Raw genomic sequence first — 95,685 nt, 5'->3', positions numbered from 1 at the left:
GCGTTAGTCGCAGCGGGGTGGGCTGGACGTTGCCATAGCCCACCCCGCTGCGACTAACGCGCTGCGCGCGCAAGTCTCGCTCCCCCTCCCGTTTACGGGAGGGGAATGGCAGGAAACCACCCAACATTGCCATCCCAGCGGAGGGCTAAGGCCATATTCTGGACAGCTTCAGCCTCGCGCTATGCCCGTGAGATGATCGAGCAGGGCGTCGCCATTGGCGGTCCAGGTGAAGCGCAGGGCGGCGGCGCGGACGGCTTCGCGCTCGGGCGGGTCGGCCAATATATCGGCGATCGCTTCGGCCAGGGCTTCGGGTTGGCGATCGACGATCCTGCCGGCTTCGGGGCGATCGAGCAGTTCGCGGGCGCCGCCGACATCGGTGATGACGATCGGCGTGCCGCAGGCGAGCGATTCCACCCAGGCATTGGCGAGCCCTTCGGATTCGGATGGCAGCGCCATCACGTCGGCGGCGGCATAGAGGCGCGGCAAGCGATCGTGCGGCACCGAGCCGAGGAAGCCGATGCGCCGTTCGACGCCCAGTTCCTGCGCGAGATTCTCGAGCATCCGGCGATATTGGCCCTGACCCGCGAGCAGCAGGGTGGTGCCGGGCAATTGGGGCAGGGCGCGGACCAGAATATCCTGCCCCTTGCGCGGGATGAGCGCGCCGACGCAGAGGATCAGTGGCCCTTCGAAGCCGAGCGCGGCCTTGGCCTGATCGCGGTCGGCGATTTCGAAGCGGTCGAGATCGACGCCGGTATAATGGACCCGGATCTTGTCGGCATCGATGCCCATCCGGCCCATGGAGCGGCGCATCGCGGCGGAGACGGCGAGCAGGCCGGCGGCGCCGTCGGCGGCGCGCTTCACCATCTTCTTCGTGCCGCGCTGGGTGCCCCAATGATGAATGTCGGCGCCGCGCGCCTTGACCGAATAGGGGATGCCGAGCGCCTTCGACAGACGCTGGGCCACCGGGCCGTCGGGGAAGAAGAAGCTGGCGTCGATCACGTCGAACGGGGTCTGGGCGTGCAGCCGCTTGACCAGCGGCAGGATCGCGCGGGTCATGGTGAGGACATTGGTGCGGCCGCCGAATTTCGGGATGATCGGGAAGGTCGGCCGATAGACGGTCAGATCCTTCCACCTTTCCTTGGGTGGCAGGGCGCGCAGCGGGGCATAGCGGCCGGCGCGCGACAGCGGCCAGGGCGGCATGCCGATCGGGGCGACGACGGTGACGCTGACGTCGGGGCGGCTCGCCAGTTCGCGCGCCTGTCGCTCCACGAAAACGCCGAAATTGGGCCGGCTCATGTCCGGGAAGAGCGTGGAAAGCGTGAGGACGTTGAGTGTCATGGGCCCTCCCTACTGCATGTCGGTTAAGCGAGGCTTAGGCGTGGTGGTGGCGCTTGGCTATAGCCGTCGGACGAGTTGCACCGCCACTGCGCCCCAGGGTGGGTCGGTCAGCACCTGTTGCCGGGCGCCGTGGCCGAGCGGCAATATCTGGAGCCGGTCGCCCTCGCGGCCGATGAGGCGGCCGAACAGGAAGCGGCCGGCGGGGCGGGGGAAGAGGACGTCGCGGTTCAAGGCGCTGGCGAAATCGGCCGGGGCGATGCGGCGGCACCAGATGGCGTCGCCGCTGCGATAGTCGCCGATGCTGGCATTGACCTGGATGCCGATCATGCCGTCGGCGGGCACGGGCGGCGGGAAGGACAGGGCGCGGACCGGCGCGCGGGCGCCCTCCGGCCCGAGCAGGGCGGCGACGGGCACTTCGCTCTGGCCGGGCAGGGCGACCAGTTCCGCGCTGGTGACGCCGAGCGCGTCGGCGATGCGGTTCAGCCATTTGACCGAGACGGTGCGGGTACCGGTTTCGAGCCGGCCGATGGTCTGGGCGGTGGTCGGCGGCAGGCAGAGCAGGCCCACCTGTTCCAGCGTCAGGCCCTTGGCCTTGCGGACCTCGCGGATGCGGGTGATCATGGCTGTCCTCGGGTTGATAACCTATTTGGTTTTCTCTTTCCTACAGATTATCCGCCGTGGCAAGCCCCTGGCCTTTCCCACCCTGTCAGGAGATGCCGCCATGGCCGCCCAGTTTGTCGACCAGATGATCGAAGACCCTGCCGGCAAGATGCAGGCAGTGAAGCTGCATCTGGGGGAATCGCCGCTCGGCTGGCTGCATGCACGTGGCCATGTGAGCGACCGGCAGCTGGCGGCGGGCGAGCGGCTGCGGCGCGACTGGGAGCAGGCGGGACTGGGCGCGCGGGTGACGATGCGCTGGGACGGGGCACCGGCGGAGCGGCGACGGGGCGGCGCAGCGGCGTGGCCCGATCCGAGCGCCGCGCAACTTTCGGCGCGCGAGCGGTTTGATGGTGCGGTGCGGGCGGCGGGGCCGGGGCTGGCCGATATCTTGTGGCGCGTGGTGTGCGCGGGCGAGGGGCTGGGGCCGGCGGAACGGGCGCTGGGCTGGCCCAGTCGCGCGGGCAAGCTGGTGCTGGGGCTGGCGCTCGACCGGGTGGCGGACTGGTATCGGGTTGGGTGAGGCGGGCTAAATGAACCGTTCGGGCTGAGCGAAGTCGAAGCCTTCGGCCGAGCGGCGCGAGGCGATGACTTCGCCTTCGCTCAGTCATGCCCTTCGACTTCGCTCAGGGCGAACGGAATAAATATGCAGCGGCCCGTAGCGCCTAGGCCACGAACCCCGCTGCGCTCGCTACCCACCCCAACCCCTCCCTGGAAGGAGGGGCGAGATATATTGATATTCAGACCATGAATCCTGCGCCGAGCAGCAGGAGCAGCTTCACGTCCATGGCGAAGCCCTGGTCGCGCCAGGCGGCGATCTGGTCCGGCAGGGTGGCGAGGGGGACGCGGTGGACGCGGATATTCTCGCTGTCGACGCCCCCGCCCTCGCCGGTCTTCACCAGATCATGGGCGCGGAACAGGGTGAAGCTTTCCGAGACCATGCCGGGCGAGCTGAAAAATTCGCCGAGCGATTCGAGGCGACCGGGGAGATAGCCGGTCTCTTCCTCCAGTTCGCGGCTGGCGGCGAGGCTGGCGTCCTCGCCGGCGTCATGATCGCCGACGAGGCCCGCGGGCAGTTCGATGCAGCGCTTGCCGAGCGGCACGCGATACTGGTCGACCAGCAGGACATGGCGGCCGTCGACGTCCTCGTCGATCGCCAGGATGACGGCGGCACGGATGCCGCGGGCGCGGCCGACATATTCCCATTTGCCGCGCTTTTTCGCGGTGATGAAGCGCCCGGTCCACATGGTTTCCTCGGGCGCATTCCAGTCATTATCGCTCATAATTCGATCAGTCTGTCCGGCAGTTCGTTGATGTCGTCGGCGGCGCGGGGGAAGTGCGGCGCCAGGATCGCGCCGACCCGGCCAATGGCGAGGGCAAGACCTTCGCCCGGCCGGTCGTCGCGCACCGCATCGATTAGCAGCGCCATCGCCTCGCCCCAGGCTTCGGGCGTGACGCGGTCGTTGATCGCCTTGTCGGCGACGATTTCGGCGCGATGCTCGTCGAGCGAGAGATAGATGAGGACGCCGGTGCGGCTGGCGGTGCGGGCCTCGGCAGCGGCGCGGAACAGCAATATGGCGCGGCGTCGGACCCGGCGCGCCTTGGTCGCGCGCGGGGTGAGCGCCATGCGCAGCGGCATGATCGCGAGCAGGTAGCGCACCACCAGGAAGTCGAGGATCAGGTCGCCCAGCAGGATGGTCAACATCTTCCAGTCGGCGACCTGATGGTCCCAGTCGCCCAGCAGCCGGCCGGCCAGGTCGCGCAGATAGTCCGGGAAGAAGGCGAAAAAGGCGAGGGCGACGAAGACGGTGCCGATCGCCCAGTGCAGGCCGACATCATGATAGGCGTCGGACCGGCGCGCGACGATCGGCACGATCTCGCCCGATGTCTGCTGTTCGGCCTCCATCACGGCGGCCGAGACAAGGTCATGATCGCGTTCGCTGAACTGTACCGGCTTCACCAGCTGCCTCCCGCACCGCCGCCGCCAAAGCTGCCGCCACCGCCGGAGAAGCCGCCGCCATCGCCGCCGCCCCAGCCGCCGCCGCCGCTGCCCCAGCCGGAACCACCACCGCTGCCCCATCCGCTGTCGGACGGGCCCCAGATGATGACCGGGCCGGCACCGCCGCGATAGCGGCGACCGCGACCGCCGCGGCTGGCGAACATCGATATGCCGACGATGACGATCACGATGACCCAGAAGACCAGCATCACGGCGCCGCCGCCATTGTCGCCCTTGCGCTGCTCCGCCTCGGCTGCGGCGGCGCGCGCCTTGGCCTCCTCGGGCGGCAGGGTCAGCAGGGTGGCGAGTTCGTTGACGCCAGCGTCGATGCCGCCGGGAAAGTCGCCCGCCTTGAAGCGCGGGATGATGGCGGTGCGATAGATGCGAGAGGCGAGCGCGTCGGTGACGATACCCTCGACACCATAGCCGGTGGCGATCCAAACCTTGCGCTCGTTCGGGGCGACCAGCAGGATCGTGCCGTCGTCCTTTTCCTTGCTGCCGATGCCCCAGCTGCGGCCGAGCTGATAGGCGTAGTCGCCAATCTCATAGCCCTGGAGGTCGGGCACGGTGGCGACCACCACCTGCCGGCCGCTCTGCTTGTCGAGCGCGGCCAGCTTGGCGGTCAGCGCCTGCTCCTGCTGCGGGGAAAGCAGGTTGGCGGCATCGACAACCTGGCCGGTCAGCTTGGGGAAGGTCTGTGCCTGCGCTGCCGGTATGAAGACCAGCAGCGCAAGGACCAGCAGCAGGCGCCGCATCATCGCGATCGGCTCAGTTGCCGAAGTCGACCTTGGGCGCTTCTTCCGCGCCGGGCGTGACCGCCTGGAACGGGGCCATGGGCTTTGCGCCATGGATCAGCTTGGCGCCGATCGCGTCGGGGAAGGTGCGGATGCGGGTATTATAGGCCTGCACAGCTTCATTATAATCGCGGATCGAGACGGCGATGCGGTTTTCCGTGCCTTCCAGCTGTGACTGGAGCTGCAGGAAATTCTCGTTGGTCTTGAGGTCGGGATAGGCCTCGACCGAGGCGAGCAGGCGGCCAAGGCCCTGGCTCAGCTGTGCCTGGGCGGCCTGATATTGCGCGACCTTGGCCGGATCGGACAGGTCGGCGGCGTTGATCTGGATCGACGTCGCCTTGGCGCGGGCCTCGGTCACGGCGGTCAGCGTCGCCTGTTCCTGCTTGCCGGCGGCCTTGACCGTGGCGACGAGATTGCCGGTCAGGTTGGCGCGGCGCTGATATTGCGCCTGGACGTCAGCCCATTTGGCCTTGGCATTTTCCTCGGCAGTGGGGACGCTGTTGATGCCGCAGGCGGACAGCGCAAGCGCGCCCATGACCGGCAGCAAAAGGCGGGAGAGGCGACGCGGGAAAAGCATGGAACATCCTCGGCTCTGTTTCGCTGACGGAAATAGGGCGTTGTCGGATGGCGTGCAACGGGCCATGCAGAGTTTATCGAAGGCGAGACAAGAGGTTCATCATGGGGCTGATTTCGGAATTCAAGACGTTCATCAATCGCGGCAATGTCATGGACCTGGCGGTTGGTGTCATCATCGGTGGCGCGTTCGCCACCATCACCAAGTCGCTGACCGATGACCTGATCATGCCGGTGGTCGGCTATCTTTTCGGCGGCGCTGACTTTTCGGGCTACTTCCTGCGCCTGGGCGACCTGCCCGAGGGGTTCAAGGGCAATCCCAACAGCTATGCCGACCTGAAGGCGGCCGGTGTCGCCATGTTTGGCTGGGGCCAGTTCCTGACCGTGCTGGTCAATTTCATCATTCTGGCCTTCATCATCTTCCTGCTGGTGAAGCTGGTGAACAAGGTTCTGGCCAAGCCCGAGGAAGCGCCGGCACCGGCCGTCACGCCGGAGGATATCGTGCTGCTGCGCGAGATTCGCGACTCGCTGAAAAAATAAGCGATTGCGACGAACCGAGGCCCTGATGGGAACCATTGGGGGCGCGGCCGGTTGATCGGCGTCAGGGTTCGGGATGGCATGGATCGTCCCGAACCTCGTGTCGAACATGTCAGCCCTGAGGGGGCGCAACAGGAGAAAACGCTGTGAAAAGCTTCGTCGCAATCCTTGGCCTTGCCAGCATGGTCTCGCTCGCCGCGTGCGATTCCAAGCAGGAAAACAAGGTCGAGAATGCCTACGAGAATCAGGCGGACGCTCTCGACAACCAGGCCGCGAACATGGAAGCGATGGCCGACAACCTGTCGGGCAACGCCGAGAATGCAGCCGAAAATGCGGCCGACGCGCTGGAGAACAAGGCCGACGCCACCCGCGAGGCGGGCGAGGCTGCCGCCGACGCGGTGGAGAAGAAGCAGCACTGATCCGCTGCGGCACCGACCATCGGGCCAAAGGGGCGTCGCGCTTGCGGCGCCCTTTTTCTTTGCCTGCCCGCGCCTTTAACGGCCCCTTAACCACGGCCGGCCATGGTGCCCTCGCGCGCATCCAAAGGTCGTGGGAATGGACGAGTTACTTCAGGAATTCATATCCGAAACGCAGGAAACGCTGGAGGCTTTGGCGGGCGAAGTCGTCGCCTGGGAGGCCAATCCGGGCGATAGCCAGCGGCTGGACGCCATTTTCCGCTTCTTCCATACGGTGAAGGGCAGCTGCGGCTTCCTCAATCTGCCGCGCTTCGAGAAATTGAGCCATGCGGCCGAGGATGTGCTGTCGGAGATTCGCGCCGGCCATCGCAAGCCCGATCCCGCGACCGTCAGCGCGGTGCTGGCGATCATGGACCGGATCGGCGAACTGGCCGAGGCGGTGGCACGCGGCGCGGCCTTGCCCAACGAGAATGACGAATATCTGATCGGCGCGCTGACGCAGGTGGAGGCGCCGGCCGCGCCCGCCGAGGAAGCAGAACCCGAAGAGCCGGCGGCCCCGGTCGCGGCGGTGCGCCAGGGCCAGGCGCTGCGCACTATTCGCCTGCCGCTGTCGCTGATCGACCAGTTGATGAACGGCGTGTCGGACATGGTGCTGGCGCGCAACGAGCTGTCGCGCAAGCTGCGCGACCGGTCGGCCGATCCCGAACTGGACAGCGCGTTCGAGCGGCTGTCCACCTGTGTCGCCGACATGCGCGACGTGATTTCCAAGACCCGCATGCAGCGGGTCGAGCGCCTGTTCGCGGCGATGCCGCGCATGGTGCGCGACCTGAGCCGCGATCTCGACAAGCGGATCGAGCTGAGCCTGGAAGGCGGCGACGTCGAGATGGACCGCGAGATGGTGGAGATGGTCGTCGACCCGCTCACCCATATCGTGCGGAACAGCATCGACCATGGCATCGAGACGCCCGAGCGGCGTCGCGCGGCGGGCAAGCCGGACGCCGGCCGGTTGCGGCTGGAGGCGCGCCAGTCGGGCAACCAGATCGTGATCGAGATCAGCGATGACGGCGCCGGCATCAACACCGCGCGGCTGGTGGAAAAGGCGATCGCCGCCGGCCGGCTGACGCCCGACGCGGCAGCGCGGATGACCGAGCAAGACAAGCTGGACCTGATCTTCCAGCCGGGGCTGACGACGGCCGCCAAGGTGACGGCGGTGTCGGGCCGGGGCGTCGGCATGGACGTGGTGCGCGCCAATATCGAACGGATCGGCGGCGTCATCGCGCTGGACAATCATCCGGGGCAGGGGCTGCGCATCACGCTGCGCGTGCCGCTGACGCTGACCATTATTCCGGGCCTGATCGTGCGCGCCGGGGGGCTGCATTTCGCGATCCCGCGCGCGGCGGTGGTCGAGATACTGCACGACAATAACGAGATGATGCAGATTGCCGATGTCGGCGGTGCCAAGATCGCGACGATCCGGTCGCTCCGCCATTCGATGATCGATCTGGAAGATGTGCTGGGCATGGACAAGCCGCAGCAGATTGGACCGCGCGCGGTGATGGTGGTGCGATCGGCGACCGGCGTGCCCTTTGCCATGGGCGTGTCTGCGGTCGAGAATCATGAGGAACTGGTGATCCGTCCCGCATCGCCGCTGGTGATGGCGAGTGGCGTCTATGCCGGCATGACCCTGCCCGACAATGGCAAGCCGATGCTGCTGCTGGATGCGGCGGGCCTGGCCAATGCGGCGCGCCTGCCGAACCTGATCGACGATCGCGCCCATGGCGCGGTGGCGGATGCCGCCGCGCAGGAGGCTGGCGTCGAAATGGTGGCGGCACTGCGTTTCGAGGAATTGTCGGGCGAACGGCGCCTGCTGCGCCTGTCGCTGATCGAGCGGGTCGAGGATATCGACGCCAGGCTGTTCGGCCGGTCCGGCGGCCAGGCCTTCGTCCGGCTGGACGAGCGGCTGGTGCCGGTGGTGAACGGCCGCCATGCCTTTGCCGAGGACAAGGTCTGCGCGCTGCGCCTGCGCGATGGCAGCCTGGAAGCCTGTTACCCGGTTGCGGCGGTGCTGGACATCGTCCAGATGCCGCTGGTGCCGGACATGGTGGCGATGCACGGCATGCTGAGCGGTGTCGCGGTGGTCGATGGCGAGCATCTGGAGGTCATCAACCCCTTCGCCCTGTTCGCCGCGCTGCCACAGGAACCGATCGCTCAGCAGAGCCGGGGCCGTTGCCTTTTGGCGGATGCGGAGGATGGCTGGACCCGCGAGATATTGGCGCCGCTGCTGCGCCAGGCCGGGCATGAGGTGGTGCTGGGCCTGCCGGGCGACGCCGTCGATGCGCAGGATATCGTGCTCTATTCTGCGGGCGATGTCGGCCAGGTGGCCGAAATCATGGGATGCCGGGTAGTGCATCTGCGCGCCACGCCACGGGCCACCGGGCCAATGGATGCCAGCATCTACCGCTATGACCAGGACGCGCTGATGGCGGCGCTGTCCGGCGCGCGCGGATAAGGGGAAGAGCGATGGAGCAACTCTATCTGTTGGCGACGCTGGCCGGCACCCGCATCGCGGTCGATGCCAGTGAGGTCGAGGCGGTGGTCAAGCTGACCGAGATATCGCCCGTGCCCGGCATGGGCGTGCATGTTGCGGGTCTTTCCGCGCTGCGCAGCCGGGTGTTGACGATCATCGATGTCGCCGCGCTGATTCATGGGCGCGCGACCCCGGCGGACCAGCGCGACCTGGCGATCATCGCCAATATCAGCGGCCATAGCTATGGCCTGATGGTCGATGGCGTGTCGGATATCTGTCGCGTGCCGGAGGGCGAACTGCCGCTGCGCGGACAACTGGATTCGGCCTGGATGCCCTTTGCGCGGGGCGTGGTGGAGCATGAGGGCGTGCCCCATCTGCTGGTGTCGCTGGCCGGCTTCATCGAGGCCGGTGCCCAGGCACAGGCGGCCTGATCGCTTGGCCGCGTCGTTTACCATTTCCTCGCCTTTCGCGTTTACGCCTCTCCTCCCGGCACGTAAAAATCAAAGGGACGCTTCATGAAGAACTGCCTGGTCGTCGATGATTCCAAGGTCATCCGCAAAGTGGCACGCCACATATTGGAATCGCTGGACCTGACCGTGACCGAAGCGGTGGACGGGCAGGATGCCCTGACCCAGTGCGAGGCCAGCCTGCCCGACGTGGTGCTGCTCGACTGGAACATGCCGGTGATGAGCGGGATGGAATTTCTGCAGGCGCTGTCGGCCACCAAGATGGACGCCCGGCCCAAGATCATCTTCTGCACCACGGAAAACGGCATCAGCCATATCAAGGCGGCGGTCGAGGCCGGTGCCGACGAATATGTGATGAAGCCGTTCGACCGCGAGACGCTGGAGAGCAAGCTGGCGATCGTCGGGGTCATCTAGGCCCGGTCCCTCCCTTCGAGGATATCGCCGTCTTTCCCAGCCTCTTCGTTCTGAAAGCCCGTCAATGACCGCCTTCGTGCCGACCATGGTCAGCCTCGACAGCCACACCGCTCCTGCGGTGCGCACGCTGGTGGTTGACGATTCGGTGGTGGTGCGCACGGTGATCGAGCGCATCCTGAACGCCGATCCCGGCTTTACCGTCGTCCACAAGACCAACAGCGCGGAAAATGCGCTGCGCTATCTGGCCGAACATAGTGTCGACCTGGTGCTGCTCGACATCGAACTGCCGGGCCAGAGCGGCCTGGCGGCGCTGCCCGCGATCCTGCGATCGAACCCGCAGGGCAAGGTGGCGATCCTGTCGGGCCGCTGCGAGGAGGGCAGTGCGGCGGCGGTCGAGGCGCTGGCGCTGGGCGCGAGCGATATTCTCTCCAAGCCGGGCAGCGGCAGCTTTGGCGAACAATTTCCACAGGCATTGATCGATCGGCTCGGCCGACTGTTCGGCGGCGAAGCGCCGACGGCACCGGCGCAGCGGTCGACCATGGTTCTGCCCGCCCATGCGCCCGGCGCGGCGGTCGAACCCCTGGCCTGCCTGGGCATCGGCGCGTCGACCGGGGGCATCCATGCGCTCAGCCAGTTGTTCAGCGGCCTGACCGCGCCGCTGGGCGTGCCGATCCTGCTGACCCAGCATCTGCCGGTCAGTTTTACCGTCTATTTCGCGCAGCAACTGGCGCGCATGACCAGCCTGCGGGTCAAGGTGGCGGAGGCCGGCGACCAGCTGGCGCCCGACACCGTCTATGTTGCGCCGGGCGATGCCAACCTGCTGCTGCGGCGCGGGCTGCATGGCCGGGTGAGCGTGGTGCTGGACCCGGAACGGACGCCGTCGGGCAATCTGCCGGGTGTCGATCCGATGTTCGCCGCCATGGCCGATGTCTATGGCGCGGGCGCGGCGGGGATCGTGCTGACGGGCATGGGTCGCGACGGCACGGCCGGGGCGCGGGATATCGTGGCAGCGGGCGGCTGGATCGTTGCCCAGGATGAGCCAAGCAGCGTGGTATGGGGGATGCCGGGATCGGTCGCGGGGGCAGGGCTGACCTGTGCCCTGATGGAACCCCATGCGATCATGGATTTTGTCGCACGACGCGGAAAGATGAACGACTGATGGCCTTGCCCCCTTCCAGGATGGGATCGGGCGCTGCCCGGATTTTGACAGGTCTGCTGGAAGCGCGGACTGGCCAGGTTCTGTCCGAGGGGCGGGCCTGGCGCATGGAGACGGCGCTGAAGCCGGTGCTGCGCGACCATGGCCTGCAGGATATCGACGAACTGGCCGGCAAGCTGCTGCGCAGCCGCAATCCGCGGCTGGACGAGGATGTGGTGAACGCACTGCTGAACAATGAAAGCAGCTTCTTCCGCGATCTGCAGATTTTCGACCTCATCCACCGGCAGATATTGCCGCGTATCCAGGAGGCGCGGGGCGACCGGGTGCTGCGAATCTGGAGCGCGGGCTGTTCGACCGGGCAGGAAGCTTATTCGCTGGCGATCCGCTTCTGCAACGAGGCGGCGCGCTGGGCGGGCTGGCGGATCGAGATATTGGCGACCGATATTTCGAGCGCGGCGATCGACCAGGCGCGCAGCGGCATTTTTTCGCAGATGGACGTGCAGCGTGGCCTGCCGATCGGCGACCTGATCAAATGGTTCGAGCCGGCTGGCGATGACTGGCGGGCTAATCCGGAGCTGCGACGGATGATCGATTTCCGTCAGGATAATCTGTTCGCCGCGCGGGTTCCGACCGGCGCCTATGACCTGCTGCTCTGCCGCAATGTGCTGCTCTATTTCTCGCCCGAGCGGCGCCAGAGCGTATTCGACCTGCTGGCACGGCACAGCCATGACGGGTCGGTGCTGCTGCTGGGCGCGGGCGAGACGGTGATTGGCCAGAGCGAGGAATTCGTGCCGCATCCCGAATTTCGCGGGAGCTATGCGCGGCGAGGCTATTCGGCCGATGCCGGCAATTCGGCCCGGCGCGCGGGCTAATCGTCCGCCGATCATTTACCACGCTTGATTGCCGCGCCGGTCTCGGCCATGATTCCGCCTGTGGCTGCATGACGCGGCGCGACGCAGGGCGGAACAGGGCGTGAGACTGGACTTTTCGTGGTGACGGGCCCTTTGCGATGACCGACATCCCCATGATCGAGACGCCGTCGCCCAATTATGACGAGCGCAGCCTGCCGATCACCATGCTGGTGCTCCATTATACCGGCATGCCGGACGCGGCGAGCGCCATCAACTGGCTGGCCAATGCCGAATCCAAGGTGTCGGCCCATTATGTCGTGACCGAGGATGGCCAGATCATCCGCATGGTGGCCGAGGACAAGCGCGCCTGGCATGCGGGCCGATCGCACTGGCGCGGCATCGACGATGTGAACAGCGCCAGCATCGGCATCGAGATCGTCAATCCCGGCCATGAATGGGGCTATCGGCCTTTTCCCGAGGCGCAGATGGGATCGCTGATCCCGCTGGTCCACGACATCGTCCAGCGTCACCGGATCACGCGCGGCAATATCGTCGGGCACAGCGACATCGCGCCCGCGCGCAAGCAGGATCCGGGCGAACTATTCCCCTGGGGGCAACTGGCGCGGCTGCGGCTGGCGCTGCCGCGACCGACCAAGAATCTGATGGACCCGCACTGGACCGACAGCGGCTTCATGCTGGCGCTCGAACGTTTCGGCTATGACATTGCCGAACCGGAGCCGGCGGTCGTCGCCTTCCAGCGGCGCTTCCGCCCGGAACTGATCGACGGCGTCATTGATGGCGAATGCCGGGCGATTTTGCTCGCCTTGCTGCTGCCCAAGCCGACAGGGGATGACTGACCCGATTTTTGCGCCTATAGGCGCCCGTGCCAGAGGGTCGGGCGACCGCGGCGTGGCGGGTAACTTCCACGGCGAGGAAAGTCCGGGCTCCACGAAATGACGGTGCCGGCTAACGGCCGGCTGGAGTGATCCAAGGGACAGTGCAACAGAAAGCAGGTCACTAAGGCTTCGGCCCAGTGAAATTGAAAGGGTGCGGTAAGAGCGCACCGCGTCTGCGGCAACGCAAGACGGCACGGTAAACCCCACCGGGAGCAAGACCGAATAGGGGCGGCGCGCAGCTTGACTGCTAGGTCTGTTTCGACTGAGACCGCCCGGGTTGGTTGCTTGAGGGACGGAGCAATCCGTCCCCTAGAGGAATGGTCGCCTATCCCCCTTTGGGGGTGGACAGAACCCGGCTTACAGGCCCTCTGGCATTTCCCCTGTTGCGAGGTTATCGCAATAACCGGTCCGCGGTCTTGGGGGGATTCGGTTTGCGTAACAGATATTTGGCCTTGCTGATGGCGATGGCCGCCATGCCCGCTATCGGCCATGCGATGCAGGATGCTGCGCCGGCAGCGTCTGCCCCTGCCCCCGCCCCCGCAACGCCCGCGCCCGCAACTGGCACGATCCAGCAATTGTTCGAGCAATCGACGCAAGCCACCGAGGCGGCGGATTATCCCCGCGCGCTCGAAATCCTCACCACGCTCGAAGGCCGGGTGGTGCGCAATCCGCGCAGCCTGGCGATCGTGCGGGTACGAAAGGCGATGGTGCTGGCGGAACTGTCGCGCTGGGCCGAGGCGCGCGACCTGCTGAACCAGGCGGCGCCGGCCCTGCCCAAGGATGATGCGAGCCTGTCGACCGACCGTTATCGTGCCGCCTATACGCTGGGCCGCGTGTCGATGGGCGACCTCGACTATGTCGGTGCGCTGGCCCATTTCAGCGCGGCGCTGGCCGAAGCCGAGGGGCCGGCGGCGCGCATCCAGGCGCTGCTGGGACAGGCGCAGGCGGGCACGTTCGTCGATCCGGCCGAAGCGCTGAAGGCCGCCGAAGCGGCCAATGCCATCGCGGTCGCGGACCCCAAGATGTTCGACAAGGCGTCACTGGCGCATATCGACCTGATCCGGGGGCGGGCGCTGCTCAATCTGGGCCAGTTCGATCCTGCGGAAAAACTGTTCGCGCGGGCGGTGAAGCAGCAGGGCGGGCTGACCACCAGGGTCGATTTCAATGATCTGGTGACCCGGTCGGATGCGTCGATCGCGGCCATGCTGGCCGGCCATCGCGACACGGCGCGCAATTATCTGGTCTATACCGGTGCCGGGCGCATGCCGCAGCAGGACTTCACCCAGGGCGCGGACATGGCGCTGCCGCGCTGTGGCGAGGATGGCGTCCAGCCCGAGGATTATGCCGTGGTGGAATTCGGCATCAGCGACAGTGGCGCTGTTTCCTATGCCCGGCCGGTCTATGGATCGCGCCCCGGCCCGTCGGCGCTGGCGTTTGCGCGGGCGGTGCGGGACTGGTCGTGGCGGCCCGATGACGTGAAGAATATCCCGGCGCTGTTCCGGTTCGTCACGCGGCTGGAACTGCGTTGTTCGACCGCGGAAGGCGGTCCGTCGATGCTGGCGGGGCCGACCAAGGCTTTGGGCGACTGGCTGGAGGCCAGGCGCGTTCCCGGCCCGGTGCTGGACAATGTGCCGATGACCCGGCAGCGCGCGCTGCTGTTGCAGCAGGCGCAGCTGATCCGCAGCCAAAAGGGCGATACGACGGTGGAACTGGTGCCGGTGCTGATCCCGCTGCTCGCCGGATCGATGGCCGCGCGCGAGGATGTCGAGACCTATGGCCCGCTGCTGCGCCGGGTGGTGCGGACGGCGGATGCCCCGCCGCTGGCGCAATTGCTGGTCGACCGCCTGGTCCATGATGCCGCCGAGCATGTGGATATTCGTATCCGGGCCGATTCCCCCTATGCGTTGCGCGCCGCCGATTATCAGGCCGATGCCGATGCACGGGCGACCTTCGCGATCCTGGCCTATGATGATCTGAGGCCCAGGGAAAAGGCCGGGTCGCAGGCGCTGTTGAACGCGGTGATCGACGATGGCGCCTTGCCGGCCAATGATCCGCTGCGCGTGGCAGCGCTGGTGCGACGGGCGAGCCTGCAGGCGACCGGCGGCAATCTGGAAGCGGCACGGGCCGATTATGCCGCGACCGGATTGTCGGCGCAGCAATGTTCGATCGTCGATGCCAAGCCCAGCCTGCGCAGCGCGCCAGTATCCTCCGCCGATTATCCCACGGACATGGTGTCCGTGGGTGTCGAGGGATGGACGCGGGTTCAGTTCGACATCGCAGCGGACGGCACGACCCGCAACCAGCGGGCCGTCATCACCTATCCGCCGATGATCTTTGGCACCAACGGCACGAAGATCGTGACGCGGGCCAAATATGAGCAAAGCTATCGCCCCGATGGTGGCCTTGGCTGCGGCGGCAACATGCAGGGGGTGACTTTCCGTCGCTAATCCCGGCGCAGGGCTGGCTTTCCGGGCGCGGCTTCCCTAATTTGGTCCGATGGCAAGACAGAGCCGATCAAATGACTGGGGTTTTCCCCGCTGGCGTGCCTATGGCGCGACGCGGGAAGCGCAGCGCGTGCGCATCTGCGACCGTTTCGGCTGTGACCAGCCGGGTAACTGCCCCGCGCCCAAATCGCCCAACAGCCCGGACCGCTGGTATTTCTGCAGCGAGCATGCGGCCGAATATAACCGCAACTGGGACTATTTTCAGGGGCTGGACGAGGAAGAGCGGGCCGAGCGCGAGCGCACCGAACGGCGCGATGCCGGCGGCTATCAGTCGAGCGCCCATCATGGCTGGGGCGGTCCCGGCGACGGCAGCCGGTCGCGCGACGAGATGCACGCGCTGCAGGCGCTGGGGCTGGAGGATGACGCCGATTTCGAGGCGGTGCGCAAGAGCTGGCGCAGCCTGGCCAAGGAATATCATCCCGACGTGAAGCCGGGCGATGCCGAGGCGGCGGTGCAGTTCCAGACAATCCAGGCCGCCTATGAGGTGCTGCGCGCGGCCGAGGAACGGCGCACCTGGAAGCCGCGGGGCGCCAGCGATTGAAGGATCATGTCCGGTCCAACTGGCAAAATGCCGTGCTGGTCTGCCGCAAATGCTCGAAGAAGCTGGACGGCGGCTTCGGCAAGGATGGCGAGGAGCGGCTGGCCAAGGCGCTGCGGCGGCATTTGTCGCTGAAGAAGGGGCGCAAGGCGGCGGCCGGCATCATCGAGGTGAATTGCCTGGGCGTCTGTCCCAGGGGCGCGATCACGGTGGTCAATGGCGCCGCGAGCCGCGACTGGCTGCTGGTGCGGCCGGGGGCGGATCTGGACGCACTGGCGACGGCGCTGGACCTGCCGGCGCAGGCGGAATCGCAGAAACCGGGCTGACTTACGCAAAATGCGTAAATCCGGACGGGCCTGTTAAGCCTATCCTTACCAACATTTCCTAGGGGGGATGCCATGCGGATATGGCTTCCTTCCTCGCGCGGTGCGGTGCTGCTGGCCCAGCTCGCGATCATCCTCCTGGGTCTCGCCCTGCTCTACGGCAATCCGCCGGCGCAGGGGCGCATCCTGCTGATCCCGATGACGGCCGGTGCGCGCGCGCATCTGGTGCCTGATGCGGTGGCGCATGGGGCCCGGCTGGTGGCGAGCGGACGCCTGCCGGGATCGATGGTGGTGGAGGGGCAGCGCGACGCGCTGCTGCCCTTGTTGCGGGGCGGCATATTGCCGCTGCGCGCCTTTGCCGCGGCCTGTGGCGAACCGGTGGGAGGATTGGCCTGATGGCATTCAACAGTCTCGAAAATCTGCGCCTGCACGGGCTGCGTATCCTGTTGCTGTGCAGCCTGATCTGGACCGTGCTGATCGGCATTGGCGGCATGATGATCGGCAATGAGCGGGCGGCGCCCGCCATGCTGCTGTCGGCGCTGGCCAATATCCTGCCGACCTGGATGGTGATGCGGCGTCGCAACGACCTGGAGGTGCGGCTGGTGATGGGGACGCTGGCGGCGGTGCAGCCGGCGATCACCCTGTTCCTGCTGAGCGGCCATGTCTGGCAGATGGACGCGCACATGTATTTCTTCGTGGCGCTCGCCTCGCTGGCGGTGCTCTACGACTGGCGGCCGATCCTGCTGGCGTCGGTGCTGATCGCGCTGCATCATCTGGTGCTGACCTATGTCGCGCCCAATTGGGTGTTTTCGGGGCAGGCGGAGCTTGGCCGGGTCATCGTCCATGGCTTTGCGGTGGTGCTGCAGGGCACGATCCTGGGCTATCTCAGCATAAAATTGCATGGGCTGCTGCTGGCGCAGGATGCGCATGTGGCGGACACCGCCCGGCTGGCGCGGGAAGCGCAGGCGGGGCGCAATGCGGCGGAATCGGCGATGGATGCCCAGCGCCAGTCCGACGCGCGCGAGGCGCATCTGCGGATCGAGCGGGACGCCGAAAAGACACGGATGGCGCAGGACCGGCGCAGCGAGACGCTGGCGCTGGTCGGCGCCTTCCGCCAGTCGGTGGCGGGCGTGGTGAGCGCGGTCAGCGCGGCAACGGGCGAACTCAAGGAATCGGCCGGGCTGCTGCATGATCTGGCGCGCCGGGCGAGCGTGGGCACGGACGAGACGATGGCGGCGGCGGGCCAATCCTCGGCCAGTGCGGCGGTGCTGGCGCGGCGGATCGAGCAATTGTCCGAATCGATCAGTGCAATTGCAGCGGCGGCCAGCCAGCAGGCGAGCCTGGGCGGCGAGGCGCAGCGCGTGTCGGTGGCGGGGCATGAGGCGATGCAGGCGATGGAAGGGCGCACCGCGTCGATCACCAGCTTCGCCGATTCGATCACGGAGATTGCCGCCCGCACCAATTTGCTGGCGCTCAATGCCACGATCGAGGCAGCGCGGGCCGGCGAGGTCGGGCGCGGCTTTGCGGTGGTGGCCGGCGAGGTGAAGCAATTGGCCAACCAGACGGCGAGTGCGACCGGCGAAATCCAGTCGCTGGCCTCGTCGGCGCGGCAGGGGGCCGGGGTGGCGCAGGAAGCCCTGTCCGAGGTCGCCGGGAGCGTCGAGGAACTGGCGCAGGCGGCGCAGGCGATCCAGCGTGCAGTGGCCGACCAGCGCGATGCGACGGCGGCGATCGGCCAGTCGGCGCGCGATACCGCCCGCGATGCCGATCATATGGCGCAGCGGATGGCGACCGTGGCCGATGTCGCGCGCAATACAGAAAATCTGTCCGATCGCGTGTCGAGCGCGGCGGCCGGCCTGTCGCGCACCGCGCAGGAGTTGCAGCGCGCGACCGACCTGTTCGTGGCGCAGCTGGAAGCGGCCTGATCGCCGGTCAGCCGGCGCGGGCTATCTGGCCGGTTGCCCCGTCATCGACGGAGCGTGCCAGCGGGTAGAGGATGCGCTCCTCCCGATCGATCCGCCGGGCAAGGGCATCCAATATCCGGCCGCTGTCGGCGCAGAAGCCGCGCCAGTCGCGGGTGATCCGCTCATCCGTCCAGGCGGCCATGTAGCGGGCGAAGCTCTCGGCCAGCGCGCCGATCTTGGCCTGGATGCGCGCGGCGGTGGCGCGGACGCGATCGTCGCCCTGGCGCTGGAGCGCGGGGTAGAGGATGCGATCCTCCAGCGCGAGATGGGCCATCAGCTTGCGCGCCAGTTGCCAGCGCAATGCGCTCACCGCCTGGGGCTGGTCGGGATCGGCGATCGCCTGGCGCAGTTGCGCGGCGATCAGGGCGATTTCCTCATGCTGCGTGCCCAACTCGTCCATGTTCATCGCGATCATCCTCCCTGCCCCGTGCGATCATGCGTCGGCCGGCGTTAAGAGGGGATTGGAGCGCAGGGCGGGCAAAGCGCGCAAAGCCTGTAAAAAAGAAAGACCGCCCGGCGCCTGCGCGCCGGACGGTCTTTCTGTCATCGATCCTGTGGATCAGGCTCCATCAGAGCCTGTCGCGATCAGGCCGGCTGGTCGGCGCGGCTGGCGCCCTGGCCGTCGAGGTTCTGGGCAGCGAAGTCCCAGTTGATCGCTTCCTTCAGCAGCTTTTCGGCATAGGCCGGGCGCAGGTTGCGATAGTCGATATAATAGGCATGTTCCCACACATCGAGGATCAGCAGCGGAGCATGGCCTTCATGCGCGACCGGGGTGTCGGCGTCATGATAGCTGGTCACTTCCAGCTTGCCGTCCTTCAGGATCAGCGCGGCCCAGCCGCTGGCGAAGTGGCCGACGGCCTCTGCCTTGAGCTTTTCGATCAGCGCGTCGACCGAACCGAAGGCTTCCTCGATCTTGGCGAGCAGGTCGCCGGTCGGGGCGGTCTTCACCGGCGACAGCGAGTTCCAGTAGAAGGTGTGGTTCCAGATCTGGCCGACCTGGTTGAACAGGCCGCCCTTCGACGACTTGATCAGCTCGACCAGCGACTTGCCCTGCAGGCTCTCGTCGGCGGCGACCAGTTCATTGGCCTTCACGACATAGGCATTGTGATGCTTGCCGTGGTGGAAGTCGAAGGTTTCGACCGACAGGATGTCGCCAAAGGCGTCCTTGGCATAGGGAAGATCGGGCAGAACAAAGGCCATGGCGGAACTCCTCGGGTTCGTTATGGGGCGGCTCGCAGCGATGCTTGCGATGCCGGTTTATCATATGGTCCATGCGGGGCGTGGACGCCTCCGTCGCTTCCCATATGCGCACCCAACGCCCAAGAAAACCAATATGTGCCTATTGCGAAACGATCGCAGAAACAGGCGGTTGGCGGGGCTTTCGGGCGATGACGGCCGGGCAGGGCCGGGGCGGCTTGCTTGACAGGCGGGACGGGGCCGAACATGATCCCGGCCATGCCGTTCAAGGTCATCTTTGCACGCTTCCGCCATCATGGGGGACAGCTTCTCGCGGGCCATCCGCCCCGGACCTGACAGGCGCGCTGCCGGCAGGTTCGGGGCACCCTTCTTGACGCTTTGCGCCCGAGGACCGGGCGCGCACCCCTATCAGGAAGTTTTCCCATGACCCTGCAACAGAAGTGGGCGGCCGTGCCCCCGATCCATATCGTCGAATCCGAAGCCGACATGATTTCCGACCTCGCCTGGGCGGCGCGCGACCGCTTTCCGGACGTCAGCCAGTTGTTGCTGGAGGAGGTCGGCCGGGCGCAATTGTGCAGCCGGGCGGCGCTACCGGCCGATGTCGCGGCGATGGGATCGACCATCCTCTATCGCGATGGCGCGCGCGGGATGCCCCGCCGGGTGGAGCTGGTCTATCCCAGCCATGCCGATGTGGCGCTGGGCCGGATATCGATCCTGACGCCGGTCGGCGCTGCGCTGATCGGGATGCGGGCGGGCAATGCCATATTGTGGCCGGACCGCGACGGCCATCTGCGCGACATCATGGTGGACGAGGTGGTTCAGGCGCAGGCCTGAACCACGCAGGTCAGCGCTTCGTCAGCCCTGCGGCGGGGTGGTTTCGCCCACCTCGTCGCTGTCGAGGCCATCGTCCAGGGTCAGGCCGTGGCGCAGCAGCATCGGGATGTTGGCGCCGGCGAAGACGACCGACACGATGGTGACGCCCCAGACCTTGACCGCGAGCCAGGTGTCGAAGCTCATCGACCGGCGCATGAGTTCGTTGGCGACCGCCATGGCGACGAAGAACAGCGCCCAGTTGCGCGACAGCTTGCGCCAGCCTTCCTCGGTCAGCCCGTCATAGGCGGCCTGGAGCAGATATTTGAGCAGCGGCTTGCCACGCAGCAGCCCGGCGAACAGCATCAGCGCGAAGAAGGCGTAGATGATGGTCGGCTTCAGCTGGATGAAGCGCTGGTCGTGGAAATAGATGGTCAGGCCGCCGAAGAAGAGGATCAGCAGTGCCGAGAGCCACAGCATCGGCGAGACCCGGCCGAGCTTCACCTTGGAGATGATGACGGCGATGACGATCGCGGCCATGAAGGCGGCGGTGCCAAAGCTCATGGCGGTGATCGGATTGCCCGCACCCCAGAGCCAGCCCGCGCCCTTGTAGCTGAGGAAAAAGACCAGCAGCGGCCCGAAATCGAGCGCGAGGCTGAGGCTGCCGCCATGGGCGGGCTTCTTGGCGTCAGCGGGCATAGGCCGTCCCCGCGATCGCGCGTGCCATGTCGCCGGCATCGAAGGGGCGCAGATCCTCGATCTTTTCGCCCACGCCGATGGCGTGGATCGGCAGGCGATATTTCTCTGCCGCCGCGACCAGCACGCCGCCGCGCGCGGTGCCGTCGAGCTTGGTCATGACCAGGCCGGTGACCTGTGCGGTTTCCTTGAAGACTTCGATCTGGTTCAACGCATTCTGTCCCGTGGTGGCATCGAGGACCAGGACAACGTCGTGCGGGGCGGCCGGGTTCAATCGGCCGAGCACGCGGCGCACCTTGGCCAGTTCGTCCATCAGTTCGGTCTTGTTCTGCAGGCGGCCGGCGGTGTCGACGATCAGCACGTCGATGCCGGTGGCCGTCGCCTGCTTGACCGCGTCGAACACGATGCCCGCCGCGTCGCCGCCTTCCTTGCCGGCCACGATGGGCACGCCCAGCCGGTCGGCCCAGACCTTGAGCTGGCCGATCGCGGCCGCGCGGAACGTGTCGCCCGCCGCCAGCATCACGCCATAATCCTGTTCCAGGAAATTATTGGCGAGCTTGGCGATGGTGGTGGTCTTGCCCGAACCGTTGACGCCGATCACCAGGATCACCTGCGGCCGCGGAAAGGCCTCGATCTCGAGCGGGCGGGCGACCGGGGCCAGCACCTTCTCGATCTCCTCCGCGATGATCTCGCGCAGATATTCCTCGGTCAGTTCCTTGTTGTAGCGCCCTTCGGCCAGACGATCACGCACCCGGCCGGCCATGGCCGGGCCGAGATCGGACATGATCAGGGCTTCCTCGATCTCGTCGAGGGTCTGGTCGTCGAGCGCGGCCTTGGTGAAAAGGCCGGTCAGATTCTCGCCGAGCTTGTCGGAGGTGCGCTTGAGACCGCCGAAGAGGCGGTCGCGCCAGCTGGTGCCGGTGTCAGTCATTATTGCGCCTCTTGCGCGATCAGCGCGCCATTCTCAAGGCCGCTGATGCGGGCCGCGACGATCGTGGAGGGGGGCTGGGGCGTGGTGAAGCGCACCGGCGCGAAATTTTCGGCATGGCCCGACAGGCCATTGCGTTCGACCAGCACCGACTGGCGGGTGCCGACCAGCCGGGCGAGCCAGGCGTCGCGCTGCGCCGCGCAGGCATCGCGCAGCAGCGCGGCGCGCGCCTTGATGGTTGCGCGATCCAGCTGGGGCATGCGCGCGGCGGGCGTGCCGGTGCGCGGCGAATAGGGGAAGATATGGCCATGGACGATGTCGCAATCGGCGACCAGCGCCAGGCTGTTGGCGAACATGGCCTCATCCTCGGTCGGGAAGCCGGCGATGATGTCGGCGCCGATGCTGATGTCCGGGCGGGCGGCCTTCACCCGCTCGACGATGCGCACGGCATCGGCGCGGGCATGGCGGCGCTTCATGCGCTTCAAGATCATGTCGTCGCCGGCCTGTAGCGAGAGATGCAGATGCGGCATCATGCGCGGCTCATGGGCGATGAGGTCGAACAGCCGCTCGTCAATCTCAACACTGTCGATCGAGGAGAGGCGCAGCCGGGGCAGGTCCGGGACATGCTTGAGGAGCCGTTCAACGAGTTGGCCGAGCGAAGGGCTACCTGGCAGGTCCGGGCCATAGCTGGTGACATCAACGCCGGTCAGCACGATCTCGCCATAGCCCGCATCGACCAGCTGCTTTGCCTTGTCGATCACCGCGCCGGCGGGGACGGAGCGGCTGTTCCCCCGGCCATAGGGGATGATGCAGAAGGTGCAGCGATGATCGCAGCCATTCTGCACCTCCAGAAAGGCGCGGGCATGTTCGGCAAAGGCGCTGGCCATGTGCGGCGCGGTGTCGCGCACGGCCATGATGTCGGAAACGTTGACCTTATCCGCCACCGGGGCGAAGGCGGCGGCCTCCAGCTTCTCCCGGTTGCCGATCACGCCGTCCACTTCCGCCATGGCGGCGAAGGTCTGGGGCTCGGTCTGGGCGGCGCAGCCGGTGACGAGGATGCGGGCGTCGGGGCGGTCTCGCCTGGCGCGGCGGATCGCCTGCCGGGTCTGGCGCACGGCCTCGGCCGTCACGGCGCAGCTGTTGACGACGATCAGGTCGTCCTGTGCGCCGGCCATTTCGCGAATAGCCTCGCTCTCCGCGATGTTGAGCCGGCAGCCCAGGGTGATGATGTCGGGACCGGCCACGGTCAGAAGCGGTCCCAGTCCGCCTCGCCGTCGAACACATGGGTGGCGGGGCCGGTCATGCGGATCGTGCCGCCCGGTGCCCAGTCGATCTCCAGGTCGCCGCCCGGCAGGCTGACCGTCACCGGGCCGGCCATCAGCTTGCGGCGGATCGCCGCGACGGCGGTGGCGCAGGCGCCGGTGCCGCAGGCGCGGGTCAGGCCGGCGCCCCGTTCCCAGACGATCAGGCGCAGATGCTGCGGGCCGACGACCTGCGCGAAATTGACGTTCACGCGGGCGGGGAAGAGCGGGTCATGCTCGATCAGCGGGCCGAGGCGCTCGAAATCCACCGCGTCCAGATCCTCGACGAAGAAGATCACATGCGGGTTGCCGACATTGACGGCGGCCGGCGCGGGCAGGTCTTCCCAGCTGGCCGACATCGTCAGCGTGTCCATCGGATAGCCAAGCGGGATCGCGTCCCAGTCGAAGCGAGGCGCGCCCATGTCGACGCTGGCGCCGCCGTCCACGCTCTTGGCGTCGAGCAGCCCGGCCCTGGTCCGGATCAGCACATCCTTGCCAACGAACAGCGGCACGCAGCGGGTGGCGTTGCCGCAGGCTTCCACTTCCGAACCGTCGGAATTGAAGATGAGCATCGACACGTCGGCCTGATCGCCGGTCTCCGCATCGCCGATGACGATCAGCTGGTCGCAGCCGATGCCGGCATGGCGATCGGCAATGGCGCGGGCGCGCGCCTCCGTCATCGCGACCGGCGCCTGGCGCGCGTCGATCACGACGAAATCATTGCCCAGACCATGCATCTTGGAAAAGCGGCTCATCATGGCGCCGCATTTAGTGCGGGACGGGGCAAAAGACCAGCGGTCAGGCGTCTTGGCCGCCGATGATCGCGGCATAGGCGGCCGGATCGACATTGGCGCCGGAGATGACGAGGGCGGTGGCACCGTCGCTGGGCGGGGCGAGGCCGGCAAGCATGGCGGCGAGCGCGACCGCGCCGCCCGGTTCGACCACCAGCTTGAGCGTGGTGAAGGCGAAGCGCATCGCGTCGCGCACCTGATCGTCGCTGACGACCAGGCCGCCGGCGAGCAGGGCGTGGTTGATCGGGAAGGTCAGCGCGCCGGGGCTGGGCGCCAGCAGCGCGTCGCAGATGCTGCGCGCGTCGGGCGAGACGGTTTCGCGCATGCCGCTGGCGAGCGAGCGGGCAGTGTCGTCGAAGCCGGCGGGTTCGACCGCATAGACGCTGATGTCCGGGCGGGCGGCCTTGACCGCCGTCGCCGTGCCCGCGACCAGCCCGCCGCCACCGCAACAGACGAGAATCTGTGCGAGGTCGGCGCCGGCGGCCTGGGCCTGGTCGAGTATTTCGAGGCCGATCGTGCCCTGGCCGGCGATGATGAAGGGATCGTCGAAGGAGGGAACCAGCGTCGCGCCGCGTTCGGTGGCCAGGGCGGTGGCGATTTCCTCGCGGCTCTGGGTGAAGCGGTCATAGGGAACGACCTCTGCGCCGAGCGCGCGGGTGTTGGCGGTCTTGATCGCCGGGGCATCGGCCGGCATCACGATCGTGGCGGGAATGCCGAGCAGGCGGGCGGCAAAGGCGACGCCCTGAGCATGGTTGCCCGAGGACCAGGCGACGACGCCCGCTGCCCGTTCCGCAGCGTTCAACCGGGCGAGGCGGTTATAGGCGCCGCGGAACTTGAACGATCCGCTATGCTGGGCGCCCTCGAACTTCACCAGCACGCGCCGTCCGCACAGATCGTTGAGTGCGGCATTCTCGATCAGCGGGGTGCGGACCGCCGCCGGCGCGATCAGCCGCGCGGCATCGGCGACGTCGGCGGCAGTGATGGCCATCAAGGATAGATCTGGCGAATCGGTCATGTCGGCTCCTTGGGTCAGAGGCCCTTGCATAGCCGCCCGCCGGCGGCGCGCAACGATCCGCCGGGGCGATCCTGGCCCGCTTGGCAGGGCTTGTGCTTTGGCTTATGGGGGCCGCGCGCCGGGGCGGTCAAAAGCCCCGGACGCGCATGATCGCGCCGGTGCCCGCAAGGGCTGAAAACGGGAATGCGGTGCGGGGGGCGCAGCCCTTCCAAATCCGCGGCTGTCCCTGCAACTGTAAGCGGTGAGCGCGATGCGCAGGGTTCCCAAGCTCTTCAAAAGGGGAGGGCCGGAACCGGCCACTGGACCGATAGGTCCGGGAAGGCTGGCGCATCGTTGCCCTGACCCGCGAGCCAGGAGACCTGCCGGCGTCTGGTCGCTCTTGCCCTGGCCCAGGGGATGGCCATGGCGCGGTGTTTCCGTCGAGCGACGCCCATGGCGGCCGGGGCCGCATCGGTGCGTGGGGCGGGGCGCTGGCGTCTTCCCGATCCTCACGCAGCGACCGCTTGTGCGGACGCCCCGGTTCCAAATCGACGGACGCCGGGGGACGATAAAATGAAGACGTTGGGGATTTCGCTGATCGCGCTGCTGGCCGCTACGCCGGCACTGGCACAAGACGATGATATCGTCGTCACCGCTTCGGGCATCGCACAGCCGCGCGACGAGGTCGGCCAGGCGATCACGGTGATCGATGCCGACACGATCAGCACGCGCCAGGCGGTCGATGTCGTCGACCTGCTCGCCACCACGCCGGGCGTTCGCTTCAGCCGCAACGGCTCCACCGGCGGCGTGACCGGCGTGTCGCTGCGCGGGGCGGAGACGACTCAGACGCTGGTGCTGATCGACGGGGTCAAGGTCAACGACCCGAGCGGCATCGGCGACGGCTATGATTTCGGCCATCTGCTGACCGGCAATATTCGCCGGATCGAAGTGCTGCGCGGCTCCAACTCGGTGGTCTATGGCAGCCAGGCGATCGGCGGCGTGGTCAATGTGATGACCGGCGCGCCGAGCGAGGGTTTCGAGGTCAATGCCTCGGCCGATTATGGCTATAGCGACACGTTGAACGCGAAGGCCGATGTGTCGGGCACGCGCGGCGCGGTGTCGGGCGGCGTGGGCGTCGCCTATTTCAACACCGACGGCATTTCCTCGGTCGGCCGGTCGTTCGGCGGCGTCGAGAAGGATGGCTATGAGAATATCGCCACCAATGCCAAGCTGAAGATCGCCTTTTCCGACAGCCTGAGCCTCGACCTGCGCGGTTACTATATCCATGCCGATCTCGACTATGACAGCTTCTTCGGCGCGCCGGCCGACAGCAGCGACGTCAGCAAGCTGGACCAATATGTCGGCTATGCGGGGATCAACCTGGCGCTGCTCGACGGCAAGCTGACCAATCGGGCCGCCGTCACCTGGATGCGCAACGATCGCGACTATTATTTCGTGCGCGGTACCGACCCGGACTATGGCTATTCGGGCACCAATCTGCGCTTCGAATATGAGGGCGTCTATGCCCCGGTGGATCAGGCCAAGCTGATCTTCGGCTATGAGCATGAGCGGCCGGACTATGAGTATTTCGGCTTTGGCGACATAGCGAGCGCGAAGGCGAACATCGACAGCGTATATGCGCTGGCGGTGGTCAAGCCGCTTGCCGGCCTCGCCGTCACCGGCGGGCTGCGCCATGACGATCATAGCCAGTTCGGCGGCGCGACCACCTTTGGCGCGAACGCCAATTACACGCCGAACGCCGGCGCGACCAATATCCGCCTCTCCTATGGCGAGGGGTTCAAGGCGCCGTCGCTCTATCAGCTTTACGACACCTATAGCGGCAACAGCGCGCTGCGGCCGGAGCGGTCGAAAAGCTATGATATCGGCTTCGACCAGAGCCTGGACGGGGACAAGGCGGTGCTGTCGCTGACCGCCTTCCGGCGCGATACCCGTAACCAGATCAACTATGACTATGCGACCTACACCTATGGCAATCTGGACCGGACCCGCGCCAAGGGCGTGGAAGCGACGCTGACGCTGAAGCCGGTCGAGGCGCTGACGGTGGCGGCCTCCTACAGCTATGTCGATGCGCGCGACCGGTCGGGTGGGGCCACCGACGGCAATCGCCTGCCGCGCCGCGCCGCCAATGCGGTCAGTGTGTCGGCCGACTATCTCTGGGCCTTCGGCCTGTCGACCGGCGCGACCCTGACCATGGTCGGCGACAGCTATGACGACACGGCCAACACGCGCCGGCTCGACGGCTATGCGCTGGCCGGGCTGCGCGCGTCCTTCCCCGTGGGCGACCATCTGGAAGTCTATGGCCGGATCGACAATCTGTTCGATGCGGATTACGCCACGGCCTATGGCTATGGCACCTATGGCCGGTCGGCCTATGGCGGCGTGCGTGTCCGCTTCTAAGGGGCGGCGCGCATGAGCGGGCGGCGGCATCCTCTGTTGCTGCCGGGGCTGATCGCCCTGCTGCTGGTCGCGGCCATCGCGTCGGTCGCGCTGGGATCGGTGACGATCGCGCCGGCCCGCATCCTGACGGTGCTGGCGGGCGGCGGCGACATGGTGGCGCGGGCGATCGTCATCGACCTGCGCCTGCCGCGCATGGCGATCGGCCTGCTGGTCGGCGCGATGCTGGGCCTGTCGGGCGCGGCATTGCAGGGCTATCTGCGCAATCCGCTGGCCGAACCCGCCGTGCTGGGCGTGTCCAATGCGGCGGCGCTGGGGGCGGTGATCGCACTCTATTTCGGCCTGTCCGAACTGCATCCGATGGCGTTGCCGCTGCTGGCGATCGTCACTGCGCTGGCGGCGATCGGCGCGCTGTTCCTGCTTGCCGGGCCGTCGGAAAGCCCGTTGACGCTGATCCTCGCCGGCATTGCCGTCGCGACGCTAGCGGGGGCGGGGATCAGCCTGGCGCTCAACCTGTCGCCCAATCCCTTTGCCGCGATGGAGATCATGAGCTGGCTGATGGGCAGCCTGGAAAATCGCAGCATCGACCATCTGCTGCTGGCGCTGCCCTGTATCGCGGTCGGCGCGGCGCTGCTGCTCTATGACGGACGCGCGCTCGACGCGCTGACCCTGGGCGAGGATGGCGCGCGGGCGCTGGGCGTCGACCTGTCGCGGGCGCGGCTTCGGCTGATGGCGGGGGTGGCAATCGGTGTCGGCGGCGCGGTGGCGGTGACCGGATCGATCGGCTTCGTCGGCCTGATCGTGCCGCATCTGGTGCGACCGCTGACCGATCGCTCGCCTTCCGCGCTGCTGCTGCCGTCGATGCTGGGCGGCGCGGTGCTGCTGACCCTGGCCGATATCGGCGTGCGCGTCATCCCGACCAGCAGCGAATTGAAGCTGGGCGTACTGACCGCGATCCTGGGCGTGCCGGTCTTCCTCATTCACCTGATGCGGGAGCGGCGGCTATGGTGACCCTGTCGACCGAGCAACTGGACGTCCGGCTGGGCCGCCATCTGGCGGTGCGCGGCGTCCATCTGACCATGGCGCCGGGCCAGTTGATCGGCGTGATCGGCCCCAATGGCGCGGGCAAGTCGACCTTGGTGCGGGCGCTGCTGGGGCTGGTGAAGCCGGCCGCCGGTCGTGCGCTGCTGGGCGGGGCGCCGGTCGAGCGGCTGTCGCGCCAGGCGGTGGCGCGGTCCATCGCCTATCTGCCGCAGGGCCAGACCTTGCACTGGCCCCTGGCGGTCGAGCGGCTGGTGGCGCTGGGGCGCTTGCCGCATCTGGGGCCGCTGTCGCGCCTGACCGCCGACGATGAGGCGGCGATCGAGGACGCGATGGTCCGCGCCGATGTCACCGGCTTCAAGGGCCGGATCGCGACCGAGCTGTCGGGCGGCGAGCGGGCGCGGGTGCTGCTGGCGCGGGCGCTGGCGGTGGGCGCGCCGGCGCTGATCGCCGACGAGCCGCTCGCCGCGCTCGACCCCGGCCACCAGATCGACGTGATGGCCTTGTTGCGGGCGCAGGCGCAGGGCGGGGCGCTGGTCGTCACCGTGCTGCATGACCTCGCCATGGCGGCGCGCTATTGCGACCGGCTGCTGCTGATGGATGGCGGCGCGCTGGTGGCGGACGGGGCGCCGATGGACGTGCTGACGCCGGAGCGGCTGGCGAGCGTCTATGGCGTCGCCGCGCGGATCGACGTCAACGACGGCCTGCCGCTGATCGTGCCGACGGCACGGGTCTGATCGGGAACGAAAAAGGGGGCCTTCCGGCCCCCTTTGCTTAGTTGCCGAAGCCGCGTGGGGCGGGATCGACCACGCTGATCGTGCCGGCGCCGACCTCGCTCACTTCCAGCGCGCGTTCGGCGATGCCGTTGCGATTGAAGCGGAAGGCGCCGTCGATGCCGGCAAAGCCGCCCGGATCGCGCAGGCGCGCGGTGGGGAAGGGCGCGCCCGGCTTCCAGTCCTGGGCGATCCGCACCGTCAGCAGCACCGCGTCATAGCCCATCGAAGACAGGCGGAAGGGCGCGCTGCCGTAGCGGGTGCGATATTTGGTCGCGAGCTGGCGATAAAGGCCGTCCGACACGCTGGCATACCAGGCGCCGCGTAGCACGGGGCTGGCGGCCAGCGATTCTTCGGTATTCCAGATTTCGGTACCGAGCAGGCGGGCATTGGCGCCGCCATTCTTGCGCACGATCGGTGCGACCTGCAGCGCGACACGGCCGCTGTCGGCGATCAGCAGCGCGTCATAGCTGGACGAGGCTTGCAGCTTCTTGACCGCAGCGGTGATCGAGGCGGGGGTGCGATCGAAGGTCTGCATCGACACGACCGTGCCGCCGGCCTGTTCGACCGCGCGCAGCAGCGCATTGCCGGCGCGCTCGCCATAGGTGCCGCGCGGCACCAGCGCGCCGAAATTGGACAGGCCCTTTTGACGGGCGAAGCCGATCACCCGCTCAATCGACTGGTTGGGGGTATAGCCCATCAGGAAGATGTTGCTGCCCGCGACGCTGGTGTCGTTGGAGAAGCTGATGACCGGGACATTGGCCTTGGCCGCGATCGGCCCGACGATGCGGGCGTCATCGGCCAGCAGCGGACCCAGGATCAGGCGGTTGCCGTCGGCCAGCGCCCGGTTGGCGGCGGCCGCCGCGCCGGTGGCGGTGTCATAGGTGGTGATGCGGACCTTGTCGGTCTTGATATCCATCAGCGCCAGGGTGGTGGCATTGGCGATCGACTGGCCGACCCCGGCATTGGGGCCGCTGGTCGGCACCAGCAGCGCGACGCGGTGGCGCGCGGTATCGGTCGGCAGGCCCTGGGTCACTTCCGGGCCGGTCGGCTTGGCGGGGCCGGTGGGCTGGGCAGGGCCGGGGCCCTTGGGCACGATCGACTGACAGGCGGCAAGCATGATGGTGCTTGCAACGAACAGCAATCGCGCGCTGCGCTTCATCGCCGCGAACATGTTCGCTTGCCGGGGGGCATCCGTCTCTGTCATCTGGGATCCTTATGGAAACTATATTGGCATCCGGGCTTGAGCCTGGGCTTTACATCGTGGCGGGGCCGATCGGCAACCTTGGAGACCTTACGCCGCGCGCGGCGGAAGTCCTGCGGTTGGCCGACGTGGTCGCCGTGGAAGATACACGGGTCAGCGCAAGGCTGCTGCGCCATGCGGGATCGGATCGACCGATGATTCCCTATCATGACCATAGCGCCGAAAATGTGCGGCAACGGCTGATCGAGCGGATGGCGAGCGAATCGGTGGCGCTGTTGTCGGACGCGGGGACGCCGCTGATTTCCGATCCGGGCTACAAGCTGGTGCGCGATGCGCGGGCGGCGGGGCGCAAGATCACGACCCTGCCGGGGCCGAGCGCGGCAATCGCGGCGCTGACCCTGTCGGGCCTGCCGACCGACCGCTTCCTGTTCATGGGCTTCCTGCCGAACAAGGCTAAGGCGCGCGGCGACGTGCTGGCCGAGGTGGTGGCATTGCGCGCGACCCTGGTCTTCTACGAAAGCGGGCCGCGCCTGTCGGACAGTCTGGCGGCGATGGCGGCGGCGCTGGGTGATCGCGAGGCGGCGGTCAGCCGGGAGATCAGCAAGACCTTCGAGGAGACGGCGACCGGCACGCTGACCGAGCTGTCCGCCCGCTATGCCGATGCCCCGCCCAAGGGCGAGATTGTCGTCATCGTCGGTCCGCCCGGCGAGGCGCCGCCGGCCAGTGCCGAGGATGCCGACGCGGCGCTGCGGGAGGCGCTGACCCGGCTGCCGGTATCGAAGGCGGCGGGCGAGGTTGCCAAGAAGCTGGGGCTCGACCGGCGGACGCTCTATGACCGGGCGAATGAGCTGAAAGGGGAACGCGAGGCGTGAACCGCCAGCAGGCGGAGAAGCGCGGCCGGCAGGCCGAACGCATCGCCGCCTGGTGGCTGCGCCTCAAGGGCTGGCAGATTGTCGGTCAGCGCTTGCGCACGCCTGCGGGCGAGGTCGACCTGGTCGCGCGCAAGGGCGCGATGCTGGCCTTTGTCGAGGTGAAGAGCCGGGCCACCGACGCCGAACTGGACGTCGCGATCGACCAGCGTCGGCTGGCGCGGGTGGCGGCGAGCGCCGAAATATTATGGCATCAGCTGGCAAGACCCGAAGACGACATGCGAATTGACGTCATCCTCCTTGCGCCGGGCCGCCCGCCACGCCATCTGGCCAATGTCTGGCATGGGGGGTGAAGGCTCTCCATTCCGTTCGGGCTGAGCGAAGTCGAAGCCCACGCCTGAGCGCCAGCGAAGGCAAGTCACCTCGCTAACGCTCGGCGGAGCCCTTCGACTTCGCTCAGGGCGAACGGTAAAAGGAATGAAGATGACCGAACTCAACCCCCTGACCGTCGCCATGCAGATGGACCCGATGGAAGGGATCAGGATCGCCGGCGATTCGACCTTCCACATCATGCTGGCGGCGCAGGCGCGGGGGCATAAGCTCTATCATTATCTGGCGCCCGACCTCACCTATCGCGATGGCCGGGTGCTGGCCAAGGCGCGGCCGGTGAAGGTGCAGAAGGTCGAGGGCGACCATTATGCGCTGGGCGAGCCGGAGATGCTGGACCTGGGGCGTGACGTCGATGTCGTGTGGATGCGCCAGGATCCGCCCTTTGACCTGAGCTACATCACCGCCACCCATCTGCTGGAGCGGGTGCAGGAAGAGACTCTGGTGGTGAACGACCCTGCCAGCGTCCGCAATGCGCCGGAAAAGCTGTTCGTGCTCGACTATGCCCGCTTCATGCCGCCAACGATGATCACCCGCGACCTGGCCGAGGTGAAAAGCTTCCTGGCCGAGCATGGCGAGATCGTGGTGAAGCCGCTCTATGGCAATGGCGGCGTCGCGGTGTTCCATGTCGGCAGCAATGGCGCGAATCTGTCGTCGCTGGTGGAACTGTTCAAGGCCTCGTGGGTCGAACCCTTCATGGTTCAGGCCTTCATCCCCGGCGTCGCGCAGGGCGACAAGCGCATCGTGCTGGTCGATGGCGAGGTCGCGGGCGCGGTCAACCGCATCCCCGGCGCGGGCGAGATCCGCTCCAACCTGGCGGTCGGCGGATCGGCGGCCAAGACGGTGCTGACCGATCGCGAGCGGGAAATCTGCGAGGCGATGGGGCCGGAATTGAAGCGCCGCGGCCTGTTGTTCGTCGGCATCGACGTGATCGGCGGCGAATGGCTGACCGAGATCAACGTGACGTCGCCGACCGGCATCGTGTCGATCGACGCATTCGACGGCACCGACACCGGCGGCATGATCTGGGACGCGATCGACGCCCGCCTGGCGGCGCGGGCGGCGGCTTAAGGCTTGGGCAGTTTGGGCTTGGTACAACGAAATCCGTTCGGGCTGAGCTTGTCGAAGCCCTCTGCTGAGCGGAGCGAAGTGCCTCCCTTCGGTCGGCCGAGCCCCCTTCGGCGAAGCTCAGGACAGGCTTCGACAGGCTCAGGGCGAACGGAGGGGGGGCGTTCGGGCGCCAACGGATTTTGGTCATGACCGACTGGGTGCTGCGGTTGATCGATGCGGGGGGCTATTGGGGGATCTTCCTGCTGATGATCCTCGAAAATGTCTTTCCGCCGATCCCGTCCGAACTGATCATGGGGATTGGCGGCATCCGCGTCGGCCAGGGGCGGATGGCGATGGAATGGCTGCTGCTGGCGGGCACGCTGGGCACCACGATCGGCAATTATTTCTGGTATCTGGTCGGCCATATATTGGGCTTTGGCCGGTTGAAGCCGCTGGTCGATCGCTTCGGCCGCTGGGCGACGCTGGAATGGCGCGATGTCGAGGCGCTGGACCGGCTGTTCGGCAAATATGGCCAGATCGTCGTCTTCGCCTTCCGTTTCATGCCGGCCTTCCGCACGATGATATCGCTGCCCGCCGGCCTGTTCCGCATGGGCCATGTCCGCTTCCTGATCTGGACCGCCGGCGGCGCGCTGGTGTGGAATCTGGTGCTGGCCTATGCCGGTTTCCTGCTCGGCCAGAATTTCCGCGATATCGACAAATATGTGGGACCGGTGGCGACCGCCTGCGTGGTCGGCGCGGTGCTGCTCTATCTCTGGCGGCTGGCGACCTGGCGGCCCAAGGGATAAGAGACTGTTTGAGAAAGCCGGTACCAGCCCGCGCCCCCGCCCAACCGCCCGATCCAGTGTCATCCTGTCGGGTGGTTGGGAGGGGGAGCGGGCTGGAGCCGTATTGAAAAATCGCCCTTTCGCGATTTTTCAAACAGCCTCAGAAGGGCAATTTGATCCCCACCATCACCCGCTGCGAGGTGGTGCCGTTCGCCATGGTCTGGCTTTCGACATGGACATTGCCCTTCACCTTGCCGAACAGGGTGGTTTCGGCGCGGCCGAGCGGTGGCTCGTCGCTGGTGGCGGCGACCTCGCGCTCGACCCGTTCGTCGCGGCGGCGGCCGGTGACGACGATGGCGTTGGGACTGGGCGCGGGCTGCACCTTCTGAAGGTCGAAATCGGGCGGGATGTCGGTGCCGCCAACGCTTTGCAGGGCCATCAACAGACGCAGCATCCTGGGGTTCCTCCGGTCGCAACGGGGATCTGCCAGCGAGGCTGACGCAGGATTACGGCGAATCCATGGCCGTTTCAGGCGCGGGGATGGGCGGCGCGATAGACGTCGAGCAGATGGGCGGCATCGACCTGCGTATAGACCTGGGTCGAGGTCAGGCTGGCATGGCCGAGCAGTTCCTGCAAGCTGCGCAGGTCTGCGCCCCGGCCGAGCAGATGGGTCGCGAAACTGTGGCGCAGCGCATGGGGCGTGGTCCGGTCCGACAGGCCAAGCCGCCCGCGCGCGCCCTGCACCGACCGGCGAATGAGCGCGGCCGAGAGCGGACCGCCGCGCGCCCCCCGGAACAGAGGCTGGTCGCGCTCCGGCGACCAGGGGCATTGGTCGGCATAAGCCTCGATCGCGGCGCGGACCTGTGGCAGCAGCGGCACCAGCCGCGTCTTGCCGCGCTTGCCGGTGACGCGCAGCGTATCGCCCAGCGGCATGATGTCGCCCATCAGCCCCATCGCCTCGCCAATGCGCAGGCCCGCGCCATAGAGCAGCAGCAGCACCGCCCAGTCGCGCGCGCCTATCCAGTCCTCGCGCGCGCCCTCGGCAATGTCGCCGGCCAGCGCCAGCGCCTCGTCGGGGGAGATGGGGCGGGGCAGGCCGCGCTTGACCCGTGGTCCCTTGAGCTGGGGGATACGGGCCTCCGCGCCGCCGACAAATTTCAGGAAGCCGCGCACCGCCGACAATTCGCGCGCGGCGGAGATATTGCCGATGCCGTCGACCCGGCGGCTGGCGAGGTAGGCGCGCAGGTCCGCCTGCTCCAGCCGGGCGAGGCTGGCGGCGGTCACGGCCTGGCCCTGATGCTCGGCGAGGAAGGCGACCAGCCGCTCGGCCGTGGCGACATAGGCCCGCACCGTATGGGTCGAGCGCCGCCGGTCGAGGCTGAGATGCTGGCGCCAGCGTTCGGGGAGGGAGGGGGTCATGTTGGAAATGCCGCGCTTAACTTCGCATATTTCCCGCATATTTTGACAGTATGAAACAAGAGTTGGAAATCTTGTTGCGTGGAGCGGGGGATACGGGGAGGGGCGGCGTTGCGCATGGCGGCAGCCTAGCAGAGGGGGGCGATGTAGGACAGGTGGCGCGCTCCTCCTTAATCGTCACCCCAGCGAAGGCTGGGGTGACGATCATCTGCGGCCCTTGAAATCCGCCGGGAAATGGGCACATGGGAGCCATGGCTACCCCGTTCGATCCGGCCGATTTGCCGACCGGCATCCTGATGACGCTGTCGCCGCTGGTGGCGCGCGTGCTGGCGCCCAATCCGTCGCCCTTCACCTATACCGGCACCCAGACCTATCTGGTCGGTGGCGCGGATGTCGCGGTGATCGATCCGGGGCCGGACGAGGCCGAGCATCTCGACGCGCTGATCGCCGCGATCGGCGGGCGGCGCGTGGTGGCGATCCTCTGCACCCATACCCATCGCGACCATAGTCCGGCGGCGCGGCCGCTGAGCGCGCTGACCGGCGCACCGATCATCGGCTGTGCACCGCTGACGCTGAGCGACGACGGGCCGCGCGCGGACGCGGCCTTTGACGCGGACTATCGGCCCGACCGGGTGCTGGGTGATGGCGAGGGGGTGGCCGGCACCGGCTGGACGCTGGAGGCGGTGGCGACGCCGGGCCATACGTCCAACCATCTCTGCTTTGCCTTGGCTGAAGACAAGGCGCTGTTCACCGGCGACCATGTGATGGGCTGGTCCACCAGCGTCATTTCCCCGCCCGATGGCGACATGACCGCCTATATGCGATCGATGCAGCGGCTGCTGGAGCGGGACGATATCGTCTATTATCCGGCCCATGGCGAGCCGGTGGAAAATCCGCAGCGGCTGGTGCGCGGCATGATGGGCCATCGCAAGCAGCGCGAGGGCCAGATCATGCGCTTCCTGGAGCGCAATGGCGACAGCGCCATCCCCGACATGGTGGCGGAAATGTACAAGGGCGTGGACCCGCGCCTCTATGGTGCGGCCGGGCGATCGGTGCTGGCGCACCTGATCGATCTCAATGGCCGGGGCATGGCCGCGCCGCTGGAGGATGGGCGATGGCAGATGCGCTGAAGCGCTATGCCGGGCCGGTCGCGATCGCGCTGCTGATCCTGCTCGTCGGCGGCGCGATGCTGGTCGGCTGGCAGCGCTATAATCGCGACTATGTGGTGAGCGTCGAGGATGACGGGACGGCGGTGACCAAGGTCATTGCCGAAAAGATCTCCGGCACCAGCAGCCTGAAGGTCTCCGAACTGAGCGGCACGATCCAGAGCAGCGCGCGCGATGTGCGCGGCTTTGGCTGGCTCAAGTCCGATCAGGTGGTGAAGATGCCCTTTTCGGTCGATTATTTCGTCAATGTCGGCGCGATCGGCGCGGATGACCTGGAATGGGATGCGGAGCGCCGCACCCTGATCGTCAACGCGCCCGATGTCACCGTCGGCAAGCCCAATGTGGACGAGAGCCAGCGCACCTTGGTGCGCACCGGCGGCCTGTTCGTGACGCGCGAGGCGGGCGAGGAACTGAGCCGGCGCACGTCCGCTTACGCGCAGGCACGGGCCGCCAAATCGGCCGGGTCGCCCGAGCGGATGGCGCAGGCGCGCGAATATGGCCGCGCCGCGCTGGTGAAGCTGATGGCGGCGCCGCTGGCGGCGGCCGGGCAGGGCGATGCGCGGGTGATCGTCACTTTTCCGGCGGAACGACCCAATCGCGATCGCTGGGACGTGACCACGCCGGTCAACGAGGTACTGGCAAACCGGAGACAGGCCCGCTAGGGCGCCCGGTAAGACCGAGGAGTCACAGGGTATGAACGCTTTCACCGATATTCCGCAGGGGACGGACCTGCGCGCGGAGATCGACCGCCTGCGCAAGGAGCGCAACGCCGTCATCCTGGGCCATTATTATCAGTCGCCCGAGATTCAGGATCTGTCCGATTTCGTCGGTGACAGCCTGGAACTGTCGCGCAAGGCGGCTGAGACCGATGCCGATGTCATCGCTTTCTGTGGCGTGCGCTTCATGGCCGAGACGGCCAAGATATTGTCGCCGCAGAAGATCGTGGTGCTGCCCGACATGGACGCCGGCTGCAGCCTTGAGGATAGCTGCCCGCCCGCCCAGTTCAAGGCGTTCCGCGAGGCGCATCCCGATCATATTGCGCTGAGCTACATCAACTGTTCGGCCGAGGTGAAGGCGCTGTCCGACATCATCGTCACCAGTTCGTCGGCCGAGAAGATCCTGGCGCAGATCCCCAAGGATCAGAAGATCATCTTCGGCCCCGACAAGCATCTGGGCGGCTATTTGAAGCGCAAGCTGGGCCGCGACATGCTGCTGTGGCCGGGCGTGTGCATCGTGCATGAGGCGTTCAGCGAAACCGAATTGCTGAAGCTCAAGGCCCAGCATCCGCAGGCGCCGGTCGCCGCGCACCCGGAATGCCCGCCCTATATCGTCGACCATGCCGATTATGTCGGGTCGACCAGCGGCATCCTGGACTTTGCCAAGACGATGCCGGGCGACACGCTGATCGTCGCCACCGAACCGCATATCATCCATCAGATGCAAAAAAGCGTGCCGGACAAGAATTTCATCGGCGCGCCGGGCGCGGACGGCAACTGCAACTGCAATATCTGTCCCTATATGGCGCTCAACACGATGGAGAAGCTCTATCTGTCGCTGCGCGACCTGAGCCCGCGCATCGAGATGGATGAGACGCTGCGCGTCGCCGCCAAGAAGAGCCTGGACCGGATGCTGGAAATGGCCAGCGGCACGGTCGGCCAGGGCGATCTGGGCGCACGCTGAGGATAGACGGGGGAGGTCGGTCACATGGTCAACCTCCCCGACAGCGATTTCGGCCTTTTCTATTATTGCCTCGAATGGGTGATCCGCATCGGCGCGCTGATCGCCGTGCCCTTTCGCCGGACGCCGGCGGCGACGCGGGCCTGGCTGCTGCTGATCTTCTTCCTGCCGGTGCCGGGGCTGATCCTGTTCTGGATCATCGGCAGCCCACGTTTTCCCGAATGGCGGCGCGCCCGGTTCGGCGAGCTTGATCCCTGGTTCGGCGGCATTGCCGCGCGGCTGCTGCCCCATGCGCCATCACCCGACCCTGATCGCGCGCCGATCGTCGACCTCGCCGCAAAGCTGGGCAAGATGCCGGCGACCGGGGGCAACCGGGTCGATCTGATCTTCGACTATATCGTCGCCATCGACCGGCTGGTGGCGGACATCAACGCCGCGCGGCACAGCGTGCGCATCCTGGTCTATATCTTTGCCGATGATGCGGTTGGGCGGCGGGTGGCCGATGCACTGGGCGCGGCGGTCAAGCGCGGCGTCACCGTGCAGGTCATGTATGATCCGGTCGGATCGCGGCCCTGGCGCAAGGGGATGGAGGCGATGCTGACGACGGCGGGGGTGGAGCTGTGCGCCGCCCTGCCGTTCCGCTGGATCCGCGGGCGGACAAGGCGCGACATGCGCAACCATCGCAAGCTGTTCGTAATCGACGGGGTGATCGGCCATGTCGGATCGCAGAATATCGTCGCGCGCGACTTCAAGCCCGGCATCGTCAACCAGGAACTGGTGGCGCGGGTGACCGGGCCGGTGGTGGCGGAGCTGGAGGCGCTGGTGCGCGCCGACTGGTATATGGAGACGCATCAGTTGCCCGAGGGGCCGGTGGTCATTCCCGAGCCGGCCGGCGACGCGGTGGCGCAATTGCTGCCGAGCGGGTCCAACTATCCGCTGGAAGGGTTCAAGACGCTGCTGGTGTGGCAGCTGCACCAGGCGCGCAGCCATGTGATGCTGGTGACGCCCTATTTCATTCCCGACGATGATCTGGTCGATGCGATGCGCACGGCGGTGGTGCGCGGGGTGAAGGTCGACCTGATCGTGTCCAAGCCGGTGGACCAGTGGCTGGTCCATGCAGCGCAAGCCTCCTATTATGCCGAGCTGATGGCGGCGGGCATCGGCATCCATGCCCATCGACCCGAATTTGTCCACGCCAAGACGGTCAGCATCGACGGTCGGCTGGCGGTGGTCGGCTCCTCCAATGTCGACATGCGCAGTTTCGAGCTGAACGAGGAGGCCAGCCTGCTCCTCTATGACGCGGAAACGGTGGCGGCGGTGGAACTGGTGCAGCGCCGCTTCATGGCGCGGGCGGAGACGCTGGACCGGGAAACATGGCGCGCCCGGCCGCTCTATCGCAAGGTTGCGGAAAATGTCGCGCGGATGGTCGGCTCGCTGTTGTAACGGCCCCGCATCATCGCCTATCGCATCGGGCCATGAGACATAAGCTGACGCTCCGTTCCGCCCTGATGGCGATCGCCATCGCTTCCGCTCCCGCCCTGATCGCCGCCGCCCCCGCCACGGGTGACGATCCCTATCTCTGGCTGGAGGATATCGAGGGCGCCAAGGCGATCGCGCAGGTCGAGCAGTGGAATGGCGAGACGGAAAAGCTGTTGCGTGCCAGCCCGCGGTTCGAGACGGACCGGGCGCGCGCGCGCGCGATCCTGGACGATGAAAGCCAGATTGCGGTGCCCGACAAGGTGATGGGTGATCGCGTCACCAATTTGTGGCGCGACGCGAAGAATCCGCGCGGCCTGTGGCGGTCGAGCGATCTGGCATCCTATCTCGCCGGCAAGCCCAATTGGACGACGATCATCGACGTCGATGCGCTGGGCAAGGCGGAGGGCAAGAGCTGGGTCTGGCATGGCGCCGACTGCCTGGCGCCCGACTACAGCCGCTGCCTGATCTCGCTGAGCGCGGGCGGCACCGATGCCGATGTCGTGCGCGAATATGACCTCGCCACCGGCAAGTTCGTCGAGGGTGGCTTTACCCTGCCCGAAGCCAAGAGCGACGTCGCCTGGGCGGACAAGGACACGTTGCTGGTCGGCACCGACTATGGCGCGGGATCGCTGACCGCGTCGGGTTATCCGCGCATCGTCAAGCGCTGGAAGCGGGGCACGCCGCTGTCGTCGGCGACCTTGGTCAAGGAAGGCGTGGACAGCGACATTTCGGTGCGGCCGCGTGTCGAGCAGGATGGCGACAAACGCTGGGTCTTCATCGACCGGGCGCTGACCTTCTACACCAACGACCTCTATATCGAGGGTGCGAACGGCCAGCTGATCCGCACGCCGGTGCCTGACACGGCCGATTTCCGCGGCCTGATCGGCGGGCAGATGATCGTGCTGTTGAACAAGCCGCTGGGCGACATTCCGACCGGATCGCTGGTGTCCTGGCCGATCGCCGATGTGGCGGCGGGCAAGGCGGGGGCGCCGCAGGTGGTGCTGAAGCCGACCGCGACCACCGTGGTCGAGGAAGTGCGCACCACCGACAATATCCTGTGGGTGAAGCAGCTCGACAATGTGTCGGGCGCGCTGCTGGCGATGACCCGCGATGCCGCCACCGGTCGCTGGGCCAGCCGTCCGGTACCGCTGGCCGACAAGGCGACGGTCCATCTGGTCGGCACCGACGACAAGGGCGACCGGGTGTTTGCCTCGGTCGAGGGGATGCTGACGCCGCCCAGTCTGATGGTGGCGGGGGCGCAGGGCGCCGCGCAAACGATCCAGCAATTGCCCGCGCGCTTCGACGCCAGCCAGTTCGTAGTGGAGCAGCGCTTCGCCACGTCGAAGGACGGGACGAAAGTGCCCTATTTCCTGGCGCGCAAGAAGGGCGTGACGGGGCCGGTGCCGGCGTTCATCCATGCCTATGGCGGGTTCCGCGCGGCGCAGACGCCGACCTACCTCACCACCGAACCCTATCGCGCCGGGCCGCTGGGCCTGTTCTGGGTCGAGGATGGCAATGCCTATGTCCTCGCCAATATTCGCGGCGGTGGCGAATATGGCCCGGCCTGGCATCAGGACGCGCTGCGCGAGAAGCGCCAGAATGCGTTCGACGATCTGGCGGCGGTGGCCGAGGATCTGGTCAAGACCGGCGTGTCGACCAAGGGCGATATCGGCATTTCCGGCCGCTCCAATGGCGGCGTGCTGGTCGGCGCGGCGATGACCCAGCGGCCCGACCTGTATGGCGCGGTGATCGCGGGATCGCCGCTGGAGGATATGAAGCGCTATTCGCATCTGTCGGCCGGCGCGTCCTGGGTGGCGGAATATGGCGATCCCGATGTGCCCTCCGACTGGGCGTTCATGTCCAAATGGTCGCCCTATCAGAATGTGAAGACCGGGGTGCACTATCCGCCCGCCTTCTTCTACCTGTCGACCAAGGATGACCGGGTGCATCCGGGGCATGCGCGCAAGATGGCGGCGAAGCTGAAGGCGACCGGCAGCACGGTCTATTATCATGAATATCGCGAGGGCGGCCATTCGGTCGGCGCCGACCATGCCGAGGATGCGGTGCGCGCGGCACTGTTGCACGCCTTCCTGACCCGCGAACTGGTGGAGAAGAAGAAGTGAGCGCGGCTTTCACGCTGGAAGGGTTCGACCTCGACGCCTTTGTCGCTTCGACGCTGGCGGAGGATCTGGGGCCGGACGGCCGCGACGTCACCAGCGAGGCGGTGATCCCGGCCGATGCGATCTTCGACGGGGTGATGGATAGCCGCGACGCGGTGACGCTGGCCGGACTGCCGATCGCGGTCGCCTTCTTCCGCGCGCTTGACCCCGATGTCGAGATCGCGCTGCTGCATCAGGATGGTGACCGGGTGGCGGCGGGGACCGATATCATGCGCATCCGGGGCAAGGCCCGCGCGCTGCTGACGGCCGAGCGTTCGGCGCTCAACACGGTGCAGCATCTGACAGGCATTGCCACCATGACGCGCGCCTATGTCGACGCGATCCTGGGCACGGGCGCGACTTTGCTGGATACGCGCAAGACGATCCCCGGCCTGCGCCGGCTGGAGAAATATGCCACCCGCATGGGCGGCGCGACCAATCATCGCATGGGCCTGTGGGATGCGGCGATGATCAAGGACAATCATGTCGCGGTCGCCGGGTCGGTCGAGGAAGCGGCACGCCGTGCGGTTGCCGCCGGCATCGCCCAGATCATCGTCGAGGTCGACCGGGTCGACCAGATCGAACCGGCGCTGGCCGCCGGGGCGACCCATTTGCTGCTCGACAATATGGATGCGCCGACGCTGCGCGGCGCCGTCACCCTGGTCGGCGGACGGGTGCCGACCGAAGCATCGGGCGGCGTCACGCTGGAGACGATCCGCGCCAAGGCGGAGACCGGCGTCACTTATATCAGCGTCGGTCGCCTCACCCAATCTGCCCCTGCCGCCGACATCGGACTGGATTTCTCCCATGCGTAAATATCTGCTGCCCCTGATCGCCCTGCTGCTGCCCGGCATCGCCCATGCCCAGGCCAATCAGTGCCGCCTGCCCGAGATCATCGCCCGCCCGCAGGTGGAGGGGCCGAGTGCCGACGAGCCCAAGCGGGTGCTGCCGATCGGTTATTACACGTTGGCGGTCAGCTGGAGCCCGCAATATTGCAAGACGTCGCGCGGCGGCGCCCGCGATGCCTTCCAGTGCGGGTCGGGCAATGATTTCGGTTTCACCCTGCATGGCCTGTGGCCCGACGGCTATGGCAAGGAATGGCCGCAATATTGCAAGCCGGCCGCACCGCTGCCGCGCAAGGTGATCCGCGAGCATCTCTGTTCGACGCCGTCGGTGCAACTGATCCAGCATGAGTGGGTCAAGCACGGCACCTGCATGCCGACCACGCCGACCAAATTCTTCGCCCTGTCGCGCAAGCTCTATCAGGCGTTGCGCTATCCCGACATGGCGGCGCTGGCCGCGCGGCCGACCCTGTCGGCGCAGGATTTCGCCAAGGCGTTCGCGGCGGAGAACAAGGGCATGGTCGCCGATGGCATCCGCCTGAACGTCAACCGCGACGGCGCGCTGAGCGAAGTGTGGATCTGCATGGACCGCAAATATCGCTACATGGCCTGCCCGCCGCAGCAGGGCGGCGTGCGCGACCGGGCGCAGTTGCGGATCGAGCCGAAGGGCTGAGACCCAGGCGCCCTTTCCCGCGTGGAAAGGGCAATGATCGCGGGTCAGGCGGAGAGGCAGCGCTTCATCGAGAGCGGGACACCCCTCCACCGGCTTTGCCGGTCCCCCTCCCCTGGCAGGGGAGGATCAACGATGGTGCATGTCAGCCGTCGATCGTCACCGTCGAGGGATGGTGGCGATCGAGATGCTTGCGGATGATGCGCAGATTCTTCGTGTTCGACTTGTAGAGAAAGTCGAAGATATCGCCGGCAAAGGGAATGGCGCCGACCAGCGTGTCGACGCCGACATTGGCGGCCATGCGGGTGAGCTGCCATTTCGACAGGCCGAGATTGCGGGCTTCCCACACGATCCAGGCGCCCATGGCGGCGGTCGCGATGTCGCCGACGACGGGGACGAGACCGATCAGGCTGTCCATGCCGACCCGGCGCTTCGTGCCGGGGATGACGAACAGCCCCTCCAGCACGGCCTCCATCATCTCGATCCGGCGCCGGATCGAGGCAGGGTCGCGGCCGAAGCCGGGCATGTCACGAACAAGGTCATCGAACTGCTTGGCCGAAACGGGCATTCCATCACTCTCCAAAGCCCCGTGCTGCCGGATAACGTCCGGTGCGGCAAAAAGGGCGCAGACCCTTAATTGGTGCTGCGGAAGAGATGGTTCAATGGGTGGCGGCCACGCGGCGAGGGCAGAAAGCCGCTGAGCCGTTTCGACACCAGCGACCAGCGGATCGGCGCGCCGAGCGGGATATAGCCATCATGGCCCTGAATCAGGCCCACCGCCTGGGCGACGCGGGCGGCGCGTTCCTCCGCCGTGCTGGCGAGGCTGGCGGCCTGCAGCGCGGCTTCGCCCTCCGGGCTGCAGTGAATCTTGCGGGCACAGCCGATGCGGCCGAGATACCAGAGCGCGCTGTCATAGGCGGCGACCTCGTCGATCAGCGACAGGTCCGCCTTGTCGGCCAGATCGACCCGCTCTGCGGCAAGGCCGATGGCGCCCAGATCGCGCGCCAACAGGCCGAACAACAGGGTCGAGCCGGGGCCGGCGGGCAGGGCGATGCGCAGCGGCGGCGGATCGCCATGGGTGCCACGCCAGCGGTCGATGATGGCGCGGCCCTGCGCCCGGCGATCATCCATCGCCTGCCCGACCCAGGCGGGCGTGGGCGGCGCCACCGGCAGGTCGAGCTGGCCGGGCAGCAACTGCTCGCTGATCGCCCAGCCGCCCAGCGGAAACATCTGGAGCAGCTGGTTGCGATCGACCGCCATGTTGATCGCGGCGCGCACGCCGTCATCGTCGAGCAGATCGCCCTTGCCGGTGACGGCAAGGCCCAGCAGCCCCTGCACCGGGTCCATCCGCACGGCGTCACGATCAATGCCGGCGGGCACCAGCAGGGGCAGGTCGGCATAGCGGCCGCCCAGCACCAGCGCCGACTGTTTCTCGCGGAAGCGGATGATGGCGAGCGACGCGCGCTCGGCGCGCAGCACGCGGGTCTGCCAGGCGGGGACGCCGGCTTCCTCCTCATCGCTATCGGCATCGTCGCCGCTGAGGCGATCGACCGGGGCGAGCATCGCCGCGCCGCTGCGCCAGACGCTGCGATAGGGGCCGGTGCCGCCGTCGCGCGACAGCACCGCCATTTGCGGCTGGGCCAGCATCTGCAGCACATAGGGGCGGGCGGCGGCCATGCGAATCTCGATTACCTCGCCGGTCATCGGCACGACCGCCTGCACCGCGTCGAGCGGTCCGTCAGGGTCGAGCTGGCGCAGCATCTCGATCCGCGCCATCAGCATGCGGGCGACATCGGGCGCGGTGACGCGGGCGCCATTGGCCCAGAAGGCGCGGCGCAGGCGGAAAATATAGCTGCGCCCATCATCCTCCACCACCCAGCGCTGGGCGAGGGCAGGCAAGATGTCGCCGCCGGCATCGAAGGCGACCAGCCCCTGGGCGGTGGCCTCCAGGATCAGCTTGGCCGCCGGATTGGGCAGGTTCTGCAAAGGCTTGGCAAGTTCGGTTCGGCTGCCGATGACGCTGACCACCACCGGGCCGCTGCCTTCGTCGGAGCAGCTGCCGAGCGCGAGGCCGAGGCTGGCCCCGGCGATCAGGGCGGCGCGGCGCGACAGGCGACGCAGGCGAGGCGGGACGGCGAACATGCAGGAACGGGCTTAGCCGGACGGGGCGTCGCCGCCAACCGCGATCGGCGCTTTTGCCGATGTCACAAAACCGACATCTGAAAGACGCTGCGATGTAACATAAGATTCATACTGGCGTCCCCGAAACAGGGGAATGGACAGGAATGACGCTCCGATTGCGACTGGCCGCCGGCACCGCGCTGGCGACGCTGATGATCTCCGCGCCGGCACAGGCGCAGGATAATGCGGCCTTGCAGCGCCAGATCGACGAACTCAAGGCGCAGGTGCAGGCGCTGACCGCCGCGCTGGCCGCCAACAAGGGCGCGCCGCCGGGGGCGGCCGCGCCGGTGCCCGCAGTGGACGCCGCTTCGGCGCCTGCTGCGCCCGTCGCCCTTGCCGCTGCGCCGGCCGCGCCGGCGGCCGTTCCGGTGTCTGCGGACGCGCCCAAGTCCAAGGCCTGGTATGAGAAGCTGTCGCTGCGCGGCTATACCCAGATGCGCTATAATGGCTTCCTGTCGGGCGACGACACGGCGCCGGCCGGCGAGTCCCGGCTCCGTTCCCCCCATGACAGTTCGATCTCCGACCGGGGCGGCTTCTCGCTGCGTCGGGCGCGGCTGGTGCTGCAGGGTGATGTGTCCGATCGGGTGTCGCTCTATCTCCAATCCGATTTCGCGTCGGCGGTGAACAACCAGGCGGGCAGCGAGCGGCGCGAGGGCTTCGTCCAGCTGCGCGATGCCTATGCCGATGTCTTCCTCGACAAAGGCAAGAATTGGCGTGTGCGCTTCGGCCAGTCGAAGGTGCCGTTCGGCTGGGAGAATATGCAGTCCTCGTCCAACCGGCTGACGCTGGATCGCAGCGACGCGATCAACAGCGCGGTGCCGAGCGAGCGCGATCTGGGCATCGTCACTTATTATACCCCGTCATCGGTGCAGCAGATCTGGGACCGGCTGGGGCATGACGGGCAGAAGCTGTTCGGCAATTATGGCGCGTTCGGCCTGGGCGTCTTCAACGGGCAGGGCACCAACCGGACCGAGCAGAATCGCGGGCTGATGAAGGTGGCGTTCGCGACCTGGCCGTTCGAACTGGACGGGCTGGGTGGCGCCTTTGAGGGCCAGGTGCTGGAAATCGGCGGATCGGCGATGATGAACGATGTACAGCCCGAACTGCGTAGCGGCGGCGTCAGCACGATCGCCTATGACGATGATCGCGTCGGCCTGCACGCCATTCTCTATCCCCAGCCCTTCGGCATCCAGGCCGAATGGAATTGGGGCAAGGGGCCGGAATATGACCTGGACAGCCAGTCGATCGAGACCAAGAATCTGAGCGGCGGTTATGTCCAGATGATGTATCGCCTGCCGACCGAGACGATCGGCGCGCTGATGCCCTATGCCCGCTGGCAGCATTATCGCGGCGGATGGAAGGCCGGCACCAACGCGCCGCGGCTGGAAACCGACGAGTTCGAACTGGGTATCGAATGGCAGCCGTGGAAGGCGCTGGAATTCACCTTTGCCTATGCCCGGATGAAGCGAGCAGAAGCCGATGAACGGCGCACCGGCCGGGCGGAAGGCAATCTGATCCGCACCCAGGTGCAGTGGAACTACTGACCGGCCATGCCCCTGTCAGGGCGTGACCGGCGGTAGCGGATCCTTCTGCGCTGCGGCCTTGCCGTCGGGGTTGAAGAGCATGATCCGGTCCTCGCTCGCGTCATAGCGCGGCCAGGCGGCAAGGCCGGTGCCGTTCGGATCGCCGCTGCGCGCGAAATTGACGATATAGGCGCTGATGGTGCGGCCCATATCATTGTCGCGTGCCGTGGTCGCGGCACCATATTTGATCGCCTGGGTGTCGAAGAAATAGGGGATGTCGGTGGCATGGCCCGCACCGGGCTTGCCCACCGAGGTCGCGACATAGTCGAAGCGATAGGCATAGACCGGCAGCTTCGCCGCGGCGAGCGTGGCGGCGACGGTGCGGGCACCGCCGACCATGAAGCCGGTCGGGCCGCCAATGTCGGCGTCGGTCGCGCCGACCATCACCGGCACATGGGCGAAATTGCCGGCAGCATAGGCGGCAGCCGGATTGACCGCGATCTTCCCGTCGGGGAAGGGCGGGCTGTAGGGGCCAAGCTGGCCCTTGAACATGCCTTCCAGATTGAGGCCGTCGATCACCTGATCGGCGGGGAGGGCGCGCAGCCCCTTGAGCGCGGCGGCATCGCTGCCCTTGATCCCCTTGGTCGCGGCAAAGGCCTCGCCGATCGTCGCTGCGCTGCCGTCCTTTGGTCCCATCATCTGGCCATCGCCGCCTGACATGATGACCGCGCGCTGGAACAGGCCCTGCGACAAAGGCGAGGTCAGCAGCGCATGGACCGACATGCCGCCCGCGCTTTCGCCGATGATGGTGATATTGGCGGGATCGCCGCCGAAGCGGGCGATGTTGCGCTTCACCCATTGCAGCGCCGCGACCTGATCCATCAGGCCGTAATTGCCGGCGAGGCCCTTGTCCTCGTTCGCGGCGGCAAGGGCGGGGTGGGCGAAGGTGCCGAAGCGGCCAAGCCGATAGTTGAAGCTGACCACCATCAGCCCCTGCTTTGCCAGCGCGGCACCCGCATAGGTCGGCGGCGACGATCCGCCATTCACGAAGCCGCCGCCATAGATCCAGAACAGGACCGGCAGCTTGGCGCTGGCGCCGGCGGGCTTCCAGACATTGGCGTAGAGGCAATCCTCGGCCGGCGGGGTGCCGAGCGGCGCGGCATCGCTGGGGAAGGGGAGCTGCATGCAGTCGTTGCGATAGGCGGTGGTTTCGCGCACGCCCTGCCAGCGGGCGACGGGCTGGGGCATGCGCCAGCGCAGGTCGCCGACCGGCGGCGCGGCGAAGGGAATGCCCTTCCAGCTTTCCACCCCGGCATCGAGCGCGCCATGGACGATACCCGCCTCGGTCTGGACCATTTGCGGCTGGGGCGTGGGGGAACGGGCGGCAAGCGGCGCCGTGCCAAGGGCGCTGGTGCCGAGCAACAGGGCGCCCAGCCCGATGATAGTGGTCCGCCGCATCGCCTGCATCCTCCATTCCATTCTGTGGGCGGGAATAGAGGCAAATATGGCGCGGAAATCAATCGGCTTGATCGGGCAAAGAAAAAGGGGCGGCGCCCGAAGGCACCACCCCATATCTCTCCGGCCGAAACCGGAAGGCCGGGCCTTGCCGAAGCAAGGCCGCAACAGCTTACTTGAGCTCGACGGTCGCGCCGGCTTCTTCCAGCTGCTTCTTCAGCTTTTCGGCTTCGTCCTTGCTGGCGCCTTCCTTGACAGCCTTCGGGGCGCCTTCGACCAGAGCCTTGGCTTCGGTCAGGCCCAGGCCGGTGATGGCGCGGACTTCCTTGATGACGTTGATCTTCTTGCCACCGTCGCCGGTCAGGATCACGTCGAATTCGGTCTGCTCTTCAGCAGCCGGAGCGGCGCCGCCAGCAGCCGGAGCGGCCACAGCGACAGCAGCGGCGGCCGAAACGCCCCACTTTTCTTCCAGAGCCTTCGACAGCTCAGCGGCTTCGAGGACGGTGAGGGCCGAGAGCTGATCGACCAGAGCGTTGATGTCTGCCATTTTTCAATTCCTTCTAAGGGGCGATTGCCCCGAACAAATGAGGTTCAAAAGTTAATGAGGATGAGGGGCGGCTCAGGCCGCTTCCTTCTCCGCATAGGCGTTGAAGACGCGCGCAAGCTGCGCAGCCGGTGCCTGGGTGACGGTTGCGAGCTTGGTAGCCGGGGCGACCAGAAGGCCGACCAGCTTCGCACGCAGTTCATCCAGCGACGGCATCGATGCCAGGGCCTTGACGCCCTCCGCATCGAGCAGCACTTCGCCCATCGCGCCGCCAACGATCTCAAGCTTGTCGTTGGTCTTCGCGAAATCGACTGCAACCTTGGCGGCTGCAACCGGATCGACCGACGAGGCGAGGCCGACGGGGCCGGTCAGCAGGTCGCTGATGCCGGTATAGTCGGTGCCTTCGAGGGCGATCTTGACGAGGCGGTTCTTCGTAACCTTGTAGGACGCACCGGCGTCGCGCATCTTCTGGCGCAGGACGGTCGACTGAGCGACGGTCATGCCGAGGTTGCGGGTCACGACGACCACACCAACTTCTGCCAGCTGAGCGTTCAGCGCGGAGACGATCTCAGATTTCTGATTACGATCCATGCCATTCTCCACTTCATGTTCGCGTCGCTTGCGCCACGCGAACGGCTAAAACCCATGGCAAGCCACGGGGCAGTTAAGTCCGAAGGGGAGAGGTCGACTGGCCCATATCCTCGAGAAGGAAGACAGGCAGACCCGAATCGGGCGCATGGCCCGTCCGGTAAAGAACTTTTCCCCGTCTAGGCTGGAGATTAAGAAGGGCAAATTCCCTTCACCAACTGTCTCGGACGGAAGACCAATGGCGTGAGCCACGGGTCTGCTGGGGCGCCCTTACAGATTTTGGGCAAGGAACGCAACGGATAAACGCTGGCAGGACGGCGGGTGCGGCCAACGATGGCTTGATAAGCGTCGGCGTGTCACATATATGTTGTCGCCATGGAAGTGCTGCAAACGCCGGTCTTTGCAGAATGGTTTGCTGCGCTTCGCGATCACCGGCCGCGGTCGAAGATTGCCGGACGGATTGCCCGGTTCGAACTGGGATTGCTGGGCGATGTGAAGTCGGTGGGCGATGGCGTGCTGGAGGCCCGTGTCGATTTCGGTCCGGGCTATCGCCTTTATTTCGTGCGGCGCGGGGACCGGCTGATCGTCCTGCTGGTTGGTGGCGACAAGTCGAGCCAGCCGCGGGACATCGCCAGGGCAAAGGATATGGCGGCCCGGATCGATTGAGCTGACGCTCATCGACCCGGCCAAGGAGGCTGGTATGACGATCGAATTGACCCGCTTTGATGCGGCTGAGGCGCTGACGCAAGCGGAGGATCAGGCGGAACTGCTCGCCGATGCGTTCGCCACCGGTGACGTGCATGTCATCACCCAGGCCATCGGGATCGTGGCGCGCGCGCATGGCATGACCCAGCTGGCGAAGGCAACGGGCATGAAGCGCCAGCAACTTTATCGGATGCTCGGCCCCGAAGGGAATCCGACGCTGGGCAGCATGTTGAAGCTGCTGCCGGCGCTGGGCCTGCGGATGCGGATCGAGGCGGCTGCCTGATCGATGGCCCGCTTCGGCAGTGGCGATAGGTGCCACCGCCGAAGCGAGGATGCTCCTAGACCCGGTCCGCCTGCACCACCGTATCGAGGGCGCGGAGCGCCGAGACGATGCGGCTCAGATGCTGGGCGTCGGCCACTTCCAGGTCGATGATGTCGGTGTGGAAGGGGCCTTCGCGATTGACCAGTTGCAGGTTGAGGATGTTCGCCTTGGTCGCGCCGAACACATTGGCGACCGCGGCGAGCGCACCGGGCTGGTTCTTGACGATGACCTGCAGCCGGGCGGTGCCGCCCTTGGACTTGCTGTCCCAGCTCAAATCGACCCAGTCGTCGTCCTGGCCGGCCTCCAGCGTGCGGCAGTCGATGGTGTGGACCTCGATCGGCTCGCCGGTGCGGCGGATGCCGACGATGCGGTCGCCCGGCACCGGGTGGCAGCATTCGCTCAGCTTGTAGGCGATGCCCGGCGTCAGGCCGCGGATCGAGACCGGGGCATGCTGGCGCGGATGGGCTTCTTCCAGTTCCTGGCCGCTGGTGGAGCCGGGGATCAGCGCCTCCATCACCTCGGAATCGAGCAGGCGATGGGTGGCGATCGCCACCATCAGCGAGGCACGATCCTCCAGCTTCAGCCGCTTGAGCGCGGCATTGAGCGCCTTGTCGCCCAGCTCGCTCGCCAGTTCGGGCGAGAAGCGGCCGATGATTTCCTCATAGAGTTTTTCGCCCAGCGCCACTTCCTCGCCGCGCTGCTTCTGGCGGATGAAGCGGCGAATGGCGGCGCGCGCCTTGCCGGTGATGGCGAAGCTGAGCCAGCCGGGCTGGGGTTCCTGGCCGGCCGATTTCAGGATTTCGACCTGGTCGCCATTTTCGAGGCTGGTGCGCAGCGGCACCACCCGGCCATTCACCTTCGCCCCGACGGTCTGGTTGCCGAGCGAGGTGTGGACGGCATAGGCGAAATCGACCGGGGTCGACCCCTTGGGCAACTGGTGCAGCTCCCCCTTGGGCGAGAAGGCGAAGATGCGATCCTGATACATCGCCATGCGGGTATGTTCGAGCAGCTCGTCGGCATCCTGGCTCTGTTCCAGGATTTCGACCAGGTCGCGCAGCCAGGCGGCATTCTGGTCGGTGGCGTCGCCCTTCTGCTTGTAGGCCCAGTGCGCCGCGAGGCCGAGTTCGGCGTCATTATGCATGTCGCGGCTGCGGATCTGCACCTCGATACGGGCATTTTCCTGATGGATGACCGTGGTGTGCAGCGAGCGATAGCCGTTGCGCTTGGGGGTGGAGATATAATCCTTGAACCGGCCCGGCACCATCTTGAAGGTCTGGTGGATCACGCCGAGCGCGCGATAGCAATCCTCGGTCGTTTCCGTGATGACGCGGAAGGCCATGACGTCGGTCAGCTGTTCAAAGCTGATGTGCCGTTCCTGCATCTTCTTCCAGATGGAATAGGGATGCTTTTCGCGGCCCGACACGGTCACCGACAGATTATGGCCGCCCAGCAGCAATTGCAGCTCCGCGCCGATCCGGTCGACCTTGTCATGGCCGCCTTCCTTCAGTTGCTCCAGCCGCTTGGTGATGCTGTCATAGGCTTCGGGTTCCAGCACGCGGAACGAGAGAAGCTGCATCTCGCGCATGAAGTCATACATGCCGATCCGCTCCGCCAGCGGGGCATAGATGTCCATCGTCTCCTTGGCGATGCGACGGCGCTTCTGTTCATTCTTGATGAAGTGCAGCGTGCGCATATTGTGCAGCCGGTCGGCCAGCTTCACCAGCAGCACGCGGATATCGTCCGACATGGCGAGCAGAAACTTGCGCAGATTCTCGGCCGCCCGCTCATTTTCGGACATGGCCTCGATCTTGGAGAGCTTGGTCACGCCGTCGACCATGCGGGCGACATCCTTGCCGAACGCCTCCTCAATCTCGTCATAGGTGACCAGCGTATCCTCGATCGTGTCGTGCAGCAGCGCCGTCACGATCGTCTGGTCGTCCAGATAGAAGTCGGTCAGGATACCGGCGACCTCGATCGGATGGCTGAAATAAGGGTCGCCGCTGGCACGCTTCTGGCTGCCATGCTTCTGGACGGAGAAGACATAAGCGCGGTTGATCATCGCTTCATCCGCATCCGGATCGTAGCGCTTTACCCGTTCGACAAGTTCATATTGACGTAGCATCGTTTCCCGATTGTGTGGGAAGCGCCTTGCAGCGCAACAAAAAAATCCCGATCTGTGTGATTTGGGTTGCCTTTGTGCAACTTTTGCAACGGCTGCCGCTTTGCGCTATTAGATCGACATCATGAAACATAATCTTGCCCAGGACCTGGAACAATGCGCCCTTCCCGCCGCGCTGGAGGCGATGGGTGAGCGCTGGTCCTTCCTGATCCTGCGGGGCGCCCTGTCGGGCATTCGCCATTTCGAGGAGTTCCAGTCGACGCTGGGCATTGCCCGCAACATCCTGGCCAACCGCCTCGCGCGGCTCGTCGAAAATGGCATCATGCTGCGCCAGCCGATGCAGTGCGACCGGCGCAAGGTCGAATATCGGCTGACCGAAAAGGGGCAGGAACTGGCCCCCGCGATGATCGCGCTGCGCCAGTGGGGCGAGAAATGGGGCAGCGCGCCGCCCTTCTGCCAGGTGCTGGCGGACAAGCGCGATGGCATGCCGATCCGTGCGATCGCGATCCAGGCGCATGACGGCCGCACGCTGGACCTGAGCGATCTGGTCTGGCTGTGCCGCGACGAAGTGACCCCGATGGCGCAAGAGCCGGCTGCGGCGGCCTGATACCGGACGACGGGGCGGCTTCACCATGGCGCTGAAATCGCCTAGGCTGTCGGCAATGTCAGTCCATCCCCTGCAGCCCAAACCCTTTTTCGCGGACAAGAATCGCGCTTTCTGGAACCTCCAGTCGCTTGGCTGGGCCGGGGCCTTCCTGCTGCGCGGGTCGTCCACCATCGCCAATGGTCAGCCGCTGTCCAGCCTGATCCCGGTGCTGATCTCCACCGTCACCGGCTATTCGGCGACCTTGCTGATCGCGGTCGCCTTCCGCTTCCTGCAAAAACAGCGGCCGATCCTGACCTGGGGCGCGTCGATCGTCACCGTGGTCGCCGCCGCCGCGATGGTCGCCTTCATCGATGCCTGGGTCTTTTCGACCCAGAACAAGGGCAGCGAAACCGCCGGGTTGCAGCTGTTCCTGGGCGCCTTCTATCTGTCGATGACGCTGCTGGGCGCCTGGTCGGCGCTCTATTATGCGATCAACTTCTACCTGACGGTGGAGGAACAGGCGGACCAGCTGCTGCATCTGGAGAATCAGGCGTCGAGCGCGCAGCTCGCCATGCTGCGCTATCAGCTCAATCCGCATTTCCTGTTCAACACGCTCAACTCCATCTCGACCCTGGTGCTGCTCAAGGAAACGACGCGCGCCAATGCGATGCTGTCGCGGCTGTCCTCCTTCCTGCGCTATACGCTGATCAACGAGCCGACCGCGCAGGTGACGATCGAGCAGGAGATTGAGACGCTGAAACTCTATCTGGAGATCGAGAAGATGCGCTTCGAGGACCGGCTGCGGCCGTCCTTCGACGTCCATCCTTCGGTCGCCCACGCACGCCTGCCGTCGCTGCTGCTGCAGCCGCTGGTGGAAAATGCGATCAAATATGCGGTCACGCCCAAGGAGGAAGGGGCGGAAATCTCGGTGTCGGCGCAACCTGCCGGTGAAAATGTCCGGATCGTCGTGTCGGACAGCGGGCCGGGATTGAACGATGGCGCAATGAAGCCACACATTCCGGTCAGCGAGGGGACGGGCGTCGGCCTGCCGAACATCCGGGACCGGTTAATTCAGGCCTTCGGGGAACGACAGCGGTTCGAAACGCGTTCCACGCAAAGCGGATTTTCGGTCATCATCGAAATTCCGCTTAACATGGATGAAACATCGAAAGTGGCCGCATGACCATCAGAACAATCCTCGTCGACGACGAAAGCCTGGCTATCCAAGGCCTTAAGCTCCGTCTGCAAGCGCATGAGGATGTCGAAATCATCGAGACCTGCACCAATGGCCGCGAAGCCATCCGTGCCATCAAGACGCATAAACCCGACCTTGTGTTCCTCGATATCCAGATGCCCGGCTTCGACGGCTTCTCCGTCGTCCAGGGGATGATGGAGGTCGAACCGCCGCTGTTCATCTTCGTCACCGCCTATAGCGACCATGCGATCCGCGCCTTCGAGGCACAGGCGGTCGATTATCTGATGAAGCCGGTGGACGAAGGCCGCCTGGCCGATGCGCTCGACCGGGTGCGCCTGCGCCTGTCCGAAAAGAAGCAGGTGCAGGAAGCGGAAAAGCTGCGCGAGGTGCTGGCCGAAGTGGCGCCCGACGCGATGCACGACTTTGCCAATGGCGATGAAGATGCGCCGGCGTCGAACCGCTTCGAAAAGCTGATCAACATCAAGGATCGCGGGCAGATTTTCCGCGTCGACGTGGATTCGATCGAGCGGATCGACGCGGCGGGCGACTATATGTGCATCTATACCGCCGACAACTCGCTGATCCTGCGCGAGACGATGAAGGATCTGGAAAAGCGGCTCGACCCGCGCAATTTCCAGCGCGTCCATCGCTCGACCATCGTCAACCTGAGCCAGGTGCGTCAGGTGAAGCCCCATACCAACGGCGAATGCTTCCTGGTGCTGGAATCCGGCGCCCAGGTGAAGGTCAGCCGTTCCTACCGCGACGTCGTCGCGCGTTTCGTCCACTGACGAAACGGCGCCGGCCGCCCGTGCAGGGGCGGCCGGCCGTTTGGTGCGGGATGGCCTGAACCGATCCCGCGCCTTCCTCAGTCCATCGTCCGCACCGGACGGACGATCAATTCGTTCACATCGACATCGTCGGGCTGTTCCACCGCATAGGCGATGGCGCGGGCAATGGCGTCCGGCGTCAGGGCGATGGCGCGGAAATCCTCCATCGCGGCGGCGGCGCCCGCTTCGGTGATGGTACTGGCCAGTTCGGATTCGACCACGCCGGGCGACACGATGGTCACGCGGATATCGTCATGCTCCATCCGCAGCCCGTCGGAAATGGCGCGCACCGCATATTTGGTCGCCGAATAGACGCCGCAGGTCGGCCAGACGCGATAGCCGCCGATCGACGAGATATTGACGAAATGGCCGCTGCCCTGGGCCTTGAAGCGGGGCAGGGCGGCGGCGATGCCGTGCAGAACGCCGCGGATGTTGACGTCGATCATCCGGTCCCATTCCTCGACCTTCAAACTATCGAAGCGCGACAGCGGCATCAGCCCGGCATTGCTGACCAGCACGTCGATGCGGCCAAATTCGGCCTGCGTCGCGGCAATGAACGCCTCGACATCGGCGCGATCGGTGACGTCGAGTGCGCTGAAGGCGACCTGGCCGCCGGCAGCGTTCAGTTCGTCGGCGAGCGCGGCCAGCCGGTCGGTGCGGCGGGCACCCAGCATCAGCTTCGCCCCGCGCGCCGCCAGCAGCCGCGCCGTGCCCTCGCCAATGCCGCTGCTGGCGCCGGTGATCGCGATGACCTTGTTCTCGATAGCCATGATTGAAGCTCCATCCTTGGGGCGGATCGACATCCGATCCGATGGAGCAGGAATGCGCCCGTTCGGCATCGGGGCGGTAGAATGGTCCTGCGCCATGATTGCACGATATTCCGAATGAATGATCAGACGTGGCCATTTGTCGTCTTATGTGCTATCAGGATTGCCTGAAATTCCTGGAAGGGGGTGCGCATGAGCCATGAGCATCTGGGCGAGCAGATCGCCCGCCATATGGACGCGGACGGCATAGTCGACACGGCAGTCCCGCGCCTGACGCTGGTGCGCTGGTCGCAGCCGGGCGAACCGGTGCATATGCTCCAGCGCCCGGCGCTCTGCATCATCGCGCAGGGTGCCAAGCAGGTGATGATGGGCGACGCGGTCATAGCCTATGGCCCGGCCAGCTATCTGGTCGCTTCGCTCGACCTGCCGATCACCGGCACGGTGACGCAGGCGGATGCGGACAGCCCCTATCTCTGCTTCTGCCTCTATCTCGACCCGGCGATGCTGTCCGACATCGCGCTGACCCTGCCGGCGGCTGCGGCGGTGGAGGAGGGGCGGGCGCTCTCGCTCCATCCGATCACGCCCGAACTACTGGACGCGGCGAGCCGGCTCACCGGACTGCTCGGCCAGCCGGACAGTGCCGCCCTGCTGGCGCCATTGGTCGAGCGGGAATTGCTGCTGCGGTTGATGATGGGACCGAGCGGCGGGTTGCTGCGTGCGATTGCCAGTGGTGACAGCCGCACCGGCCAGATTGCGCGCGCGATCCGCTGGCTCAAGGCGCATTATCGCGAGCCGTTCAGTGGCCCGGTGCTGGCCGATCTTGCCGGCATGAGTCTGTCGAGCTTCCACGATCATTTTCGCCGCGCGACGGCGATGACGCCGCTGCAATATCAGAAGCAGCTGCGGCTCCAGCAGGCACGGCAGATGATGCTGGCGGAGCGGATCGACGCGGCCGAGGCCGGCTATCAGGTCGGCTATGACAGCCCGTCCCAGTTCAGCCGTGAATATCGCCGCCTGTTCGGCGCGCCACCCCAGCGCGACGTCGGCCGGTTGCGCGCCATGCCGAACCGGGCGCTGGCGATCTGAGATCGGGGGTATTTCCCTTAGCGGAACACCCATTGCCGGTTGAGGCCGAACACCACGGCGGGGGTGAGGAAGATCATCGCCGGGATCGGCGACCATTCGGGCCAGCGCATATGGGTGACGCACAGATAGACCCACAGGGCGTTGAGCGCATAGCTGACCAGCGAGACGGCGACGAAGCGGAAACCGCGCGCGGCATGGCCCGATTGGCTGCCATGGCCGCGGAAGGTGAAGGCATTGTGCAGCACATAGCCGATGACCACGGCACAGAGATAGCCGATGCCGTTGGCGACCTGCGGGTGGAGGCCGACTGGTGCCGCCAGCGTCCAATAGATCGCCGCCTGGCAGGCGGTGATGAACAGGCCGCTGATGCCATAGCGCAATATCTGCCAGAACAGGGCCTGATGGGCCGGCGACAGTCGGTCGATGATTTTCATGGAGCCCCGTTGCGCTTTGGTGTGGAGCGTCTAATCCACCGGCCATGAATTTGCAAAGCTGGCCTGCTTTTCGCGCCCGCGCGCCCCATTGGTTCGCGATCCTCACCGCCTATGCCGATCGCCACTGGAAGTGGCTGACCTTCCTGATCTGGATCGCGATCCTGGTCGGCATGCTGGTCGACCGCTGGCCCGCCATCCACTGGCTGACGCTGAGCGACACGGACGACAATATCCGCTTCGTTCAGGTGAAGGACTGGCTGGCCGGGCAGGGCTGGTATGATCTGCGCCAATATCGGCTCGATCCACCGGGCGGCGCCAATATCCACTGGTCGCGGCTGGTCGACATCCCGCTCGCCGGGCTGATGCTGTTCTTCCGCGCCTTTGTCGAACAGGATCTGGCCGACCGGCTGGCCTGTGCAATCGCGCCGCTGTTGCCGCTGTTCCTGCTGATGCTGAGCCTGGGGTCGATCGCGCGGCGGCTGGCGGGCGATGCGGTCGGTGCGCGCTGGGCCTGGCTGTTCGCGGTGCTGGCGCCGCTCGCTGCGCAGATGGGCCTTGGCATGTTCGCGCCGATGCGGATCGACCATCATGGCTGGCAGCTGGCGCTGGCGCTGACGATGATGGCGGGCCTGATCGATCGCAACTGGCTGCGCGGCGGCGTGGTCGCAGGCGTGTCGAGCGCCCTGTCGGTGGCGATCGGCATGGAGATGATCGTCTATCTGGCCGCCGGCGGCGCGCTGGTGGCGCTGCGCTGGGTATTCCGCGATGGCGCCGGGCGGCGGATGCTGCCCTATGGCCTCAGCCTCGCGGGGGCGACGTCGCTCTGCTACGTCATCTTCGCCAGCTACGATAATCGCCACATGGTGTGCGATGCCATCTCGCCCATCTGGGTCGCGGTGTTCGGCGCGGCGGGCGCGGGCATGGTGCTGCTCAGTCGCCTGCCGCTGCGGCTCTGGTGGCAGCGGCTGATCGCCGGCATGATCGTCGGCGGGGCGGTGGGCCTGTTCTTCCTTCTGAACTGGCCGCAATGCCTGACTCCCTATCAGATCTCGCCTGAGCTGCAGCAGCTCTGGCTCGCCAATATCCGCGAGGCCAAGCCGATCACCGCGCAGGCGCAGAGCCTGGTCGTGCCGCTGATGGCGCTGCCGGCAGTGGGCCTCCTCGGCCTGCTCTGGGCGCTGTGGGATGTGCGGCGCGACAGCGACCGGCTGTGGGCCTTCGCGACGATCGGCCTGATGATGCTCTTCTCGACCGCTCTGCTCTTCTGGCAGCTGCGCGCCGGGCCGGCGGCGCAGTTGCTGGCGATCCCGCCCGCGGCATGGGCCGGATGGCGGCTGGTGACGGCGATCTTCACCGGGTCGCGCCGGGTGCGCATCCTGGCGGGCATCGGCGCGCTGCTGGTCGGCGCCATCGCCTGTGCCTATCCGCTCTATCCGCAGGTGATCGCGCTATGGCAGCAGGCGACCGGCACCAAGCCCAAGCCCTGGCGCCCATCCGCCATCGCCCGCACCGATGCGATCAAGAAGGCCAATGGCCGATGCCGCACGCTGCCCGCGCTCGAGGTGCTGGACCAGCTGCCGCCGGCGACCATCTTCACCATGGTCGATCTGGGACCGCGCATCATCGCCACGACGCATCATAGCGCGGTCGCAGGCCCCTATCACCGCAATGGCGCGACGATTCTCGACATGCATCATGCCTATGACGGGCCGGCGGATGCCTTCCGCCCGATCGCGGCCAAGCATCATGCGACCTATTTGCTGGTCTGCCCGAATTTCCCCGAGGGGACCATCTATCAGTCGCGTAGCCCCCGTGGCTTCTATGCGGGCCTGATGCGCGGCACGATTCCCGCCTGGTTGCAGCCAGTGACGCTCAAGACGGCGATGACGCTGCCCTACACGCTCTACCGCATCAATTATTCAGCGCCGGGCGGCAAAAAAGTCGCGCAGCAGCGCTGATCCCTCCGCCTCGGCCAGCCCGCCATAGATTTCGGGGCGGTGCAGGCATTGGGGCTGGGCAAAGAGGCGCGGTCCCTGTTCGACCGCGCCACCCTTGGGGTCGGACACCGCATAATAGAGCCGGGCGACCCGAGCGTGTGAAATTGCGCCCGCGCACATCGGGCAGGGCTCCAGCGTCACCCACAGGTCGCAGGCGGTCAGGCGGAAATCGCCGAGATGGGCAGCGGCAGCGCGAATCGCGACCATTTCGGCATGGGCGGTGGGATCATTGTCGCGGCGGTTGCGATTCTGGCCCTCGCCGATGACTATGCCGTTACGCGTGACCACCGCGCCGATCGGCACCTCGCCTGCTGCTTCGGCCGCGCGGGCCAGCGCAAAGGCGCGGCGCATCGGTTCGGGCAAGGGAAAGGGCGAGGTCATGACCCCGCCCTTAAAGAGTGTTGGAGAGGCGCGCCAGAGCGGGCCTAGCCGACGCTCCAAAGCCCGCGAATCGGATCAGGGTTTCTTCACGTCCACGGTCGGAACCTCGACGGTTTCGTTGCGGCTGCCCACTTCGACCTTGGCGACGCTCGCCTCATATTTGGGCAGGGCGCCCTGTTTTACCTGGACTTCGGGCAGGCGGCCTTCCTGAGTCTTCTGCAGGTCGATGAATCCGGTTGCTATCCCGCCGCCGATGACGATAAGCGCGATCAGCAGCAATACGCCGATGAAACGCATGGCACTCTCCTCTGTTGAACGGGGGGATGAACGCGGGGCCCGGTGAAATGGTTGCGATAGTGCCACGAACCGAGCGGAAGGTTGACGGCGAGCGGGAATCCCGCTATCGGCGCCGCTTTCCGAACGAACCCGAATTTCAAAGGTTGATTGACTATGTCGCGCATTTGCGAGCTGACCGGTAAGGGTCGCCAGGTGGGTCACAATGTTTCCCACGCCAACAACAAGACCAAGCGCGTGTTCCTGCCGAACCTGCAGAACGTGTCGCTGATCTCCGAAACGCTGGAAACCACCGTCAAGCTGCGCGTGTCGACCCATGGTCTGCGCTCGGTCGAGCATAATGGCGGCCTCGACAACTGGCTGGTCAAGACCAGCGACGACAAGCTGTCGCTGAAGGCCCGTCGCCTGAAGCGCGACATCGTCAAGAAGCAGGCTGCCGCAGCCGCCTGATTCGCTTCGATTCGTTTCGGCATAAGAAGCGGCCTGGCAACAGGCCGCTTTTTGCGTTTCTTGATATTCCCTGCGCCGCACCGGCCCGCAGCCCGACCCTGATCAATCCAATCGGAATTTCAGCAGCAACGTGCGCTGGAAGAATTCGTGATTGTCGTCGGATGCGACCCACAGGATCGTCCGGCCCTGTTCCCGGCTGAGTGCCAGTCCTTCGAAATTGTCGGCCAGCAGGGGCGGCGCCAGCCGAGCCAGCGTCCGGGCGCGCAGCTCCGTGTTCGGTGCGGGATGCGCCGGCAGCTCGATCATCGCGATCGTTGCGGTGAACAGTTCCTGCAGGGTCAGGCGCCGGTTCAGCACCAGCAGATGGCGATCGTCCAGCGCGACCATGTCGGTCGGGCGATAGCCCTGCGGCGCGACATAATGGAGATGGATCGGATCGGCCGTGTCATGCTCGGCCGGATCGCCCGACCAGAGCAAGGTGTCATGATGGCCGTCGGCGGTCATGCCCATCTCGCCGATCGCGATGAAGCGGCCGTCGGGCAGGCGGGTGAAGGACTCGATCGATCCGGTCTTGGGCCAGGCGACGATTTCCGGCCAGGTCCGGCACGCCTCCACCCGCGCGAAGCCCGGCGAATAGCGGCAGATCGCCTGGAGCAGCTCGAACCCGACCCAATAGCGGTCGTTGGCCGGATCATGGGTCATGGATTCCGAATCCCAGGACCACCAGGGCCGGTCCCTGTCCTGCGCCCTTACCGGCAGCGGCGCGATGAAGGGGCGGCGGCTGGCGCGGCCGGGGCCGACATGGAAGCCCATCAGCACGCCGGCATCGCTCAGCGCCAATATCTGGCCCGGTCCGTCGACCAGCAGCGAGGATATGCTGCCAAAGCCCGGATTGTCGCTGCCAAGCTGCCAGCCACCCAGATAGGTGAGCGTGCCCACCCGGCGGCGCTCGGGATCGCTGCTGTCGAGCGGCACGGCCCGCGCCGTCACCAGCAAGGTGCCCGGCCGCACGGCGGCGGGCTTGGTGGACGGCGGGGCAGGCAGCAGCAGGATCGCGAGAGCGAGAACGATCAGGATTCGATGCATCGCGCTCCGCCATAGGGGAAATGTCGGCGGGACGCAGCAGGGGAGTGGCGAAGCGTTGCCAGCTGAACGGTGGCTGTCACCGCCATTCAGGCTCCACTCAACGCGAATCAGTCATAAGGGCATCAATCCTGGTGATCGGCCCGTCCGGTTCACCGCGGAAATGGCAATCTGAGGAGCAACGCCATGAAGATGAAGTATCTGATCAATCTGGGTGCTGCGCTCGCCATGGGCGCTGCCTCCCTCGCCGTCACCGCGACGCCCGCCATGGCGCGCGATGGCTGGGGCCGCAGCTATGAGCGCGGCGACTATTACCGGGGTGATCGCGGCTATCGCGGTTATCGGGGTGACTATTATCGCGGCGACCGTGGCTATCGCGGCGGTTATCGCGGCAATTATTACCGCAATGATTATCGCGGTTATCGTGGCGGCTATCGCTGCCGGGACAATGGCACGGGCGGCACCATCATCGGTGCGATCGCCGGTGGCCTGCTCGGCAACGAAGTCGGTAAGGGCAGCAGCCGCTATGGTCGTGGCGACGGCACCACGGGCGCCATCATCGGCGCAGGCGTCGGTGCGCTGGCTGGCCGCGCGATCGACCGCAACTGCTAAGCGTCACCCCATCCGGTGACGATGAAGGGCCGTCCCCGTGAAGGGGGGGGCGGCCTTTTGCTATCGGGCGGCATTGCCCCCGGCCTGTCGCCGGTCGGCGCGGGCGGCCGCGACGGCGGCGGGGTTGAGCCCGGCCTCCTGCGGCGAAGCGGCACCAGCGCGCGCATCCAGCTTCGCCGCGGCGGCATTGAGCGCGCTGGCTTCGGCCGCGCTGACGCCGCCGACGCCATCATCCTGGCCGGAATTGCAGGCGCCCAGCGCCAGCAGGAGCAGCAGGGCAGGTCGCTTGATCACTCGCCGGTCCTTTCGCGCATAAGAAAAGGGCCGCTCCCGTTTCCGGTGCGGCCCTTTTCCAAGAAACTCTTCCCGAAAGGGAAATTACATCGCGTTGGCGACGTTGTTGGTCGCGTTCGAAGCGGCGTTCGCAGCGTTGTCGGCAGCGTTCATCGCGGCGTTCATGGCGTTGTCGGCAGCGTTCGAAGCGTTCTCAGCAGCGTTGGAGGCGTTGTTGGCAGCGTTTTCGGCGGTGTGGCCACCGCAAGCAGCCAGACCCAGCGAAGCGGCGAGAACGAGCGAAAGAGCAATCGACTTGGACATGGGCAAACCCCTCTCAGAGAAAAAAAAGATGCAGACCACTCTCGGAGAAAAGCTCACCCCCCATTGCGCCTGCGCGCTGATTCGTAATGCTTTGGGCGAAGCAAGGCAATCCCATTCCTGAGCGGGAGGGCCTGATAAGGCGCGGTTTTTGTCGGAAGTGCCCGCAATGGACGGCCATTGACGCATATAAAGATTTCTTTATATGATTGCTGCATGAGTGGCGCCCTCGACATTTTCCGGTCTCTTGGAGACCCGACGCGGCTGCGCATCGTCCACCTGTTGCGGGCGATGGAACTGGCCGTGGGCGAAGTGGCGCAGGTGGTCGACCAGAGCCAGCCGCGCGTGTCGCGCCATATCCGCATTCTCGTGGAATCCGGCCTGGTCGAACGGCGCAAGGAGGGCAATTGGGTCTTCCTGCGGCTGGGGCAGGCGGCATCGGTCCAGCCCTTCATCACCTTGTTCGACCAGTTGCAGCCGTCGGCCGCCGAGGCCGCATGGCAAAATGCAGATCTCGCGCGCCTTGCCGCCGTGCGGGCCGAGCGGGCGCGCGCCGCCGAAGCCTATTTCGCCGAACATGCCGAGGAGTGGGACGCGATCCGTTCGCTTCATGTCGCCGAAGCCGATGTGGAAGCGGCGATGCGCGCGATGCTGGACGGGCAGGCGATCGGCCATCTGCTCGACATCGGCACCGGCACCGGGCGGATGATCGAATTGTTCGGCCCCGCCGCCGATCAGGTGACGGCGCTTGATCGCAGCCCCGATATGTTGCGGCTGGCCCGCGCCAAGCTGCCCGAGGATGCCGGCGACAAATATGCGCTGCTGCTCGGCGATTTCGCCGCGCTGCCGATCGATCCCGCCAGCGTCGACACGGTGCTGCTGCATCAGGTGCTGCATTATGCGCAGGCGCCCGAGCAGGTGATCGGGCAGGCGGCGCAGGTGCTGCGCCCCGGCGGCCGGGTGCTGATCGTCGATTTCGCCGCTCATGAACGCGAAGAGCTGCGCACCCGCGACCAGCATGCGCGCCTGGGCTTTTCCGACATGCAGATCGAAGGCTGGTTCGCGCAGGCGGGCCTGGAACTGGAGCGGGTGGACATGCTGCCCGGCCAGGAACTGACGGTACAATTATGGCTCGGGCGCCAGCGCGGCGCCGCCATCCTGCCCATCGAAGAACGGATTTCCGCATGACCCAGACTGACCGCGCTCGCCATGATGCCGAAGGGCCGCTCTATGCGGACCTGGCCGGCGACCTCAATGTGAGCTTCGAATTCTTCCCGCCCAAGACGGAGAAGATGGAGGAGCAGCTCTGGTCGGCGATCGAGACGCTGACGCCGCTGGCGCCCAAATTCGTGTCGGTGACCTATGGCGCGGGCGGCTCCACCCGCGAGCGCACCCATAATACGGTCGCGCGCATCGCCAGGGAAACGCCGCTGGCCGCCGCCGCGCATCTGACCTGCGTCGCCGCCAGCAAGGCCGAGATCGACGAAGTGGCCGACGCCTATTGGGAAGCGGGCGTGCGCCATATCGTCGCGCTGCGCGGCGATCCGCCGGAGGCCGGCACCGCCTTCCAGCCGCACCCCGATGGTTACAAGGGCGCGGCCGAACTGGTCGAGGGGCTGCGCAAGCGCCATGATTTCGAGATTTCGGTCGCCGCCTATCCCGAAACCCATCCCGATGCGCTGAGCGCGCAGAGCGACATCGACAATTTGAAGCGCAAGATCGACGCCGGCGCGACCCGTGCGATCACCCAATTCTTCTTCGAGGCGGACACCTTCTTCCGCTTCCGGGACACTGTCGCCGCCGCCGGCATCGACGCGGACGTCATTCCCGGCATCATGCCGGTCAGCAATTTCGCCGCGGTCCAGCGCATGTCGGCAATGTGCAACACCGATGTCCCCGCCTGGATGGGCCGCCTGTTCGACGGGCTGGACCAGCATCCCGCCGCGCGCCAGCTCGTCTCTGCCACGCTGGCGGCCGAACTGTGCCGCAACCTCTATATGGGCGGCGTGCGCGACTTTCATTTCTATACGCTCAACCGGGCGGAACTAAGCTATGCGATCTGCCATCTGCTGGGCCTGCGCCCGCAGGTGACGGTGGACGCCTGATTTGAAACCATCCCCTCCGTTCGGTTCGAGCTTGTCGAGAACCGGTAGCGCGAGGGTTCTCGACAAGCTCGAACCGAACGGGACGAGGGGATATGACGATGAACGCTGAACAGAAATTGCGCGCCCTGGCGGCGGAAAAGATCCTGATCTTCGACGGTGGCTATGGCACGTCGATCCAGAAGCATGGCCTGACCGAAGCCGATTATCGCGGTGACCTGGACCTGGCCAAGGACCAGAAGGGCAATAACGATCTTCTGTGCCTGACCCGGCCGGACATCGTCGAGGGCATTCATACCGCCTATCTCGACAATGGCGCCGACATGATCGAGACCAACACCTTCTCGTCCACCAAGATCGCGATGGCCGATTATGGCTGCGAACATCTGGTGTGGGACATCAATGTCGCCGCCGCCAAGATCGCGCGGGTCGCCTGCGAAAAGGCGACGGCCAAGGACGGCAAGCCCCGCTTCGTCTGCGGCTCGATCGGCCCGACCAACAAGACGCTGTCGATCTCGCCCGACGTCAACGATCCCGCCTACCGCGAGGTCGACTATGACACGCTCAAGGCCGATTATCGCGAACAGTGCGACGCGCTGATCGCCGGCGGCGTCGACTTCCTGCTGATCGAAACCTGCTTCGATACGCTCAACGCCAAGGCCGCCGGCATGGCCGCGCGCGAGGCGGAGGCAGCGGCCGGCCGCTCGGTGCCGGTGATGCTGAGCTTCACCATCACCGACATGTCGGGCCGGAATCTCTCGGGCCACACGATCAACGCCTTCTGGTATTCGCTGCGGCATCTGAAGCCGCTGACCATCGGCGTGAACTGCGCCTTCGGTGCGGACCTGCTGCGGCCTTATCTGGCCGAACTGTCGAAAAATGCCGACACGCTGATCCTGGCCTATCCCAATGCCGGTCTGCCCAATGAACTGGGGCAATATGATGAGTTGCCGGAAACCACCGCGAAGCTGATCCGTCAGTGGGTGGACGAAGGGCTGGTCAACATGGTCGGGGGCTGCTGCGGCACGACGCCCGCCCATATCGGCGCGGTGGCGAAGGCGCTCGACGGCCACAAGCCGCGCCAGGTGCCCGAACTGACGGTCGTGACCCGCCTCGCCGGCCTCGAACCGATGCACATAGCTGCCTGAAACCTCCCACCGTTCGGTTCGAGCTTGTCGAGAACCGGGCGCGCAACGCTTCTCGACAGGCTCGAAGCGAACGGATTGATAGAATGACCACGCAGACCTCCACCGCCACCTTCGTCAACATCGGCGAGCGCACCAATGTCACCGGCTCCGCCAAGTTCAAGAAGCTGATCATGGCCGGCGACTATGCCGCGGCGATCGACATCGCGCGCGAGCAGGTCGAAAATGGCGCGCAGATCGTCGATGTGAACATGGACGAGGGCCTGCTCGACGCGGTCGAGGCGATGACCACCTTCCTCAAGCTCATGACGTCGGAACCGGACATCAGCCGCGTCCCCGTCATGATCGACAGCTCCAAATGGGAAGTGATCGAGGCGGGCCTGAAATGCGTCTCCGGCAAGCCGGTCGTCAACTCGATCAGCATGAAGGAAGGTGAAGAAGCCTTCCTGCATCATGCGAAACTCTGCATGGCCTATGGCGCCGCCGTGGTCGTCATGGCCTTCGACGAGACCGGCCAGGCCGACACCCAGGCCCGCAAGGTCGAGATTTGCGAGCGCGCCTACAAGCTGCTGATGACCATCGGCTTCCCGCCCGAAGACATCATCTTCGATCCCAATATCTTCGCCGTGGCGACCGGGATCGAGGAGCATAACAACTACGGCGTCGACTTCATCGAGGCCTGCCGCGAAATCAAGAAGCGCTGCCCGCACGTCCATATCTCGGGCGGCCTGTCGAACTTCTCCTTCTCCTTCCGTGGCAACGAGCCGGTGCGCCGGGCGATGCACTCGGTCTTCCTCTATCATGCCATCCCCGCCGGCCTCGACATGGCGATCGTCAATGCCGGGCAGCTCGACGTCTATGACGCGATTGACCCGGCGCTGCGCCAGGCCTGCGAGGACGTCCTCCTCAACAGCGATCCCGAAGCCGGCGACCGCCTCGTTGCGCTCGCGGAAAGCTTCAAGGGCAAGGATGCCGCGTCGGAAAAGGCCGCGCAGGAATGGCGCGGCTGGCCGGTCGCCAAGCGCCTCGAACATGCGCTGGTCAAGGGCATCGACATGTATGTGGTCGAGGATACGGAGGAATGCCGCCTCGCCGCCGAAAAGCCGATCCAGGTGATCGAAGGCCCGCTGATGGACGGCATGAACGTGGTCGGCGACCTGTTCGGCGCGGGCAAGATGTTCCTGCCCCAGGTGGTGAAGTCCGCCCGCGTCATGAAGAAGGCGGTGGCCCATCTTCTGCCCTATATCGAGGCGGCCAAGGAACCCGGTGCCAAGGGCAAGGGCAAGATCATCATGGCGACGGTTAAGGGCGACGTCCATGATATCGGCAAGAATATCGTCGGTGTCGTGCTCCAGTGCAACGGCTTCGAGGTGATCGACATGGGCGTGATGGTGCCCTGGCAGGACATCATCAAGGCCGCGAACGAGAATGACGCCGACATGATCGGCCTGTCCGGCCTCATCACCCCCTCGCTCGACGAGATGGTGACGGTGGCGGCCGAAATGCAGCGCGCCAACATGACCATGCCGCTGCTGATCGGCGGCGCGACCACCTCGCGCGTCCACACCGCGCTGCGCATCGATCCGGCCTTCACCGGCCCGGTCGTCCATGTGTTGGACGCCAGCCGCGCCGTCGGCGTTGCTACGGCGCTGGTGTCCGAAACGCAAAAGGCCGATTTCGTCCAGAAGACCAAGGATGATTATGAGCATGTCCGCGTCGCCCGCGCGAACAAGGGGCAGAGCCAGCTCCTGTCGCTTGAGGACGCCCGCGCCAACGCCTTCGAAATGGACGAGAGCCTGAAGGCGCCGCGCCCGCTGCTGCCCGGCACCCACCGCTTCCCCGACTGGGATCTCAAGGATCTGGTCAACTATATAGACTGGACCCCCTTCTTCCGCGCCTGGGAACTGGCCGGCAATTATCCCGCCATCCTGGAGGACGAGATTGTCGGCGAAAGCGCCCGCAGCCTGTTCGCCGACGCGCAGAAGATGCTCCAGAAGATCATCGACGAGAAATGGCTGACCGCGCGCGGCGTCGCGGGCCTGTGGCCCTGCCGTCGTCAGGGCGACGACATCATCGTCCATGTCGAGGACGAGAAGCATTACACCCTGCCGATGCTGCGCCAGCAGATCGCCAAGCGCGAAGGCCGGGCCAATATGTGCCTGGCCGACTTCATCAGCCATGATGGCGACTGGATGGGCGGCTTTGCCGTGTCGATCCACGGCATCGAGCCGCATCTGGCCCGCTTCAAGAATGCGATCGACGATTATTCGGACATCCTGCTCAAGGCGCTGGCCGACCGTCTGGCCGAAGCCTTTGCCGAGCGGCTGCACCATTATGTCCGCACCGCCTTGTGGGGCTATGCCGAGGGCGAGCAGCTGACCAACGAGGCGCTGATCAAGGAAGAATATCGCGGCATCCGCCCGGCGCCCGGCTATCCGGCTTGCCCGGAACATAGTTTGAAGCCGATCCTGTTTGAGATGCTGGACGCCCATCATGCGACCGGCGCGACCCTGACCGAAAGCTTTGCCATGCTGCCGACGGCGGCGGTCAGCGGTTTCTATTTCGGTCACCAACAGGCGGAATATTTCGGCGTCGCCCGCGTCGGCCGCGACCAGCTGGAAGATTATGCCGCCCGCCGCGGCATCGACCTGGAAACCGCCGAACGCTATCTGCGCCCGAACCTGGACTGACGCCCGGCGCCTCCCTCCATCGGGGGTGGTCGCCTGCTTCCCCATGCCCGGCGGTGCCATGCGCGCCTCCGGGTAATTGCGGTCTTGCGCGCGGGGGGCGGTCGATGGCTAAGTGCCGCCGACGACAGGCATGGGGGCAGGATGGCACGGCATCTCGACGAGCGGACGTTGCGGGTGGTCGGCTGGATCGCGACCGTCACCGCCATCCTCATGTATGGTTCCTATCTGGACCAGATCCGGATGAACCTGGCCGGGGACAAGGGATCGGTGATCCAGCCGCTGGCGACCGTGCTCAATACCTGTCTGTGGGCGGCCTATGGCTGGCTGCACAAGGACAAGGATTGGCCGATCATCGTCGCCAATGTGCCCGGCATCATCCTGGGCGCGACTTGCCTCTACACCGCGCTTTAGGGCTGATCTTTGCTTGAAACTAAGTCGCAATTGCATTCATGTTGCAGATGCGTAATAGGCTGGGCTTTCGGATGGCAGCCCACGGAGCCCAGGTGACCAAGCGCATATTGTTCCAGATCCACTGGTTCCTGGGGATCACCGCCGGCCTGGTGCTGGCGCTGATGGGCGTGACCGGCGCGACCATGAGCTTCGAGGACGAGATCAGCGAGGCGCTGTCGCCGCGCCTCTATGCGCCCGGCGTGCCTTCCAAACCCGACCTGTCGCCCGACCAGTTGATCGCCAGGGTGCAGGCCGACAATCCGGGCTATTATATCGCGCGGCTGGACTGGGAAATGGCGCGCGACCGGTCGCACAGCGTGCGCCTGTCGTCGAGCGAAGGGCGCGGCCGCAAGCAGGGGCAGGTCGATCGGGCCACCGGCGCCTGGCTGGGCGCACCGGCGGGCGAAGGCTTTTTCCATCTGATGGACGATCTGCATCGCTGGCTGGCGCTGCCGGGTGGCGGCAATGGCATCGGTCGGCAGATCACCGCGTTCAGCGCGATTGCGCTGATCTTCTTCGCTCTGTCCGGCCTCTATCTGCGCTGGCCGCGGCAGGCGCTGGACTGGCGCGCCTGGCTGGTGCTGGACCTGCGCAAGACCGGGCGCAACCTGTGGCGCGCGTTGCATGTCGTGATCGGCACCTGGGTGCTGCTCTTCTATCTGCTGAGCGCGCTCACCGGCTTGTGGTGGAGCTATGACTGGTATCGGCAGGGGGTGATATACAGCCTGACCGGCAAGGCGCCGGGCGAGGAAGGGCGGCGGTCGGAAAAGCGCGACGGGATCGCGCCGCGACCGCCGATCGATCCGGCCTGGACCGCCTTCCGTCGCGCCACCGGCAATGACTATATCTGGGTGCGCATCACCCAGCCGGCGCCGTCGCAGCCGATGAAGACGATCAGCTTCGACGCCCGGCCCGACGGCGCGCGCCATCTGCGCCAGACCGACAAATATAGCTATGATCCGACCAGCTATGCGCTGGAGAAGCGCGACCTCTATGATCGCCGGCCGCTGGGCGTGATCATCACCCAGAGCGTCTATGAACTGCACCGCGGCGCCTTTTTCGGGCTGCCCGGCCGGATCATCATGATGCTGACCAGCCTCACCATGCCGCTGTTCACGGTGACCGGCTTCCTGCTCTATCTCTCGCGGCGCAAGCGCAAGCAGGCGGCGCGGGCGCTGGCCGGCGATGTTGTGGCGGTTGCCGGCGGCGACATGGACGGCGGCGACTTGCTGATCGCCTATGCCAGTCAGACCGGGACCGCCGAAATCCGTGCGCGCAATGCGGCGCAGGCGCTGGCCCATGGCGGGGTGCGGGCACAGGTGGTGCCGGTCGGCCGGCTGACCCGCGATATGCTGGCGGGGGCGCAACGCATCCTGTTCGTCGTTTCGACCTATGGCGAGGGCGAGCCGCCGGACATGGCGCGCGGCTTTGCCAGCCGGTTGCTGCGTGGCGGGGCGATTGATCTTGGCCATCTCCATTATGGCGTGCTGGCGATCGGCGACCGGGAATATCCCGATTTCTGCGCCTTCGGCATCGCGGTCGACGGCTGGATGGCGGGGGCAGGCGCGCAGCCGCTCTTCCCGCTGATCGCCATGGGGCATGAAGATGAAGCGACAGAGCTGGCCTGGCATGATGCGCTGCATGATCTGGGCGCGGGCGAGGGTGATCGGGGGCAGATGGTGATCCCGTTCACGCCGTGGCGACTGGTGGCGCGCCATGCGCTCAATCCCGACAGCCCGGCGCTGACCGCCTATCATCTGCAGTTCGAGCCGGTGGGGACGGACGTGCCCGAATGGCAGGCAGGTGATATCGTGGAACTGCACCCTTGCAACGCGCCCGAGGCGGTCGAGGCGCTGCTGGCTAGCCAGGCGCCCGAGGGCGATCTGATCGCGGTGCCGGCGGCGTTGCGGGCGGAACTGGCACGCGCGATGCTGCCCGACGCCGGAACCCCGCTCACCATGGCAGAAGCGCGGGCGCTGCGCCCGCTGCCGGCGCGCGAATATTCGGCGGCGTCGATCATGGCCGATGGCGTGCTGGACCTGGTGGTGCGGCAGGTGCGCGATGATGACGGGCGGCTGGGCATCGGTTCGGGCTGGCTGACCGCGCATATGGCGCCGGGCGAGACGACGATGATGCGGGTGCGGCCCAATCCGGGCTTCCGCACCGATCCGGCGGCGCGCGGCGCGATGATCCTGATCGGCAATGGCACCGGCATTGCCGGGCTGCGCGCCCATCTGCGCGCCGTCGCGCATGACGGGATGGGCGGCCACTGGCTGCTGTTCGGCGAGCGCAGCCGGGCGCATGAGCGTTATTTCGATGCGGAACTGTCGGCCTGGCTGGCGGACGGCACGCTGGCACGGCTGGACCGCAGCTTTTCGCGCGATGCGGATTGCGGCCGCTATGTCCAGCATCTGCTGGCGGACGCCGGCGCGGAATTGCGCGAACGGATCGGCCAAGGGGCGACCATCCTGGTCTGCGGCAGCCTGGAAGGCATGGCGCAGAGCGTCCATGAGGCGCTGATTGCGATCCTGGGCGAGGTGACGCTCAACGATCTGGCCGAGGTCGGCCGCTACAAGCGCGACGTCTATTAAGGGCGGATTGGCGAAGTCTGGGCGGTTTGGAAGCAAGTTGAGGCGCACCTTGCTTCCGCCCCTCCCTTTCAAAGAGGGGCTATGCCTCGTTCGCTCCCCTGACGCCGTCCGCTGGGCCGATCGGTGCCCGACGGTCCCGTTAGCGGTCGGTCCGCATCTGGGCGGAAAAGCTGCCCGGCAAGAAGCGACCAGAAGCTGTAATTCCTCCCCTGAACGGGGAGGTGGCAGCGCGAAGCGCTGACGGAGGGGCAGGAGCCTATTAGTGCTGCGCTATTGGGCCTGTGCCCCTCCACCACTCGCTGCGCGAGTGGTCCCCCTCCCCGTACCGGGGAGGAATGCCGCAATCCACCCAACTCCGCCCTCTGGGGCGCCACCTCGCCTGAGGTCGGCCTCAGTCGGCCAGCATGGCCGCGAGGGTGGGGGTCATATATTCCTGGCCGCCGGTTTCGGTGCGCAGGATGAGGCGGGCGGCGAGGTTGTGGCGGGTGGCGAGGGTCATGCCGCGATCGGCGCCCAGCACGGTGATCGCGGTCGCCCAGGCGTCGGCCAGCATGGCGGAGGCGTGGAGCACGGTGACGGCAGCCACGCCCTCCGCAATGGGCGTGCCGGTCGCAGGATCGATGCTGTGCGACAGGCGGCGATCACCCTCCATCCGGTAGCGGCGATAATCGCCCGAACTGGCCATGGAAAGGCCGCAGAGTGCGACCCGCAGCGTTGGGAGGTCGAGGCCCGGCGGCACTTCGGCATCGACCCACCAGGGCTGGATATCGGGCTTCACCCCTTCGCCGCGCAATTCGCCGCCAATTTCCACCAGGAAGTTGGGGAGGCCGAGGCTGCGCAGGCAGGCCGCGACCGCGTCGACGGCATAGCCCTTGGCAATGCCGGAAAAATCGAGCGCGACGTCGGCGGTGCGCCGGGCGCGGTCGCCATTGAGTTCGATGCAGGTCCAGGGCGCGACCGAAGCGGTGGCGCTGCCGCCGGCGAGCGCCGGGCCGAAGCCCCAGCGCGCGACGATGCCGCCGATCGCCGGGTCGAAGGCGCCGTTCGACAGACGAGCCATGGACAGGCCCGCGCGCAGCACGCCCATCATCGCGGGCGGCAGGCGGGTCCATTGGCCGATCGGGCTGCGGTTGAAGCGGCTGATGTCGGAGCCGGCTTCCCAATTGCTCATCTCGCCGATGACGGCGGCCAGCACGGCCTCGACATGGGTCTGGCAGTCGGCGGGTGGGTCGACGATGCGGGCCGACCATGTGGTGCCCATGGTCGGTCCGCCCAAAGTGACGATAGCGCCCTGACGCTGGCGCCCGGCAAATTGCTCGGGCGACAGGTCGGGCGCTATCGCGATCCGGACGGGATTGCCGGCGGGCCGGGTCAGGGCGCCAGCACTTCCAGCGTGGTGATGTAGGAGGCGCGCTTCTGCGGCGGGCCGGCCGGCGGCGCGGGCGGTGCGCCCTCCGGCTTGCCGCCCTGCGCGCCCGGACCACCGGGGCCACCAGGACCGCCGGGGCCACCTTCGCGGCCGCCGCCGGTGCTGGCGTTCAGCCAGTACATGCCGGGGGCGCCCCATTTGACGGCCAGCTTGCCATCCTTGTCGGTGACGAGGTCCATCTGGCCCAGCGCATCGCGATAGCGGATGCCGCCGGGAATGACGGTGACCTTGAGGTCGGCGGCGGGCTTGCCGTCGAGCAGGAACTGGAAGGTCGCGGTCTCGCCCGACACCAGGTCATTGGGATGGGTCACCGGGACCAGTTCGATGCCGGTGCCGGTCGGCTTGAAGATGGTGGTGGTCGGCGCGCCCAAGGTCACGAAGATCTCGTTGCGGTTGCTCGCCTCGGCGGTCTGGACATTGGTGGCGCCGGCGGGGATCGCCTGGGCCAGATTGGCCTTGGTGGTGCCGCGCGGCAGGCGCTCCTGCTTGCCGTTGAGGGTGTAGCTGCCCATCACCATGGTCGAGACATTGGCGATGCGATAGGTGCCGGGCTTGGTCAGATGCACGTCGAAGGTCGAACGATATTTGCCGGTGGCGGCATTTTCGATCTTGCCGGTGGTGCCATCCGGCTCGGTCACGGCGATGCCGTCGGTGCGCATCGGGAAATGTTCGAAATAGAAGAGGTCGTTGGAGACCGCCGCGTCGACCGTCACCCAGCTGTCGGTGCCGGACAGGGTGGTGGAGGAGGGCAGCATCCACTGGCGGTGCGCCTGGGCCGCGCCGGAGAGCATCAGGGCGGCAAGCGCGCCCGCGATCAGATATTTGGCTTTCATGGTCTTTGTCCCCTGTTACTTGCCGAAGCTGACGCTGACGGCGCCGAGTTCGCTGCTGCCCTGTGCCTTGGCGGCGACGCCGGGCTTGGCCGGCCAGGTGAAGGGCAGGCGGACCAGTTCGCGGCCGCCGACTTCACGGGCGGCTTCCACCACCAGCGTATATTTGCCCGGCCCCAGGGCGCCGAGCGGCCCCTTGCCGGCGGTGAAGGCGATCTTCTGGTCGCCCGGCGCGCGGGTCGCGCCCGATACGCCATCGGCCGGGAAGCTCATCGTGCGGCCCGACACGCGCCACCACTGGCGGATGTCGCGCAGCCATTTGGTGCCTTCGCCCTTGGCCTTGTCGACATCATACCAGACCGCGAGCGTGCGGGGGGCGGCGCCCTCCTTCTCCAGCCAGATGGCAACATAGGGGCGGTGATATTCGGCGACCGACAGGCGCGGGATATTGACCGTGACGGTCATGGTCTGCGCGGCGGCCGGCGCGGCCAGCGCACCGGTGGCGCCGAGCGCGGCACCGCCGGACAGGATGAGCTTGGGACTGATCTGCATGGAAAGATGGACCCCCGTTAGTGGATGAAGAGGATGGCGAGCAGCGCCGGCAGCGCAAGCCCGATCGCGACCAGCGGCCAGGTGCTCGGCCGCTTGGCGGCGTGCAACTGGAGCAGCAGCAGGCCGGTCAGCGCGAACAGGAAGCAGGCGATGGCGAAGATATCGATGAACCATTTCCACACGGTGCCGGCATTGCGGCCCTTATGCAGGTCGTTGAGATAGCTGACCCAGCCACGGCTGGTCGCTTCGCTGGTGACCTTGCCGTCATGCCGGTCGATCGACACCCAGCCATCGCCGCCGGGACGCGGCAGGGCGAGATAGACTTCGTCCGCCGACCATTCCGCCTCGCCCGCGCCGCTCTGGCCGATTTCCTTTTCGACCCATTGGGCGATCGGGGCGGGCAGGGGCTTCTTGGCATCGGGCGCGTCATCGGCCGCGACCAGCTTCAACAGCGGGGCGGGCAGGGTGGCGCTCTTCTCGACGGTCCGGGGCGAACCCTCGACATCGGCGGCGTGGTTGAGGGTGATGCCGGTGAAGGCGAAGAGCAGCAGGCCGATCAGGCTGATCGCCGAACTCACCCAATGCCAAGTATGCAGCTGCTTCAGCCAGAATGCCTTGGCGCTCTTCTTTTTCTTGGGCTGGGCGCGGGCGGGAGCGTGCATCGAGAGAACGGCGAGTCCTGTGGGAAATGAGGTGGCCCGAATAACGCGAACGACTCGCAATTGCAAACCGCTCGCAACAGGAAAAATGTATCAAAATGTAAGCGTTCGGGAACCAAAGCGCCGCACGCGCGTCTCCGCCTGCCGCCTCCTGCTTGACCCCCATACTTGACGGGTGCGGCACGCCCCCCTAGCGAAATCAGCTTGGACAGCGATGTCGCGGGGATGCGATGTCTGTTTATCGGCCCTTATCCAGGCCGTTGCTGGCCGTTGGGCCCGTCGTCCAGACGGGGCCGTGACAAGGGACGATTTATGCTGCTTTCGGTTGCCGCCACTGGAATGATGCTGATGGCGGGACAGGGGGAGGTCGTGGACAGCGGCGCTCCGATGGTGCCGGCTGCGGCCGTGGCACCTGCGCCGGCGGGAACGCCCCAGACTGGTCCTGCCGATCCGCTCCAGCCCGCACCGGCGCCGGCACAGGCGCCGTCACCCGACAGTCCCTATCCGCCGCCGGTCGTGCTGCCGACGCTGAGCCCGATTGCGGAGCAGCCCAAGGAAGAGGTTCCGGTCGATCCCAATGCGATCGTCGTGACCGGCGATACCGGGCTGCGCAAGCGCGATCCCTTCGCCGCGATCAACGAACAGTCTTTCGAAGCGGTCCAGGCCGTCGACAAGGCGCTGATCGAGCCGGTGGCCAAGGCCTATAACAAGGGCCTGCCGCGCCCGGTGCGCAAGGGGCTGCGCAACTTCTTCTCGAACCTGGGCGAGCCGGTCGTGTTCGCGGCCTATATGCTGCAGTTCAAGCCGGGCAAGGCGTTCGAGACGGCGGGGCGTTTCGCGATCAACACGACGCTGGGCTTTGTCGGCCTGTTCGACGTTGCCAAGCGCAAGCCGTTCAACCTGCCCTATCGCCCCAATGGCCTCGCGAACACGCTGGGCTTCTATGGCGTGGGGCCGGGGCCGTACATGTATCTGCCGCTGGTCGGCCCGACGACGCTGCGCGACATTATCGGCGACACGGTCGACAAGATGATCCTGCCCTTCGCGGTGGGCAAGCCCTTCACCCAGCCCACGGTCGTCATCCCGATGGCGGTGCTGGACCAGCTGGGCGAGCGCGCGGCGTTCGACGAGCGCATCCAGGCGATCCGTTCCGACGACAATCCCTATGGCAGCTATCGCGACCTCTATCTCAACCAGCGCAAGGCGGAGATCGAGGCGCTGCACGGTCGCTACACGCCGGGCGTGACGCCGGTCTATGGTCCGGGGCTGCGCGTGCCGGGTAAGGACAAGCCGGCAGCCGATGCGCCGGAGGCTGCGGCCCCGGTTGCTGCGGAGTCGGCACCGGCGCCTGCTGCTGCGCCGGCACCCGAACCGGCCCCCGCACCGGCGCCCAAGCCGCTGATGGTTCAGCCGCTGCCCGCCGACCCGCGCTGATCGCAGCAAAGGCACAGAAAAGAAAAAGGCGCCCGATCACTGGATCGGGCGCCTTTTTCTTTTTTTTTGGGGGGGGGCGGTTGAAACCCCTTCCCGGTGACGGGAAGGGGCGATGGCCTCAGCGGCCGAGCAGACCGCGGGCCTGACCGGCGATTTCCGCCAGCATTGCGACATTGGGCGATGCCGCTGCCTTGGCGCGCTGCACCAGGGCACGGAACTGCTGGATGCGCGCACCGCGCTCGATCAGCCATTTCTCGACATGGTCGGACACATCCTTGCCCTTGCCCTGGGCCAGGAAGTCGAGCCGCACCTGCTGCATGTCGCGCGCGACGCCGGAGATGAGCAGCCGCTCCCACGGATCGGTCGGTTCCATGCGGGCGGCGGCCGACTGGACCCAGTCGATGCCGACAGCCTCGCCCAGATGGGTGAAGGCGCGGGTCAGCGCGATCTCGTCCATCTTCAGGCGACCGGCGAGCGCGGCGATGCCGACCGCGCCATCCAGCTTGAACAGGCCGGCGGTGCGCACTGCCAGCGTATCGGGCGCACCGAGCGAGAGCAGGCGATCGGTAACGGCAGTGACACGGCGCAGGGCTTCGCTGGTGAGCAGGTCGTCGACCTGGTTGGCGAGCGTTTCGACGCCCTTGGCCAGGATCGCATGGCCGGCGTCCGGCAGGGTGCCGGCGGGCACGCTGCGCAGGATATCGGCGATCTGCGCGCGCATGCCGCTGGCAATGTCGCCGAACAGGGCCAGGCGGGCGGCTTCCGACATGTCGGCCGCGTCGATATCCGCCCACAGGGTGCGGATGTCGTAGAGCCGCTCGGCGATCAGGAAGGCGCTGGCGAGATCGGCGAGCGAGCAGCCCTCTTCTTCCGCCAGTTCGAACGGATGGATGATGCCAAGGCGGTTGACGATGCGGTTCGCAACCTTGGTGGCGATGATCTCCTTCTTGAGCGCATGGGCCGCGATCGCGTCGGCTTCCTTCTCCTGCATCGCGGCAGGGAAGGCGGCGGCCAGTTCCGCGCCCATGCTGGGATCGGTGGCAAGGTCGCCATGTTCGATCGCGTCCTGCAGCGCCAGCTTGGCGGTGGAGAGCAGCACGGCGAGTTCGGGGCGGGTGAGGCCCTGGCCATCCTGGCCACGCCGCAGCAGCTGCTCATTGGCGGCCAGCCCCTCGACCTGGCGGTCTAGACGGCCGGTTTCCTCGAACGTCTCGATCAGCCGGACATAGGAGGCAAGGTCCGCCGCGCCGCCGCTTTCGGCGATCGACAGGCCGAGCGCCTGAAGCCGGTTATCCTCCAGCACGATCGCGCCGACCGCGTCGGTCATGCTTTCCAGCAGGGCATTGCGCTTGTCGAAGGGCAGGCGGCCTTCCGCCATTTCCTTGTTCAGCGCGATCTTGATGTTGACCTCATTATCCGAGCAGTCGACGCCGGCACTATTGTCGATGAAGTCGGTGTTGATCCGCCCGCCATGCAGCGAGAAGGCGATGCGGCCGGCCTGTGTGGTGCCAAGGTTCGCGCCTTCGCCCACCACCTTGACGCGCAGCTGTTCGGCATTGACGCGCAGCCGGTCATTGGCCGGGTCGCCGACATCGCCATGGCTCTGCGCGGCGGCCTTCACATAGGTGCCGATGCCGCCGAACCACAGCAAGTCGTTGGGGCTCTTGAGGATGGCGGAGATGAGCGCGGTCGGCTCCATCTCGCTTTCGGTCACGCCCAGGATTTCCTGCACCTGCGGGGTGAGCGGGATCTTCTTGAGGCTGCGGGCGAACACGCCGCCGCCCTCGGAGATCAGGCCTTTGTCATAATCCTCCCAGCTGGAGCGGGGGAGGGCGAACATGCGGTTGCGCTCTTCCCAGCTCTTGGCCGGATCGGGATTGGGGTCGAGGAAGATGTGGCGATGGTCGAAGGCGGCGACCAGCTTGATCGCCTTGCTGAGCAGCATGCCGTTGCCGAACACGTCGCCCGACATGTCGCCGCAGCCCACGACCTTGACCGGCTCGCTCTGCACATCGACGCCCATTTCGGCGAAGTGACGCTGGACGCTGATCCAGGCGCCCTTGGCGGTGATGCCCATCGCCTTGTGGTCATAGCCGTTGGAGCCGCCGCTGGCGAAGGCGTCGCCCAGCCAGAAGTCCCGCTCCAGCGCGATCGCATTGGCGACGTCGCTGAAGGTCGCGGTGCCCTTGTCTGCGGCGACCACGAAATAGGGATCGTCGCCATCGCGCACCACCACCTGGGCGGGGTGCTTCACCTTGTTCTTCACGATATTGTCGGTGATCGACAACAGGGTGCGGATAAAGATGCGATAGCTTTCCGTGCCTTCGGCGAACCAGGCATCACGGTCGACCTGCGGATTGGGCAGTTGCTTGGGGTAGAAGCCGCCCTTCGCGCCGGTCGGCACGATGACAGCGTTCTTGACACGTTGCGCCTTCATCAGGCCCAGGATTTCGGTGCGGAAATCGTCGCGACGGTCGGACCAGCGCAGGCCGCCACGGGCGACCGGGCCGGCGCGCAGATGGATGCCCTCGACGCGCGGGCTGTAGACCCAGATTTCCCGCCAGGGCAGCGGCGCCGGCAGGCCGGGGACGAGGGCGCTGTCGATCTTGAACGCCAGCGCCTCGGCCGCAGCCGGGGCATAGAAGTTGGTGCGCAGCGTCGCGGTGATGACGGCCCGGATCAGGCGCAGCACGCGATCCTCGTCGATCGAGCTGACCTGTTCCAGGCCCGCGTCGATCTCCGCCTGGATGGCGGTCGCCTTGTCGCTGCCGTCCTGCGCGGCGGGATCGTGCAGCGCTTCGAACAGGGCGACAAGATTGCGGGCGACGCCCTGTTCACGGCGCAGCGTGTCGGCGAAGGTCGCCATGCCAAAGGCGGTGCCGGTCTGGCGCAGATAGCGGAACAGCGCGCGGAACAGCACCACCGCGCGCGGCGCGAAGCCGGCGGTGACGATCAGTTCGTTGAACCTGTCATTTTCGGCGACGCCTTCGATCACCTGGGCGATCGCCTCGGTCACGACTTCGGCGCGGTCGATCACCGCCTGGGCGTCACCGCCGGCCGGCAGTTCCAGCACGAAGCGCTGGACATGGCCGAGCGCGCCGCCGTCGATCGCCGTGGTCATCTCGTCGATCACGCGGAAACCGAAATTCTCGAAGGCGGGGACGACTTCGGACAGGGCGATCGCGTCATGGCTGTAGAGCTTGAGGCGCAGCCGTTCGGCGCTGTCTTCCGGATTGCGATAGATGCGGATCGACTTGTCGCCCGGACCCGACAGGCCGTGGATCAGGCGGATATCGACCGCCGCCTCGACCGGGCCGGCGCCGTTGCGATAGGCCATCGGGAAGCCGGGGGCGAAGCGCTGGGCCAGCGCCGCGGCGCGGCCGGCTTCCTCGCTTTCGGCCAGCGCTTCCTCGACGGCGGGCAGCCAGCCGCGCACCATCTGCTTGAGCTGACGATCGAGCGCGGCATCATCGGGCACGACACCGCCGTCGCGCAGGTCGAGGGTGATGCGCAGCAGCGCCAAACCGCCTTCCTCCAGCGCGATCGACCAGCTCAATACCGGGCCATTCGCTGCCTTGGCCAGCATGTCCTGGATCGCGACGCGGCGCGCGGTCGACAGTTCGTCGCGCGGCAGCCAGACAAAGGCATAGAGGTGACGGGCGAGCGCGCTGGTGGCGAGCACCAGCTTGGGGCGCGGCCGGTCGGTCAGCGACATGAAGGTGAGCGCCAGATGCTCCAGCGTGTCCCGCTCGAAGCCGATCAATATGTCGTGCGGCAGGGTGGTGAGCGCATGGGCCAGCGTCTTGCCGGCATGGCCGGCCGGGTCGAAACCATATTTGTCCATCAGCGCCGACAGCGCCGAGCGCAGCAGCGGCACCTTTTCCGGCGAGGCGGCAAGCGCCGCGCTGGTCCACATGCCGGCGTGGATCGACAGGCCGGTGACGCTCTTGCCCTCGCGCACCGGCAGGATGATGAGGTCCAGCAGCACGCCGCGATGCACGCGCGAGAGGATGTTGGACTTGATGATGAGCGGGCTGCGCTTGCCTTCCTCGAACCAGGTGAAGGCGGCCTCGCGCGAGGCCGGCGCGATCATCGGCTTGTCACGCAGCGCGCAGATGCCCAGCCGCTCTTCCGAGGTGCCGACCCGGCTGCACAGTTCATGGCCGATCTGGGTGAAATGGCCCGCGAGGAACCAGCGCAGCAGCGCAGCGCCTTCATCGTCGGTGACGGCATTGGCGTCGGCCGACATGGCTTCCTGCATGCGCGGCCAGTCGCGCACGGCGACGCGAACGTCGGCCAGCGTGTCTTCCAGCGCCTTTTCGAGCGCGCGGCGGGCCTTTGCGTCGGCCCGGTCGGCCTCGATATAGATCATCGATTCCCGCAATGCGCCGGGCGCATCATCGTCCAGGATCGCGGACAGGGTGCCATCGGCGCCGCGCGATATCGACAGGACGGGGTGAAGCAGCCGGTGGATGCTGATGTCGGCCGCCGCGAGCGTGGTGGCGATCGAATCGACCAGGAAGGGCATGTCGTCGTTGATCAGCGCGATCCGCATGAAGCGGCCGGTGGCGCCTTCGCCCAGCGTCTCGATCGCGATGCCGGGCTGGCCGGCCTTGCGCGCATTGGCGGTGCGACCCAGGAAGGCCGCAGCGGCGGCGATGGCCGCCTGATCAAATCCCTCGCTCTCGCCGGGCAGGGCGCCCTTTGCCAGGACGCCTTCCAGCGCCGCGCGAACAGTTGAATCGACTTCCTTGATATTGGGATCAGCCAGCGCCGTCATTCGCCTACCTCTTAGCCGCGGGGAAATGTCCCGCCGTTGCCGAAACGGAGGAGGCGCTGGAACACCGCCAGACGACTCCTTGTCCTAGGGGCCTCTATATGCCCCTCTCACCGAATCGTCTCAAGTATTGGTCGAAATAAAATTTCGCGCGCGTGAAATATTATGATGCAGCGCAGCATGGTCGGGCCGCCCGTTACTGGCGGATATCGATGTCCTGAAGGCATGGCCCGAAGAGCAGGCATGCCCCTATGCACTTGGAAAGCCGCGATGTCACCCCAGGATGGCGCGTTTGCGGCACGGCTGGGGGTGAGGGCCGGCGCCGAGGCAAGATCTTAGTCGGCGGCGGCCAGGATCACGCGCTGGCCCAGGTCCGATCCTTCCGGCAGCGCGCCGACGATCGCCAGCGTGCCATCCGCCTCGCGCCGGGCGACGACGACGGCCAGACCATCATTGTCGGTGGCGACGGCCAGCGGATCGAGCGCGGTGGCGCATTTCATCGTGTCGCGGGCGGTCTGGCGCTTGTCGGGGCGGGCGGGCATGTCCGCGCGGCGCGCGGCGCGCTCGTCGCGGACCAGGGCTTTGAGGCCGCCATCATAGGAGGCCAGATAGGCGGCGAAGCTGCCGACCGACAGGCTGGCGGTCGCGGCATGATCCAGCGCGGTCGCATATTCGGTGATGCGCGTCTTGTCGTAGGTGGCGCCGAAGACCAGCTTGATGACGGCGGTCATCGGGCTGCGCGCCTGCGCCTTGATGCCATAATCTTCCAGCAGTTCGGCATATTCCTCGGCCGATCGGCGGGTCACCAGCGCGAAATCATAGGCAAGGCCGATCGCGCGATAGAGGGCGGCATGGCTGCGCGCCTCGCTGGTGCGGGCCTTTTCCGCGCCTTCGCGGGCGAGTGCCAGCCAGTCGGCGAGCGGCGCATCCTCGGTCGGCATCTCCATGCCGGCCAGGTCCAGCACGTCGTCATCCTCGTCCGCGCCCGGTCCATCGGCCCAGATCGGCGCATCGCTGCGCGCCGGGGGATTGTGCAGCAAATTGGTGTCGACCTCACGCTCGATCGCGACCGACAAAGCGTGGCTGGCCATTTCCTTCCAGTTGATCACGCCGAACACGAAGTCGATCGAATCGCCCTGCGCGGAAAAGGGCATCAGGATGCCGCGATAGAGAATCTCGCGGCCGCGCTGGTTGATGAACTCCGCCTCGAATCCGATCGGGGCGGCATTGGCGATGATCTGGAGATAATGATCGGTCAGGCGCGACAGCAGCGAACGGGCCGGAACATCGGCGATATGGCCGATCGGCCCCTCGATCTCGCATTCCTCGCGCAGCGCCGTGCCCAGATAGACGATCGCGGGATTCTCGATGCCGGCGGTGAAATCGAGCAGCACGCTATAGGGACCGAAATCGTCCATCTGATCGGGCGAGAGATCCTCGATCAGGGGTAGGGCGCGATCGCCCAGCAGCGACGCCCAATGATTATAGGCGCGCACCTGCATGCGCCGTTCCTCATATCCCACGGCGAGCGGACGGTCGATCGCGGCATCACCGGGATATTCGAAATCGTCCTGGTCGTTGGCGACGTCATGCCCCCGCAGAATGTCCATCCGGTCGGTCCTTGGAACAGAGAATAAGCGACTTTGCGCAAGGCTGTGCCACAGGGATGGTAAACATGCCGTAAATTCGCGCGCAAAAGCGGATGGATGGCGCGCAATATCGGTCGATTGTGCTGCGGCGGCAGGGGCGGGGGCAAGAAAGTGCATTTGGGCGCTTGTCCAATCGCCCGACCGCTGTTATCTGCCCGCGCCAGTGCCGCTTTAGCTCAGTTGGTAGAGCATCGCATTCGTAATGCGAGGGTCACGTGTTCGAGTCACGTAAGCGGCACCAGGCCTGCCCTGTTCGAGGGGGCTTAAACCTCGAAAACCCACGGAAAACATGGTATAATCGGGCATCGGCTTTCCACCGGGGTCCCCTTCTGTTCGCCTGCATCCGGGCAATTTGGGGGCCTCGAATTGGGGGCCTCACCGACATTTTTGAGTCGAGGCCCCCAAATGCTAACCGTGGTCCAGATAAGGTCCTTAAAACCAAAGGAAAAACCCTACAAAGTGGCCGATGCTAGGGGGCTCTATCTTCTGGTCAATCCAAACGGCTCGTTACTTTGGCGGGTCAAATTCCGCTTTCACGGCATCGAGAAGAAAATGGCGCTTGGTCGCTATCCTGATCTGAGCCTCACGTCCGCGCGCGAATAGAGGCTGTTGATGTGCAGGCCCGAAATGCTCTCGATCAGATCGGCCATATTGCTGGTGTTGCGGCGCTGGATCGCCTTGGCGCCAAGGTCGACCTGTTCGTCCTTGTCCCGCTGGCCGGTGACGGTGATCGTCTCGCGTTCCCTGGCTGGCGAAGCTTCCTGCGCTAGGACCGACATCGGCGCTAGCGCTGTCGTACCGAGCAGCAGCGCCGCCATTGTGGCCGGCCGCCTGGCGCCTCCGAATGAAAACCGACTTCCCCTGATCGGCGGGCAGCGCATTTCGTAATCTCCTTGCAATTCAATAACCCCCGGGCCTCCTGCCAACTGACGCCGACCCGTCGCTCGGCGAGGGCAGCAGCGTTGGAGGAATGCGCCGCAAAGGCCTCGACACGAACCGTCAAGGCGCCCCATATGCTAATGATTATCAACTGCAAATCTGCCCGAGACGGATTTGTTTATGCCCGTATCGGATCCGCAAGGAGCACCCGCCCCCATGTCTGCCCCCCTCAATTCCAGCCCTTTCTCGCGCATCATCGAAACGCCGATCTCGGCGCTCATCGGTGATGGCGGCATGGGCGCGGGAGCTGGCGGAAACGGCTCCTTTTCGCGCGTGGAGCTCCAGCCGGGCATAGATCTCATGGTATGGGAAGGCGATCTGGCCAAACCCATCAGCTTCGACGTCCACGACGACTGGCACCGCATCAATTTCTCCTGTGCGATCGCGGGTAAATCGCAATTCTCGACATCGGATCAGCAACGCGACCAGAGCTATCTGCTGGAGGCCGGGATGAGCTGCATCAGCCACACGCCAGACTGTCGGGGACAGACCAGCTATGTTGGCAGGTTGGAGAGTCTGTTCGTATCCGTGGACCCGATGCTCATGGACGATCTGGTTCCCGACCTGCCCAAAAGCTTGCGGCATCAACTGGATTCCGGGCGATGCTATCTTCAAGGTCAGGCGGCGGCCGAACTGAACGCGACGGCCCAGGCGATGGTACGCGCACTGCAGCGGACGCGGATGCGCGGTGACCGGCTCAGTCTTTTCATGGGGTGTGAAGCATCCCTCCGACATCTCGGAGCAGGTGCCATCGCTCAAACTGACCGAAATCTATGATATTGCGCGCCAATGCGGATTGCCATCATATCTGGTTGCCTCCGCTTATCGGCTGCTGACGTTCGGGCGGCCGATATACAGTTGTGCAGCATTCCGCATGTGAAGGATCGATATTCCGCGCCCCCTGACAGCGTCGATTTTTCTCCCCGACCCGGAATGTAATGGCAGCTATCGCATTTTCGAAATCCGGAACCTGCCATTCTCCTTACGGCCAGTCTTGGCCATCCAGAATGGGAAAGGAGACGGTCCGCACTTGGGGACGCAAAATCGACGGCTAGATGGCGACAAAGGGTCGGCTGAAGAACGGGCTCGATGATCGGTTGCCGGGCGTTATCAACCTTGTCCACCTTGCGCAGAGCGGAGTGTTGCTCATAAGTGCGATTGATTCGCAATTGTATGTAGGCATGTGAGCAAGCGTAGGGCATCTTCAAGGCGTTCCGGATCGAAAGGCAGCGTATATTCGCGCCGTTCTTTCGCGAGATATGCGCCTGCCGGTCTTACGCTGGGGCTCCATATTCTGTTCGCACTGGGGCTAACCTGTGCATTTGGGATCGTGTTCCCTGATCCTGTTAAACAAAGCCGCGAGATTGGTCACGCCACCGGGGTTGCCCACGCCATACATGAAGCCCGACAGGCCGTTCATGATCTCGATCCGCTCGATCTCCTCCATGGCGAGGCCTGTGGATGCCGAGGACAGACGCAAGCCATCCATTACACCAGCATCGGAATGGAACCCGCGGATCGCCGCGAACGGAACGCCGTTATGCGTGGTCGGCGCCGAAGCCTGTACCACCGGGTTCATCTTGAAAATCTGGTCCATGTCGCCCGCGACTACCGTTTGGATCAGATCCTTGGACGTAACGCTGATCGAATAGGGCGTATCGAGCACCGCCTTCGCGCCCCAGGGGCCAGTGGCGGCTTCGGCATCGTTCTGCGCCCGTTGTGCATTGACGATGATGGTCGAACTGGCGCGACCTGTCGATTGCTCGTCCCCCTCGCTTTCGTCATCGCCACTCGCAGTTGCTACGGTATAAGCAGCGTTGACGTAAATCGGGTCGAGCGCCATCACGCCACGCTGCGCTCGCTCGATGGTGACGGTGCGAGCATCGACGAAACGCCAAGACAGGCCCGTGCCGCGCAGCAAGGCGGTCAGCGCCTCGCCAGGCGACATGCGGCCGCTGACATCTTGGCTGGTTAAGCCCTCGGCCAACGTCGCCTGATAGGAAATCTGCATCCCGCTTGCCTCGGCAAACTGATTTAGCGCCGATGTCAGCCCGCCTCCAGGGATGGTGTAGGTACTGTTCATGCTCGCAGATGGCACAACCTGCGCCAAAGCCCCTACCGGTGTGAACGCTAGGGCCGAGGCCAACAGGCCGGAACGGATGGAGACGAGAAAGGACATGTGGATATTCCCCCGGAACTGCTTGAAGTCGAAAATTTGAGATCGACTTTCATTAGCGTTGACGGGATTGGCTCCGGATTGGGTATGTCGCAGACGAAATATTTATCGGCTCAACAGAATGGAGCGATCGGTCAGGCGGATTTGGCGTAGTTCCAGCGTCCGGCTGAGCGCATCAAGCGCCTGGTCGGGATGGGTCAGGTCATAGACACCGCTGACACGGATGTTGCCTGTATCGCGACCGAGCGCGGTGAAATTCGGCGTCTTCCACTCGAAGATGGTTCGGTCGCAACGATCGACAGTGGTAGCGACCTGCGGGTTGCCCTCGACGAGGAAAGCCGACGCGTCACGCTGGCAAAAGGTCAGGCCTGGTTTCAGGTTGCAAAGGACCGACGGCGTCCCTTCATCGTCGATGCCGGTATTGCGCAGGCAAGGGCGATCGGCACGGCCTTTTCCGTCAGTCGGACCGAAAATGGCGTGCAGATTGCCGTGACCGAGGGGGTCGTTGCAGCCTGGGCCCGTAACGGGGCAGGGGCCATGACCATCCTCAAGGCCGGAGATTTTGCGACCTTCGAGCGCGGTGCGCTGGTTCCCGCCACTGGCAATTCACCGCAGGCGATAGAAAGGTCGCTCGCCTGGCGAGCGGGTGAAATCGCGCTCGAAGGGGACACATTGTCTGACGCCATTGCCCGGTTCAACCGCTACAACAAGCAGCAATTGGTGCTGTCCGACCCGAGCCTGGCCAATGAGAAGCTGGTCGGCCTGTTCCGGATCGATAATCCGGCAGGTTTTGCGCGGACCCTGGCCATTTCCCTCGATATTTCGGTAAGTACGACGGCCGAGGAAATTCGCCTTTCGCGAAAAAAGATCGCAGGCAGCTGACGGAAAACCGACCCGCCCGTCTCTTGATGATCGAGAGCGCACCAGAAAACAGGGCGCCAGACAGGGGAGGATGTATGAGAGCTTCGCGCGCCCATTTTCTGTTGGCCTCAGCCAGCCTGGCGTGGACCATGGCTTCGCCAGCGGAGGCGGTGGCCCAGGTCCGGCGATTCGATATCCCCGCGCAACCGGCGCGCACCGGCATCCCGCTCTTTGCCAGACAGGCGGGTATCGAAATATTGGTGTCGGCACCCACAGCTGAAGGCGTTACCATTTCCGGTGTCAAAGGGGCGATGGATGTGTCGCAGGCGCTTCAGCGCCTGCTTGTAGGCACGGATCTCGTCATGGTCAGGGTCGGCAGCGCCATCGTTCTCAAGCGAGGCAAGGCGAGGCCGACCCCGGCAGCCGCTTTCACCATGACGCCGGCCGGCGAGTCCAATCCACAGGAGCATGAAACGGCGGGCGCAGCACCAGATGATATTGTCTCTTCCGACAACCAGGCGGCGCAGGACATCATCGTTACCGGCATTCGCGGCTCGCTGCAGCAGTCGATCAATGTGAAGCGCCGCGCCAGCAACATCGTCGATGTCATCACGGCGCAGGATATCGGCAAGCTGCCTGACCAGAATGTCGCCGAATCCATGAGCCGCATCACCGGCGTCCAGATCACCCGGCGCGAAGGCGACGGCTCCAACTTCACCGTTCGCGGCATTTCCCAGAACCGTCTGGAAATCAACGGCCGCACCTTCCTGGGGCCGGGTGCAGGGGGCAGTGCGTCGCTTGAATCGATCAGTCCGGAAATCATCGGCAGCATCGTCGTCTCGAAGTCTCCCACCGCCGACATGCCCGAAGGGGCGCTCGGCGCCACCGTGAACCTCAAGACCAAACGTCCGCTCGACCTTGACGACCTTGTCATCAGCGGGCGGCTGCAGGGGGCCTATACCGACCAGGCCGATCATCTTGGCTACCGAGGCTCAGCCCTCATCTCGAAGAATTTTGACGACCGCTTCGGCGTCCTTGCCAGCATCGCCTATTCCAATAGCCATACCCAGGGACAGTCGTTCGATTCCGGCGGCTGGACCCGTACCGATGCCATCGACGGCGATGGTGATGGCGTCGATGATCCCGGCCTGTTCCGGCCGAATCGTTTCATGGCGCGCATCTATGATCGGCGGGAGCAACGCCTGACGCTCAACAGTTCGCTGCAGTTTCGTCCTGCCGACAATTGGGAGATCATTCTCGACGGCACCTATTCCCGGCTGAAACGGGAACGCAACAGCGCCAATTACCAGATTCTCTTCAACAATAATGATGTCGACGCCGTTGCTGACGAACATGGCACGGTCGTCAGCGGCACCTTCACCGGCGTGACGCTGCGGCCGCTCATCTATGACGAGCCGACCGAGTTCCGATCCACCAATCTTGGTTTCTCGACCAAATATGATGGTGATGTCGTGAAGATGTCGGCGGACGCTTCCTACAGCAAGGGGAAGGGCACGGATGGTGGCCCTGGCGCATCCTTCACCTATGTGGTGGTCCCGCGTGCCGGCAATGTCACCAATGCGAGCTATGATTTCTCGGCGGGTGGCCCGGTGCCCAACCTCTCGCTCGACACCAATTTCGACCGTAACGATCCGGCGCAATATCAGCTGGCATCGATCTTCGATGGCGACAATATCACCAACAACAGTGGCTATGACGGCCGTGTCGATTTCGACATCCGCACTGACTGGGGTTTACTCAGTTCGATCCAGGTTGGCTCGCGCTACGAGAAGATCAAATTTTATTCGGAATCGCCACAAAGCGTCCCCTCCGCGGCAAGCCTGCTGGCCGTTGGTGACAAGAATGGCGATGGCATCATCACTGTCGATGAGATGCCGGGGCTCAATTATGACAATAGCATGAGCAGCTTCTTCCCTGGAGCCTCGGGCGATTTTCCACGCGACTTGCTGACCGGGACTGTGGACAAGGATGTTGCACGCGATGCATTTGGCCTGCCGATCCCTCGTGCCGACACGATCCCCCTTGGCCGCGTATCGATCCGCGACGTGGATCAGGACACGCTTGCCTTCTATGTCCGGGCCAATTTCAAGAGCGAGGTCGGATCGATGCCGATTACCGGCAATGCGGGGGTGCGCTATATCAGCATCGAGCGCATATCCTCGGGCTATCTGTCGGACACACAGGCAACCGCGTCGAAATCGCGCTTCGACTATTGGTTGCCGAGCGCCAACCTCTCGCTCGAGCTGTCGCCCAGCCTCATGTTCCGCGGTGCCGCTGCCAAGGTGGTCGCGCGTCCCAGCCTCAACGATGTCGGAGTGAGCTTCATTCCATTCATCGTTGCCCGCACGGGGGCGCGCGGCAATCCCGCCCTGCGGCCGTTCCAGGCAACGCAATATGATGCCACACTGGAATGGTATTTTGCGCCGTCCAGTGCGCTGACGCTTGCCGGCTTCTACAAGGACGTCAGTTCCTTCACCATCAACACGACCCAGCCCGAATTCGTGCCCGGCCTGTCGACGGGACCCGACGACCTGTTCCAGATCACTCAGCCGGTCAATGGTAAGTCGGGTACCATCAAGGGATTTGAACTGGCCTATCAGCACGCGCTGCGTTTTCTGCCGGCGCCCTTCGACAATCTCGGCATCCAGGCGAATTATACCTTCGTCGACAGCAAGACGCCGCTCGTCGACGAGGCGACCCAACGCGGCCTGCCATTGCCGGGCCTGTCGAAGCATAGCTATAATCTCATCGGCTATTATGAGGACGAGCTGCTGTCCTTCCGGGTCGCCTATATCCGCCGCAGCAAATATCTGCAGGGGCAGGGCAGCGCCGCATCGGGCGGCAGCTCCTATATGCAGGCTAGGGGGCAACTCGACGCTTCGGCCCAGATCAACCTCACCAAGACCGTCCGCCTGACGGCGGAGGCCATCAATCTTACCCGCTCCGTCGAACGGCAATATCTCCAGGATCCGGCGCGCCTGCTCAGTTCGCTGCGAGAGGACCGCCGTTTCTTCTTCGGCGTGGCGGCGACTTTCTGATGGCTGGCAGGATCAAGGCGCTTCGCCCCATGCTCGCCGCGGCCCTTCTGCTGGCCGGTGCGGCTGACGCCAGCACGGTTGCACAAGCGCCGGCGGATATCGTGATATATGGCTGCACCTCGGCCGGCGTCATTGCGGCGGTCGAGGCACGGCGGCTGGGCCGGTCGGTACTTCTCGTCTGTCGCGACGCCTATGTCGGCGGCATGACGACCAATGGCCTGGGCTGGTCCGACACCGGCAATCATCGCGCCATTGGTGGTCTCTCGCTCGAATTTTATCGGCGGGTGAAGCGTCATTATGATGATCCGGCTGCCTGGACCTTTGCCAGGCGTCCGACGAGCGCCGAGAATTTCGTCAATGACGATGCGATGTGGCAGTTCGAGCCCAAGGTGGCTGAGGAGATTTACGAGGCCTGGCTGAAGGAGGCCGGTGTTACTGTCGTTCGATCCCAGCCGATCGATCGGCGGGATGGCGCCGTGGAGGTGAAAGCCGGTCGGGTTGTCGCCTTCCGTTCCGGGACCGGTCGTCGTTTTGCAGGACGTGTCTTCATTGATGCCAGCTATGAAGGCGATTTGATGGCGGGGGCAGGGGTGGGCTTTGCGGTCGGGCGCGAAGCAAATGCCACCTATGGCGAGACGCTGAACGGCGTCCAGATGGCCAACACGACCAACCATCAATTCACCCTGGACATCGATCCCTATGTCGTCCCGGGCAAGCCCGGCAGCGGCCTGCTGCCGCGGGTAACTGCAGATCCGATCGCGCCGGACGGCACGGGCGACCATCGCATACAGGCCTATACATTCCGCATGTGCCTGACCGACGTGCCAGCCAACCGCACGCCTTTTCCCAAGCCGCGCCATTATGATCCGCGCCAATATGCGTTGCTCAAACGCTATATGGATGCCGGCTATCGGGATTTTTTCCGCAAATTCGATCGCATCCCCAACGGCAAGACCGACACCAACAATTTCGGTGCCTTTTCCTTCGATGATATTGGCATGAATTACCGCTATCCCGAGGGGACCGACACCGAACGTGCTGCCATCATCCAGGAGCATGTGGACTATCAGCAGGGACTGCTGTGGTTCATGGCAAACGATCCCGGCGTACCGGCCGAGACGCGCACTGAAATGTCGCGCTGGGGTCTGTGCAAGGATGAATTCACCGGTAATGGCAACTGGCCGCGGGAAGTTTATGTGCGCGAAGCGCGGCGAATGGTTTCGGATTTTGTCATGGCCGAACCGCATCTGCGTGGCACGAAGGCGACGCCCCGGCCGGTCGGCATGGGATCATATAATATGGACTCGCACAATGTCCGGCGGATCGTCGATGCACGAGGCTTTGCGCGCAACGAAGGGAATATCGAGGTCAGCCCGGAACGCGCCTATCCGATCAGCTATGATGCGATCATCCCGAAGCGCCAGGAGGCGACCAATCTTCTCGTCCCGGTCGCCTTGTCGGCATCGCACATTGCCTATGGCTCGATCCGTATGGAGCCCGTCTTCATGATCCTGGGGCAATCCGCCGCCGCCGCGGCATCCATCGCGATCCGGGAGAGCAGGAGCGTGCAGGACATCGATTATGGGATGCTCAAACAGCTTCTCCTGTCTGAGGAACAGATATTGGAGCTGGATTAAGACATGGGATCGTTCGGTCGAGACCGGAGGTCGACGTTGAGAAAAAAAAACGGAATTGACCTCGGTTTTACAACGCCGAATGGCCGCATCTGGGGATCGGAAATTACTAGCCCGACGGCAAGGAAGGAACGACTGAAAGCAACGGGGGCGATTCATTCGCATCGGTCGCATTTTGTCTAACGCACTCCCGACCATGGTTGGTGCGTTCGCGACCAAGGGCTAACCTGTGGGAGCCGATCGTTGGACTGGCCGATCCTCCGGCTTGGCGTCAGCCATCGTTACTGATCGTCATGCCCGTAAGCGCTTGCAGCGCCGTGAGCAGGCGATCTCCATGATCGGCGCTGGCCGCGGGAAATGCCGGCTCTTCGCGCTGCATGGCATGCCAATAGCCGCCGCTGGTCTGCGCCGCCTCGTCATCGCTCGCGGCGAGCCAGCTCTGTGTCGCCTGGCCGGTGGCGATGTCGACTGGCGCGGAAGTGCCGCCCATGCGTGTGCGCACCCAGCCTGGATCGACGGCATTGCTCATCACGTCAGGCCAGCAGCGTGCTAGCGCCATGGCAAGCGCGATGATCTGAAGCTTGCTATCGGCATAGGCCTGATCCGGCTGCCAGCGGCGCCGCGTCCAGTCGATATCGTCCAGATCGGCATTGCCGCCCCGATGCAGCCCGCTACTCATGTAGACAAGGCGACCGGGCCGTTCGATGCAAGCGGTCAGGACATAGGGCGCCAGCAGATTGACCGCGGTCATGACGCTGTGGCCTTCCGCCGTCCGACCGTTGCCGCTCGCGCCATATAGCCCGGCATTGTGGATCACTGCGTCCATGCGACCGATTGCATTCACCGCATCGGCCAGATCTCGCGTTTCCGACAGCAGGCTGAGATCGCCGGTCACTATTGCCAAAGCTTGCGGCACTTGCGCTGCCAGCGCCGCAGTGCGTTCGTCATTTCGGGCATGGAGAACGACATCATGTCCGGCGGCAAGCAACGACTGCGCGGCGGCCAAGCCAAGACCGGTAGAACTGCCGGTGATAAAAATTCTCGCCATATCGACTCCTTGCTCGGCGCATTGCCAGCGCCCGGAAGGCCGAAACGCATCGAGTCTATTTGCTCTGCCAGCTATCGCGTTCGGCGAAGATCCTCTGCATTTCCACCATATTCTCGGTGCCCCAGCTGCATAGCGGTTCGAGCGCCTGAGCGAGGCTCTGGCCGAGGGGCGTCAGCGTATAGTCGACGCGCGGCGGCACTTCCTTGTAATCGGTGCGCAGCAGAATCCCATCTGCCTCCAGTTCCTTCAACTGCTGGATCAGCACCTTGTCGCTTACGTCACGGATCGCGCGTTTGAGCGCGCCGTAGCGATTGGGGCCCTGGAGCAGGAAATAGAGGATCAATGGCTTCCATTTGCCGGCAATGACCTTGAGCGTTGCGTCGAGGCCACAAGTGAAATTGGGAGCGACGGTTCCGGCCGAACAGCCCCCTCCGGGCATTGGAGGGTCAGGCAGGGATTTAGGTTCTTCGGACATTTTCGATACTTACCAAAAGGTGCATACTTGTCGATAGGTAGGTGTGCCTCCAGCTACCTGCAATCATAGATTTGGAGGCACTTATGAACAGACTGGAAGGCAAGACCGCCATCATAACAGGCGGCGGTACGGGCATTGGCCTGGCATCGGCTAGGCGTTTCATCGCGGAGGGCGCGTTCGTCTATATTTTCGGGCGTCGACAGGAAAAACTCGATGCTGCCCTAAGCGAACTTGGGGCAACCGCCCGCGCAGTGGCGGGTTCGGTTGCCGATCCTGCCGATCTCGATCGCTTGTTCGAGACGGTGAAGGCAGAGCGCGGATCCATAGACATCCTCTTTGCCAATGCAGGAACCGGCGCGCTGGTGCCGCTGACGGACATCACCGCTGACCATTATGCCGAAACCTTCGATGTCAATGTGAAGGGCACGATCCTCACCGTGCAGAAGGGGGTGAAACTTATGGGTACGGGCGGTGCGATCATTCTGACCGGGTCCACCACTGGCGTGATGGGAACACCGGCCTTCAGCATCTACAGCGCATCCAAGGCCGCCGTACGCAATCTTGCTCGCAGTTGGGCGCAGGATCTGCGTGGCACGGGGATCCGGGTGAATGTGCTTTCACCCGGGCCAACGCTGACCGAACTGGCAGCCGAGGTCGTCGGCAAGGAGGCAATGATCGAGATGGGAGCGACCACACCGATCGGTCATGTCGGTGATCCGTCTGAAGTGGCAGCCGCTGCTGCCTTCCTGGCCTCATCCGACAGCAGCTTCATGACCGGAAGCGAACTGTTTACCGATGGCGGGCTGGCGCAAATCTAAGCCAACACCGTTCTTGTTTCGCGCCGGCTTGCTTTAGGGCAAGCTGGCGTCGGGTAGCTGAAAAAGGCGGATGATGCGCAGACTGCCAGTCCATCTGATTCATGGGCGATGGCGCATGCTGTTCAGGGTTTCCTCTTGGACTTAACGGGGGAGATCCACCCCAAATGCGATAAAGGAAAGACTGGAGTCTGGTTCGATAAAACGTCCGATAAATGGCCGCAGCAGGTCGAAGTTGGACTCGAACTTGTGACCGAAGCCCGAAAAATTTCTTGGGGGCATCGATGGGGGCATCACGACTGTGGATGGCAGATATTTTCCACAATAGCATCATCTTAGCCGGATTATATGATTCACGTAAGCGACGGGCGGGCGTGCGGTGCGTTCGATCAGGATGTCATTGCGTTGCGGTCTGCCGCTTCGCCGACGGTCAGGTGAAAGGCGAACGGCCTTTTCGGGGCGCCGGACCCCTGTAAACGTCTTGGCAATAATCCTGCCCCAAAGTGGGGCATGTGCTTTCAGGTTTACTATGGGGCTTGGCTATGATGCGGTCGGCGCCTAGCCTTGATGTCATGCGCATCCTCTCGACCCTGCTGCTGGTGTCCGCAGCCATCACCGCATCGGCCTTTGCCCAGAGCGCGCCGGCCCCGTTCACCCTTGCCGAAAATGGCCGGGGCTTTGCCTCGCTCGCCCATGCGATCGGCGCGATCGGCGATGGCAAGGGCACGGTCATCGTCGCGCCGGGCACCTATCGCCAGTGCGCGGTGCAGAATGGCGGCGAGGTGACGATCAAGGCGGCGACGCCGGGCAGCGCGATCTTCGACGGGGTGGTTTGTGAGGAAAAGGCAGCTCTGGTGCTGCGCGGCCGCACCACCATGGTCGATGGCCTGATCTTCCAGAATCTGCGCGTGCCTGACGGCAATGGATCGGGCATTCGCCTCGAAAAGGGCAATCTGTCCGTCAGCAACAGCCTGTTCCGCAACAGCGAGCAGGGCATATTGAGCAATGAGGATCGGGCGGCGACGGTCCTGATCGACAAGTCGACCTTCCGTCATCTTGGCCGGTGCGATCGCGATCTCGACTGCGCCCATGGCATCTATATCGGCCGGGTCGCGCGCCTCACCGTCACCCGTTCGCGCTTCGACCAGGGCGATGGCGGCCATTATCTCAAGAGCCGCGCAGCGCAGGTCGACATTCGCGACAATAGTTTCGACGACAGCGGCGGTCATCTCACCAACTACATGATCGACCTCAGTAACGGTGCCAGTGGCCAGATCGTCGGCAACGACATGGTACAGGGCAAGGACAAGGATAATTGGTCGGCCTTCATCACTGTCGCGCCGGAAGGCCGCGAGAATGACAGCAGCGCCCTGGTGATCGAAGGGAACAAAGCCGGCTTCGTGCCGGGACTGGCGCGCGGCTCGACCTTCGTCGCCAATTTTACCGACGATGTCGTCCGGATCGGCCAGAACCAGCTTGCTCCCAGCATGAAGATCAAGGACCGGCGCTGACTTGGTCTCGCCGATCTGATAGGGAAGGGCGATGCGCACCACCTATGACAGCGCGACCGTCCGCCTCTATCATCTGGGCGACGACGGCGCGGCGATGACGATCATGTATGGCCCCCTGAGCGAAGCCCTGCGCGTCGCCGAGCAACAGCCACAGGAGGTGCAGGACGGCCTGTTCCTCGCCACCGACAATGATGTCGTCGCCTATCTCGACCTGATCGAAAGCTGAGTCGCCGCGCATTTCGGACGAGAAAATAGGAAAAAGGCCGATCCGTCAGGGGAACGGACCGGCCTTCGCTGGCCTGAAAACCAGAAGGGGGAACTGGTTCAGGCGGGCATTTTTCAGGCTGCCTCGGCTGCCTCCTCGGCAGTGGGCAGGCGGATCAGATAGTCGAAGGCCGACAGGGCTGCGGTTGACCCTGCACCCATGGCGATGACGATCTGCTTGTAGGGCACGGTGGTGCAGTCGCCGGCAGCGAAGATGCCGGGCTGGCTGGTTTCGCCGCGCGCGTCGA

Annotated in this window: 94 protein-coding genes, 1 tRNA gene, 1 other RNA gene and 1 riboswitch (1 of these 97 only partly in view); of the genes, 56 read left to right on the top strand and 40 right to left on the bottom strand. The window is 65.5% G+C overall.

Annotation, left to right across the window (positions count from 1 at the left end; genetic code table 11):
- Positions 1-168: 168 nt before the first annotated feature.
- Positions 169-1,338 (bottom strand): glycosyltransferase, encoded by a 1,170-nt coding sequence (locus tag BRX37_RS07965; protein WP_125986185.1) that lies wholly within the window; start codon positions 1,336-1,338, stop codon positions 169-171.
- A 57-nt stretch (positions 1,339-1,395) separates the two neighbouring features.
- A complete protein-coding gene (locus BRX37_RS07960) occupies positions 1,396-1,959 on the bottom strand; it encodes a helix-turn-helix domain-containing protein (protein WP_004210404.1) in 564 nt (187 codons plus the stop codon).
- A gap of 100 nt (positions 1,960-2,059) precedes the next feature.
- Between BRX37_RS07960 and BRX37_RS07955 the strand changes: the two genes are divergently transcribed.
- Positions 2,060-2,518: a DUF6456 domain-containing protein gene (locus BRX37_RS07955; RefSeq protein WP_125986183.1), complete on the top strand. Its 459-nt coding sequence runs from the start codon at positions 2,060-2,062 to the stop codon at positions 2,516-2,518.
- A 217-nt stretch (positions 2,519-2,735) separates the two neighbouring features.
- Here the strand turns inward: BRX37_RS07955 and BRX37_RS07950 are convergent, their stop codons facing one another.
- From BRX37_RS07950 to BRX37_RS07935, 4 genes are read right to left on the bottom strand one after another with little or no spacing between them, the layout of a single operon-like run.
- A complete protein-coding gene (locus BRX37_RS07950) occupies positions 2,736-3,278 on the bottom strand; it encodes an NUDIX hydrolase (RefSeq protein ID WP_125986181.1) in 543 nt (180 codons plus the stop codon).
- On the bottom strand, positions 3,275-3,901 hold the full coding sequence (locus BRX37_RS07945) for a hypothetical protein (RefSeq protein WP_206434133.1): 627 nt from the start codon (positions 3,899-3,901) through the stop codon (positions 3,275-3,277). Before BRX37_RS07945 ends, BRX37_RS07950 begins: the two co-directional genes overlap by 4 nt.
- A gap of 50 nt (positions 3,902-3,951) precedes the next feature.
- Positions 3,952-4,752: a TPM domain-containing protein gene (locus BRX37_RS07940; protein ID WP_125986177.1), complete on the bottom strand. Its 801-nt coding sequence runs from the start codon at positions 4,750-4,752 to the stop codon at positions 3,952-3,954.
- 10 nt (positions 4,753-4,762) lie between these two features.
- Positions 4,763-5,365 (bottom strand): LemA family protein, encoded by a 603-nt coding sequence (locus BRX37_RS07935; RefSeq protein ID WP_004210411.1) that lies wholly within the window; start codon positions 5,363-5,365, stop codon positions 4,763-4,765.
- A gap of 101 nt (positions 5,366-5,466) precedes the next feature.
- On the opposite strand from BRX37_RS07935, the gene mscL reads away from it, so the two are divergent.
- The 14 genes from mscL to BRX37_RS07865 all read left to right on the top strand — a co-directional run bounded on the left by mscL (position 5,467) and on the right by BRX37_RS07865 (position 17,915).
- Positions 5,467-5,901, top strand: coding sequence for a large conductance mechanosensitive channel protein MscL (gene mscL, locus BRX37_RS07930; RefSeq protein ID WP_004210412.1), 435 nt, complete (start codon positions 5,467-5,469; stop codon positions 5,899-5,901).
- 143 nt (positions 5,902-6,044) lie between these two features.
- On the top strand, positions 6,045-6,317 hold the full coding sequence (locus BRX37_RS07925; protein WP_004210413.1) for a hypothetical protein: 273 nt from the start codon (positions 6,045-6,047) through the stop codon (positions 6,315-6,317).
- Between the two features lie 136 nt (positions 6,318-6,453).
- On the top strand, positions 6,454-8,823 hold the full coding sequence (locus BRX37_RS07920; RefSeq protein WP_125986175.1) for a chemotaxis protein CheA: 2,370 nt from the start codon (positions 6,454-6,456) through the stop codon (positions 8,821-8,823).
- Between the two features lie 11 nt (positions 8,824-8,834).
- Positions 8,835-9,272, top strand: coding sequence for a chemotaxis protein CheW (locus BRX37_RS07915; RefSeq protein ID WP_125986173.1), 438 nt, complete (start codon positions 8,835-8,837; stop codon positions 9,270-9,272).
- Positions 9,273-9,356: 84 nt separating this feature from the next.
- Entirely contained in the window at positions 9,357-9,722 is a 366-nt protein-coding gene (locus tag BRX37_RS07910; protein WP_125986171.1) for a response regulator, read from the top strand.
- Between the two features lie 64 nt (positions 9,723-9,786).
- Positions 9,787-10,881, top strand: a complete 1,095-nt coding sequence (locus tag BRX37_RS07905; protein ID WP_010336703.1) for a chemotaxis protein CheB — start codon at positions 9,787-9,789, stop codon at positions 10,879-10,881.
- Complete coding sequence (locus tag BRX37_RS07900; protein ID WP_206434130.1) at positions 10,881-11,750, top strand: CheR family methyltransferase; 870 nt, start codon at positions 10,881-10,883, stop codon at positions 11,748-11,750. Before BRX37_RS07905 ends, BRX37_RS07900 begins: the two co-directional genes overlap by 1 nt.
- A gap of 137 nt (positions 11,751-11,887) precedes the next feature.
- A complete protein-coding gene (locus BRX37_RS07895; RefSeq protein WP_004210419.1) occupies positions 11,888-12,586 on the top strand; it encodes an N-acetylmuramoyl-L-alanine amidase in 699 nt (232 codons plus the stop codon).
- A gap of 29 nt (positions 12,587-12,615) precedes the next feature.
- Positions 12,616-13,001: RNase P RNA component class A (gene rnpB / locus BRX37_RS07890), an RNA gene on the top strand.
- Between the two features lie 88 nt (positions 13,002-13,089).
- Positions 13,090-15,072: a hypothetical protein gene (locus tag BRX37_RS07885; RefSeq protein WP_318276635.1), complete on the top strand. Its 1,983-nt coding sequence runs from the start codon at positions 13,090-13,092 to the stop codon at positions 15,070-15,072.
- Positions 15,073-15,121: 49 nt separating this feature from the next.
- On the top strand, positions 15,122-15,670 hold the full coding sequence (locus BRX37_RS07880) for a J domain-containing protein (RefSeq protein WP_004210421.1): 549 nt from the start codon (positions 15,122-15,124) through the stop codon (positions 15,668-15,670).
- Positions 15,643-15,993 carry a hypothetical protein gene (locus BRX37_RS07875; RefSeq protein WP_048938394.1) on the top strand — a complete coding sequence of 117 codons (351 nt, stop codon included), beginning with the start codon at positions 15,643-15,645 and terminating at the stop codon, positions 15,991-15,993. Before BRX37_RS07880 ends, BRX37_RS07875 begins: the two co-directional genes overlap by 28 nt.
- A gap of 72 nt (positions 15,994-16,065) precedes the next feature.
- Positions 16,066-16,386 carry a hypothetical protein gene (locus tag BRX37_RS07870; protein WP_004210423.1) on the top strand — a complete coding sequence of 107 codons (321 nt, stop codon included), beginning with the start codon at positions 16,066-16,068 and terminating at the stop codon, positions 16,384-16,386.
- Positions 16,386-17,915 (top strand): methyl-accepting chemotaxis protein, encoded by a 1,530-nt coding sequence (locus BRX37_RS07865; protein ID WP_125986167.1) that lies wholly within the window; start codon positions 16,386-16,388, stop codon positions 17,913-17,915. Before BRX37_RS07870 ends, BRX37_RS07865 begins: the two co-directional genes overlap by 1 nt.
- Positions 17,916-17,922: 7 nt before the next feature.
- Here BRX37_RS07865 and BRX37_RS07860 read toward each other — a convergent pair whose 3' ends face one another.
- Together BRX37_RS07860 and BRX37_RS07855 are read right to left on the bottom strand one after the other, a co-directional pair.
- Positions 17,923-18,369 (bottom strand): hemerythrin domain-containing protein, encoded by a 447-nt coding sequence (locus BRX37_RS07860; RefSeq protein ID WP_125986165.1) that lies wholly within the window; start codon positions 18,367-18,369, stop codon positions 17,923-17,925.
- A 170-nt stretch (positions 18,370-18,539) separates the two neighbouring features.
- A complete protein-coding gene (locus BRX37_RS07855) occupies positions 18,540-19,154 on the bottom strand; it encodes a superoxide dismutase (RefSeq protein WP_125986163.1) in 615 nt (204 codons plus the stop codon).
- A gap of 420 nt (positions 19,155-19,574) precedes the next feature.
- On the opposite strand from BRX37_RS07855, the gene rnk reads away from it, so the two are divergent.
- Complete coding sequence (rnk, locus tag BRX37_RS07850; protein WP_125986161.1) at positions 19,575-19,985, top strand: nucleoside diphosphate kinase regulator; 411 nt, start codon at positions 19,575-19,577, stop codon at positions 19,983-19,985.
- A gap of 21 nt (positions 19,986-20,006) precedes the next feature.
- Here the strand turns inward: rnk and ispZ are convergent, their stop codons facing one another.
- From ispZ to BRX37_RS07825, 5 genes are read right to left on the bottom strand one after another with little or no spacing between them, the layout of a single operon-like run.
- Positions 20,007-20,660 (bottom strand): septation protein IspZ, encoded by a 654-nt coding sequence (ispZ, locus tag BRX37_RS07845; protein ID WP_125986159.1) that lies wholly within the window; start codon positions 20,658-20,660, stop codon positions 20,007-20,009.
- On the bottom strand, positions 20,650-21,588 hold the full coding sequence (gene ftsY, locus BRX37_RS07840; RefSeq protein ID WP_017500277.1) for a signal recognition particle-docking protein FtsY: 939 nt from the start codon (positions 21,586-21,588) through the stop codon (positions 20,650-20,652). Before ftsY ends, ispZ begins: the two co-directional genes overlap by 11 nt.
- Positions 21,588-22,829 (bottom strand): tRNA (N(6)-L-threonylcarbamoyladenosine(37)-C(2))-methylthiotransferase MtaB, encoded by a 1,242-nt coding sequence (mtaB, locus tag BRX37_RS07835; protein WP_125986157.1) that lies wholly within the window; start codon positions 22,827-22,829, stop codon positions 21,588-21,590. Before mtaB ends, ftsY begins: the two co-directional genes overlap by 1 nt.
- A gap of 2 nt (positions 22,830-22,831) precedes the next feature.
- Positions 22,832-23,644, bottom strand: a complete 813-nt coding sequence (gene dapF, locus BRX37_RS07830; RefSeq protein WP_125986155.1) for a diaminopimelate epimerase — start codon at positions 23,642-23,644, stop codon at positions 22,832-22,834.
- A 40-nt stretch (positions 23,645-23,684) separates the two neighbouring features.
- Positions 23,685-24,692, bottom strand: coding sequence for a threonine ammonia-lyase (locus tag BRX37_RS07825; RefSeq protein WP_125986153.1), 1,008 nt, complete (start codon positions 24,690-24,692; stop codon positions 23,685-23,687).
- Positions 24,693-24,831: 139 nt separating this feature from the next.
- Positions 24,832-25,073: riboswitch (cobalamin riboswitch) on the top strand.
- A 171-nt stretch (positions 25,074-25,244) separates the two neighbouring features.
- Between BRX37_RS07825 and BRX37_RS07820 the strand changes: the two genes are divergently transcribed.
- The 3 genes from BRX37_RS07820 to BRX37_RS07810 are packed head-to-tail and all read left to right on the top strand — an operon-like array spanning position 25,245 to position 28,864.
- Positions 25,245-27,089, top strand: coding sequence for a TonB-dependent receptor plug domain-containing protein (locus BRX37_RS07820; protein WP_125986151.1), 1,845 nt, complete (start codon positions 25,245-25,247; stop codon positions 27,087-27,089).
- 12 nt (positions 27,090-27,101) lie between these two features.
- Positions 27,102-28,097, top strand: coding sequence for a FecCD family ABC transporter permease (locus BRX37_RS07815; protein ID WP_125986149.1), 996 nt, complete (start codon positions 27,102-27,104; stop codon positions 28,095-28,097).
- Complete coding sequence (locus BRX37_RS07810; RefSeq protein WP_125986147.1) at positions 28,091-28,864, top strand: ABC transporter ATP-binding protein; 774 nt, start codon at positions 28,091-28,093, stop codon at positions 28,862-28,864. Before BRX37_RS07815 ends, BRX37_RS07810 begins: the two co-directional genes overlap by 7 nt.
- 37 nt (positions 28,865-28,901) lie before the next feature.
- Here the strand turns inward: BRX37_RS07810 and BRX37_RS07805 are convergent, their stop codons facing one another.
- Positions 28,902-30,107 carry a penicillin-binding protein activator gene (locus tag BRX37_RS07805; protein ID WP_374552798.1) on the bottom strand — a complete coding sequence of 402 codons (1,206 nt, stop codon included), beginning with the start codon at positions 30,105-30,107 and terminating at the stop codon, positions 28,902-28,904.
- An 11-nt stretch (positions 30,108-30,118) separates the two neighbouring features.
- On the opposite strand from BRX37_RS07805, the gene rsmI reads away from it, so the two are divergent.
- The 4 genes from rsmI (at position 30,119) to BRX37_RS07785 (ending at position 33,216) form a co-directional block, all read left to right on the top strand.
- Complete coding sequence (rsmI, locus tag BRX37_RS07800; RefSeq protein ID WP_097382229.1) at positions 30,119-30,976, top strand: 16S rRNA (cytidine(1402)-2'-O)-methyltransferase; 858 nt, start codon at positions 30,119-30,121, stop codon at positions 30,974-30,976.
- Positions 30,973-31,326 (top strand): YraN family protein, encoded by a 354-nt coding sequence (locus tag BRX37_RS07795; RefSeq protein ID WP_125986145.1) that lies wholly within the window; start codon positions 30,973-30,975, stop codon positions 31,324-31,326. Before rsmI ends, BRX37_RS07795 begins: the two co-directional genes overlap by 4 nt.
- A 130-nt stretch (positions 31,327-31,456) precedes the next feature.
- Positions 31,457-32,431, top strand: coding sequence for a glutathione synthase (gene gshB, locus BRX37_RS07790; RefSeq protein ID WP_004210448.1), 975 nt, complete (start codon positions 31,457-31,459; stop codon positions 32,429-32,431).
- 185 nt (positions 32,432-32,616) lie between these two features.
- The gene (locus tag BRX37_RS07785) at positions 32,617-33,216 is read left to right on the top strand and encodes a DedA family protein (RefSeq protein WP_125986143.1); all 600 of its coding nucleotides are present in this window, start codon (positions 32,617-32,619) and stop codon (positions 33,214-33,216) included.
- Between the two features lie 139 nt (positions 33,217-33,355).
- Here the strand turns inward: BRX37_RS07785 and BRX37_RS07780 are convergent, their stop codons facing one another.
- Both BRX37_RS07780 and BRX37_RS07775 read right to left on the bottom strand, forming a co-directional pair.
- On the bottom strand, positions 33,356-33,649 hold the full coding sequence (locus BRX37_RS07780) for a hypothetical protein (protein WP_125986142.1): 294 nt from the start codon (positions 33,647-33,649) through the stop codon (positions 33,356-33,358).
- A 74-nt stretch (positions 33,650-33,723) separates the two neighbouring features.
- A complete protein-coding gene (locus BRX37_RS07775; RefSeq protein WP_125986140.1) occupies positions 33,724-34,614 on the bottom strand; it encodes a tyrosine recombinase XerC in 891 nt (296 codons plus the stop codon).
- 248 nt (positions 34,615-34,862) lie between these two features.
- Between BRX37_RS07775 and BRX37_RS07770 the strand changes: the two genes are divergently transcribed.
- Genes BRX37_RS07770 through BRX37_RS07740 form a run of 7 tightly spaced genes read left to right on the top strand, consistent with a single transcriptional unit; the run spans position 34,863 to position 42,607 of the window.
- Entirely contained in the window at positions 34,863-35,741 is an 879-nt protein-coding gene (locus tag BRX37_RS07770) for an MBL fold metallo-hydrolase (RefSeq protein WP_125986138.1), read from the top strand.
- Positions 35,726-36,439: a DUF4230 domain-containing protein gene (locus tag BRX37_RS07765; protein WP_125986136.1), complete on the top strand. Its 714-nt coding sequence runs from the start codon at positions 35,726-35,728 to the stop codon at positions 36,437-36,439. Before BRX37_RS07770 ends, BRX37_RS07765 begins: the two co-directional genes overlap by 16 nt.
- 31 nt (positions 36,440-36,470) lie before the next feature.
- Positions 36,471-37,457, top strand: coding sequence for a quinolinate synthase NadA (gene nadA, locus BRX37_RS07760; RefSeq protein WP_037516208.1), 987 nt, complete (start codon positions 36,471-36,473; stop codon positions 37,455-37,457).
- 24 nt (positions 37,458-37,481) lie between these two features.
- Positions 37,482-38,897, top strand: coding sequence for a cardiolipin synthase (cls, locus tag BRX37_RS07755; protein WP_125986134.1), 1,416 nt, complete (start codon positions 37,482-37,484; stop codon positions 38,895-38,897).
- A 32-nt stretch (positions 38,898-38,929) separates the two neighbouring features.
- The gene (locus BRX37_RS07750; protein WP_125986132.1) at positions 38,930-41,056 is read left to right on the top strand and encodes a prolyl oligopeptidase family serine peptidase; all 2,127 of its coding nucleotides are present in this window, start codon (positions 38,930-38,932) and stop codon (positions 41,054-41,056) included.
- Positions 41,053-41,907: a carboxylating nicotinate-nucleotide diphosphorylase gene (gene nadC / locus BRX37_RS07745; RefSeq protein WP_125986130.1), complete on the top strand. Its 855-nt coding sequence runs from the start codon at positions 41,053-41,055 to the stop codon at positions 41,905-41,907. Before BRX37_RS07750 ends, nadC begins: the two co-directional genes overlap by 4 nt.
- Entirely contained in the window at positions 41,900-42,607 is a 708-nt protein-coding gene (locus BRX37_RS07740) for a ribonuclease T2 family protein (protein ID WP_125986129.1), read from the top strand. The genes nadC and BRX37_RS07740 overlap by 8 nt, the downstream gene beginning before the upstream one ends.
- A gap of 142 nt (positions 42,608-42,749) precedes the next feature.
- Here BRX37_RS07740 and BRX37_RS07735 read toward each other — a convergent pair whose 3' ends face one another.
- Together BRX37_RS07735 and BRX37_RS07730 are read right to left on the bottom strand one after the other, a co-directional pair.
- Positions 42,750-43,172, bottom strand: a complete 423-nt coding sequence (locus BRX37_RS07735) for a DUF4112 domain-containing protein (protein WP_010336734.1) — start codon at positions 43,170-43,172, stop codon at positions 42,750-42,752.
- 65 nt (positions 43,173-43,237) lie between these two features.
- The gene (locus BRX37_RS07730) at positions 43,238-44,746 is read right to left on the bottom strand and encodes an ABC transporter substrate-binding protein (RefSeq protein WP_017500295.1); all 1,509 of its coding nucleotides are present in this window, start codon (positions 44,744-44,746) and stop codon (positions 43,238-43,240) included.
- 143 nt (positions 44,747-44,889) lie between these two features.
- Between BRX37_RS07730 and BRX37_RS07725 the strand changes: the two genes are divergently transcribed.
- Positions 44,890-46,329, top strand: coding sequence for a porin (locus tag BRX37_RS07725; RefSeq protein WP_125986126.1), 1,440 nt, complete (start codon positions 44,890-44,892; stop codon positions 46,327-46,329).
- A gap of 15 nt (positions 46,330-46,344) precedes the next feature.
- On the opposite strand, the gene BRX37_RS07720 is transcribed toward BRX37_RS07725, so the two are convergent.
- The 3 genes from BRX37_RS07720 to rplJ form a co-directional block, all read right to left on the bottom strand.
- Complete coding sequence (locus BRX37_RS07720; RefSeq protein WP_125986124.1) at positions 46,345-47,766, bottom strand: carboxylesterase/lipase family protein; 1,422 nt, start codon at positions 47,764-47,766, stop codon at positions 46,345-46,347.
- 169 nt (positions 47,767-47,935) lie between these two features.
- On the bottom strand, positions 47,936-48,310 hold the full coding sequence (gene rplL, locus BRX37_RS07715) for a 50S ribosomal protein L7/L12 (protein ID WP_004210471.1): 375 nt from the start codon (positions 48,308-48,310) through the stop codon (positions 47,936-47,938).
- Between the two features lie 72 nt (positions 48,311-48,382).
- The gene (gene rplJ / locus BRX37_RS07710; protein WP_004210472.1) at positions 48,383-48,898 is read right to left on the bottom strand and encodes a 50S ribosomal protein L10; all 516 of its coding nucleotides are present in this window, start codon (positions 48,896-48,898) and stop codon (positions 48,383-48,385) included.
- 372 nt (positions 48,899-49,270) lie between these two features.
- On the opposite strand from rplJ, the gene BRX37_RS07705 reads away from it, so the two are divergent.
- Positions 49,271-49,561 carry a type II toxin-antitoxin system RelE/ParE family toxin gene (locus tag BRX37_RS07705; protein ID WP_125986122.1) on the top strand — a complete coding sequence of 97 codons (291 nt, stop codon included), beginning with the start codon at positions 49,271-49,273 and terminating at the stop codon, positions 49,559-49,561.
- Between the two features lie 34 nt (positions 49,562-49,595).
- The gene (locus BRX37_RS07700; RefSeq protein WP_125986121.1) at positions 49,596-49,883 is read left to right on the top strand and encodes an addiction module antidote protein; all 288 of its coding nucleotides are present in this window, start codon (positions 49,596-49,598) and stop codon (positions 49,881-49,883) included.
- A gap of 55 nt (positions 49,884-49,938) precedes the next feature.
- Here the strand turns inward: BRX37_RS07700 and BRX37_RS07695 are convergent, their stop codons facing one another.
- Positions 49,939-52,044, bottom strand: coding sequence for a RelA/SpoT family protein (locus tag BRX37_RS07695; RefSeq protein ID WP_004210474.1), 2,106 nt, complete (start codon positions 52,042-52,044; stop codon positions 49,939-49,941).
- Between the two features lie 121 nt (positions 52,045-52,165).
- On the opposite strand from BRX37_RS07695, the gene BRX37_RS07690 reads away from it, so the two are divergent.
- From BRX37_RS07690 to BRX37_RS07680, 3 genes are read left to right on the top strand one after another with little or no spacing between them, the layout of a single operon-like run.
- Positions 52,166-52,648 carry a winged helix-turn-helix transcriptional regulator gene (locus BRX37_RS07690; protein WP_004210475.1) on the top strand — a complete coding sequence of 161 codons (483 nt, stop codon included), beginning with the start codon at positions 52,166-52,168 and terminating at the stop codon, positions 52,646-52,648.
- 55 nt (positions 52,649-52,703) lie between these two features.
- Positions 52,704-53,810 carry a sensor histidine kinase gene (locus BRX37_RS07685; RefSeq protein ID WP_004210476.1) on the top strand — a complete coding sequence of 369 codons (1,107 nt, stop codon included), beginning with the start codon at positions 52,704-52,706 and terminating at the stop codon, positions 53,808-53,810.
- Entirely contained in the window at positions 53,807-54,610 is an 804-nt protein-coding gene (locus BRX37_RS07680) for a LytR/AlgR family response regulator transcription factor (protein WP_004210477.1), read from the top strand. The genes BRX37_RS07685 and BRX37_RS07680 overlap by 4 nt, the downstream gene beginning before the upstream one ends.
- 77 nt (positions 54,611-54,687) lie before the next feature.
- On the opposite strand, the gene BRX37_RS07675 is transcribed toward BRX37_RS07680, so the two are convergent.
- Complete coding sequence (locus BRX37_RS07675; RefSeq protein ID WP_125986120.1) at positions 54,688-55,419, bottom strand: SDR family oxidoreductase; 732 nt, start codon at positions 55,417-55,419, stop codon at positions 54,688-54,690.
- Positions 55,420-55,608: 189 nt separating this feature from the next.
- Between BRX37_RS07675 and BRX37_RS07670 the strand changes: the two genes are divergently transcribed.
- Complete coding sequence (locus tag BRX37_RS07670; RefSeq protein WP_125986119.1) at positions 55,609-56,502, top strand: AraC family transcriptional regulator; 894 nt, start codon at positions 55,609-55,611, stop codon at positions 56,500-56,502.
- A 17-nt stretch (positions 56,503-56,519) separates the two neighbouring features.
- Here BRX37_RS07670 and BRX37_RS07665 read toward each other — a convergent pair whose 3' ends face one another.
- Positions 56,520-56,936, bottom strand: coding sequence for a GtrA family protein (locus BRX37_RS07665; RefSeq protein ID WP_017502990.1), 417 nt, complete (start codon positions 56,934-56,936; stop codon positions 56,520-56,522).
- A gap of 44 nt (positions 56,937-56,980) precedes the next feature.
- Between BRX37_RS07665 and BRX37_RS07660 the strand changes: the two genes are divergently transcribed.
- Positions 56,981-58,894, top strand: coding sequence for a hypothetical protein (locus BRX37_RS07660; RefSeq protein WP_125986118.1), 1,914 nt, complete (start codon positions 56,981-56,983; stop codon positions 58,892-58,894).
- Here the strand turns inward: BRX37_RS07660 and BRX37_RS07655 are convergent.
- Complete coding sequence (locus tag BRX37_RS07655) at positions 58,856-59,314, bottom strand: nucleoside deaminase (RefSeq protein ID WP_125986117.1); 459 nt, start codon at positions 59,312-59,314, stop codon at positions 58,856-58,858. The two genes, BRX37_RS07660 and BRX37_RS07655, sit on opposite strands and share 39 nt — an antisense overlap.
- A 75-nt stretch (positions 59,315-59,389) precedes the next feature.
- A complete protein-coding gene (locus BRX37_RS07650) occupies positions 59,390-59,611 on the bottom strand; it encodes a hypothetical protein (RefSeq protein ID WP_125986116.1) in 222 nt (73 codons plus the stop codon).
- Positions 59,612-59,764: 153 nt separating this feature from the next.
- On the opposite strand from BRX37_RS07650, the gene rpmB reads away from it, so the two are divergent.
- The gene (rpmB, locus tag BRX37_RS07645; protein ID WP_004210484.1) at positions 59,765-60,058 is read left to right on the top strand and encodes a 50S ribosomal protein L28; all 294 of its coding nucleotides are present in this window, start codon (positions 59,765-59,767) and stop codon (positions 60,056-60,058) included.
- A gap of 102 nt (positions 60,059-60,160) precedes the next feature.
- Here rpmB and BRX37_RS07640 read toward each other — a convergent pair whose 3' ends face one another.
- Positions 60,161-61,144 carry an esterase-like activity of phytase family protein gene (locus tag BRX37_RS07640; protein WP_125986115.1) on the bottom strand — a complete coding sequence of 328 codons (984 nt, stop codon included), beginning with the start codon at positions 61,142-61,144 and terminating at the stop codon, positions 60,161-60,163.
- 183 nt (positions 61,145-61,327) lie between these two features.
- On the opposite strand from BRX37_RS07640, the gene BRX37_RS07635 reads away from it, so the two are divergent.
- Positions 61,328-61,753: a glycine zipper 2TM domain-containing protein gene (locus BRX37_RS07635; RefSeq protein ID WP_125986114.1), complete on the top strand. Its 426-nt coding sequence runs from the start codon at positions 61,328-61,330 to the stop codon at positions 61,751-61,753.
- A gap of 60 nt (positions 61,754-61,813) precedes the next feature.
- Here BRX37_RS07635 and BRX37_RS07630 read toward each other — a convergent pair whose 3' ends face one another.
- Together BRX37_RS07630 and BRX37_RS07625 are read right to left on the bottom strand one after the other, a co-directional pair.
- Complete coding sequence (locus tag BRX37_RS07630) at positions 61,814-62,047, bottom strand: hypothetical protein (RefSeq protein ID WP_125986113.1); 234 nt, start codon at positions 62,045-62,047, stop codon at positions 61,814-61,816.
- An 84-nt stretch (positions 62,048-62,131) separates the two neighbouring features.
- On the bottom strand, positions 62,132-62,350 hold the full coding sequence (locus tag BRX37_RS07625) for a circumsporozoite protein (RefSeq protein ID WP_125986112.1): 219 nt from the start codon (positions 62,348-62,350) through the stop codon (positions 62,132-62,134).
- A gap of 213 nt (positions 62,351-62,563) precedes the next feature.
- On the opposite strand from BRX37_RS07625, the gene BRX37_RS07620 reads away from it, so the two are divergent.
- The 6 genes from BRX37_RS07620 (at position 62,564) to BRX37_RS07595 (ending at position 71,325) form a co-directional block, all read left to right on the top strand.
- Positions 62,564-63,535 (top strand): ArsR/SmtB family transcription factor, encoded by a 972-nt coding sequence (locus BRX37_RS07620; RefSeq protein ID WP_125986111.1) that lies wholly within the window; start codon positions 62,564-62,566, stop codon positions 63,533-63,535.
- Entirely contained in the window at positions 63,532-64,452 is a 921-nt protein-coding gene (gene metF, locus BRX37_RS07615) for a methylenetetrahydrofolate reductase (protein ID WP_125986110.1), read from the top strand. The genes BRX37_RS07620 and metF overlap by 4 nt, the downstream gene beginning before the upstream one ends.
- Positions 64,453-64,550: 98 nt before the next feature.
- The gene (locus BRX37_RS07610; RefSeq protein ID WP_125986109.1) at positions 64,551-65,597 is read left to right on the top strand and encodes a homocysteine S-methyltransferase family protein; all 1,047 of its coding nucleotides are present in this window, start codon (positions 64,551-64,553) and stop codon (positions 65,595-65,597) included.
- Between the two features lie 83 nt (positions 65,598-65,680).
- Positions 65,681-68,284: a methionine synthase gene (gene metH / locus BRX37_RS07605; protein WP_125986108.1), complete on the top strand. Its 2,604-nt coding sequence runs from the start codon at positions 65,681-65,683 to the stop codon at positions 68,282-68,284.
- 141 nt (positions 68,285-68,425) lie between these two features.
- Complete coding sequence (locus tag BRX37_RS07600; protein ID WP_004210495.1) at positions 68,426-68,695, top strand: SemiSWEET family transporter; 270 nt, start codon at positions 68,426-68,428, stop codon at positions 68,693-68,695.
- A gap of 71 nt (positions 68,696-68,766) precedes the next feature.
- Positions 68,767-71,325: a PepSY domain-containing protein gene (locus tag BRX37_RS07595; protein WP_125986107.1), complete on the top strand. Its 2,559-nt coding sequence runs from the start codon at positions 68,767-68,769 to the stop codon at positions 71,323-71,325.
- A gap of 391 nt (positions 71,326-71,716) precedes the next feature.
- Here BRX37_RS07595 and BRX37_RS07590 read toward each other — a convergent pair whose 3' ends face one another.
- The 4 genes from BRX37_RS07590 to BRX37_RS07575 form a co-directional block, all read right to left on the bottom strand.
- On the bottom strand, positions 71,717-72,586 hold the full coding sequence (locus BRX37_RS07590) for an FAD:protein FMN transferase (protein ID WP_125986106.1): 870 nt from the start codon (positions 72,584-72,586) through the stop codon (positions 71,717-71,719).
- Positions 72,587-72,696: 110 nt separating this feature from the next.
- Positions 72,697-73,587, bottom strand: a complete 891-nt coding sequence (locus tag BRX37_RS07585) for a DUF4198 domain-containing protein (RefSeq protein ID WP_125986105.1) — start codon at positions 73,585-73,587, stop codon at positions 72,697-72,699.
- A gap of 15 nt (positions 73,588-73,602) precedes the next feature.
- On the bottom strand, positions 73,603-74,136 hold the full coding sequence (locus tag BRX37_RS07580) for a DUF2271 domain-containing protein (protein ID WP_069336671.1): 534 nt from the start codon (positions 74,134-74,136) through the stop codon (positions 73,603-73,605).
- A gap of 17 nt (positions 74,137-74,153) precedes the next feature.
- Positions 74,154-74,798, bottom strand: coding sequence for a PepSY-associated TM helix domain-containing protein (locus BRX37_RS07575; protein ID WP_125986104.1), 645 nt, complete (start codon positions 74,796-74,798; stop codon positions 74,154-74,156).
- A gap of 309 nt (positions 74,799-75,107) precedes the next feature.
- On the opposite strand from BRX37_RS07575, the gene BRX37_RS07570 reads away from it, so the two are divergent.
- Positions 75,108-76,229, top strand: coding sequence for an MlaA family lipoprotein (locus tag BRX37_RS07570; protein WP_125986103.1), 1,122 nt, complete (start codon positions 75,108-75,110; stop codon positions 76,227-76,229).
- Positions 76,230-76,347: 118 nt separating this feature from the next.
- On the opposite strand, the gene BRX37_RS07565 is transcribed toward BRX37_RS07570, so the two are convergent.
- Both BRX37_RS07565 and BRX37_RS07560 read right to left on the bottom strand, forming a co-directional pair.
- Positions 76,348-81,009: an NAD-glutamate dehydrogenase gene (locus BRX37_RS07565; RefSeq protein WP_125986102.1), complete on the bottom strand. Its 4,662-nt coding sequence runs from the start codon at positions 81,007-81,009 to the stop codon at positions 76,348-76,350.
- 332 nt (positions 81,010-81,341) lie between these two features.
- Positions 81,342-82,616: a PAS domain-containing protein gene (locus BRX37_RS07560; protein WP_125986101.1), complete on the bottom strand. Its 1,275-nt coding sequence runs from the start codon at positions 82,614-82,616 to the stop codon at positions 81,342-81,344.
- Between the two features lie 204 nt (positions 82,617-82,820).
- Between BRX37_RS07560 and BRX37_RS07555 the strand changes: the two genes are divergently transcribed.
- Both BRX37_RS07555 and BRX37_RS07550 read left to right on the top strand, forming a co-directional pair.
- Positions 82,821-82,896: transfer RNA gene (locus BRX37_RS07555), tRNA-Thr, on the top strand.
- A 164-nt stretch (positions 82,897-83,060) separates the two neighbouring features.
- Complete coding sequence (locus BRX37_RS07550) at positions 83,061-83,258, top strand: Arm DNA-binding domain-containing protein (RefSeq protein WP_318276634.1); 198 nt, start codon at positions 83,061-83,063, stop codon at positions 83,256-83,258.
- Here BRX37_RS07550 and BRX37_RS07545 read toward each other — a convergent pair.
- Positions 83,222-83,473 (bottom strand): hypothetical protein, encoded by a 252-nt coding sequence (locus BRX37_RS07545; protein ID WP_125986100.1) that lies wholly within the window; start codon positions 83,471-83,473, stop codon positions 83,222-83,224. The genes BRX37_RS07550 and BRX37_RS07545 overlap by 37 nt on opposite strands.
- A 277-nt stretch (positions 83,474-83,750) precedes the next feature.
- On the opposite strand from BRX37_RS07545, the gene BRX37_RS07540 reads away from it, so the two are divergent.
- Entirely contained in the window at positions 83,751-84,371 is a 621-nt protein-coding gene (locus BRX37_RS07540; protein WP_125986099.1) for a hypothetical protein, read from the top strand.
- 532 nt (positions 84,372-84,903) lie between these two features.
- On the opposite strand, the gene BRX37_RS07535 is transcribed toward BRX37_RS07540, so the two are convergent.
- A complete protein-coding gene (locus BRX37_RS07535; protein ID WP_125986098.1) occupies positions 84,904-85,773 on the bottom strand; it encodes a TonB-dependent receptor in 870 nt (289 codons plus the stop codon).
- 189 nt (positions 85,774-85,962) lie between these two features.
- Between BRX37_RS07535 and BRX37_RS07530 the strand changes: the two genes are divergently transcribed.
- The 3 genes from BRX37_RS07530 (at position 85,963) to BRX37_RS07520 (ending at position 91,327) form a co-directional block, all read left to right on the top strand.
- On the top strand, positions 85,963-86,652 hold the full coding sequence (locus tag BRX37_RS07530; RefSeq protein ID WP_125986097.1) for a FecR family protein: 690 nt from the start codon (positions 85,963-85,965) through the stop codon (positions 86,650-86,652).
- A 128-nt stretch (positions 86,653-86,780) separates the two neighbouring features.
- Positions 86,781-89,690, top strand: coding sequence for a TonB-dependent receptor (locus BRX37_RS07525; RefSeq protein ID WP_318276633.1), 2,910 nt, complete (start codon positions 86,781-86,783; stop codon positions 89,688-89,690).
- 29 nt (positions 89,691-89,719) lie between these two features.
- On the top strand, positions 89,720-91,327 hold the full coding sequence (locus BRX37_RS07520) for an FAD-dependent oxidoreductase (RefSeq protein ID WP_125986095.1): 1,608 nt from the start codon (positions 89,720-89,722) through the stop codon (positions 91,325-91,327).
- Positions 91,328-91,595: 268 nt separating this feature from the next.
- Here BRX37_RS07520 and BRX37_RS07515 read toward each other — a convergent pair whose 3' ends face one another.
- Positions 91,596-92,372 (bottom strand): SDR family NAD(P)-dependent oxidoreductase, encoded by a 777-nt coding sequence (locus tag BRX37_RS07515; protein ID WP_125986094.1) that lies wholly within the window; start codon positions 92,370-92,372, stop codon positions 91,596-91,598.
- A 55-nt stretch (positions 92,373-92,427) separates the two neighbouring features.
- Positions 92,428-92,811: a winged helix-turn-helix transcriptional regulator gene (locus BRX37_RS07510; RefSeq protein WP_037513361.1), complete on the bottom strand. Its 384-nt coding sequence runs from the start codon at positions 92,809-92,811 to the stop codon at positions 92,428-92,430.
- A gap of 119 nt (positions 92,812-92,930) precedes the next feature.
- On the opposite strand from BRX37_RS07510, the gene BRX37_RS07505 reads away from it, so the two are divergent.
- The 3 genes from BRX37_RS07505 to BRX37_RS07495 all read left to right on the top strand — a co-directional run bounded on the left by BRX37_RS07505 (position 92,931) and on the right by BRX37_RS07495 (position 95,399).
- Positions 92,931-93,665, top strand: coding sequence for an SDR family NAD(P)-dependent oxidoreductase (locus BRX37_RS07505; RefSeq protein WP_125986093.1), 735 nt, complete (start codon positions 92,931-92,933; stop codon positions 93,663-93,665).
- A gap of 569 nt (positions 93,666-94,234) precedes the next feature.
- A complete protein-coding gene (locus BRX37_RS07500) occupies positions 94,235-95,173 on the top strand; it encodes a right-handed parallel beta-helix repeat-containing protein (RefSeq protein WP_125986199.1) in 939 nt (312 codons plus the stop codon).
- Between the two features lie 31 nt (positions 95,174-95,204).
- A complete protein-coding gene (locus BRX37_RS07495; RefSeq protein ID WP_007713310.1) occupies positions 95,205-95,399 on the top strand; it encodes a hypothetical protein in 195 nt (64 codons plus the stop codon).
- 113 nt (positions 95,400-95,512) lie between these two features.
- Here BRX37_RS07495 and ahpF read toward each other — a convergent pair whose 3' ends face one another.
- Positions 95,513-95,685, bottom strand: partial view of an alkyl hydroperoxide reductase subunit F gene (gene ahpF, locus BRX37_RS07490; RefSeq protein ID WP_125986092.1) — the 3' end only. It continues 1,408 nt past the right edge of the window; 173 of the gene's 1,581 nt are visible here — the last part of the coding sequence; the start codon falls outside the window, past its right edge; it ends in the stop codon at positions 95,513-95,515.

The organism is Sphingomonas sp. S-NIH.Pt3_0716 (genome assembly GCF_003950715.1).
GTDB classification, from domain to species: domain Bacteria; phylum Pseudomonadota; class Alphaproteobacteria; order Sphingomonadales; family Sphingomonadaceae; genus Sphingobium; species Sphingobium yanoikuyae_A.
Note: the sequence above shows the minus strand (reverse complement) of the source record. Positions and strands in the feature narration are given on the sequence as shown.

Coding starts and splice junctions, on each gene's coding strand:
- BRX37_RS07965 (WP_125986185.1), bottom strand. CDS start 1,338: ATGACACTCAACGTCCTCACGCTTTCCACGCTCTTCCCGGACATGAGC.
- BRX37_RS07960 (WP_004210404.1), bottom strand. CDS start 1,959: ATGATCACCCGCATCCGCGAGGTCCGCAAGGCCAAGGGCCTGACGCTG.
- BRX37_RS07955 (WP_125986183.1), top strand. CDS start 2,060: ATGGCCGCCCAGTTTGTCGACCAGATGATCGAAGACCCTGCCGGCAAG.
- BRX37_RS07950 (WP_125986181.1), bottom strand. CDS start 3,278: ATGAGCGATAATGACTGGAATGCGCCCGAGGAAACCATGTGGACCGGG.
- BRX37_RS07945 (WP_206434133.1), bottom strand. CDS start 3,901: ATGGAGGCCGAACAGCAGACATCGGGCGAGATCGTGCCGATCGTCGCG.
- BRX37_RS07940 (WP_125986177.1), bottom strand. CDS start 4,752: ATGATGCGGCGCCTGCTGCTGGTCCTTGCGCTGCTGGTCTTCATACCG.
- BRX37_RS07935 (WP_004210411.1), bottom strand. CDS start 5,365: ATGCTTTTCCCGCGTCGCCTCTCCCGCCTTTTGCTGCCGGTCATGGGC.
- mscL (WP_004210412.1), top strand. CDS start 5,467: ATGGGGCTGATTTCGGAATTCAAGACGTTCATCAATCGCGGCAATGTC.
- BRX37_RS07920 (WP_125986175.1), top strand. CDS start 6,454: ATGGACGAGTTACTTCAGGAATTCATATCCGAAACGCAGGAAACGCTG.
- BRX37_RS07915 (WP_125986173.1), top strand. CDS start 8,835: ATGGAGCAACTCTATCTGTTGGCGACGCTGGCCGGCACCCGCATCGCG.
- BRX37_RS07910 (WP_125986171.1), top strand. CDS start 9,357: ATGAAGAACTGCCTGGTCGTCGATGATTCCAAGGTCATCCGCAAAGTG.
- BRX37_RS07905 (WP_010336703.1), top strand. CDS start 9,787: ATGACCGCCTTCGTGCCGACCATGGTCAGCCTCGACAGCCACACCGCT.
- BRX37_RS07900 (WP_206434130.1), top strand. CDS start 10,881: ATGGCCTTGCCCCCTTCCAGGATGGGATCGGGCGCTGCCCGGATTTTG.
- BRX37_RS07895 (WP_004210419.1), top strand. CDS start 11,888: ATGACCGACATCCCCATGATCGAGACGCCGTCGCCCAATTATGACGAG.
- BRX37_RS07885 (WP_318276635.1), top strand. CDS start 13,090: ATGGCCGCCATGCCCGCTATCGGCCATGCGATGCAGGATGCTGCGCCG.
- BRX37_RS07880 (WP_004210421.1), top strand. CDS start 15,122: ATGGCAAGACAGAGCCGATCAAATGACTGGGGTTTTCCCCGCTGGCGT.
- BRX37_RS07870 (WP_004210423.1), top strand. CDS start 16,066: ATGCGGATATGGCTTCCTTCCTCGCGCGGTGCGGTGCTGCTGGCCCAG.
- BRX37_RS07865 (WP_125986167.1), top strand. CDS start 16,386: ATGGCATTCAACAGTCTCGAAAATCTGCGCCTGCACGGGCTGCGTATC.
- BRX37_RS07860 (WP_125986165.1), bottom strand. CDS start 18,369: ATGATCGCGATGAACATGGACGAGTTGGGCACGCAGCATGAGGAAATC.
- BRX37_RS07855 (WP_125986163.1), bottom strand. CDS start 19,154: ATGGCCTTTGTTCTGCCCGATCTTCCCTATGCCAAGGACGCCTTTGGC.
- rnk (WP_125986161.1), top strand. CDS start 19,575: ATGACCCTGCAACAGAAGTGGGCGGCCGTGCCCCCGATCCATATCGTC.
- ispZ (WP_125986159.1), bottom strand. CDS start 20,660: ATGCCCGCTGACGCCAAGAAGCCCGCCCATGGCGGCAGCCTCAGCCTC.
- ftsY (WP_017500277.1), bottom strand. CDS start 21,588: ATGACTGACACCGGCACCAGCTGGCGCGACCGCCTCTTCGGCGGTCTC.
- dapF (WP_125986155.1), bottom strand. CDS start 23,644: ATGATGAGCCGCTTTTCCAAGATGCATGGTCTGGGCAATGATTTCGTC.
- BRX37_RS07825 (WP_125986153.1), bottom strand. CDS start 24,692: ATGACCGATTCGCCAGATCTATCCTTGATGGCCATCACTGCCGCCGAC.
- BRX37_RS07820 (WP_125986151.1), top strand. CDS start 25,245: ATGAAGACGTTGGGGATTTCGCTGATCGCGCTGCTGGCCGCTACGCCG.
- BRX37_RS07815 (WP_125986149.1), top strand. CDS start 27,102: ATGAGCGGGCGGCGGCATCCTCTGTTGCTGCCGGGGCTGATCGCCCTG.
- BRX37_RS07810 (WP_125986147.1), top strand. CDS start 28,091: ATGGTGACCCTGTCGACCGAGCAACTGGACGTCCGGCTGGGCCGCCAT.
- BRX37_RS07805 (WP_374552798.1), bottom strand. CDS start 30,107: ATGACAGAGACGGATGCCCCCCGGCAAGCGAACATGTTCGCGGCGATG.
- rsmI (WP_097382229.1), top strand. CDS start 30,119: ATGGAAACTATATTGGCATCCGGGCTTGAGCCTGGGCTTTACATCGTG.
- gshB (WP_004210448.1), top strand. CDS start 31,457: ATGACCGAACTCAACCCCCTGACCGTCGCCATGCAGATGGACCCGATG.
- BRX37_RS07785 (WP_125986143.1), top strand. CDS start 32,617: ATGACCGACTGGGTGCTGCGGTTGATCGATGCGGGGGGCTATTGGGGG.
- BRX37_RS07780 (WP_125986142.1), bottom strand. CDS start 33,649: ATGCTGCGTCTGTTGATGGCCCTGCAAAGCGTTGGCGGCACCGACATC.
- BRX37_RS07775 (WP_125986140.1), bottom strand. CDS start 34,614: ATGACCCCCTCCCTCCCCGAACGCTGGCGCCAGCATCTCAGCCTCGAC.
- BRX37_RS07770 (WP_125986138.1), top strand. CDS start 34,863: ATGGCTACCCCGTTCGATCCGGCCGATTTGCCGACCGGCATCCTGATG.
- BRX37_RS07765 (WP_125986136.1), top strand. CDS start 35,726: ATGGCAGATGCGCTGAAGCGCTATGCCGGGCCGGTCGCGATCGCGCTG.
- nadA (WP_037516208.1), top strand. CDS start 36,471: ATGAACGCTTTCACCGATATTCCGCAGGGGACGGACCTGCGCGCGGAG.
- cls (WP_125986134.1), top strand. CDS start 37,482: ATGGTCAACCTCCCCGACAGCGATTTCGGCCTTTTCTATTATTGCCTC.
- BRX37_RS07750 (WP_125986132.1), top strand. CDS start 38,930: ATGAGACATAAGCTGACGCTCCGTTCCGCCCTGATGGCGATCGCCATC.
- BRX37_RS07740 (WP_125986129.1), top strand. CDS start 41,900: ATGCGTAAATATCTGCTGCCCCTGATCGCCCTGCTGCTGCCCGGCATC.
- BRX37_RS07735 (WP_010336734.1), bottom strand. CDS start 43,172: ATGCCCGTTTCGGCCAAGCAGTTCGATGACCTTGTTCGTGACATGCCC.
- BRX37_RS07730 (WP_017500295.1), bottom strand. CDS start 44,746: ATGTTCGCCGTCCCGCCTCGCCTGCGTCGCCTGTCGCGCCGCGCCGCC.
- BRX37_RS07725 (WP_125986126.1), top strand. CDS start 44,890: ATGACGCTCCGATTGCGACTGGCCGCCGGCACCGCGCTGGCGACGCTG.
- BRX37_RS07720 (WP_125986124.1), bottom strand. CDS start 47,766: ATGCGGCGGACCACTATCATCGGGCTGGGCGCCCTGTTGCTCGGCACC.
- rplL (WP_004210471.1), bottom strand. CDS start 48,310: ATGGCAGACATCAACGCTCTGGTCGATCAGCTCTCGGCCCTCACCGTC.
- rplJ (WP_004210472.1), bottom strand. CDS start 48,898: ATGGATCGTAATCAGAAATCTGAGATCGTCTCCGCGCTGAACGCTCAG.
- BRX37_RS07705 (WP_125986122.1), top strand. CDS start 49,271: ATGGAAGTGCTGCAAACGCCGGTCTTTGCAGAATGGTTTGCTGCGCTT.
- BRX37_RS07700 (WP_125986121.1), top strand. CDS start 49,596: ATGACGATCGAATTGACCCGCTTTGATGCGGCTGAGGCGCTGACGCAA.
- BRX37_RS07695 (WP_004210474.1), bottom strand. CDS start 52,044: ATGCTACGTCAATATGAACTTGTCGAACGGGTAAAGCGCTACGATCCG.
- BRX37_RS07690 (WP_004210475.1), top strand. CDS start 52,166: ATGAAACATAATCTTGCCCAGGACCTGGAACAATGCGCCCTTCCCGCC.
- BRX37_RS07685 (WP_004210476.1), top strand. CDS start 52,704: ATGTCAGTCCATCCCCTGCAGCCCAAACCCTTTTTCGCGGACAAGAAT.
- BRX37_RS07680 (WP_004210477.1), top strand. CDS start 53,807: ATGACCATCAGAACAATCCTCGTCGACGACGAAAGCCTGGCTATCCAA.
- BRX37_RS07675 (WP_125986120.1), bottom strand. CDS start 55,419: ATGGCTATCGAGAACAAGGTCATCGCGATCACCGGCGCCAGCAGCGGC.
- BRX37_RS07670 (WP_125986119.1), top strand. CDS start 55,609: ATGAGCCATGAGCATCTGGGCGAGCAGATCGCCCGCCATATGGACGCG.
- BRX37_RS07665 (WP_017502990.1), bottom strand. CDS start 56,936: ATGAAAATCATCGACCGACTGTCGCCGGCCCATCAGGCCCTGTTCTGG.
- BRX37_RS07660 (WP_125986118.1), top strand. CDS start 56,981: ATGAATTTGCAAAGCTGGCCTGCTTTTCGCGCCCGCGCGCCCCATTGG.
- BRX37_RS07655 (WP_125986117.1), bottom strand. CDS start 59,314: ATGACCTCGCCCTTTCCCTTGCCCGAACCGATGCGCCGCGCCTTTGCG.
- BRX37_RS07650 (WP_125986116.1), bottom strand. CDS start 59,611: ATGCGTTTCATCGGCGTATTGCTGCTGATCGCGCTTATCGTCATCGGC.
- rpmB (WP_004210484.1), top strand. CDS start 59,765: ATGTCGCGCATTTGCGAGCTGACCGGTAAGGGTCGCCAGGTGGGTCAC.
- BRX37_RS07640 (WP_125986115.1), bottom strand. CDS start 61,144: ATGCATCGAATCCTGATCGTTCTCGCTCTCGCGATCCTGCTGCTGCCT.
- BRX37_RS07635 (WP_125986114.1), top strand. CDS start 61,328: ATGAAGATGAAGTATCTGATCAATCTGGGTGCTGCGCTCGCCATGGGC.
- BRX37_RS07625 (WP_125986112.1), bottom strand. CDS start 62,350: ATGTCCAAGTCGATTGCTCTTTCGCTCGTTCTCGCCGCTTCGCTGGGT.
- BRX37_RS07620 (WP_125986111.1), top strand. CDS start 62,564: ATGAGTGGCGCCCTCGACATTTTCCGGTCTCTTGGAGACCCGACGCGG.
- metF (WP_125986110.1), top strand. CDS start 63,532: ATGACCCAGACTGACCGCGCTCGCCATGATGCCGAAGGGCCGCTCTAT.
- BRX37_RS07610 (WP_125986109.1), top strand. CDS start 64,551: ATGAACGCTGAACAGAAATTGCGCGCCCTGGCGGCGGAAAAGATCCTG.
- metH (WP_125986108.1), top strand. CDS start 65,681: ATGACCACGCAGACCTCCACCGCCACCTTCGTCAACATCGGCGAGCGC.
- BRX37_RS07600 (WP_004210495.1), top strand. CDS start 68,426: ATGGCACGGCATCTCGACGAGCGGACGTTGCGGGTGGTCGGCTGGATC.
- BRX37_RS07595 (WP_125986107.1), top strand. CDS start 68,767: ATGGCAGCCCACGGAGCCCAGGTGACCAAGCGCATATTGTTCCAGATC.
- BRX37_RS07590 (WP_125986106.1), bottom strand. CDS start 72,586: ATGGGCACCACATGGTCGGCCCGCATCGTCGACCCACCCGCCGACTGC.
- BRX37_RS07585 (WP_125986105.1), bottom strand. CDS start 73,587: ATGAAAGCCAAATATCTGATCGCGGGCGCGCTTGCCGCCCTGATGCTC.
- BRX37_RS07580 (WP_069336671.1), bottom strand. CDS start 74,136: ATGCAGATCAGTCCCAAGCTCATCCTGTCCGGCGGTGCCGCGCTCGGC.
- BRX37_RS07575 (WP_125986104.1), bottom strand. CDS start 74,798: ATGCACGCTCCCGCCCGCGCCCAGCCCAAGAAAAAGAAGAGCGCCAAG.
- BRX37_RS07570 (WP_125986103.1), top strand. CDS start 75,108: ATGCTGCTTTCGGTTGCCGCCACTGGAATGATGCTGATGGCGGGACAG.
- BRX37_RS07565 (WP_125986102.1), bottom strand. CDS start 81,009: ATGACGGCGCTGGCTGATCCCAATATCAAGGAAGTCGATTCAACTGTT.
- BRX37_RS07560 (WP_125986101.1), bottom strand. CDS start 82,616: ATGGACATTCTGCGGGGGCATGACGTCGCCAACGACCAGGACGATTTC.
- BRX37_RS07550 (WP_318276634.1), top strand. CDS start 83,061: ATGCTAACCGTGGTCCAGATAAGGTCCTTAAAACCAAAGGAAAAACCC.
- BRX37_RS07545 (WP_125986100.1), bottom strand. CDS start 83,473: ATGGCGGCGCTGCTGCTCGGTACGACAGCGCTAGCGCCGATGTCGGTC.
- BRX37_RS07540 (WP_125986099.1), top strand. CDS start 83,751: ATGTCTGCCCCCCTCAATTCCAGCCCTTTCTCGCGCATCATCGAAACG.
- BRX37_RS07535 (WP_125986098.1), bottom strand. CDS start 85,773: ATGTCCTTTCTCGTCTCCATCCGTTCCGGCCTGTTGGCCTCGGCCCTA.
- BRX37_RS07530 (WP_125986097.1), top strand. CDS start 85,963: ATGGGTCAGGTCATAGACACCGCTGACACGGATGTTGCCTGTATCGCG.
- BRX37_RS07525 (WP_318276633.1), top strand. CDS start 86,781: ATGGCTTCGCCAGCGGAGGCGGTGGCCCAGGTCCGGCGATTCGATATC.
- BRX37_RS07520 (WP_125986095.1), top strand. CDS start 89,720: ATGCTCGCCGCGGCCCTTCTGCTGGCCGGTGCGGCTGACGCCAGCACG.
- BRX37_RS07515 (WP_125986094.1), bottom strand. CDS start 92,372: ATGGCGAGAATTTTTATCACCGGCAGTTCTACCGGTCTTGGCTTGGCC.
- BRX37_RS07510 (WP_037513361.1), bottom strand. CDS start 92,811: ATGCCCGGAGGGGGCTGTTCGGCCGGAACCGTCGCTCCCAATTTCACT.
- BRX37_RS07505 (WP_125986093.1), top strand. CDS start 92,931: ATGAACAGACTGGAAGGCAAGACCGCCATCATAACAGGCGGCGGTACG.
- BRX37_RS07500 (WP_125986199.1), top strand. CDS start 94,235: ATGCGCATCCTCTCGACCCTGCTGCTGGTGTCCGCAGCCATCACCGCA.
- BRX37_RS07495 (WP_007713310.1), top strand. CDS start 95,205: ATGCGCACCACCTATGACAGCGCGACCGTCCGCCTCTATCATCTGGGC.